Genomic DNA, 95,029 nt, shown 5'->3' with positions numbered 1-95,029 from the left:
GCCTCGTGACTAATGCGCATCGTCTCATCCTCGGGAAAGTCGAGCCGAAGGCGCCGCGAAATCTGTTCCGGGCTCCACGCCCTTGCCCAGCGGCGGTTCTGACGATGCACTGCCCGGCGCCCCTTCCACAGGACCTTCGGGCCGGCAATCGGCGTCCCGTCCGGCTTGGCGATCCTACCGGCAAGCCTGTCTTGCACATAATCCCGCAGGACCGGATTGTTTGCCAGCTTCGCCGGTTTGGGCCGTCGGGCCGATCGATCAGCGTGCCATTGTGCCGTGGTCGCTCGGTATTCTGGAGCACCATGGCGGCGTGCCACGTTGCGCCGAAGTTCACGAGAGATCGTGCATGCAGGGCGATCGAGCTGACGAGCGATGGCTCGCACTCCCTGACCCTGCGCACGCAAGATGGCGATCTCCTCGCGTTCGGCGAACGACAGGTGACGCCCTGAGGGAGATTTTGACGACTGCGACAAATGTGTTGGTGGCATGCCCCCCGCCCTGCGAAACCAGCGTACTCCGACTGCCGGCGACACCCCGGCCTCAACCGCAGCGTCCTCGCTCGAGCGCCCCGCGGCAATCGCAGCCCAGAACGGCCTACAACTCTCTCGCAGAATTCCTTGGGACCGCGTCATCGCAACCTCCTTTGTCAAGGTGTTGCAACGACCGATTGAATTCGCCCTGGATGCCCCGGTCAAGCCGGGGCATGACAGCGAGGTTGGGGCATGTGCTGCTCACCCCTCACATCATCCCCGTCTCTTCCTCCTCGGCCTGCCCGATCAGCGCCTCGCTCACCACGACTTCGCGGCGGGGTACGACGAAGATCATGACGCAGGCGCAGAGCAGCGAGATCGCGAGGACCGCTGAGGTGAGCGGCAGCGTGGTTGCGGAGTGGCCGCCGAGATAGGCGCCGAATTGCGACATCAGCGCGCCAATGCCTTGCTGGAGGAAGCCCATCGCGCCTGAGGCGGTGCCGGCCGCCTCCGGGCGGATGCTGATCGCGCCGGCGGCGGAGTTCGCCATCACGAAGGCATTGCCGGCCATCACGATCATCTGCGTGCCGAACAGCCAGGCGGGGGCTTCATTCCAGCCGATCAAGCTCCACAGCAGGTTCGCAACGCTGCCGCAGAGCTGCAGGGCGAGCCCGAACCAGATCAGATTCTCCAGCGAGTGCCGCGGCGCATAGCGCACGCAGAGCAGATTGCCGACGAGAAACGCAAAGCCGGTGGTCGCGAACCATGCGCCGTATTCGGCGCTGCTGCGGCCCATCTGCGTCACCACGATGTAGGGGCCGCCGCCTGCGAAGGTGAAGATGATCTGGGACGCCAGCACCTGGCACATCACATAGCCGACGAAGGCGCGGCTCTTGATCAGCATGCCGACGTCGCGGCGGAAGCCGCTGCCGGCGGCGCGGGTGCGGCGCGTCTCGGGCAGCGCCAGTGCAATGCCGACGGCGACGATGATCGCGGCAATGGTGATGGCGTAGAAGATCGCGCGCCAGCCGAACGCAGTCTCGATCAGGCCGCCGGTGAGCGGCGAGACCATCTGTCCGATCATCAGCGCCGCGACCACGAGGCTGATCATCGAGGCGACGCGATCGCGCTCATAGATGTCGCGGATGATGGCGCGGCTCACCACCATGCCGGCGGCGCCGCCCAGCGCCTGGAAGAAGCGTGCGGCGATCAGCTGCGGCAGGGTTTGCGCGAAGATGCAGGCGACGCTGGCCGCCACCATCAGCGCCAGTCCTCCGAGCAGCACCGGACGCCGTCCGAACCGGTCCGACAGCGGCCCCATGATCAGCTGCGACAGCGCGATGCCGACCATGTAGAGCGAGACCGTCATCTGCGCGATCGAGATGTCGCTGCCGAAATTCGTCGCCAGCACCGGCAGCGCCGGAACCAGCATGTAGAGCGAGATCGGTGCGACCCCGGTCATGACGACCAGCAGCAGCAACACCACGCGCGATGTCGCGATGTTGGTGGCCGCTCCCGGCGGCCTGCTGATCATGCCGTGCATGCGTGTCGATCTCGCTGGAATTCGAATCGACTGTAGCGTGCCCGCACAAGACGGATATCGGCGTTTCGGAATGCGGCTATACGGATTCCGGGATGGTTATGAGGACGGCACGATGCCCACCGATTGGACGGGGTGCTTGCGCCACAAATTCGGTGTCATTCCCCGCGAAAGCGGGGAATCCAGTATTCCAGAGGCAGTAATCGTATACGGAGAAGCCGCGGCGTACTGGATGCCCCGCCTTCGCGGGGCATGACGGCGGTGGTGGGGAGGCAGTGTTGCGCAAATCGCGTAGCGCCATGCGTCGCTCTTCGGCGCGCGCTACGTCAGCTCCGCCGTCGCCTGATCGAGCCAGGCCTTCGTCGCCTCATCCAGCGCCGGCCGCACCTCGGCCCGGACGCGTGCGTGATAGGCGTTGAGCCAGTCGAGCTCATCACGGCCCAGCATCGCCACATCGATCAGGCGGCGGTCGATCGGCGCCAAGGTCAGCGTCTCGAACGCGTTCATCGGCTTCTCGGCGCCTTTGATATCAGCGGCGACCACCAGCTCGAGGTTCTCGATGCGGATGCCGAAGCCGTCGGTCTTGTAGTAGCCGGGCTCGTTGGAGAGAATCATGCCGCGCTTCAGCGGCGTGGTGCCGAGCTTCGAGATCCGCGCCGGTCCTTCGTGGACCGAGAGATAGCTGCCGACGCCGTGGCCGGTGCCGTGCTCGAAATCAAGGCCGGCGGACCAGAGATATTGCCGCGCCAGCGTGTCGAGTTGCGCGCCCGTGGTGCCGTCCGGAAAGATGGCGCGCGCAATCGCGATATGGCCGCGCAGCACGCGGGTGAAGCGGTCGCGCATCTCCCCGGTGGGCTCACCGACCGCCATGGTGCGCGTGACGTCGGTGGTGCCGTCCTCATATTGCGCGCCGGAATCGATCAGCAGGAGATCGCCGGGCGCGATCCGCCGGTTGCTCTTGCGGGTGACGCGGTAATGCACGATGGCGCCGTTCGGGCCGGTGCCGGAGATGGTCGGGAACGAGACGTCCTTCAGCGCGCCGGTGTCGCGGCGGAAGGTTTCCAGCGCCTCCACCGCGTCGATCTCGGTCAGCTTGCCGCTTGGCGCCTCGCGATCGACCCATGCGAGGAAGCGTGCCAGCGCTGCGGCGTCGCGCACATGGGCCGTTTTGGTGCCCTTGATCTCGGTCGCGTTCTTGACGGCTTTGAGCAGTGCAACCGGATCGCTGCCGCGCACCGGCTTGCCACCGGCGCCCGCGATCAGCCGGCTGAGTGCGTCGGCCGCGGTGGCGTTGTCGAGCGCGATCGCCGCACCGCTTTTGGCCAGCGCCATCAGCGTCGGCGCCATGGCGTCCGGTTCGCGCACGTCGGCGGACTGCTCGAGATGGTCGCGCGTCAGGTTGGAGAGCTTGCGGTGGTCGATGAAGATGGTGGGCCGGCCGTCCTTCGGCACCAGCGCGTAGGACAGCGGCAGCGGGGTATGGGCGACGTCGGCGCCGCGGATGTTGAAGGTCCAGGCCACCGCGTGGCTGTCGGACAGCACCAGCGCATCGGTGCCGAGCTTGGCGATCTCGCTCCTGATCTGCGTCAGCTTCTCCGCTTCAGTGACCCCGGCATGCTGAAGGCTGTGCACGGCGACGGGGGCGAGCGGTGGCTGCGGACGGTCCTGCCAGACTGCGTCGATCGGATTGCTGTCGACGGCGACCAACTCGGCGCCGGCCTTGGCGCAGGCGGCGGATAGGCGTTCGGTTGCCGAAAAAGTGTGCAGCCACGGGTCAAATCCGAGGCGATCGCCGGCCTTCAGATGCGCCGATACCCAGCTCTCCGGCGGCGGATCGGTCAGTGATTCCACCGCCCAGGCCTTGGCGTCGACCTGCTTGGCGGCCTGGAGGGTGTAGCGGCCATCGACGAACACCGCAGCCTCATGCGGCAGCACCACCGCCATTCCGGCCGAGCCCGTAAAGCCGGTCAGCCAGGCCAGCCGCTCTTCCGATGGCGGCACATATTCGTTCTGCTGCTGGTCGGCGCGTGGAACGACGAAGCCGGTCAGCTTGCGGCGGGCGAGCTCTTCGCGAAGTGCGGCCAGCCGCGCCGTCAACGCGACGCCGACCTCCGGCTCCTCGAATGTCTGGAAGTGTGCTTCGAACATGGTGGATCACTTTAGGATCATGGGGATCAGTCCGCAATCTAGACGCATTTGCGTCGCATCTGGCATGGACTGTGCTTGAAATAGTTCCATTCGAATTGAGTGGAGTAAAGGATGCGGCAGTTGCGCTTCGTCCGGATAACAGGGAAATTCGAGCAGGTGGTTCATCTCAACGGCGAGGGGACACACGATGCCAGCGTTCACGTTTGAGAAGATTTCGCCGCCGGTGCGCCACGCCCCGACTGCGGCGGCAGCGAAGAAGCCGCGTGGCCTGATCAGCCAGATGATCGACCGTTTCGCCGAGCGCCGCGCGCGGCGCACCTTGCAGGACGAGCGCGCGATACGCCGCGACGAGAAGCCGGCGGAGTAGCTGCATTGATGATGCCGTAGAGTGGGCAAAGGCGCGAAGCGGCGTGCCCACCATCTGTCCGCTATGGCGGACGAAATGGTGGGCACGCTTTCGCTTTGCCCACCCTGCAGCACCTCGCTCACCCCAGCTTCCGCAGCAACAGACTGCTCCACCCCTCGATCCGCAGATGCTTCAACGGCACCAGGCCGCGCGCGCGGTAGGCGGCGATCACGGCGGGGGCCTGGTGGGTCAGCAGGCCGGAGAGGATCACGCGGGCGCCAGGCGCGAGGTGCCGCGCCATCGGGCTCGCCAACTGCCGCAGCGGATTGGCAAGGATGTTGGCGAGCACCAGGTCGAACGGGCCGGCACGCGCAAAATCCGGCGCCGCAAAGCCGGTGGCGCGGATCACCCGCACATGGTTGCCGACTTCATTGAGCGCGGCGTTCTCAGCCGCCACCCGCACCGAGGGCGGATCGATGTCGGAGGCAAGCACGGCGCGGTGCAACGCCTTCGCGGCTGCGATCGCCAGCACGCCGGTCCCGGCACCGAGGTCGAGCACGTTGCGCGGCCGGGAACTCTTCAGGACATGGTCAAGCAGAAGTAAACAGCCGCGCGTCGTGCCGTGGTGACCGGTGCCGAAGGCGAGCGCCGCCTCGATCTCGATGGCGAGCTTGTTCGGCGCCACACGGTCACGGTCATGGCTGCCGTGCACGACGAAGCGCCCGGCCGGGACCGGGACGAGATCTTCCAGGCTGGCCTTGACCCAGTCCTTGGCCTCGATCGTGTCGAAGGCGAGCGTCGCGGCGATCTCATTTCCTGCTGAAGTTGCAACGAGTTCGCGCAGCCATGCCTGATCCGGCGCCTCGGCGAAATGAAGCGTGACGTCCCATTGTCCGTCCGGCCGCTCGAAGGCGGCGACCGCCGCATCGCCATCGAAAAACACCTCGGTGAGCACATCGACGACGCGCCTGGCGTCGGCCTCGCTGCCGATCGAAAAGCTGGCGCGATGGGTGGGGGAAGGTTGCATTCAGGGTTCCGTTGATCTCAATTTTTGGAACTTTTGGGGCCAATTATCCGCACAAACTGCGGTTCCCTGGTTACCCCGCCTGTAGCGTGTCTCCCGTACATTTTCGGATGTCGAAACCAGCCAGCACAGCTTGTAATTGAAACGGAGGCGAGTCTTGAAGAGCATGATTCAGAAGTTCTGGTCGGACGAGTCCGGTGCAACCGCGATCGAGTACGGTCTGATTGCCGCGGGAATCGCTTTGGCGATCATTACCGTGGTGAACAGCCTGGGCACCACCATGAACGAGAAGTTCACTTCGATTAGCAGCTCCTTGAAGTAATTTCCGCCTCCATTTCCCAGGGCGCGACTTTTTCTTCATAGATTATTTCTGACGAGCGCCCGCACGGGAGTTGCCCCCGGCGGGCGAAGTCATTTTGCGGGTGTCCACCGGACGTCCAGAGGGGCCTCAGTCTGAGTTTGGTGGCCGCTCCAGCGGATATCTTCTGCGTTTCTCCTCTCGTCGATCATGCGAGCACTACCCGACGTCCACAGCCTCTCCGCTCTTCATTCGGAGGCCATCCACTGCCTTATACCTTACTTATCCCGCGTCTTTTCCACAGCCTGATCTGGGCTTGTACTGAGAAGCCGTCCCAATTTCGCCACAGATCATTCGACAGCCCATCCACAGACCTATCCACGGCTTCCGAACAGCGACCGGTGATCCCGCAGGATCACCTGGGCGGCGTTATGCCCGGGGGCCCCGGTGACGCCGCCGCCGGGATGGGCGCCGGAGCCGCAATGGTAGAGGCCCCTCAACGGCCCGCGGTAATCGGCGTGGCCCAGCATCGGCCGCGCCGAGAACAGCTGGTTCAACGTCAGCGCGCCGTGGAAGATGTCGCCGCCGAGCAGGCCGAACTGCCGTTCGAGATCGAGCGGGGACAGGATCTGACGGCCGAGCACGCTCGCCGCGAAGCCCGGTGCGTATTGATCCACCGTCGCGATCATGAGATCGGCGACCTCTTCGCGATGGTCATCCCACGACTTTCCATCGGGAAGCGTTGGTGCGACATGCTGGCAGAACAGGCTCGCGACATGCTTGCCGGCGGGTGCCAGCGTGTCGTCGAGCGTCGAGGGGATCAGCATCTCGACGACGGGCTCCCGGCTCCAGCCCTGCGCCCGCGCATCGAGATAGGCGCGGTCCATGTAGTCGAGGCTCGGCGCCAGGATGATGCCGGAAGAGAGATGGTCGCCTTCGCCCGGCAGCGCCGTGAAGGAGGGCAGGCGGTCCAGCGCCACGTTCATGCGGAAGGTGCCGGAGCCGTTCTTCCAGTGACGGATGCGGGCGAGGAAGTCCGCAGGGAGAGCGTCGGCCACGATCAGCCGCGTGTAGAGCAGCTTCGGATTGACATTGGACGCGATATATTTCGCGCGGATGGCAGAGCCGTTCTCCAGCACGACGCCGACGGCGCGGTCGCGTTCGACGATGATCTCACGGACGCCGGCATCCGTTTCGATCACGACGCCGCGGTCGCGTGCCGCGCGCGCCATCGCCTGCGTGATCGCGCCCATGCCGCCGATGGCGTGGCCCCAGACGCCCTTCTTGCCGTTCACCTCGCCGAAGGCGTGATGCAGCATCACATAGGCCGAGCCGGCGGCGTAGGGGCTGGCATAGTTGCCGACGATGGCGTCGAAGCCGAACAGCGCCTTGACCAGATCATGCTCGAAACGTTCGTCCAGCATTTCGCCGGCCGAACGGGTGAAGAGATCGAGCAGGCTGCGGCTCTGTTCCAGCGTCAGGCCGCGCAGGATATTGGCGCTCTGGAGCGCGTTCACGGCCTCGCGGATCGCATTCGTGCCAAAGCCGTCGAGCAGGTTCGGCGGCGCGCGCAGCACGAACCGCCTGAGCACGTCGGCGATGTCTTCCAGCTCGCGCGCGAAGCCGTCGAGGGCCTCCGCATCATGCGCGCTGAGCCGCGCGACCGACGCTTTCGTCCGCCCCTCGCCGGTGAGGAGATAGCTGCCATCTGGCGCCGGCAGGAAATTCTGCGCGCGCCGCTCGACGATGCGCAGGCCCTGCTCGGCGAGCTTGAGGTCGCGGATCACCCGCGGATTGAGCAGGCTCACCGTGTAGGCCGCGACCGAATTGCGAAAGCCGGGGTGAAACTCCTCCGTCACCGCCGCCCCGCCGACCACCTTGCGCCGCTCGACCACGCGCACGCGCAGACCCGCCATCGCGAGATAGGCCGCACAAGTGAGGCCGTTATGGCCAGCGCCGATGATGACGACGTCGGTTTCGGTCATGAAGGATTCGAGGTCCACTCCACCGTCATTCCGGGGCGCGCGAAGCGCGAACCCGGAATCTCGAGGTTCCGGGTTCGATGCTTCGCATCGCCCCGGAACGACCCTCTAATATCAAGCATCGCTCGCTGCAACATCACGCCCCCCTTTATTGCCCGTTCAGGCGCCTTGTGCTCCATTGCGCGCGTCCGGCGCCCGCCGGGTCTTGAGCCGGAGCTCCCATGGATTCGATCGTGCAACCTGCCGCCACGGAGCAACCCTCGTCGTCGCGCAACCGGCTGCTGCTGACGGTCTACACCGCCGCGATCTTCGTGAGCGCGCTGCTGCTGTTCTCGGTGCAGCCGCTGTTCACGAAGATGGTGCTGCCGCGGCTCGGCGGCTCGCCTGCGGTGTGGTCGGTGGCCATGGTGTTCTTCCAGTCCTCGCTGCTGGCCGGCTATGCCTACGCGCATCTGTTGATGCAGGCGAGGAACCGGATCGTTCCGGTGGCGGTGCATCTGGTGCTGCTGATCGCGGCCTTCGCCACGCTGCCGCTCGGCATCGCCACCGCCTATGGCGAGCCGCCCGCTTCGGGCTATGCATTCTGGTTGCTTGGCCTGTTCGTGGTCTCGATCGGGCTGCCGTTCTTCGCGCTCGCCGCCAACAATCCGCTGCTGCAGGCCTGGTTCGTCCGCACCGGCCATCCGGCCGGCCATGATCCCTATTTCCTCTATGCCTCCTCCAACATCGGCAGCTTCCTCGCGCTGTTGTCCTATCCGTTCCTGCTCGAGCCGATGTTCACGCTGCAGATGCAGAACCGGGTCTGGACCGGCTTCTATGGCCTGCTGATCCTTCTCATCGGCGCCTGCGGCATGCTGTTGTTGCGTTCGCCGAAGCTGGCGGTGGCCGATGCCCGGGCCGAGGACATGAATGCGCCGGCGCCGGGCCTGCTGACGCGGCTGCGCTGGATCTTCCTCGCCGCGGTGCCGTCGGGCCTGCTCATCGCCGTCACCGCGCACATTTCGACCGACGTCGCGGCGGCGCCGCTGCTGTGGGTGCTGCCGCTGTCGCTGTACCTCTTGACCTGGGTCGTGGTGTTCCAGTCGCGGCCGCTGCTGCCGCATAAATGGATGCTGATGCTCCAGCCGGTCGCGATCGCGGGCGTCGTCGTGCTGCTGGCCTTTGGCGGCGAGCAGAACCTGCTGCTGACGCTCGGCGGACATCAACTGTGCTTCTTCGTCATTGCCATGGCCTGTCACGGCGAACTGGCGCGGACCCGGCCGGCCGCGAAATATCTCACCGGATTCTATGTCGCGCTGTCGTTCGGCGGCATGGTCGGTGGACTGTTCGCCGGGCTCGTTGCGCCCTTCACCTTCACCTGGATCGCCGAATATCCGATCCTGATCGCGCTCGCCGCGCTGTGCCGTCCGTCCGCGAACGAGCGGCTGGCGGGCGTCGTCAAATGGTACTGGCTGGCGCTCGCCGCGCTCGCGGTAGCGCTGATCGCGCCGTCCTATATGACGGGCAACCTCTCGACCTGGTTCGAGGATCATCGCGTCTGGGTCGCCGGCGCCGTCGGCGTGCTCGCCGCGCTGCTCGCGCTGATCCTCAATGCCGGGCGCTGGAAGATCTTTGCCACCGTCGCGCTCGCGCTGGCGTTGATCCGGGTTTATCCCGCGGACGAGGGCCGCGTCACGACGGTGCGCAGCTTCTTCGGTGTGCACAAGATCGTGGTGACGCCGGGCGGCTATTTCCACGTGCTGATGCATGGCACCACCATCCACGGCGCCGAGCGCTTCCGCAACAATGACGGCACGCCTGTTGCCGGCCGGCCCGAGCCGATCACTTACTATCATAAAGACGGCGGCATCGGTCAGGCCGTCAGCGCGATCCGCGAGCGCAAGGGCGCGCCGCTGAAGGTCGCCGCGATTGGTGTCGGCTCCGGCACGCTCGCCTGCGCCGCCGAACGGGGGGAGGACTGGACCTTCTTCGAGATCGACCAGACCATGGTCGACGCGGCGCGCGACCCCAAAAATTTCCGCTACATCTCGAGCTGCATGCCGGACATGAAGCCCGTCATCGGCGATGCGCGCCTCACCTTCGCCAAGGAGCCCGATGGCGCCTACGATCTCATCATCGTCGATGCCTATTCGTCCGATGCGATTCCGATCCACCTTGCGACCGAAGAGGCGATGAAGATCTACAAGGACAAGCTCGCGCCGCACGGTGCCGTGGTGATGCACGTCTCCAACCGGCATCTGGATCTCGAGACCGTCGTGGTCGGCATTGCGGACGCCAACGATCTCAAGAGCTGGGTCTTCAACGAGGATTCGGGGCGCGATTCCGACTACATCTTCTCGACCGACGTCGTCATCTCCGCGCGCGAGGAGGCCGACATCGGCAGGCTCGCGTCCTCCAAGCAATGGGAACAGACCGAAGCCGATGACAGGGTGCGGGTCTGGACCGACGACTATTCCAACATCTTGGGCGCGCTGTATCGGCGTTTGAAGGATGGGGAGTAGGCATCGCGCCACGAATGGTCTCGTGCCCCGGACGCAGCGCAGCACGAAGTGATGCATTGCAGAGCCGGGGCCCATGGAACGGCGTTCTGGGTCCCGGCTCTGCGTCGCGTCATTTCATGCCGCGCCGCGTCCGGGACACGAGCGCGGCCTAGGGCGCCACCGGCGTCCCGGCCGGTAGCGCGATTCCCTTCTCGCCGGCGACCTGCCGCAACAGGTCCGGCCTGTCCGAGATGATGCCGTCGACGCCGAGCTCGATCATGCGCGCCATGTCGTCTCGCTTGTTGACCGTCCAGACCACGACGCGCAGCCCGAGCGCGTGAGCCTCCGAGACGAGCGCCGCGGTCACGTCGCCGAAATGAGGCGACCAGATCGCGCCGCCCGCGGCCTTGATCGTCCGTGGCAGCGAGCCGCCGTGATCGGCCGGGCTGAAGCCCGCCATCCAGCTCGTCGCCTTGTCGAGCGCCACCGTCGGAGCCGAGCCGCGCTGGAGCGTCAGGTACACGGTCGGGATGTTCGGCGCCTGCTGCTGGACGAGAAGCAGGGTGCGCCAGTCGAACGACTGGATCATGACGCGGTCGAAGAATCCTTCGGTCTCGATCACCCCGAGCAGCTTCGCGACGAAGGCCTGCGGATCCAGCGTTTCATCCGGATGGTTCGGATCGATCTTGGTCTCGATGTTGAAGCGCACCTGCGTATTGCCGGACTTGCGCACCAGCGCGAACAGCTCCTTCAAGGTGGGGATGCGCGTCCCCGGCACCGCACGCTGGTCGGGGAATTGCTTTGCGTAGGCGCTGTCCGGCCGGATATGGCCGACGTCATAGGTCCTGATTTCGTCGAGCCGCAGTTTGACGAAGGGCGTGCCGGGCGGAGAGATGTAAGCTCCGCTCGAATCCCGAGCCAGATCCGGATTGAGCCCGCGCTCATGCGAGACGATGATCTCGCCGTCCGCGGTCACGCCGACGTCGAGCTCCAGCGTGTCCACGCCCATCGACAGCGCGTTGGCGAAGGCGGGCAGGGTGTTTTCCGGCAACAGCGCCCGCCCGCCGCGATGCGCCTCGAGGTCGAAGGCCAAATCCGATCCCATGGCTTGCCCCGCTACCAGGACCCCGAGCACAGTCAGAATGGTCGTGGCACGTGACGGCATGATACCTCGGCCGGCGAGGGCGGTTGATGGCGGCCGCGTCAGTTCTGATAGTAATAGCCGCGCGGCTGATAATACTGCCGGGGCTGCGGCTGATAGTAGCCCTGCTGGCCGTAGCCTTGATTGTAATATGGCTGCGGCTGCTGCTGATAGACCTGTGCGTCGTAGAGCGGGCGGGTGACCGAGCGTGGCGCGGGGTAGCGCGCGCCGGTGTCGCTGCCGTCGGCCGGATAGATGTAGTTGTCGTCCTGCGGCATGTAGCGGCGCGCGGGCTGCGCCGGCGGCGTCAGGTTCACGGGATCGCCTGTGGTCGCGTATTGCTCTTCGGTTGGCTGCGCTGCGCGGGCCACGGCATTGCGGCCGCGCGGATTGCGCGCCAGCGCCACCTGCGCCGAGCCGGTCAGCGTCACTGTGGTGTTGAGCACGCCCTGCTGCTGCACCAGGGCATAGAGCGTCGAGGCGTTCTGCCGCGACAGCCGCACGCAGCCATGCGACGCGGGCGAGCCGAGCCGGCCGACCGAGTCGGTGCCGTGGATGGCGTGCCCGACCTTGGTGAAGAAGATCGAATGCGGCATCGGCGCGTCGTCGAATTCCTTGGAGAAGTGATCCTCCTCCATGCGGAAGGCGCGGAAGGCGCCGTTCGGTGTTTCGCGCGAGGGGATGCCGGTTGACACCGGCCAGTGATAGCGCGCGACGCCGTCGACGGCGACGGTCATCTGCTGATTGTCCTTGTCGATGGTGATCTCGACCTTGGCCTGCGCGGTGCCCGCGCCGAAGAGCAGCAATGAGGTGAAAGCAATGAAAAATGAACGCATCTGGAAACGCATTTGAATCCTGGCCTCCGGCCTGTTCACGCTAAGCGCCGCGGCTCTCCGTCCCCGGCGTGCAATATGTCTGCAATCCGGCTTTCGCTCCAGCGGGCTGCCAGCCCATCGTTAACGCGATGCCTGATGTAAGCAAGGGCGCTTTGTGCCGCGAAGGCCACGGCAATGCTGACATTTTCGCGAGCCGAGGCGCGGTCACAACGCCGACAATTCGTCACAAAGGCGCAACCATTCCGACGCGCGGCGCGTTGATGATGGCCTATCTCGACAGACGGCGCCCGCCGCCGTTGACCCCTTTCCTTCCCCCGGGGACCTAAGATGAACAAAGCCCGCCTCGCCGCCGCGCCATTGCCGACCAGTCCGCCCGTCCGCCTGCTGTTCGCCTCCGCCGCCATCCTGCTGGCGCTGTTGTCACTGCCACAAGCCAGCCACGCCCAGGGCATCGTGCGCGGGGCGCAGGAAGGCTCCTATGAAGGCAACCGCATCGCCGGGCCCGTGGGCGGCGCGGTCGGCGGCGTCGTGGGCGCTGGTGTCGGTGGGGCCGTTGGTGCAGTCGAGGGCGTGCTCGGCATTCCCCACCGTCACTATCGTCACCGCTGCCGCGGGTATTACGACGGCTATCACCGCTTCCACTGCTATCGGTGATGTCACCGCCGTCATTCCGGGGCGCGCGTAGGGCGAGCCCGGAATCCATCAGGCAACAGAGTTGGTGGATAAATGGATTCCGGGCTCGTGCTGCGCACGCCCCGGAATGACAGATCAATTCTTCAGCCGATACCCGGTGCGGAAAATCCACCAGATCACGACCAGGCAGATCACCAGGAACGCCAGCGTCATGCCGATGCTGACGGCGATGCTGACATCGGCGATCTCGTAGAAGCTCCAGCGGAAGCCGGAGATCAGATAGACGACCGGATTGAGCAGCGCGACCGTGCGCCAGGCGGGCGGCAGCATGTCGATGGAATAGAAGCTGCCGCCGAGGAAGGTCAGCGGCGTCACCACCAGCATCGGGATCATCTGCAGCTTCTCGAAGCCGTCGGCCCAGATGCCGATGATGAAGCCGAACAGGCTGAACGTCACCGCCGTCAGCACCAGGAAGGCCAGCATCCAGACCGGATGGTGGATATGCAATGGAACGAAGAGCCCGGCGGTCGCCAGGATGATGAGGCCCAAGATGATCGACTTGGTCGCGGCCGCGCCGACATAGCCGAGCACGATCTCGAAATAAGAGATCGGCGCCGACAGGATCTCGTAGATCGTGCCGGTGAATTTCGGGAAGTAGATGCCGAAGGACGCATTGGCGATGCTCTGCGTCAGCACCGAGAGCATGATCAGGCCCGGCACGATGAAGGTGCCGTAGCTGACGCCCTCGACCTGGCTGATGCGCGAGCCGATCGCGGCGCCGAACACCACGAAATAGAGCGAGGTGGAGACCACCGGCGAGACGATGCTTTGCAGCAGCGTGCGCCAGGTGCGCGCCATTTCGAACAGATAGATGGCGCGGATGGCGCGGTGGTTCATGACGTCCTCACGAGGTCGACGAAGATGTCCTCGAGCGACGATTGCGTCGTGTCGAGATCGTTGAAGCGGATGCCGGCGGTGCGGAGATCGCCGAGCAGGCTGGTGATGCCGGTGCGCTCGCCCTTGGTGTCGTAATCGTAGACCAGGGTCGCTCCGCTATCGCAGAGCTCGAGCTCGTAATGAGCGAGGCTCTCCGGCAGCGAGGCGATCTTGCCCTGCAAATGCAGGGTCAGCCGCTTCTTGCCGAGCTTCTGCATCAAGGTCGTCTTGTCCTCGACCAGCACGATCTCGCCCTTGTTGATGACGCCGATACGGTCGGCCATCTCCTCGGCTTCCTCGATGTAGTGCGTGGTGAGGATGATGGTGACGCCGGACTGCTGCAGGCCGCGCACCACCTCCCACATGCCCTTGCGCAGCTCGACGTCGACGCCGGCGGTGGGCTCGTCCAGGAACAGGATCTGCGGCTCGTGCGACAGTGCTTTGGCGATCATCACGCGGCGCTTCATGCCGCCGGAGAGCGTGATGATCTTGTTGTCCTTCTTGTCCCACAGCGAGAGGTCCTTGAGCACCTTCTCGATGTGACCAGGATTCTTCGGCTTGCCGAACAGGCCGCGGGAGAAGCTCACGGTCGCCCACACGCTCTCGAAGGCGTCGGTGTGCAATTCCTGCGGCACGAGGCCGATCAGCGAGCGTGCCTTGCGGTAGGAGGTCTGGATGTCCTCGCCGCCGACCAGGACGCGGCCCTCGCTCGGATTGGCGATGCCGCAGATGATCGAGATCAGCGTGGTCTTGCCGGCACCGTTCGGGCCGAGCAGCGCGAAGATTTCGCCGCGCTTGATGTCGAGATTGACGTTCTTGAGCGCCTTGAAGCCGGACCCATAGGTCTTCGACAGATTGGCGACGGAAATGATGGAAGACATGATGGCCGGCGGCTGGGGAAGGGAGGGGCTGGACCCATCCGGGAAGGGCGGGTCAGCGGAGCCCTGAGATAGGAACGCTGTTGTCGGCCCGCAATTCCCCGGAGAAAATTGGTCTCAAAACAGGCCGTTCAGCGGCATGTTTCGGGCAAGTGTTGCGCGATGGTCACGGCTCGCGGCTAAGATTGTCGCTCACGCGGCTCTTTGTTGCGTCTGCGAGCGGGCCGTGGCTACGATTCCGGCCAATCGCGAAGCGTATTGTCTCCAGGGAAAAGATCGATGAGACCGAACGGCCGTCACACCGCTGGCGCCAGCCAATTGTCCGTCCTTCGTATGTGGGCGGTGGCCCTGCTCCTGCTGTCGGCTGTTGCCATCAGCCCGACCGCCGCCAAGGCCGCGCCGAGCCAGGCCGCCGCGGCGACCACGCATGTCTACCTGCTCCGCGGCGTGCTCAACATCTTCTCGCTCGGCCTCGACACGATCGGCGCCCGGCTCCAGGCGCAGGGCATCCCGGTAACCGTCGCCAACTTCGTGTCCTGGTCCTCGCTCGCCGATGAAGCCGCAACCGCCTACAGGGCCGGCCGCATCAAGACCATCATCCTGGTCGGCCATTCCTCCGGTGCGACCGCGCTGCCGGACATGATTGCCAAACTCAATCAGCTCGGCGTGCCCGTGAAGCTTGCGATCGGCCTCGACTCCGTCTTCAAGACCAAGCTCTCGACCGGCGCCGAACGCTACATCAACATCTATATCGGCGACGGCCCCGGCGAGCCGGTGCGGGCGGCAGCGGGTTTGCGCGGCAAGCTCGACAATGTCGACGTGCGCGGCACCGGCGTCGGTCACATCTCGATCGACAAGAACGAGGCGATCCAGCGCCGCGTCATCGCCGAGATCGACGCCGCGATCATGCGCTCGCGCGCCCCGGCCGCTCCCGTCGCCGAGCCCGGCGCACCGCGGCCCGCGCGCGCGGCGGCGGCTGCTGCGCCGGCAAGGAACTGAGGTCAACGTCGATCGGAAGCGCGGGCGGATGTGGTTCACCTCTCCCGTAGGGAGAGGTCGGATCGCATCGAAGATGCAATCCGGGTGAGGGGTTACGGCCTCACTGAACGCTGCAGCCCCTCACCCGGATTGCTCAGGCGCGCAATTGCGCGCCATAGCAATCCGACCTCTCCCCGCGGGGAGAGGTGAGCCCCAACCGACGACCGAGCTCAATCTCATCACGCTTTAAGCGGCCGTCACACGTACCGGCATGCTCTCCAGCCCGCGCAGGGAATTGTTGAGCCTGCGTTTCGGCTCCGCGGTGAGCTCGATGGTCTTTACGCGTCTCGCGAGCTCGCTGAAGATCAATTCGCCTTCCAGACGCGCGATCATCTGGCCGACGCAGGCGTGGATACGGCGCCGAAGCCGACGTGGCCGGTCGCAACGCGTTCCGCCTCGAAATGGTCCGGCTCGTCCCAGCGCGCGGCACCGCGGTTGGCGGAGGCCATGAACAGCAGCACCTTGCGATGTGCCGGCCGCTGTAGCCCTTCGCGAGGCCGGCCTGGGGCCGATCGTCGCAAGACCCCGTGGATGCGCGGCAGGACGGGTTTTCGGAGGCGAGGCATCCGGTTCCCGTGCCCCAAAATCCACCCAATCGGTGGTCACTAAGCCCGGTAGGGGAGGCCATTGCCTCCCGTGGTGGGACTGCTGGACTGATGATTCATTCGAGGCGACTAGTCGCGCTGGCAGCAGTCGTGCTGCTCGCCTTGGGCAGCGGCATGGCCGTTGCTTCACCGCCCAAATCCAAGACCACCGCGGCCGTACCCGCCGCGCCGCCGCCGCCGCCGTTCGAGCCATTGCCGCCGCCGAAGGTCTACCTGTTTCGCGGCGCCATGGGCCCGATCTTCTCGACCGGCATGGATCGGCTCGGCGAGAAGCTGACACAGGCCGGCTTCTCCGCCGACGTCTACGAGTTCACCCTGTGCCGGCTGATCGGCAGCCGCGTCATCGCCAGCTACAAGGAGAAGGCGGCGCCGATCGTGCTGATCGGCCACTCGATGGGCGGGCTGTGCTCGGTCGTCATCTCCGAGATGGCGGCCAAGGAGAGCATCCCGATCAGCCTCGTCATCGCCATCGATCCCGCGCATGCGACCGGCGATGTGCCACTCAATGTCGAGCGCTTCATCAACATCTTCCTGTCCGACAGCGTGCTCGGTGGCGGCGATGTCGTGGCTGTGCCCGGCTTTCGCGGCCATTATGCCAGCTACGACCTCAAGGAAAACGCGCGCGTCAGCCACATCAACATCGAGAAATCCGACGACATCCACCGCCAGATCGTCGAGATGGTGACGCAGCTCCCGCGCATTCCGCCGCAAGCCCAGGCCGATGCCGTGCCGCTGCGCTATCTCGTGCCCGCGGATACGCTGGTCGAATTGTGGGACAGCGGCGTGCGGGTGCCGGTGCGCCGCGGCGACACCATGGAGAGCATCGCCGCGGCCAATCGCGTGCCGCTGTGGACGCTCGCGCAGAGCAACTCGCTTGCAGAGAACGCGCAGCTCACCCCAGGCCAGACCATCATCGTCCCGCGCCACCTGACACCGCCCGAGCCGGCCGCCGCGATGGCGACGCCGCCGGCGGCTCCGGCGGGGCGGAAGTAGGGCATCCTCTTCGCCTCTCCCCGCGTGCGGGGAGAGGCCGGAATGCGCGCGCAGCGCGGATTCCGGGTGAGGGGGACCCTCCGCGAGTCGATCTGCCACCGTTGTCGTGGAAGCAGCCCCTCACCCCAACCCTCCCAGCGCGAGCGAAGCTCGTCGCGCCCCCGTAAGAACGGGGCGAGGGAGCACACTATCGTTGCCGCGCGGGCGCCGCCAAACTCACACATTCGACCCGTGGATCGCGTCGATCACGGCGTCCGTCACCTCCTTCGTCGTCGCCTTGCCGCCGACATCGGGCGTCAGCACGCCGGCGGCGCAGACGCGCTCGACCGCCGCCATCAGCCGTGAGGCCGCATCCTTCTCGCCGAGATGCTCGAGCATCTGCGCGCCGGTCCAGAACGTTGCGACCGGGTTGGCGATGCCCTTGCCGGTGATGTCGAAGGCCGAACCGTGGATCGGCTCGAACATCGAGGGGAAGCGGCGCTGCGGATCGATGTTGCCGGTCGGTGCCACGCCGAGGCTTCCCGCCAGCGCGCCGGCGAGGTCGGAGAGGATGTCGGCATGGAGATTGGTCGCGACGATGGTGTCGAGGCTCTTCGGGTGCAGCGTCATGCGCACCGTCATGGCGTCGACCAGCATCTTGTCCCAGCTGACGTCGGGGAATTCGCCCGCGACCTCGGCGGCGATCTCGTCCCACATCACCATGCCGTGGCGCTGTGCATTCGACTTGGTGACCACCGTGAGCAGCTTGCGCGGGCGCGACTGCGCGAGCTGGAACGCGTAGCGCATGATGCGGGTGACGCCGACGCGGGTGAAGACGGCGACTTCCGTGCCGACCTCCTCCGGCAGGCCCTTGTGGGCGCGGCCGCCCATGCCGGCATACTCGCCTTCCGAGTTCTCGCGCACGATCACCCAGTCGAGATCGCCGACGCCGACATTGCGCAGCGGCGAGGCCACGCCCGGCAAGATCTTGGTCGGCCGCACATTGGCGTATTGGTCAAAACCCTGGCAGATCGGCAGGCGCAGGCCCCACAGCGTGATGTGATCGGGCACATCGGGGGCGCCCACCGCGCCGAAATAGATCGCGTCGAACTTCTTCAGCTCGGTGAGGCCGTCGGCCGGCATCATCACGCCGTGCTTCTTGTAATAGTCGGAGCCCCAGTCGAACGTCTTGACGTTGAAGGCAAGGTCGCCGCTGCGTTTGGCCAGAGCCTCCAGCACGCGAACACCGGCCGAAATCACCTCGGGCCCGATGCCGTCGGCGGGGATGGCTGCGATCGAATGGGTGCGCATGGAATTGCTCCGTTTGGGAGATCTTGTCTGACCGTCTTGCTTCGTCGGCAAATCTAGATGGGTGTGCAGGGCGGACTCAATTGACGCTGGTTTATACAAAAAAATGATATAATCCTCACGGGGCGAGACGAGAGGATCCTGAATGGAATTGCATCAGCTCCGGTGCTTCGTGGCGGCGGCCGAGCAGCTGCATTTCGGCCGTGCGGCGCAGCAGCTGCAGATGCTGCCCTCCGCGCTCGGTCGGCAGATCAGGCTGCTGGAGCAGGATCTCGGCACGCGGCTGTTCGCGCGGACCACGCGCGCGGTGTCGCTCACTGAGGACGGCACCACGCTGCTGCGCGATGCCCGCGCCATCCTCGCCAAGGTCGAGGCGGTCGAGGGTAACCTTCGCAACCGCTCGCGCGCGGGGGGCGCGCGGCGGCTGCGTGTCGGTGCCATCGACAGCGCGGCAGCGGGGCTGCTGCCGCCGCTCCTGCGCGATTTCCGTGCCAGGCACCCGGAGATTGCGGTGCAACTCCTCGAAGACAAGACCGTCCGCCTGCTGCCGAAGATCTTGACCGGCGCGCTCGATCTCGCCTTCGTCCGTCCGCCTGACCGGCCCGACAAGCGGCTCGAATTCCGCGACCTGCTCCAGGAGAGCGCGATCGTGGCGTTCCCGCGGCGGCACGCGCTGGCCGGGCGCAAAGCGATCACGCTGGCGGAGATCGCCGACGAGGCGATGCTGGTGCCGGACCGCCGCTCGCGGCCGCACAGCCACGACCTCACGACGAAGCTGTTCGAACAAGCCGGCCTGACACCGCGTATCGTGCAGGTCGCCGACGAGAAGCAGACCATCATCAATCTGGTGGCAACGAAGCTCGGGGTTGCGATCGTGCCGCGCTGGACCGCGCGGATGGCCGTCTCGGGCGTGCGCTTCGTGCCGCTCCGACCGAAGCAGACCGGCCGCCTGCCGCTCGCCGCCGCCTGGCTGCGCGGCTCGCGCGATCCGGCCCGCGATGCCATGCTGGCCGTGCTGGAGGCGCGCCTGCGCAGCTATGCGCGGGAGGCGTGAGCGGCTATGACCCAAGCTTGGAGAGAAGGTGGATGCGATGACTGGACTGAATGCGTCGGGTGAATTGCGGGTTGCCATTGCCGGGCTGGGCTCGATCGGCACCAAGATCGCAACCGCGCTCGATCAGGGTGTCGAAGGATTGACGCTGTCCGCCGTGGCGGTGCGCGATCCCGCCAAGCATCAAGCCTTCATCAACAGCTTGCGCCGCCCACCGAAAATCCTGCCGATCGACCAGCTTGGCGAGGTCGCCGACATCGTGGTCGAGTGTGCGCCGAGCAGCCAGCTGCGCGCGATCGTCGAGCCTGCGGTGAGGCGCGGCAAGTCCGCGGTCGTGGTCAGCGTCGGCGGGTTGCTCGACAATTTCGATCTCGTCGATCTCGCCCGCACCAATGGCGGCCGCATTCTCGTGCCGACCGGCGCGCTGATCGGCCTCGATGCCGTCAACGCCGCCGCGGTCGGCACTATTCATTCCGTGAAGATGGTGACGCGCAAGCCGATCGACGGCCTGAAGGGCGCGCCGTTCATCGTGCAGAACAAGATCGACATCGACAATCTGCGCGAGCCGCTGAAACTGTTCGAGGGCAGCGCGCGCGAGGCGGCGAAGGGCTTTCCGGCGAATGTCAATGTCGCTGTTGCGCTGTCGCTGGCCGGCATCGGACCCGATCGCACCCAGATTCAGGTTTGGGCCGACCCCACCGTGACGCGCAACGTTCATCGCATCGAGGTCGAGGCGGATTCGGCGCGGTTCTCGATGGGCATCGAGAACGTCCCGTCGGAGAATCCCAAGACCGGCCTGATCACAGCGCTGTCCGTAATCGCGCTGCTGCGCAAGCAGCGTGCCACGCTGTGCGTGGGGACGTGATGGATTGAGGCGCTCTATCACCGTCATCCTGAGGTGCTCGCCTTGCAAAGCAAGGCGAGCCTCGAAGGATGCACGGCCCGGCTGCATCGCGGCCGTTCATCCTTCGAGGCTCCCGGCGCGATGCTTTGCATCACCCCACTCGCGCCTCAGGATGACGGAACGCATATGCGATCGCCGGAGGCGATCTCAGCACATTTCTTATTACGCCCCCGTGACGCGCCAGATCACGTTGCCGACGTCGTCGGCCATCAGCAGCGACTTCTTGTCGGGGCCGATTGCGACGCCGACCGGACGGCCGTAGGATTCCTTCTCGTCCGGTGACAGGAAGCCCGACAGGATGTCGCGGCCGGGGCCGGAGGGCTTGCCGTTCTCGAACGGGATGAACACCAGCTTGTAGCCGGACAGCTTGCTGCGATTCCACGATCCGTGCTGGCCGATCACCATGCCGTCGCCGAAGCCGGGCAGGGTCCCTGCGGGCATCCAGCACAGTCCGAGCGAAGCAGTGTGGCCGCCGAGCGCGTAGTCCGGTTGCAGCGCCTTGGCCACCATCGCCGGATCCTGCGGCACGCGGTCATCCACCGTCTTGCCCCAGTAGCAATAGGGCCAGCCGTAGAAGCCGCCGTCGCGCACCGAGGTGAGATAATCAGGCGGCGTCTCGTCGCCGAGACCGTCGCGCTCGTTGACGACGGTCCAGAGCACGCCCGTGCTCGGCTCCCAGGCGAGGCCAACCGGATTGCGCAGGCCGGCACCGAAGATGCGATGCGTGCCGGCGACGAGATCGAGCTCGTAGATGGCGGCGCGGCCTTCCTCGACCTCCATGCCCATCTCGGCGATGTTGCTGAGTGAGCCGACGCCGGCATAGAGCCTCTTGCCGTCGGGGCTCGCGAGCAGGCTGCGCGTCCAGTGTCCGCCCGGCTTGAACGTCCTGAGCCGCTTGCCCGGCGCATTGATGTGATCGGCGCCTGCGACGTAAGGAAACGCCATCACGCCGTCGGTGTTGCCGACATAGAAGGTGTCGCCGACCAGCGCCATGCCGAACGGCTGGCTGAGATTTTCCATGAAGGCGCCGCGAACCTCGGCGACGCCGTCGCCGTCCTTGTCGCGCAAGAGCGTGATGCGGTTGGCGGATACGCCGAGCGCGGCGGCGCGGCGCATCGTCGCCTGCATCGCGTAGTGAAACACGGTGCGCGGCGGACCTGCGATCTGCGTCGCTTCCGCGATCAGCACGTCGCCGTTGGGCAGCACCTCGATCCAGCGCGGATGGTCGAGACCGGTCGCGAACGCGTTGACCTCGAGCCCGGGCGCGACCGTCGGCTTCTGGCCCTCGCTCCAGCCGCGCGCGCTCGGCATTTTCAGCGTCGGGATCGCGCCTTGCGGCTTCGCCTCGGGAATGGCCGGCGTTTGGCCCCAGGCCGGGTCGGGCGTGTTGCCTGAGAGCTTCCGCCATTGCAGCGCGATGCCGCCGATGAACGCGACGAACTGCGCGAAGATGCTGGAAAACGTCATGACAAGCCCCTGTTTGCGCGCGCATCCAACTGGCTGATGGGGCAGACGTCAACCTGTGCGGCGCGCCGGTGGGGTCTATTCCCGTGGAATGGCAGCCGATCGAATTTGCATGGGACGCGCGCCGATGAGCTTAGCCCGGAGATCAGCGACCGATCTGCCGCTCCAGCCGCCGTGCCGCGCGGAAAGCATGCGCTCGTGCCCCGGACGCAGCGCAGCGCTCCGGCGATGCGAAGCATCGTCCGGCGCGGTGCGCTGCAGAGCCGGGGCCCATATCACCGCAGGCGTAAGCCGCTATCTGGGTCCCGGCTCTGCGCAGCAACGCTAAGGGCGTTGCAGCGCGCCCGGGACATGAGCGTGAGGCGAGCAGCTACGCCTTCACCGCGGCGACAGGAACGGAATGATCATCGGAACGCGGCGGCAATAGGCGCCGTAGGCGTCCTCGCCGAGCTCCTTGGACAGAAACACCTCTTCCATCCGGCCCTTCTGCCACATGCCGAGCGAGATCAGGATGGCGCCGAGGATCGCGGTCACGGTGCCGACCGCGATGCCGGTTGCAAGCATGCCGGCGATCAGGCCGGTATAGATCGGATGGCGGACGATGCCGTAGGGACCGGTGTCGATGACGCGGTGGTCTTCCTTGTGGGTGATGGTGTTGGACCAGAACTTGCCGAGATGCAGTCGCCCCCACCAGGTGAAGGAGATGCCGGCGAGCACGATCAGCGCCGTGATGTAGACGGCCGTATTGCTGAACACCCAGAGCGGCTTCTCGTTCAGCACTTCCGCGGTCCACGGCGTGAACAGGATGCCGCCGACCAGGATCGGAATGCGATAGCGGCCGGATTCCAGCGTCATCACCTGCTTCTGCGTGCGCCCTTGCCAAAACGAGGCGCCGACCCAGCTTGCGAGCCAGGCGAGCCAGATCAGGGCGAGCAGTTGCGTCGGCCAGGTCGTGGTCCAGCCACCCCAGGCGACAGAGAGAAGCTTGCTGAAATCGAAGGACATGAAGGTTCTTTGCGTTAGGCGGCGGCTTTAGCCCGCGCGCGAGGAGAGCGCGTGATGCTTGATGGCGCCGGAGGGCTGCTGGCCGTTGCGGGCGAGCAGATGGGTGATGGTTTCGCGCAAGACCGGCTCGATCGGACGCGGCGAATAGCCGAGCTCGGTGCGCGCCTTGCCGATCGAGAGATCGCTCGCGGCGAGCGCGATGCGCACGCCCTCGGCGGTGCCGTTGGGCGGCTGGCGGGTGACGTGATCGGCGATGTATTCGAGCATGATCGCGGAGAACTCGGCGATCTTGCCGGGCACGACGAGCGGAAACTGCCGGCGGCCGCTCATCGCCGACATCATGCGCAGAATGTTGCCGAGCGGGACGCAGTCGCCGCCGAGGATGTAGCGGTGGCCGAGGCGGCCGCGTTCCATGGCCAGCACGAGGCCCATGGCGACGTCGCGGACGTCGACGAGATTGACCAGGAAGTTGAGATGCGGCTGCACCTTCTTCTGGAGGAAGTACCAGAGCATCGCGGTCGGCGGTGTCAGATTGTGGTCGGCAGCGCCGATCGGCATGGTCGGCGTGCCGATCACGAGAGGGAACCCCGCGGCCGCCGCCTTGGCGGCATGATGCTCGGCGAGCGATTTCGATCGCGTATAGGCGCCGGGCATCGCGTCGGCCGGCTGCAGCGCCTCTTCGGCGGGAACGCCCTTGAGGTCGCAATAGGGGAACAGGATCGATTCGGTCGAGCAGTGCAGGAAACGCGACACGCCGCGCTTCATGGCCGCCGCGAGCACGATTTCGGTGCCGCGGCAATTGACGTCGTGAAAGTCCTGCTTGTTGGCGACCCACATGCCGGGCAGGCCGGCGAGGTGATAGACCTGGTCGACACCGGCGATCGCAGCATCGACCGCGGCGCCGTCCAGCACCGAGCCGTGGACGTGTTCGACGTCCGCGTTCGCCGCGGTCGGCGCACGGACATCGAGAACACGGACCCGCTGCCCACGGGCGCGGAGCGCTTCTACGAGGTGATGTCCGATGAAGCCACTGCCACCGGTAACCAGGACGAGAGCCATGCAGAAGGTTGCTGTTTCGCTTTTGGAGTTATCGGGTCGAAAGGGAATTGGCCGGAAGAGGCGCCAGAATCGCGGCAAGGTCGCGACGGAAGCCCAATGCAATGAATAATTTTGCCATCACGAACATCGGTCCGAGCAAAAGATGCGAGGGAAAAGTGAATAACGAGGCTTCGCGCCCCTCAAAAACCTTGTGGCCGATGGTCTGCGCGGCGAGGCCGAGCACCACCAGCGTGGCGAAAATCGCCCACATCGTCGCGGTGCTGACCTGCGCCGCAATGGTCGTCGCAACCGAAAACAGCACGATGGAGACGGCCAGAATGCCGAGCCCGAGCGCCGCGTCGAGCAGCAGCCAATAGATCAATACCGGCAAGGCCAGGATCACCGCCAGGCTGACGTTGAAACCGAGCAGCGGAAGCTTGACCAGCGTCAGCGGCAGCACGGCGCCGGTGAACAGCAGCAGAATGCCGACCACATGCATCGCCGTATTCCGGGGATCGCGATGGTACTCGACATACACGGCAAGTTGGCGCTGGAAAAAGCCACCCATTTCGGTCTCATGCAGCACGGGGTCGGGAAGGGCGAACAGAGGCTATAGCACTGGACCGGGCGGTGCACAAACCGGCGCTTTTGTCGCGTGAAACCGTGTTGGCGCGCCCCGGACAGGCTGCAAAATGGCCAGCACTTCAAAGGGTTCCGTCAGCTGCGAAGCCGCGTTCGCTTACCGCTTCTTGGCGGGCTTTTTCGCCGCAGGCGCAGGAGCCGCAGCCTGACGCGGCGCCTCCTCCGGCAGCTTGGCATAGGTCAGGATCTGCAGCTGGCCGTTGACGGCGGAGGTCGGCTTGGCCCGGTCGAGAAGCTGCTCCTCGCCGAGGCCGATCGGATGCAGCCGCTTGGTCGAGATCTTGAAGGTGTTCACCAGCACGTCGCGGATCGCATCTGCCCGGCGTTGGCTCAGGATCGCGTTGGCCTCGCGCGTCTTCGAATTGGATTCGACATGGCCGACGATCAGGAAGGTGTAGGGCAGCAGCGAGGAATGCACCAGCGCGTCGGCGATGCGGCCGACGGTCTGATAGGACGCCGGCTGAATGATCGGCGTGTCGGCGTCGAATTGGATCTGCGCGTTGAAGGCCGGCAGCTTGGCGATATCGGGCGCGATCAGCGGCCGGTTCACGGGGCCCGGATCGTTCTTGATCCTGGTCTTGGCGCGCTCCATCACCTGCTGCTTCAGCGCGGGCAGATCGATCTCGGCGGCTTCTTCGAAATGGTTCAGCTTGGCGACGATGTCGTCGCGGGTCGGCGCCGCCGTCTGGGCGCGCGCTACGCCCGCGAGCAGGGCGAGGCCAAGCGTGATGGCAATTCCGCTCCTGCGCATCAGCGATACCCCGCGTCGTCGACGGCCTTGAGGCAATTGTTGCTGATGCCCTTGGGCGTCGAGACCAGGCAGGGGATCGACTTGCTGGTCTCCTTGGTCGAGCCGCCGCAGACCTTGACGATCTCGCGCTGGCAGGCGTTCGCCACGGTGACGCGCGCGGCGACGCGCTTCTGGATGGCGTCGAAGGCGCCGAGATAGTCGCTCTGGCACTGCGGGGACAGCACGTCGCGGTTGCGCGACAGGCACTCCTTCAGGCGGGTCGAGTCCGGGTTGACGCCGCGGCAATTGGCGACGATTTCCGCGCCGCAGCTCGCCGCCAGCTTTCCGATCGAATCGCCAAAGCTCATGGTCTCCGCCGCGCTGAGCGACGGCATAACCAATGCAAGCACGATCAATGTGATGGAGCCCCGGACCATGGGTTTATCTGATACGGGGAAGTTCGCGGTGGTCAAGGGGCGTTCGGGGCAGAACTGTCGAGAGTCCGTCAGGTGCGGCGAACAGTCCTCACTCCGCGGCGTGCGCGCGGCTAGGCAATTCGATCAGGGCGACCATGTAGTTCCTGAGGTCGTCGGCAACCTCCGGATCGGCTTTAAGTTCGGTCAACGTCCTCGCTTGGGGAAGCGGGCGGCCGTCGGCGATCAGCTCTTGTGCATAGAGTTGAAGCGCTTCCGGCGCATTCTCCAAGGCTTCGTCGATGTCATCGCCGCCGGAAATGCAGCCGGGCAAGTCCGGAAACCACACTCCAACGGCGTGATCCGGACCAGCGTCCTCAATGATGGCGATGTAGTGAGCCATATCAACCTCAGTCGGGCTTCCAGCCCGCTCCCCTATAGATGGCACGGACCAAGCCCTTTCCCAAGTCCTTCTTGGGATGCGGAACAACGATTGTTTCGCCCGAAGCGGGACTTTTGAAGACATGGTGTGAGCCGGTCACACGCACCAATTTCCACCCCTCTTGCTCCAAGCGTCGAATTATGTCGCGGCTCGAGGTCAGCATGACGTTCCCCCAAAAGAATCACCTGACCATAGAACTAGTCCGGGGCAACTAGCGTTTGGTGAGCGGTACGCGCCCTGCTCACGCCCGCTGCACGAAGCTGTCCACGACCTTCTTCTCGCCGGCCTTGTCGAAGGCGATGGTGAGCTTGTTGCCGTCGATCTTGCTGACGCGGCCGTAGCCGAACTTCTGGTGGAAGACGCGGTCGCCGAGCGCAAACTCCGAGGTCGTGCCGGTCGATTTGGCGACCAGCTCGCCCTCGATCGTCAGGGGCCCGCGGCGGCGCGAGGAGAAGCTGCCGAAATCGGGTGAGGACGACGACGAGAACGAACCGGCCTCTTCCTCGACACCGCCGCTCCTGCCGCCACTCCCGCGGTTGCGGTTGGCCTGGGCGCGCTGCCAGCCCGGTGTCGAATAGCTGGAGCCGAACGCTTCCATGTCGTCGAAGCGCGAGGCGCCGAAACCGCCGGTGCCGCCCCAGGCCGAGCCGCCCTTGGATTCCGTGATCTCGACGTTTGCCGCCGGCAATTCGTCGAGGAAGCGCGACGGGATCGTGGTCGACCAGGTGCCGTGAATCCGGCGGTTGGTGGCGAAATAGATCATGGCGCGGCGGCGGGCGCGGGTCAGGCCGACATGGCCGAGCCGGCGCTCTTCTTCCAGGCCGGCGCGGCCCTGCTCGTCCAGCGTGCGCTGGCTCGGGAATAGGCCTTCCTCCCAGCCGGGCAGGAACACGTTGTCGAATTCGAGGCCCTTGGCCGAATGCAGCGTCATCAGCGACACCGCGTCCTCCTCGGCGCCGCCCTCGCGGTCCATCACCAGCGAGATGTGCTCCAAAAACCCTTGCAGGTTCTCGAACTCCTCCATCGAGCGCACGAGCTCTTTCAGGTTCTCCAGCCGGCCCGCGGCGTCCGCCGAACGGTCCTTCTGCCACATCTCGGTATAACCGCTCTCGTCGAGCACGATTTGGGCGAGATCGGTGTGTGCGGTGACCTCGCGCTGGGCGCGCCAGCGGTCGAACTGCGTGATGAGATCGCGCAGCGAGCCGCGCGCCTTCGGCTTCAGCTCGTCGGTCTCTATCACGGCGCGCGCCGCCTCGAACAAGGGAATGCGGCGCTTGCGGGCGTGGTCGTGCAGCATCTGCACGGTGGCGTCGCCAAGCCCGCGCTTGGGCGTATTGACGATGCGCTCAAAGGCGAGATCGTCGGCCGGCGAGTTGATGACGCGCAAGTAAGCCAGCGCGTCGCGGATCTCGGCGCGCTCGTAGAAGCGCGGGCCGCCGATGACGCGATAGGGCAGGCCGAGCGTGACGAAACGGTCTTCGAACTCGCGCATCTGGTAGGAGGCGCGCACCAGGATCGCGATCTCGTTCAGCTTCTCGCCCTGGCGCTGCAGCTGCTCGATCTCCTCGCCGATGCCGCGGGCTTCCTCTTCCGAATCCCAGGAGCCCGTCACCGTGACCTTCTCGCCGTCCTGGTCCTCGGTACGCAGCGTCTTGCCGAGCCGGCCTTCATTGTGCGCGATCAAATGCGAGGCGGCGGCGAGGATGTGGCCGGTGGAGCGGTAATTGCGCTCGAGGCGGATCACCTTGGCGCCGGGGAAATCGTGCTCGAAGCGCAGGATGTTGTCGACCTCGGCGCCGCGCCAGCCATAGATCGACTGGTCGTCGTCGCCGACGCAGCAGATGTTTTTGACGTGGTTCTTCTCCCTCTCCCCGTCCTTCACGGGGAGAGGGCTGGGGTGAGGGGCTGCTTCCACGAGCTCGGTGCTCGGAGAGTCCCCCTCACCCGCCACGCTGCGCGTGTCGGCCTCTCCCCGCAAGCGGGGAGAGGCGAAGGAGGGAGACGCCGGCGCCTGCGACAGCAGCCGCAGCCACAGATACTGCGCGACGTTCGTATCCTGGTACTCGTCGACCAGGATGAACTTGAAGCGCTGCTGGTACTGCCTGAGGATGTCGGGGTGCTCGCGGAAGATGCGGATGTTCTCCAGCAGGAGATCGCCGAAATCGGCCGCGTTCAAAATCTTCAGCCGCTCCTGATAGCTCGTATAGAGCTTGCCGCCCTTGCCGTTGGCGAACATTGCGGCCTCGCCCGAGGGCACCTGCGACGGCATCAGGCCGCGGTTCTTCCAGCCGTCGATCAGGCCGGCCAGCATGCGCGCCGGCCAGCGCTTGTCGTCGATGTTCTCGGCCTGCAGCAGCTGCTTGAGCAGCCGGACCTGGTCGTCGACATCGAGCACGGTGAAGTTCGACTTGAGCTGCGCCAGCTCGGCATGGACGCGCAGGATGCGCCCGCCGATGGAGTGGAAGGTGCCGAGCCACGGCATGCCTTCGACGGCGTGGCCGAGCATCTGACCGAGCCGGTGCTTCATCTCGCGCGCGGCCTTGTTGGTGAAGGTCACCGACAGGATCTCGGCGGGGCGAGCGCGGCCCTGGCTCAGGATATGGGCGATGCGCGTGGTCAGCACGCGCGTCTTGCCGGTGCCGGCGCCGGCCAGCACCAGGACCGGGCCGTCCAACGTCTCCACGGCCTCGCGCTGCTCCGGATTGAGCCCGGAGAGGTATTTCGGGCCCACCGAGGCGCGCGCACGCGCGGCGATGCCGCCGGCTGCGGGCTGGTGGTCGGGTACGCCTGTGATCTTGCTCGGCTCGGTCATGCGAATCATTGGCCCCACGATGGCACCGCGGGGTGACGGAAGGGAGCCTTCATAACAGGGATTGGTGCCTATATGGGGCGCCGGGACAGGTTTTCCACGTGCGCGGCAAGCCGATTTGTTCCTGCAAAGGCCGCGAATTTCGCTCCCGCGCGGGCCGGAACCATCGTTCCCGCGTCGAGATTGTCAGGGCAGGTGGCGCGGCCAGCCGCGTCGACGCAGACAACATCAAGACGAGGGTTTGACCATGCTAGGCTGGGTTGTGACGTTTCTGGTTATCGCACTGATCGCCGGCATCCTGGGCTTTGGCGGCATCGCCGGCGCTTCGATCGAGATCGCCAAGATCATCTTCTTCATCGCAGTTGTCCTGTTCCTGGTCTCGGCCGTGGTCGGCTTGGCGCGCGGCCGCAACAGGATATAGGCCTGCCTGCGGTGCATCCTTCGAGACGCCCGCTTTGGCGGGCTCCTCAGGATGAGGGGCGGAGTGCGCGGATGCCGCTTAGCCTCATCCTGAGGAGACCGCGAAGCGGTCGTCTCGAAGGACGAGGCGCGCGCTCAGGCGGCCGATAAAACACACGATCGCGCCGAACTTAACGCTTCGAGGGCATCGCCACATTCCGGCCGATGCCCTCGGGCCGCGGCACGGCGCTGTGAGCCTTCGCGACCGCCGCGATACGCTCGCAGATGTCAGGCGGAAGCGGCGCAACGCGCCGCGCTGTCATGTCCATGTGCAGCGACATGTTTTCGGACGTTGCCGACAGCCAGCCCTCGGTCGCATGCCGCATCTCCTCGAAGGTGTGCAGCCGCTTGTCGTCGGCCTCCAGCAGCCAGACGAAGATCTGCACGGGATCGCCGAGGTGGATCTCGCGCAAATAGCGCACATGGCATTCGGCGGTGAAGCTCGAGCCGCCGCGCTCCTTCATGTAGGCCGGCCCCATCCCGAGCTCGAGCCAGAGCTGGTCGATCGCGCGGTCGAACATCACGTTGTAATAGGCCATGTTGAGGTGGCCGTTATAGTCGATCCATTGCGGCTCGATCTGCATGATCGAGGCGCGGAACGGCTCGGCTTTGGGCCTTGATGCGGCGGTCTCCGGCATGTTTCTTCCTGTTATGCGTCCGGTCGCTTGACTTGACCGGCTTTATGTCCTTTGCCACGGTTGTTCTGTCGGAGGAATTTCCGTGGGTACGACCATCACCAATAATCCGCCGCGGCCGGAGCCGAAAGCCCTCGCGAGCGCGCTGGAGCAGCTTGCCGCACGCTTCGGCAACCGCCTGATCACCTCGCAGGCCGTGCGCGAGCAGCACGGCCATACCACCACATGGATCGTCAACCAGCCGCCGGACGGCGTGGTGATGGCGCAGGAGACCGCCGACATCCAGGACGTGGTGCGGATCTGCGCGAAGAACCGCGTGCCCGTGATCGCCTTCGGTACCGGTACCTCGCTCGAGGGCCAGGTCAACGCACCTGCCGGCGGCATCTCGATCGACCTGCGCGACATGAACAAGGTGCTCGCGGTGCATGCCGAGGACCTCGACTGCGTGATCCAGCCCGGCGTCACCCGCAAGGCGCTGAACGAGCATCTGCGCGACCAGGGCCTGTTCTTCCCGATCGATCCCGGCGCGGACGCTTCGCTCGGCGGCATGGCCTCGACCCGCGCCTCCGGCACCAATGCGGTGCGCTACGGCACCATGCGCGAGAGCGTGTTGGCGCTGAAAGTCGTGCGCGGCGACGGCGAGATCATCACGACAGGCACGCGCGCCAAGAAATCGTCCGCCGGCTACGACCTCACGCATCTGTTCGTCGGCGCCGAAGGCACCCTCGGCATCATCTCGGAACTGACCATCCGCCTGCGCGGCATTCCTGAGACCATCGCGGCGGGTGCGGTCTCGTTCGAGACCGTGCACGGGGCCTGTCAGGCCGTCATCCTGGCGATCCAGACCGGCATTCCCGTCGCGCGCATCGAGCTGCTCAATGCCGCGCAGGTGAAGGCCTGCAACGCGTACTCGAAGCTGACGCTGCCGGAGACACCGCTGCTGCTGCTGGAGTTCCATGGCAGCGAGATCGAGGTCGCCGAGCAGTCCAAGGCGTTCGGCGAGATTGCGAAGGACTGCGGCGGTGGCGACTTCTCCTGGACCACCAAGCCCGAAGACCGCACCAAGCTGTGGCAGGCGCGGCACGACGCCTACTGGTCTGTGAAGGCGCTGCGGCCCGGTGACAGCATCGGCGTGGTCGCGACCGACGTCTGCGTGCCGATCTCGCGGCTCGCCGATTGCGTCAGCGAGACCGAGGAGGATCTCAAGCGCCTTAACCTGTTGTCGCCGATCGTCGGCCATGTCGGCGACGGCAATTTCCACTGCTCGCTGGTCTGCGACACCAACGATGCCGGCGAGATGGCGCGCGGCGAGGAGTTCATGCACCGCCTGGTCGAGCGCGCGCAGGCGATGGACGGCACCTGCACCGGCGAGCACGGCATCGGCCAGGGCAAGCAGAAATATCTGAAGGCCGAACTTGGCCCCGAGGCGCTGGACGCGATGCGGGCGCTGAAGAAGGCACTCGATCCGCTCAACATCTTCAACCCCGGCAAGATCGTGCCGGAGGCCTAGGACCGACGCAGCCAGGAATCTGGGAACTTTAGGCAATCTTGCTGGTTCCAATTCCCGCCAAGTTCCGATGCCTCAATGGCAGGGCTGTGCGCGGGAGGGTGCGATGGTGCGACCGGTCATTCGAATTGCCGCGGTGGCCTTTGCCTGCATGCTGGCGGGTGCGGCGCTGGCCAAGGGCGGACATGGCGGTGGTCATGGCGGTGGCCATGGAGGCGGACACGGCGGTGGTCATCACGGCGGCGGCCATTTCCGCGGCCATGGCGGCGGGCACGCGCATGGCGGTGGACATCATCGCGGAATGCGGTTCACAACCGGCGCCCGGCGCGGCGGACCGAATTTCGGTCAGATCCGCAATGCCGCGATACGGCCGGCGAACTTCCGCAATGCCCTGAACGCCAGCGCATTCCGCAACGGCCGGCTGATCAGCAATCCGGCGGCGCGCGCGCAGCTTGCGGCGGCAGCCGCACTGGCCGGCTGGAGCGGCGCAAGCAGCGGATGGTGGCAACATCCGGGTGGCGGCTATGGCTGGGTCGGGCCCCTGTTCTGGCCGTTCGCGTATAACGACCTCTACGATTACACGATCTGGGGCGACGGGCTCGGCTTCTGGGGCTACGGCTATCCGGACATTTATGCCGGCATTTTCGGCCCCTACGGTTATGATCGCCTGTCGGCCTATCTGCCGCAGCAGCCGCAGGGACGACGGCGGGCGCGCAGCGCGCCGCTCGATCAGCTCTGCGGCAGCGACCGCCGTGCCATTGTCGGCCTGCCGATCGATCAGATTGCAGCCGCGGTGCAGCCGACGGACGCCCAAGGCGCCGCCCTCGATGCGCTCGGCAACGCCTCGATCGACGCGGCAGCGCTGATCCGCACCTCGTGTCCGACCCAGGCCGCAGCGACGGCGCCGGGCCGGCTCGCGGCGATGCAGCAGCGTGTCGAGGCCATGCAGAAGGCCGCCGATCTGGTCCAGCCCGCGCTCGAGACGTTCTATGGTTCGCTTAACGACGAGCAGAAGGCGCGTTTCAATGCGCTGGCCGACGATCAGCGTCGGGCCACGGCATCGACCAATGCGAGCGGATCGTCGGTGCAGACTTGCAGCGCGTCCGCCGCGTTCGATTGGCCCGGCGCCATGATCGAAGAAAGACTTCGTCCGAGCGACACCCAGCGCGCGGCGCTCCAGGTGCTCCAGGACACCAGCGCCAAAGTCAGCGCATCGCTCAAGGCGGCCTGCGAGCCCAATGACGTGATGACACCGCCGGCACGGATGGCCGCGATCCGCAAGCGCCTCGACGTGATGCTGGACGGGATCAAATCGGTGCGCGCGGCGCTCGACGATTTCTATGCCACGCTGAACGACGAGCAGAAGGCGCAGTTCGAGGCGATCGGGCCGCGCCGCATGTCCTGAAAGAGCCGAGAGCCAACCCGCATGGCGAAGAAAACCGCCTCGTCGATCCCGGTCTGGTTCAATATACTGCTCCGCCGGAGCCGATCGGTGCGGTCCCTCGAAGCTCATGGGATGGTCGGGCGATGAAGTGGTTTGCAAGGCGCGAGCCGGCTGACATTTGGGATCAGCCGATCCAGCTTCCGATCGGCGACATCGAGGCCGCCGACCGGATCCGCAACATCTGCGAGGCTGCGAGGGCGAACGCCGAAGCCGCCGGAGCTGCCACGCCGGCCGGCAATCGCGAACGCGAGCGTTATGAACGCGCAGCTCGCGCCGCGATGGAGATCGCGATGAAGATCTCCGACGATCTGATGCGCGACGATGCCGTGCGACGGATCGTGGATCTCTGCATCAAGGCCGGCGACATGAAGACGGCGCAGATCCTCTATCGCGCGATCCAGGCAGCCCGGATCCGCGAGTCCATGCAGAAGGATTATCCCGAGCTCGGGCAATAGCAGCCCCAGGTTTCGCTAGCCGGGTCTATTGCTTGGGTGACTGCGCCTGCGCCGCCTTGAGCGCGCTCTTGCAGCCTTCCGAAAGCCGATCGAATTTGTCGATCATGCACTGCTTGATGCGCCCCGATCCGGGCATGATGCCAGAGCACAACGCCCGCATGTCGGCAGTGCAGGCTTGGCGTATCTCCTGTCGCTGCGCCTGTGCGGAAGACGCGGACGCGGCTGCGACCGCCGCTGTCAGCATTGCTGCGGCCGCGCGTCTCAACTGATGCAGGCTTGGATCCCTCACCATGCGCAGACCCTCCGAACGCCCAGGGGCGCGTCAGTCCACCAGCAGCGGCCGGCATGGGGCGGGATCACGTCGGCGTAAGGCCGATACGCGTAGGGAATGGCGTCGCGCCGACACAGCCCATTGGGTGTGAGGTGCCAGCCGGGTCCGCACCCGCCGCTCACCCGGATCGGATCGTCGGGAGCAAGGTGAGGGGTGGGCGGAAAGCCATAGGCAGCCGAGCCCGCGGCCAGCGCCGCTGCGGTGGCCGCCGCCATGATCGTCAGTCTTGTCATTTGGAATCCATCTTTCAGTTGAAATGGCACCGAGGTTTGCGGCCGCCGGCCGGACCCGGGGGCTGGAAATCAGCCGGCGGCCGCGGCGCGCGGATCAGTAGCGGTATCCGTAGAACGGATAGGCCACGACTGTGCCGCTACGCGTCACGCTGTTGCCGTACGGGCCGGTCGTGGTGCGCGTATAGTCGTAGGCGTGAGGGCCGACGCGCGTGATGCTGCCGGTTCGCGAGACCGTACCTCCGTTCGGCCCGGTTACGGAGGTCGAGCGCGAGCAGGTGCCGCCGGCGCAGCCGCCGCTGGCGCTGCCGTAATAGGTGCCGCGCCGAGTGGTGACGGTGCCGGTGCGGACCCAGGCGTTTGCCTCAGATACGCCGGCCGCGGCCAGCACGGCTGCGAGTGAGGCCGAAGCTAGGATACGTTTCATCAGTTTCTCCCTCTAAAGGGCGCGCCGGCAACAGTCCGGCCGCACCGCATGGGGACACTATTGCCGCGCCTCTTTGCCGCGATATTGCGGGCGAACCCCGATTTGTAACGTTTTGTAACGGCAGCGCGCCGCCTTATTGCCGCCGACGCATTGATCGATAGATCGTCGTCATGGACAAGCGGACGATCATGATCGTGGAAGATGATCGGGAGATCCGGCCATTGCTGGCGGACCTTCTGACGCGCGAGGGTTACGCGACGATTTGCGTCGAAAATGGCGCCGCGATGGATCGTGCGCTGCTGCAGGCCAATCCAGACCTCATCGTGCTCGATATCATGCTGCCGGGCGAAGACGGGCTCTCGATTTGCCGTCGACTGCGTGGCAGAGGTGGTCCGCCGATCGTGATGCTGACCGCCAAGGGTGAGGACGTCGATCGGATCGTCGGCCTCGAGATCGGGGCGGACGATTATCTGCCGAAGCCTTTCAATCCGCGGGAATTGCTTGCACGCATAAAGGCCGTGCTGCGGCGGGTGGGCGGTCCGCTGCAGGGCGGTCTGTCGCGGCGGCTCGGTTTCGGGCGCTTCGTGGCCGATCTCGATGCGCGCAGCCTCGTCGACGACAAGGAAGCGGTCGTCGAACTCACCTCGGCGGAATTCGATTTGCTCGCCTGCTTTCTGGAGCGGCCTAAACGGGTGTTGTCGCGCGACCAGCTCCTCGACTGGACGCGCGGCCGCACTGCGGAGCCCTTTGACCGTGTCATCGACGTGTCGGTCAGCCGCTTGCGCCGCAAGCTCGCCGCCGCCGACCCCAATGCGGTGTTCTCGATCAGAACGGTGCGCAACGGCGGTTACCTGTTCAGTGCAGATGTCCGCACGCTCTGACGAAACTGGTGCAGCATGAGCCGTCTTCGCATTGCCGCCCGCCTCGCCTTCATCGTCGTCGGCGGCATCATTTTCGTGCAAATGCTTTCCGCCGCAATCTGGTTCGTCGAGCAGCGCGGCCGCGGCGAAGCGGGCGGATTTGCTCCGTTCGTCGGCCAGATCGCTGCGCTCGTGCAGGCGCTCGAGAAGGTGCCTCCCGATGCTCGCGATCTGGTGCGGCGCGCGGCAACTACGGCGCGGTTCAAGCCGGTCATTCGATCCGACATGCCGTCCCACAATGTGCATGGCCGGCTCATGGACGGCGCGGAGCAGAGGCTGCGCGCGCTGATCGGAGCACCGGCGGATCGGCTGGTAGCGCTGTCCTTCGTCACCGCGAGGGAAGGCCAGCCGGTAACGCGCTTGCGCGACCTCGTCACCGCGCGCCTGCACGGCGTCATCGGACTTGCCGGCGGCGACTACCTGGAAATCGACGCGGCGGGCGAGCCCGGCCTCCGCCTCCTTGGTATTCCCGTCGGCTTGCTCGCGGGAATTCTCGGATTTGTCGTCGCTCTCATCGCCCTCCTTGCGGTTCGCCGCGAAATCAGGCCGTTGTCGCAGTTGACGGTCGCGGTGGAGCGCTTCGGTACGGCGGCGCAGACTCAGCCGGTCGCCGAACGCGGCGCACCCGACGTGCGCGCCCTGATCCGTGCCGTCAATACCATGCAGGCGCGCATTGCCGAGCTGATGCGCAGCCGTACGCTTGTGCTCGGCGCAATCAGTCACGATTTGCGCACCTATGTGACGCGACTCCGGCTGCGCCTCGAATTGCTGCCCGAGAGTGCGCAACGGGAAAAGGCGGCCGCCGATCTCAACGACATGCAATCGCTGATGGATGACGCGCTCGCCTTTGTGCGCGCCTCCTTCATTGCAGCGCCCGAAGGGACGGTCGATCTCGCCGGCCTCGCGCGAGCGGAATACGAAGCGCGTAAGAGTGCGGGCCAGGCGGTGACGCTGCACTGTTCGGAGCCGTCGCTCATCGTTCGGGGATCGCCCGCCGGCATGGCACGCGTGCTCGCCAATCTCGTCAACAACGCGATCGGCTATGGAGGCGGCGCGGAGATTTCCCTGCAGGCAGCCAAGGAGGCGGTCGAACTCCTGGTCGAGGACCGCGGGCCCGGCATACCCATCGGCGAACGTGCTCTCGTGTTCGACCCGTTCTACCGTCTTGAGATCTCGCGCAATCGCGACAGCGGAGGTGCGGGGCTCGGTTTGACCATCGTGCGCCAGATCGTCGAAAGCAACGGCGGCACCGTCGCCATCGAAGATCGGTCTGGCGGCGGCACGCGCATGCGCGTTCGCCTGCCGCGCGCAACATCAACGGAGTCGACCCGTTCCGAGTCGGCCGTGCCCAACGTCTAGAGCGCGATGAGAGTGGGCATCATCGCGCTTTAATTTATTGCCCAAGCATCAGAACGCGCCGCAGCTCAGTATCTGCGGTGCCCGCCGCCATAATTGTCTCCGCCGCGGCCGCCCATTCCCATGCCGAGGCCAATCCCAACACCGATGCCGATGCCTTGCATGACAGCCTCGGGCGGCGGGCCGCGATCCGGCGGCGGCGCGCGCTCGTAGACCACTTGGTCAGACGGCGGTCGTCGCTTGGGCGGCGTCTCGACCACCTTGCGCTTCGGCGGGGTCTCGTCGACGCGCTTCTTGATGACGGGCGCCACGGCCGGGTTGACCGGGCTAGCCGGAGGCGTGGGCGCCGAGCACGGGCAGGTCGGAGCCATCGCGACCGCGACGGGCGTCGCCGCGGCGGCGACGGGCAAGGCGTAGTTGCGGTTCTGCACGCGCAGCAGCAGCCGGCGCGCGGTTGCCGCGAGATCGCTGTTGTCCCAGTTCGCGAGATAAGCCTCGAACGAGGCGCGAGTGTTGATGGCGGTGGCACGCTCCCACGCCAGCATCTGGCGACGCCGCTCTAGCACCGTGCGCAGCCGCGGCGTACGGGTGTCCTGGGCGTACAGCTCGATATAGGCCTGATACGCCTCCACGGTGTCCTCCGTGATCACGAGCTCATAGGCGACCATGGCCGGCTTGCCCTGCAGAGTCTTGCGCCAGTCTTCGACGCTGCGCGTCCCGCTGGCGAGCGCCATCGCGGATGCGCCGGGAAGAGCGGGCGTGCTGCCGCTGCTCTCGCCGAAGAACTTGAAGTCTGTGGTCAGCGACGAGCTTTCCCAGGGGATCTGCCGCCCGTCAGTCGATTGCGCCACGGCGACGCGGATTCGCTTGAACACTTCCTCGATCGGCAGATTGGGCTGCTTGGCGATGGACAGCGCAGCCGTGGTATAGGGGCTGTCGATGCCGTTGCCGTCCTCGGCCTCGGCGCCGGGCGAGGTCGAATAGGAGATGAAGGAGCCGGGCGCGCCGGCCTTGGTGTCGACGATCGCAAGGCCGTGGCCGGCGCCGCTGAGCGCTGGGAACGGATTGTTGCGGCAGGCGTCGAGCATGAAGATGCGCGCCCGCGTCGGCAGCGCGCCGAGCGTGTTGAGCAGGTCGTTCAGCCGCACGCCCTGCAGCGGAATGTCGGCCTCGCGCTTGGGATCGAGATCAACTGGCACGAGATAATTCTCGCCGTCGATCTGCAGGCCGTGGCCGGCATAGAACACCAAGGCGACGGTGTCGGCGCCGCTGGCGCTGACCTTGCCGGCGAAGTCCGAGATCGCCACGCGCATCTCGGTCTGTGCCAAATTGGCCACGGTGGTGACGGTGAAGCCGGCATTGCCGAGCAGCTCCGTCATGCCCTTGGCGTCGTTGGCGGCATTGGGCAGCTCCGGCACGGTGCGATAGGCCGATTGGCCGATCACCAGCGCAAGCCGCGCTTCGGCGGCGGCCTCCGTTGGCGTCGCCAATTGGGCGAGTGCGAGAAGGCCGGACGCAAGGAACAAATTGCAAAGAACTGGACGGCGCATGATGTCACCTCCATCGGCAATGCGCGCGATGATGTCACTTTTTCTAGGGTGCCGCCATGAGTCCGTCTGTGCGCTAGTTCACGTTGGGCCTGCGACAAAATCAGGCAGGAGGCCTACCAGGCCGGCGCGGCCGTGCGCGGTCACGGCAGTCCGCGATCCCAGGGCGCGACAGGCGCAAAGCGGGCGGCGAGAAAGTCGATGAAGGCGCGCACCTTCGCCGGCGGCCGGCGATCGGGCAGGTAGACCGCATGCACGGCCGAGGTCTGGATCTCCGGCTGGTCGAGCGGCAGCGCGACGAGGGCGCCGCTGCGCAGGTCGTCGGCGATGATGAAGGTCGGCTGCCGCGCGAGGCCAAGGCCGGCCAGCGTCGCCGCGCGCAGCGCATCGCCGTTGTTGGCGCGTAAGGTGCCGCTGACCTGGACGCGGATCTCACCCTCGGCGCCGAACAGCCATTCCGCCGCGCTCGCCTGCTGCGAGAGCGTGTAGCCGAGGCAATTATGCCCGGCGAGGTCGGCGACGCTGCGCGGCGTGCCGTGCCTGGCAAGATAGGAAGGTGCGGCACAGACCACGAGGCGGTTCGGTGCGAGCTTCCGCGCCACCAGGCTGGAGTCGCGCAGGCTGCCGATGCGGATCGCAAGATCCCAGCCTTCCTCGGCGAGGTCGACGAGGCGATCGTTGAGGCCGAGCTCGACGGTGACCTCGGGGTGGGCTGCCGAAAACTCCGCGATCGCAGGCGCAATCTGCCTCGTGCCGAACACGACGGGGACGTTGACGCGCAGCAGCCCGCGCGGCTCGATGCGTTCGCGCGCGATGGCGGCATCGGCAGCCTCCATGTCGGCGAGGATGCGTTCGGCGGATTCCAGATAGCTTCGTCCAGCCTCGGTGATGGAGAGCCGTCGGGTTGTGCGATGGAACAGTTTTGTGCCGAGCCGCGCCTCCAGCGAGGCGACATGCTTGGTCACCATAGTCTGCGACAGGCCCATGGCCCGGGCAGCACCAGAGAGGCTGCCGGCCGCGGCAACCCTCGCGAAAACCTCCAGGCTGGTCAGGCGGTCGAGCAAAGTCAATCTCACTCTGCTAGTGTGGAGTATATTTCGAAAATAGCAGATTATCATCGATTTGAGAATAGATCATGGTGCGTCGCAAAGGAGACCGCCATGATCGATTCCCGTACCGCCCCTTACGCCGCGCTGGTGCTGCGCGTGACCCTGGGCGCGCTGTTCCTCGCCCATGCCAGCCTGAAGGTGTTCGTGTTCACCCCCGCCGGCACCGCAAAATTCTTCGGCAGCCTCGGCTTCCCGCCCGAGCTCGCCTATGTCGTCATGACGGTCGAGGTGCTGAGCGGCGTCGCCCTGATCCTGGGTGTCTGGACCCGCTACGCCGCGCTGGCCGGCATCCCGATCCTGCTCGGCGCGATCTTCACCGTGCACGGCGCGGCCGGCTTCTTCTTCACCAACCCGAAGGGCGGTTGGGAATTCCCAGCCTTCTGGGCGATCGCGCTGGCCGCGCAGGCCCTGCTCGGCGACGGCGCCTACGCGCTGCGTCCCTCGCGCGATGTCGAGGCCGCAAGCGCCCAATTGAGCGGCGCACATTCGCGCTGACCTCATCGATCGTCGAAATGCGAAAGCTGCGGGATTGCCATCCCGCAGCTTTTTCGTGTCGGTGCGCCACCGATCTGCGCCTGCCTGATCGGCTACGTGCCGATCGGGCAGACGGCGAGGCCGGCCATGGGCTATCTTGGGCTCTTGATGCTGTGGCTGCTCGTCATCGCCTTCGTGCCATGGCTCTCGACCGCGTTGCCGCGCGCGTTCGGCTATTGAAGGAGTTTTGTCGTGAAGGTCCTGCTCGCGCACACCCCGGAGATGCGGCGGAACTATTACGGCGATCGCAGCCTGAACGGCCTGCGCACGGCCGCCGAGATGATCCTGCACGAGGGCAATGAGCCGCTGGACGCCGCCGGTCTCGTGCACGCGGCAAGGGATGCCGACATCATCGTCGCCGATCGCATGACGGAAGGCCGCGGCGAGATCTTTGCGCAACTGCCGCATCTGCGCGCCTTCGTCCGCTGCGCCGTCGACATCCGCAACGTCAATGTGGATGCGGCTTCGCAAGCCGGCGTGCTCGTGACCCGTGCCGGGCCGGGCTTCGTGCAGGCGGTCGCCGAGCTCGCGCTCGGCTTCATCGTCGACCTCTCCCGCGGTGTGTCGAGAACGACGGCCGACTACCAGGCCGGCCGCAAGCCTGAAGCGCGGATGGGCCGCCAGCTCGCCGGCAGCCGGATCGGCATCATCGGCTATGGCAGCATCGGGCGCTATCTTGCCGAGATCGCAAAAGTGCTGCGCATGGAGGTGCTGGTCTCTGATCCCTTCGCAACCGTCAGCGATGCCGCGATCCGGCAAGTCGGCCTCGACGAGCTCCTCGCCGCATCGGACTATGTCGTCTGCCTTGCCATCGCCAACGAGCAGACCGAGAACCTGATCGGCGACGCGGCGCTGGCGCGGATGCAGAGGCATGCCGTCTTCGTCAATCTCTCGCGCGGCAATCTCGTCGACGAGGCGGCGCTTGCGCGCGCGCTGCGCGAGAACCGCATTGCCGGCGCGGCGATGGATGTCGGCCGCGCGCCCGACCAGATGCCGACCCCGGAGCTGGCGAAACTCCTCAACGTCATCGCCACGCCGCATGTCGGCGGCCTGACCCCGCAGGCGATCGAATACCAGTCGCTGGAAACCGTGCGGCAGGTCGAGGCGATCGTCAAAGGCGAGGTCCCGCCGGGCGCTGTCAACGCCGAACGCTGGACGCGCCGCCCGTGAAGGGCTCTACAGCCGGTCCACCGCCTTGAACGTCCCGTCCTTCTGGATCACCGTCAGGAAGACCCTGGGCGGCGTGTCGATCATGCGTGTGCCGACGGTGACGGTGTTGCCGCTGATGTCGAAACGGCCGATGTCGTTGATGGCGCGTAGCAGGCTCGCGCGCGTCGGATTGGGGCCTGCCTTTTCCAGCGCCGCGGCCGCGAGGCGGCCGGAGAGATAGCCCTCCAGCGACACGAAATCCGGCGTCAGCGTCGGATCGAACGCCGCCTGCGCCGCCTGATAGTCGGCGACGAGCTTGAGCGAGCGGTCCCAGGGAAACGGCACGACCTGCGAGACGATGACCCCTTCGCCCTCAGGGCCGAGCTCGGTGGCGAGCGCATTGGCGCCGACGAAGGAGATGTTGACGAAGGTCGGATAGAAGCCGCTGCGGTGCGCGAGCTTGATGAACTCCGCACAGGGCCCGTAGGTCCCGACCATCACGATGGCCTCTGGTTCGGCGCGCTTGATCATCCGCCAGGCCGCGGCGACCGCGCGGGTGTTGCGCTCGAAGGTGCCTTCGGCGGCGAGCTCGAGGCCACGCCTGGCGAGCGCACGCTTCACGCCAAGCAGACCATCGCGGCCGAAGGAATCGTCCTGGTAGAAGATGCCGATGCGGGTGAACTTGCGATCCTCGGTGAGATGCTTGATCCAGGCCTCCGCCTCCGCGCCGTAGCTCGCGCGGATGTTGACCACGTTCGGAAGTTCGAGGTCGCGCAGGAACTCGGCGCCGGTGAAGGGGCCGATGAAAGGAATGTTCTTGGCACTGGTGATCGGAATCGTTGCCATGGCGGTCGGCGTGCCCACCGCGCCGATCAGCGCGAACACCTTGTCGTCCTCGATCAGGCGCAGCGTCTGCGCTACGGAACGGTCGGGGTCGTAGCCGTCGTCGCGGCTGATGAGCTGGAGCTTGCGGCCGTGGACGCCGCCCTTGGCGTTGATCTCGGTGAACGCCGCGACGATGCCTTGCCGCATGCGCTGTCCGAGCGCGGAGGAGGGGCCTTCCAGCGCGGCGGCCTGGCCGAACAGGATCGCATCCTCGCTGACGCCGGCCTCCTCGCTCCTGGCCGCGAGCGTGGTCGCGGCGAGGAGCACGACGGTCAGGACGACGGATCTCGCTGCTCGAAATCGATGCATCGGGAGTTTTTTGCCGGATCGTTGGAAGAAATCTCGAGCAAAATATCCTCGCGAGCCTGAATAGCTTGCTAAGCGGCACTGTCTCGAAGGACCGTAGTACTCCGGGTAAAACCGGTAATTTGTTTCCACAATGCCGGCTCGTTCGCAGACTTCGTTAACTAATTTCCGCATTGCAAAACGATCGGGTTCCGAAATTGTGCAGTTCTTAACCGCCGTCTTGTTCCGATAGCGACGCCGGAACCTCAACCAGAGGTTCGGTTCGTCGCGGATAGGGGACAGCGGCTTCGAGATGGGCGGTCGCGATCAGAACGATCAGAATCGGAGGCGCATGGCCGGATGGTGGCGCGCCGCGCCGCTGCTCGGGCTCTATCGCCCGGCGCTCGTCGCCGTCGGCGTCGGCCTTCTGTTCTCGATCGTGGGCGCTGCCGCCGTGGCGCGATGGGAAGATCGCGTCAACAGGATCGAGTTCGAGAACGCGGCCGAGACCCAGGCGATCGTCATGCAGAACGGCATGAACGAGTACATATCGAGGCTTCTCGCGTTGCGCACGCTGTTCGAATCGACCAGCGACGAAGTCACCCGCAGCGAATTCGAGACCTTCAGCGCCCGCCTGTTCGAGCGCCATCCCGGCATGCTGCGCATTGCCTGGTTGCCGCGCGTCAGCCGCAAGGAGCGCGCGGAATACGAGACCGCCGCGATCAGGGACGGCGTGTCCAGTTATCGCATCAAGTCGCTGCAGGGCGAGAATTTCGCCACTGCGCCGCAGAGCGACGAATATTTTCCGGTGTTCTACTCGACTCAGCCGAAGACCTCGTCGGTCTACGGCATGGACTACACGACCGTTCCGGAGCGCCAGGCGGTGCTGGAGCGCGCGCGTGACAACGATCGCGTCGCGGCCATTCGCACGCGCCTGTTCGAGCCGAAGGAGGGCGGCCGGCCGCCCGACGTCCTCGTCGCCATTCCCGTCTACGCCAAGGGAACATCGCGCGAGGAGATCGCGGACCGGCGCCGCAATCTCGCCGGCTTCGTGGTCGGCATCTTCGACCTGCCGCTGCTGATCCAGTCCATTCGCGTGACCACCGGAGCAAGCCCCGCGGTCAACATGAACGTCTTCCCGCCCTTCACGGCGCAGATCGTCAGCCTGGAGGAAACGCTGCCGGATTATTCGTCGGCCGCCACGGCGTTGCGGTCGATGCGCGACATCGCACGGGTCGTGCACTGGTCGGGCAGTCTCAGGATCGGGGACACCGATTGGCAGGTGCGGGCGGTTCCTACCGCCGGCGGTCCGCTGGCGACGACTTACGATCGCGCGGTCGCGGTCCTCACCGTCGGCATGCTGCTGACGCTGTCGCTGTCGACCTATCTGATGCTCGCAAGCCGCAATTCGCGGCGGCTGTCGCTGGCGAACCGGCGGGTGCTCGAGCTCGCCCAGACCGACATCCTCACCGGGCTGCCGAACCGCGCCTTCTTCCTCACCCGGCTCGACGAGATGAACAGCCAGTTGAGCGTGAGGGGCCTGCCCTTCTCGATCCTGATGCTCGATCTCGACCGCTTCAAGAACGTCAACGACTCCCTCGGTCACGCAGCCGGCGATGCACTGCTGCGCCAGGTGGCGCAGCGGCTGAAATCCGCAGTGCGCGCCAGCGACGTGCTGGCGCGGCTCGGCGGCGACGAATTCGCCATCATCCAGGAAGCCGGCGAGGATCAGCGCGCCTGCTCGACCGAGCTGGCGGCGCGGATCGCCAAGCTCGTGAGCGAACCGTTCCTGCTGCCCGGACACCGCGTCGAGATCGGCACCAGCATCGGCATCGCGATCGCGCCGGATCACGGCAGCGATCAGGAGCAGCTCCTGAAGAAGGCGGATCTCGCGCTCTATCGTTCGAAATCGGCCGGCCGCAACTGCTTCACCATCTACGACGAGGCGATGTCGGCCGAGCTGGAGGCCCGCAACACGCTGGAAGGAGATCTGCGCGACGCCATCGCGCGCTGCCAGCTGGAGGTGCACTACCAGCCGTTCGTCGACGCCCTCAGCGGCGCACGACGCGGCTTCGAGGCGTTGGTGCGCTGGCGGCATCCGTCGCGCGGACTGATCCCGCCGGACCAGTTCATTGCGCTCGCGGAGGAGACCGGGCTGACCGTGCCGCTCGGCGAATTCGTGCTGCGGCGCGCCTGCGCGGCCGCCGCCGGCTGGCCCTCCGATCTCATGGTCGCCGTCAATTTGTCGCCGATCCAGTTCAAGGAAGCCGAGCTGTTCGAAATGATCTGCGCGGCGCTCGCCGATTCCGGCCTGCCGCCGCAGCGGCTGGAGATCGAGATCACGGAATCCGTGCTGCTGGAGCGCGCCGTCGAGAACCACGCCTTCATGGAGCGGCTGAAGCGCCACGGCATCGAGCTCGCGCTCGACGATTTCGGCACCGGCTATTCCTCGCTCAGCTACCTGACTGCGTTTCCGTTCGACAAGATCAAGATCGACAAGTCGTTCATCCGCAACCTCACGCATCAGCCGCGCTCTTCCGCCATCATCTCCTCGATCGTGACGCTGGCGCGCGGACTGGACATGTCGGTCACCGCCGAAGGCGTCGAGACGCGCGAGGAATTCGAGCGGCTGAAGGCGCTCGGCGTCAATTTTGCGCAAGGCTATCTGTTCGGCCGGCCGCAGCCGATCGAGCGGATCCTGTTCGACGCGCCGGTCAAATCGTCAGAGCTCGACGCCGCCTGAGCGCACGCCTCGTCCTTCGAGACGCGCGTTCCGCGCTCCTCAGGATGAGGCTAGGCAGCATCGGTGCTCGTTGAAACTGCTGCCGCACACTCCGTCCTCATCCTGAGGAGCCCGCCTAAAGCGGGCGTCTCGAAGGATGGGCTGCAGGGAAACCGCTCTGAAATGCGGTAGCTCCACCGCTCAGCGGGCATGCATGAAAAGCGCTTGACCCGGACATGCCCAGATGGTCCGAAGGATCGTCCAGGGATGAAACACTCAAAAATGCGGCTTCCGTTCTTCTACGGCTGGGTCGTGGTCGCCGTGACCTTCGTCACGATGGCCATCGGCGTCAACGCGCGCACCGCCTTTTCATTGTTCTTTCCGCCCATCATCTCCGAGTTCGGCTGGGAGCGCGGCGTCACTGCGGGCGCCTTCTCATTCGGCTTCGTGGTGTCGGGCGTGGTCAGCCCGCTGATCGGCCGCCTGATGGATCGCGCGGGCCCGCGCGCGGTGATGGAGCTCGGTGTCGTGCTGATGGGCGGCGGGCTGCTGCTGGCACCGCTGACCAGCGCGCCCTGGCATCTCTATGTGACCATGGGCGTCATGGTCGGCGCCGGCAGCGTCTGTCTCGGCTATTCCGGCCAGTCGCTGTTCCTGCCGAACTGGTTCATCCGCAAGCGCGGCTTCGCCATCGGTATCGCCTTCGCCGGCGTCGGCATCGGCTCGGTGACGCTGCTGCCATGGGTACAGCACCTGATCGAGCAAACCGGGTGGCGCACCGCCTGCACCGCGATGGGACTGCTCGTCCTGATCGTGCTGGCGCCGATCAATCTGTTGCTGCGCAAGCGCCCCGAGGACATCGGCCTTCAGCCGGACGGCGATGCTGCGCCGGCCGCAGGCGCCGCAAAATCCGTCTCCAACATCGTCGATCCCGTCTGGACCGGCACCGAATGGACGCTGCGACGCGCCGTGGCGACGGCGCGTTTCTGGTGGATCGCGCTGGGCTATTTCTGCGGCCTCTACATTTGGTACGCGGTGCAGGTGCACCAGACCAAATTCCTGCTCGACATTGGCTTCAGTCCCAGCGCTGCGGTGTGGGCGCTCGGCATCGTCAGCCTGCTCGGCATTCCCGGCCAGATCGTGCTGGGGCATGTCTCCGACCGCATTGGCCGGGAGTGGGTCTGGGCGATCGGCTGCGCAGGTTTTGTCGTCTGCTTCGCTGCGTTGATCGCGCTGAAGTATCAATCGTCGCTCTGGCTGGTTTATCTCATGGTGTTCACGCAAGGCGCGCTCGGCTACGGCCTCACCTCGATCATGGGCGCGGTGGTGTTCGAGGTTTTCCAGGGCAGGCACCAGGGCAGCATCTTCGGCACGATCATGCTGGCGGCGCTGGCGGGTGGTGCGGCCGGACCGTGGGTGACGGGCTTGCTCTATGATCGCGCCGGCGACTACACGCTGGCTTTTGCCGTCGCAATGATCGTGAGCGGATTGTCGGCGCTCTCGATCTGGCGGGCATCGCCGGGCAAGGTGCGCGCCGTAGCCGGGCGGCTGCACAAGCCCAAACCGGGATTTCAATAGGTTCCGGACGCCAAGATACCTTCAGTGTTTTCGCCGGACGTTAAGCATGTCGCGTCTTGGCGCGGCGCGGCGGAACGGCAAAAACATCTTGGACACCATCGGAGCGTTAGCCTCGGCCGATTGCCGCATTTCCCGATGCCGTCGGGTCAGACGATGTCCGCCTCCGATCGCCTTGTGACGGAAATTCCGGACGTGCTGGCCGAGCTCGGCTGCGACATCGTTCAGGGCTTCCTCTACGCACCCGCGCTGGCGCCGGTTGCCTTCGAGCGCTGGCTGATCGAGCACTGCGCCGAGCAGGCGAGGGCGATGCTGAGGCGGCTCGACCTGGCGCCCGCGGGCGGGGCTGCGGTGAAGCGGTCGGCGTAGGCGCCTTTGAGCGATATTCCCGGCCGATAGGAACGCATCAGCGACCGGCGGTTTGGTCTTTGACGTCCGCCGGAGGGGACGGCGGAGCACAGGGCGATCCGCGGGCGGATCTGCTCGACGGACCGCGTGCGAATTGATCGGTCCAAGCGCAGCAAGCCGATCCGAGAATGGGCTGGGCCCCAAGCCGCCGCCGCCACCGGCGGACTTCGAATCACTGGAGACAGGGAGGACAAGCAATGAGACGGCATTCCCAATCGCATGCAGCGAAGGAGGCGAACAAGCTCTTCAAGCAGACCGCGACCAAGCCCGCGACCGATTACGAGAAAGCGGAGCAGGCTTTCCACGCAAATCGGGAGCGATTGAAGGCTGAACGGCTGGCGCGGGAGGCTGAACGACGACGCCAGTCCGAGAGGACGACCTAGTGTCGCAATTCTACTTCGACATCTGGGATGGTGAAGCGCTCGTCGTAGACGAAGAAGGCCTGGATTTGGCCGGCCGGCGAGCCGCGGAGATCGAGGCGGCGCTGTCACTTGCCGACATTGCCAAACAGCTCGAGCCGTTCGCCAGCAGCGATGGCGTCGCCATCAATGTTCGGGATGCGAGCGGCCCCGTCTTGAGAGCGACATTCGTCGACGAAAGAGTTCGACGAGCCGATTGAGACCGCCAAAAGTGCTCTCGCTCACGTGCCTGCACTGACTAGAGCATCGATAGCACGACAATGCCGTCCTCGAGCTCGCCTGAAGCCAGGCGCGCCCGCGCCATACGCTCGAACTCCGTTCGATGCTTCTGGAGATAGCTGAAGGCCTGCTTCTGCGTGTTGAAGGTCGTGGCAAGCCGGCACATCTGCCGATTTGGGCCGGACGCGAGAAAGAAGGTGATGGTCCCTTGGTCTGGCTTGATTTTAGGCACGATCTGCACTCTCCGGCATGTGATCGGCACTTCAGATTTCGCCGGCGGCGTCGAAGACGACTATCGCGCCGGCTTCCTTGAACGCTTCCTGAGCGTGGGCGCTGGCGAAGCCGCTCGAAGAGCTTCATCAGCTGCTTCCTTCGCCTCGCGTACCTCTCGGAGCCGCGCCATGTTCTTGCGAACCTCGATGGCTTGCCTTTCGACGTCTGCCAATGCCCGCGCTCCCTCTTCAGCGGCCAGGCGCTTGCGATCGGAACGCGCAATGCTTTCGGGTGACGGCTCTGCCGGTTTCTTGGTGCTCATCGTTCACCCGGATCCGCCACGGCTAAACCCGCTCAATCCCGGGATTGAGCGGGCAGAGCAACCGTTTCAGTACATCCGTGAAACGGCGCCACGATATCAAGCCAGCGAGAGGTTCTCAGCGCTGACTTTGCCTCGCATCTTGTCGGTCTTGATCTCGAAATTGACCTTTTGGCCCTCTGCGAGACCCGCAAGACCGGCTCTTTCAACGGCGCTGATGTGAACGAACACATCGTTGCCGCCGTCGCTCGGCTGAATGAAACCGAAGCCCTTTTGGCCATTGAACCACTTGACTGTACCTGTCGTCATTTTCTTCTCCAAAGCGCGCGAGCGCATCCCGCGCGACAATCACGCGGTTAACTTCAACTTCGTCGATGTCTTTGGAAAAGGAGCCCGCGGGCGCATTCAACAAGGCACAGCGGCTAATCGAACGGGCCCAATATATATGACTTTCACGGTTTTGCAAGGAGCGAAGCCGGTTTGTTGTCCGCGAGGCAGCTCCTGTGTTGCGATCGAGGCGCCTTGCGTGTGTCCGTCGACCTGCAAGCAGGACGTTATCGATTGACAGCGCTGCACGACGGTGGTCACGTTGACGCCACCAAGCTGCTCGCTGTGACAAGCAGTCGGCTCGTCCGAAGCTGCGACGAATGTCGCCGCTGCTATCCTCAACAATCGCAATGAAGCTCCTGCGCAATTGGCTGCCCTGCAGGACGTCTCGCATTCGCAGCCCGAGCCAGGAGGATCATTTGCACGTACTCGTCAGAGACAACAATGTTGAGCAGGCACTTCGCGTTCTCAAGAAGAAGATGCAGCGCGAGGGCGTCTTCCGGGAAATGAAGCAGCGCCGGTCCTACGAAAAGCCGTCCGAGAGAAAGACCCGCGAGAAATCCGAGGCCATTCGCCGCGCCCGCAAGCTCGCCCGGAAGCAGGCGATCAGGGAGGGATTGCTGCCTGCGCCACCGAAAAAGAAGCCTTTCGAGCGCAAGCCGCCCTTGCCGGAGATCAAAGCAAGGTCGGAGTAGAAGCGATCTTGGTTCCGGATCTCATGCCATGACGCCGCGGAAAAGCCCGATCAAGCTGTCGCGGCTGCTGCATTCCTATGGCCTGAAATCGATGCCTCGAAGCACGATGCCCGGCGGCGTGCCTTCGAACTCCGTGGCGCGATATTTGCTCGCGGCGCATGCTTCGATGCGATCCCGTAGACGGGCGAATTGGGCTTCCCGCTGCTCCGGCCTGACGCGCGGGCCCTGCTCGAGATCGTCCATCGCGGAGGTCGAGATCGCACAAGGAATCTCCCTGGCGCCGTCATGCATCGAGAACCGGACGATCATCCGGTCGTATTCGTGGCCAATGAAGCGGCCGCTGGTCAGGGTCATGGCTTACTCCGTTGCGTGTTCGCTTCTCGGCGAGTTCGCACCATCCAATCATTGACCGGGGCCGCGCGTCCGCTTCCCGGCTCGCGGAGCATGCACGTGTCGAGAATGCAGGCGGCCGTCGCTCGCCTCAGCCGTCGCCGGACAGCCGGGCGAAATCGTCGAACAGCGCCGACACCAGCGCGCGGTGGCGCGTGTCCTCTGCCGGAAGACTCGCAGCATAGAGGTTGAGCAGATGGCGCGCCTTCACCGCGGCTTCCTGCCAGGACGCAGCGGGCACCGTCATCATGCGGTGTTCGAGATCGGCCTCGCGCTCGCGCAGCTCTCTGACATGGGCCTCGACCTCGGCCAGCGCGCGGCGCAGGTCGGTGGCCTTTTGCGCGGCCATGCCGCGGCGCTTGTCGAGATCGACCGGCTGGTCAGTCATCGGCGATGATCGCGTCTGCAGCTTGCGCATTCGCAAGATCGGCAGAGCTGATGCGGAAGGGATGCCTGAACGAGACGGATTTTCGCCGCGAGCGGATGGTCATGCACGCCTGCCTTTCGCGAGTGAAGCCCCAACTGCTGCCGGCTTCTGTAAGCATGCGCCTTCGGCACGGCAATAGCCAGCACTATCGTCTCCGCACCGGCAAACGCTAGTGTCGCGGTGCGACGGCGAGAGGCACTTTACGCTCGCTATTGGTTCGGCGCAGGCGTAGGGTCGTTGCCATCACCGCGCATCTCGACGGCTTCGATCGGTGACTGAGGGCACGTGTGCTCCCGCCGAAGGCTGCGCAGGAGCGTTCGATGTCGCGTGTTCGCATGTCGGAATGGATCGTGCCGCCCGTGATCGTTCCGCTGTTCCTTCTGCTTCTCATATGCGGAGCCGCGGTCCTCAATGGCTAGGACAACACGCGTGCCGTATCTGGTCAGCGGGACCAACGAATACGGCAGCTCCAATCTCGGCCGCGGAACTGCGACGGTCGCATTACGCCTTGCGGAAAAACTGCTGCGCGAGGGCTACATGGATGTCAGGGTCTGCACCCCGCGCGGCCGGGTCCTGCAGCCGAATGAATTCGACGAACTCAAGCCAGCAAAGGAGAGCGACATGGCAAAGGGCCAGCAACGCGGCAATCGCGAAGCTAAGAAGCCGAAGAAGGACAAGGCCAAGGTGATCGCCGCGGCCCCGTCCCGCAAGGAAGCAGCCTGGCAGCCGGACTTCGGACCTGCAAAGAAGAAGTAACGAGGAGCCGAGACCGGGCAGGCAATGAGAGAGCCCAAGGCGACGTCGACACGTGGACCGCCGCTCCCCCGATGCACGAAGCAAGAGGTTGCGTTCAGGGGACCGTTGCTCGAGGTCCACGCGTCGGATTTCCGCGGATCGGCCTTCGGCCGGCATTCAATCGGAAGAGCCGCAGGCGCGTCACGACAACGAGGAGATGGGCTTCTGAGCTGACGCGGAAACCAGCGTGATCACCGAGCAGGGGCTGGCACATACTGGCGCGGCGGATTAGGCTTCCGTCCACCGATTTTCCAGTGCCACGGTCGTTGTCGGGGGAGACGCCAGGTGAGAAGGCGAGACGTCGTGTTGGGGGGCGCGGCCGCGGCGCTGCTCTTGCGCGGGGCGAATGCCCAGACCCGCAGTGGGCTACCACCCCGGCTCGGTATTCTTCGCTATGGGGGACAACCGACCGATGAGGCGCTTGGACCTTTCCTCGCGGGCATGAGCGCGCTCGGCTATGTGGAAGGCAAAACGATCATCTACGATTATCGTCATGCCGACAACGACGAGAGCCGGCTCGCCTCTCTCGCGGCCGAGCTCGTCGCGACCAAGCCGGCCATCATGATGGCTTTCGGGGGCGATATCGCGCCCTATGTGCGGGATGCCGCGAAGAACTTTCCGATCGTATTTTCCGTCAGTGCCGACCCCGTCAAGCTCGGGCTCGTGGCCAGCCTGAGCCGGCCGCAGCGCAATGCGACCGGCGTAACTTTCCTGCACGACGAACTCGGCTCGAAGCGGCTGCAGCTTCTGAAGGAAGCGGTGCCGCGCCTCTCTCATGTCGCGTTCCTGTGGAATCCGAACCACCTCGACAACGAGCTCGACGATACGCAGCGGGCCGCCCGATCCCTCGGGATCAAGCTGCTGTCGCTGCCGGTTCGGACCGTCGACGAGCTCTCGCCTGCTCTCGATCAAGCCACGGCCGCTCAAGCCGATTCAGTCTACGTCGTCACGTCGACGCTGATGGTGAACCTGATGCCGCGCATCGTCGGCTATGCAGAGCAGCGTCGGTTGCCGTTGATCGGCGGCTGGGGCGCCTGGGCATCTGCGGGTGGACTGATGTCCTACGGTCCCGACGTCAACGTGATGGTGAGGCGCACGGCGACCTACGTCGACAAGATCCTGAAGGGAGCGCAGCCGTCCGATCTTCCGGTAGAGCAGCCGACCAAGTTCCTGCTGACCATCAGCATGAGGGCGGCCAAAGCGCTCAACCTCGTCATCCCCGAGAGCTTTCTGATCGGCGCCGATCAGGTGATCGACTGATCCGCCCGACATCGAATGCCTCCAGCGGGCGCGCGCTTTCACAAACGCACGATGGGCGGACGACGAGTTGTCGAGATATTGAACGGAGATCGCGCGAGAGGAATCGAGATCCGTTGAAATCTCTTGTGAAAACGTTCCGTGACGATGGATGCGGCGAGGGGCACACGGCTACGGTTCCAACGCGCAAGTCTGGACCGTCGTTTGCCAATGTCGGATAATGGCACGTGATTTGGCGGTGGCGCCTCCGCTCCCCAGTCTACTCACATACGAGATGCACTCCCATGACACAGGCGGGCGCCTTCGCGCAGAAGCTCGAACGATTTTTGCATTTGAAGGATGCGCCGCCAACGCTGGTCACGCGTTCGCTGCGCAGCGCCGAGCTCGCCGTCACCGAAACCCGGGATGATCATCCCATCACGCGTCTTTCCGAGTCGATGCCCCCGGAGGACGCCTATCTCGTCAGCCTCAAATTCCGCGATTTCGCCGATTGCGAGTGCTGGGAGCGCGGCCGATGCGTGGTCAAGAGCGATATCCGCGCCGGCGCCACCTATCTGTACGATCTGAAGCGCGATCCCCGCTACGTGATCGACAAGCCCTTCCATTCCCTGTTCTTCCATCTGCCCCGTTCGGCGTTGGACGACATGGCGAGGCAAAGCGGCGCGCCGCGGATCGGCGAGCTCGCCTATCAGCCCGGCGTCGGCCATGACGACATGACGATCCGCCATCTCGGCGCATCGTTCCTGGCGGCGTTGCGGCAGCCTGAAGAGGCCAACCAGCTCTTCATCGACCACATGATGCTCGCGCTCACCGCACATGTCGCGACGACCTATGGCGGATTGCGGCGCGCCGCCGAGCCCGCGCGCGGCGGCCTTGCCCCATGGCAGGTGAAGCGGGCTTGCGAAAGGCTGGAGTCCGATCTCCGCGGCAAGCTTTCACTGGAGAAGATCGCAGCCGAGTTCGATCTCTCGGTCAGCCATTTTTCGCGCGCATTTCGCGTCTCGACCGGCCTGCCGCCGCACCAATGGCTGCTGCGCCAGCGTGTCGACACGGCCAAGCAATTGATGACGGTGCGCGACCTGTCGCTGGCGGAGATTGCGATATCGGCCGGGTTCGCCAATCAAAGTCACTTCACCCGGGTGTTCTCCTCGGTGGTCGGCATCAGCCCGGGAATGTGGCGCCGTGAGGCGCAGGGCGTGCTGGGAAGCGAGACCTGAGCTTTGCGCTCAGCGTCGCCTGGTCTGGGAGATGACGTAGGCGGTGCACCGTACCGCGAACATCTCGTCCGGCGGATGGCCGATGCCTTCGGCAAGATTGGCTGGATTGAACGCGGCCGCGCCGCACGCCTCGCTTGATTCAGTGCCTGTTATCACGATCGTTCCGAGGCGCACCGCTTCGTGCCCATCCTCGTCTGGCCAACGGATGGTCACGTCCATGACGGGGTCGCCGGGACGGTCCAGCAGCGCCATCACGCTGAACCTGACATCGCGCGCCGCAATCCGGGATTCGAGATCGCGCAGCAAGCCGGTGGCCGTGGCCGCGTCCTCGGCCGGCCTGCCTTCCTGGCCGACCGGCACCACCTTGAACTTGATGAACCGTGTCTCACCCCCAGCGTTCGTTGCGGGAAAGGCGTGCACGCCCCAATAGGTCGTGCAGGCAAGGCTTGGGGGCGGCGGATTTGCGGCAAGGTAGCTTGCCTGACGCAGCGTTTCGGGATTGGCGGCGGAGAATGCCGCGACTTGCGCCATGTCCGGCTTGCCGTCCGGTCCCGGCATGCGCGCCTGCAGGAAAGCCAGCATCTGGTCGGGCGTTCTGGCGAAATGAACCGGCGCGCTATGGGTGAGAATCTCGGAGCGCTGAAGGCCGCTGCCGAGCCGGAAGCTGAAGCCGCGCAGCGAGCACCCGTGCGTGTCGACCGCGTTCGGGCTGTCGCAGTCCGCCGAGAAGCGCGCCAGCACCCGGGAGGGCATGGTGAAGCTGCGGGACCTGGTGATCTCCTTGGCCTGATCGGAGGGGGCGTAGGTGCCGCGAACGCATCGGCCCCAGCAAAAGCTCGCCCGCGCCTTTGGCGGAAGACCGGCAACCGCCCTCAGGGCCTCGACAAGGGACATCGGCGTGGCTGCGCCGCTCGGGAACTTTGGCAGGACCGAACCCTGGCTTCGAACGATGGGGCTTGCTTGTGGCGCGGCGCGGATCGAAGCGTCTTTCCCAAAGCAGACATGCCTTGTCCGATCCTGCGACAAATCTCGCGGCGCGCTCGCTGCGGTCGTTCTTCGCTAGGCGGAGGCCAGCCCCGTCCTGCGCCTGAGATCCGTGATCGCGCGCAGAAAACTGTCGGCCGGCGTCGTCTCCGGATCGATTTGGTTACGCTGGGCGTGGGGCTGCGATCGGCGTATTGGTGTCATGCGGCAACCGATTTGAGGTCACCATGAACGAGCAAGTGCAACCCGCTGGCGGACCGATGTTCAACCCGCTCTCGCCGGACTTCATCCGCGATCCCTATCCGCACTACGAGCGGCTGCGCACGGTCGACCCCGTTCACGTGACGCCGTTCGGCCAGTTCGTCACCAGCCGGCACGCCGAAGTCAGCCTCGTGATGCGCGACAAGCGCTTCGGCAAGGATTTCGTCGAGCGCACCACGCGCCGCTACGGCCCCGCGATCATGAACGAGCCAGTCTTTCGGAATTTGAGCCACACGATGCTCCAGGCCGATCCGCCGGATCACACCCGTTTGCGCGGCCTCGTCGTCAAGGCCTTCACTGCGCGGCGCGTGGAGGACATGCGGCCGCGAATCCAGGAAATTGTCGATCAGACGCTCAATGCGATGATCGATCGCGGTCGGATGGACCTGATCGGGGATTTCGCCTTCCGTTTGCCGGTCACGATCATCTGCGACATGCTTGGTATCCCGGAAGAGCACCGCGAGGCGTTCCACAAGGGCTCGAGCGATGGCGTGCGAATCTTGGATCCTGTCCCCATGACGCCGGACGAGATCAAGCAGAGCAACGCGCGCAACCTGATGGCGCAGATGTATTTTCAGCAATTGTTCGAGCTGCGTCGCCGCAATCCGGGAGACGACCTCACGACCCAGCTGGTGCTGGCCGAGGAGGACGGCAACAAGCTCACGAACGAGGAATTGACCGCGAACATCATGCTGCTGTTCGTGGCCGGTCACGAGACCACCGTCAATCTGATCGGCAACGGGCTCCTGGCGCTCCACCGCAATCCGGACCAGCTCGCGCTGCTCAAGGCGCGGCCCGAGCTGATGGTGGGCGCGATCGAGGAGTTCCTGCGCTACGATTCATCGGTGCAGATGACCGGGCGCGTCGCGCTGGAGGACATCGACGATCTCGCCGGCAAGCGGATCCCCAAGGGCGAGACCGTGCTGTGCCTGCTCGGCTCGGCCAACCGCGACCCCGCGGCCTATCCTGACCGGCCCGACCGGCTCGACGTCACCCGCCAGAACGTGAAGCCGCTGTCGTTCGGTGGTGGTATCCATTTCTGTCTCGGCGCCCAATTGGCGCGCATCGAGGCCGAGATCGCCATCGCCACGCTGCTCCGGCGGCTGCCGGATTTGCGCATCGACGACGTCGCAAACCCGGAATGGCGGCCGACCTTCGTGCTGCGCGGGCTGAAGCGGCTGCCGGCGAGCTGGTGAGGCCGCCCAGCGTTAACCTCCGCGCGCAACAGTCGCTGTGACTTCGCCACACTTCCCCTTATATAGGGAGCTGTTCCGGCGCGCCTGAGGCCCTCAGGTTCGGCCCGGGCCGGTTTGGCCGAGGGGAGACCCGTGCAGACGACGCTGCTCGGATTGGCGATTGCCTTCATCATTGCGCTGCTGGCCGCGCTGATCGGGCCTTACTACATCGACTGGAACCAGTTCAGGCCCCAGTTCGAGGCGGAGGCTGGCAAGATCATCGGCGTGCCGGTGCGGGTGGGGGGCGAACTCGATGCGCGGCTGTTGCCGACGCCGACGCTGCGGCTGCGTGCCGTCACCTTCGGCGGCAACAACGATCTCGGCCGCCTGCGCGCCGACAAGCTCGACGTCGAGTTCAGCCTGGGCTCCCTGATGCGCGGCGAATGGCGCGCCACCGAGCTCTCGGTGGGCGGCATGGCGGTCGATCTTGGCCTCGATGCGCGCGGGCGGGTCGATTTGCCGTCCACCGCGACCGGCACCTTCAATATGGGGTCCCTCGCCATCGAGCGGCTGAATCTCACCGGCCGCATCGCCTTGCACGATGCCGCCAGCCGCTCGACGCTGGAATTGAACGACATCGTCTTCTCCGGCGACGTGCGCTCGCTCGCAGGCTCGGTGCGCGGCGACGGCAGCTTCACCGTTAGCGGAGTGCGCTACCCGTTCCGCATCTCCTCCGGCCCCAGCGCCGACGGCAGCGCGACCCGTCTTCACCTCAACATCGATCCCGGCGAGCGCGCCATCCTCGCCGATCTCGAAGGCGTGCTCGCCTTCGACAATCGCCAGCCGAAATTCGATGGCGCGCTGACGCTCGCCGCGCCGGTGGTGAAGAAAGCCGGAGAGGCGGGGGCGACGCCGTGGAAGCTCACCGCAAAACTCAAGGCCGACCCGGCCGGCGCCAAGTTCGACCAGATCGATGCGAGCATCGGCACTGATGACAACGCATTGAAAGTTGGCGGCGTCGGCGACGTCAGCTTCGGTGCTTCGCCGTTGCTGCGCGCGGTGCTGTCGGCGCGCCAGATCGATGCCGACAGGCTGGCGGCCAAGAACGATTCCGAGCCGCTGCGCATCCTGCCGGCGCTGCGCGCAGGCCTCGCCGCGATCCCGCAAGCGCCGATCCCGGCGCAGATCGAGTTCAACTCCGACCAGATCATGCTCGGTGGCCGCCCGCTCCAGAACATCGCGACCGAGCTTGCGACCGACGGCCGGTCCTGGACCTTCCGGCGGCTCGAGCTGCGCGCGCCTGGCATGACGCAGCTCTCGCTCAATGGCGCAGCTCCCGGCGCCGACAGCTTCAGCGGCCGCCTCAGCGTCGAATCGTCCGATCCGGACACGCTGGTGGCCTGGCTCCAGGGCCGCAACGAGATCAACCGCCGCAGCACGCGGCCGCTGCGCCTCGCCGGTGACGTCACGATCGCCGCCAACCATCTCGCCATCGACAGGCTGAAGGCCGACATCGAGGGCGGCGCGGTCGAAGGCCGCATTGCCTTCGTGCAGACCGGCGCGAGCAACGGCTCGCGGATCGATGCCGAGCTCAAGGCCGACCGCCTCGATCTCGATGCCGCCGCAAGCTTCGTGCGCGCGCTCGCAGGACCGCAAGGCGAATGGCCGGAGGAAGCAAAGCTCTCGCTCGATGTCGGCCGCGCGATCTCCGCCGGCCAGGAGCTGCGGCCGTTCGCAGCCAAGCTCGCTTACAGCCCGGCATCGCTGTCGCTGGAGCAGTTGCGCTTCGGCCAGGCCAGCGGCGTGACCACGGAGGCGAGCGGCAGCTTCGACCGCACGCATGCCACCGGCAAGCTCGCGCTGAAATCGTCGGCCAATTCGCTGCGCGAGCTCACCGCGCTGATCGAGCCGTTTGCGCCCGCGCTGCGCGCGCGCGTCGATGCCATCCCGGCATTATCAGGCGCGACGCGTCTGAAGCTCGATCTCAACCTCGATAAGAACGCCGAGCATGCCGATCGCAGCAATGCCCGCGTCATGCTCGACCTCGACGCACCGCAGCTCAAGGCAACCGCGACGCTGGTCGCGCAGACGCCGTCCGCCGCCATCGGCGGCATCGACCTCGATCGCCTGCGCAACAGCGACTTCACGCTGGACTCGAAAGTCTCGGCGCCGCAGGCCGGCGCCCTGCTGGCACTGCTGGGGCTCGATCGCATCGTGGCCGCCGGCGAGGGCGCTTCGCAATTCGAAGGCCGGTTGAGCGGCGCCTGGCGCCGTCCAGTGCAATTGAACGCAAAGCTCAGCGGCGGCGGGCTCGATGCGGACGCGCAGGGCAGCATCGAATTGTCGGAGCCCAAATCGTCAGAACCCAAATCACTCGAACCGAAGGCGAGCGTGAATCTGCGCGTGCGCAACGTCAATCTGGCGCCGCTGCTCGGGATCGGCCCAGCCGACAAACCGGCGCAGAATGTCAGCCTGTCCTCCCGCCTCACGCTATCAGGCAATCGCCTGAGCTTCGACGATCTCGACGGCAATGCAGCGGGCTCGCATCTGCGCGGACATGTTTCGGTGACGCTCGATCAGGACAAGAACGTCGACGGCGAGGTTGGTCTCGACTCGCTCGATCTGGCGCCGGCGCTCGCAATCGCCATCGGCGCGGCCGGACATGAGTCCGGCGAGCCGCTCACTGCAGGACTCGTCAGCGGCTGGCGTGGCCGCGTCGCCTTCCAGGCGCTGCGCGGCACGTTGCCTGGTGGCATCGAGCTGCGCCCCTTTGCGGGCACGATCCGGAGTGACGGCCAGTCGCTCGCGCTCGATGCGCTCAAAGGCGGCATCGGCGGCGGCGAGATGTCTGCGAGCCTTGACGCGCGCAATAGCGCGGGTGGTCTTGCGCTGAACGCGCGCATCGAGCTCGGCAATGTCGATGCCGCGGCGCTGCGCTATCGCGACCTCGCACTGCCCAAGGGGCGCGCCTCGGTGCAGATGGCGCTGACCAGCCAGGGCCGCAGCGTCGCGGCCATGACCGGTGCGCTCGCCGGCAATGGCACGGTGACGCTCGAATCCGCCGAGATCGCCGGCCTCAATCCGCGCGCGTTCGAGATCGCCATCCGCGCCAGCGACGGCGGTCAGGGCAACGACGACAACCGGCTGCGGCAGCTCGTCGAGCCCGCGCTGTCGGCGGGTCGCATTGCGGTGCCCTCGGCGCAGATCCCGTTCACGATCCGCGATGGCCGCCTGCGGGTCGGCGCAACGCCGCTGGAAGCGAAGAACGCCCGCGCCATCGTTTCCGGCGGCTACGACATTCCCGCCGACCAAGCCGACATCCGCGCCAGCCTGACGCCGATCATGACCGGGCTCTCCGGTGCTCCGCCGGAGATCCAGCTGTTCGCGGCAGGGCCCCCCGACAAGCTGAGCCGTACCATCGACCTCGCGCCGCTGTCGTCGTGGCTCGCGGTGCGCACGATCGATCGCGAGACGCGGCGGTTAGACGCCATCGAGCGCGGTGAGCCGCCGCCGGCAACGGCCGCGCTGCCGACGCTGGTCTCGCCCGATCCGGAGCCGCCGCTGCCGGATGTGCCGCTGCCCAGCCGCGATCCGCGCCGTGCGCCGCCGAAACCAAAGGCCGCGCCGACGCCGAAGGCACCGCAGGCCGCTCCCGCCGCGCCCAGCCCGCCACTTGCCAGCCAGCAGCTCGCACCGCTGCCGCCGCCGATCGAGGTGAAGCCGGCCCCAGGCCCGCCGCCCGCAAAGCCCAAGCCAAAACCGCCGCTGGTGCTGACGCCGCAGAATCCGTGAGAACGACGTGAGTTAAGCGAGCTTGAGCCGCGGGCTCCTCTTACCTCTCCCGCTTGCGGGAGAGGTCGCGCCGAAGGCGCGGGTGAGGGTTCTCTCCGCTTGGAGATTATCCCGGTGCGGAGACACCCTCTCCCCAACCCTCTCCCGCAAGCGGGAGAGGGAGCGCACCTTCCTCCTTCTCCATCGGTAAATCCATTCCCTCGCATTTGAATGAATTTTGCCCGGCAAAACTGATTTGCCGATTTTACTGAATTCTCGCGTTTCATCTCTAGCGTCGGTTCCCAGAGGAATTCGGCGTCGCGCCGCGAGCGGCGGGACGGCGCGCCAAAGGGCTACCAAGAACTGGGGTGATCGAGATGAACGGGGCGAAATCGCTTCTACAGGATCTGGACGACGCGATCGCGCGCGGCTCGGACGAAAGCAGGGCGAAGGCGTTGTGGCATGCGACCGATATCCTGATCACCGGCCGCTACAGCGACGATGAGATCAGCATGTTCGGCGAGGTCATCGGCCGGCTCGCCGACGAGATCGAGGTTGCTGCGCGCGCGCAGCTCTCCGAAGTCATGTCGGCGTGCGATCACGCCCCGCTCAACGTCATCGAAAAGCTCGCCCTCGACGACGAGATCGAGGTCGCAGGTCCCGTGCTGCGCAACTCCAATCGCATTGACGAGAAGATGCTGGTCGAGAGCGCCATGACCAAGGGCCAGGCGCATCTGCTCGCGATTTCCCAGCGCCAGTCGCTCGGCGAAGCCGTGACCGACGTGCTGGTCAAGCGCGGCAACCAGGAGGTCGTGACGTCGGTCGCCAAGAACGAGGGGGCGCGCTTCTCCGGATCGGGCCTGTTGCACATGGTTCGCCGCGCCGAGGGCGATTCGATCCTCGCTGAACAGCTTGGCCTGCGCAAGGACGTGCCGCGCCACATCTTCCAGCAGCTCATTTCGAAGGCGTCGGAAGACGTCCGCCGCCGTCTCGAGACCGAGCGGCCCGAGATGATGGCGCAGATCCAGAGCTCGGTGACCGAGGTCACCGGCGATCTCCAGTCCAAGTTCGGCCCGTCCTCGCGCAGCTATTTCGTCGCCAAGCGCGTGGTCACGACGCAGTACCGGCAGGGCAACCTCAATCAGGACTCGATCTCGAACTATGCGCGCCAGCACCGCTTCGACGAGGTGCAGATCGGCCTGTCGCTGCTCTCGTCACTGCCTGTCGACGTGATCGAGCGCGCGCTGATGGACCGCAATCGCGAGATGATCCTGGTCTTGTGCAAGGCGCTCGACTTCTCCTGGGACACGACGATGTCGCTCCTGTTCCTCGGCGCCAAGGATCATCTGATCACCGCACGCGACCTCCAGGACAACGAGCGCGAGTTCGGCCGGCTCAAGATCGAGACCTCGCGCAGCATCTTGAAGTTCTACCAGTCGCGCAAGACCGGCACGGGCGCCGATGCGGCGGGTCGTCAGCCCGAGCTCCAAGTACACTGACAAGTACACTGAGGAGAGGGGAGTATCTGCAATGTTGCCTCAATTCGGCACCGCGGTTCGCAAGAAGATCAACAAGTCGCCGGCCGCCGATCTCGGCGGCGGTGCGCCGGACAAGGCCTCGGTCGACGTCGCCTGGCTCGTGCTCGAAGCCGCCAACGATCTCGGCGACCACGCCGCGATCGAGGCCTGCCGCCGCGTCATCGACGCCGAGCTGAACGGCACGGTGGCGCGCAGCGCGGATGTGGATCTTGTGTTGGGCTATTTCAGGTAAGACTGGATCGGAGCATCCGTAGCGGCTGCTTCCACGACGTCATTGCGAGCGTAGCGAAGCAATCCAGAGTCCTTCAGCAGACGTCGGCCACAGAGGCCGCCTCGCTGGGCGGCCTCTTCCTTTGCGTCCAAATGCAAAACACAAAAGGCCCCGCCGAAGCGAGGCCTCCTTGTTCGATCGTGCTGGCTCGCACTAATCGTCCCAATAGTGATAACGACGGATCACGACGCCGCGGTCGTAGTCGCGGTCGTGATGGTACCAGCCACGGTGCCAGCCGCGGTCATGCTCGTAGATGCGCGCGCGGGGCCCGTAATAATAATCCCTGTCGCCGCCGACATAGACGCCGAAGCCGGCCGCGTTGGCGATGGCAGGAGTACCGATTGCGAGCATCGCTGCCGCCGCAAGAGCGCAAGTGAGCTTGTTCATCTGTTCCTCCTTGGTTTGCACGTCCCCTGGTCAACAGCTGCCGCCATTGCCCGTTGCAGGAACAGGGACGAAACTTTCTTGAACGAATGTTCAGGTCAGTTGCGTTCAAGTGCTTCATCGAAACCGCTCGATGGAACTGCGCCAAGGCGCGTCCCCTGTTCCAGGGACCACGACACGAGGCTTTGAACGGGCTGTCGCATATGAGGCGGAATGCTGTGCGAGCGGTTCGGCCTTCAACCTTGTCGCGTTGTGCCCGGATTTCCAATTGTCATTCACCGCGATCCGGCGCGGCGGCCCAAGACTCTCGAACGAGACAGATGCTCCATGAATGAACGGATCGACGGTCAGGCAAGCGCTCAGCAGGCCGGGTTTGCCGGTGTCACACGCAGTGTTCTCGAACGTCTCCCATTGCCCGGCCGTCAGCAGGAGCTGATGGTCGTCGAGGTCACCTATCCGCCGGGTGGCGTCGCGCCGCTTCACCGGCATCCCGTTGCGGGGGCGATCTACATCGTCGAAGGCGTTGCCGAATCCGCCTATGGCAGCGACGAACCGCGGCAATACCGGGCCGGCGAGACGTTGCAGGACCGGGCGGATGTTCCGCACACCCTGTTTCGCAATTGTGACCCGGAACGACCGCTCCGTTTTCTGACCATCTACGTGCTCGAACCCGGGCGCTCCTACACGATGGAGCCATGAGTCCGCCGCGCCCGGTCAGCGCAGATAGCCTGTAGGATGGGTAGAGCTCTTGCGAAACCCATCATTCATTGCTGCCCCTGTCGAAGCGTGACGGGTTTTCGCTGCCGAGCGCACCCCGCCGAGATAACGTGACACCTCGGCATCGAGATGCAGCGCGACGAGGTCGGAGAGGTGATCTGCGTGCAGTCGCTCGGCGATCAGCCTTTCAGTGCTGAAGCGATCCATGGATGCTGATGGCGATTTTGGGTGGTCGCGATCTCGGTGGCGTTGAAAGCCGACGATGGCATCATGCCCCTGTTTTGCCCGACGGTGCAACCGGGGCAGTCCGTAGCCCGGAGCGAAGCGCAATTTGGGCGACGGTGGTCGGGTGTTGTTAGTCCACCCGTAAGCCATTGATTTCACAGCCCCCGTCTACTGTGCATGGGGTTGTTTTCGCAGTTTTGTTGTGGAGGGGCCTCAGCCGGCCCCCAGCGCCAATGCGACGTTGTACGTCACGAAGCTCGCCGCATAGGCCAGCACCAGCATGTAGGTGAAGGTCACGCCCATCCAGGCCCAGCTTCCGGTCTCGCGCCGGATCACGGCGAGCGTCGAGGCGCATTGCGGGGCGAAGATGTACCAGGCCAGCATCGACAGCGCGGTTGCGAGTGACCATTTCGTCGCCAGCACCTGGCCGATCTGCTCGGCCGCTTCCTTGCCGCCTTCGATTGCATAGACGGTGCCGAGGGCTGCGACTGCGACCTCGCGGGCTGCCATGCCGGGGATCAGCGCGACCGCGATCTGCCAGTTGAATCCGACAGGCGCGAGCAGCGGCGCCAGCGCCTTGCCGATCATCGCGGCCAGGCTGAAGTCGATGGCCGGCTCGGTCGCGCCCGCCGGCGGCTGCGGGAACGAGGCCAGGAACCAGATCAGCACCATCATCGAGAAGATCGTGGTGCCGGCGCGCACCAGGAACATCTTGGCGCGGGTGTAGATGCCGATCACGATCGATTTCAGCCGCGGCATCTTGTAGTCCGGCAGCTCCAGCATGAAGGGGGCCGGCGCATAGTCGCGGATCATGAAGAACTTGATCACGAACGAGACGGCGAGCGCGCTGGCGATGCCGGCCGCATAAAGGCCGAACATCACGAGGCCCTGGAGGTTGATGAAGCCCCAGACGTCCTTCGCGGGAATGAAGGCGGAGATGATCAGCGTATAGACCGGAATGCGCGCCGAGCAGGTCATCAGCGGCGAGATCAGGATCGTGGTCAGCCGGTCGCGCTTGTTGTCGATGACGCGTGTCGCCATGATGCCGGGAATGGCGCAGGCAAAGCTCGACAGCAGCGGAATGAAGGCGCGGCCGTGCAGGCCGGCGCCGCCCATGATGCGGTCCATCAGGAACGCGGCGCGGGCCATGTAGCCGAAATCTTCCAGGAGCAGGATGAACAGGAAGATGATGATGATCTGCGGCAGGAACACGATGACGCTGCCGACGCCCGAGATCGCGCCGTCCTGAAGGAAGCTCTGGAAGAGGCCCTCGGGCAGGGTGGCATGCACGAACTCGCCGAGCGCATCGAAGCCGGACTTGAGGAGATCCATCAGCGGCTGCGCCCAGGCGAACACCGCCTGGAACATGAAGAACAGGATCAGCGCCAGCACGATCAGGCCGCCGACGGGATGCAGCACCACGGCGTCGATCCGCGCGGTCCAGGTGTCGGGTCTAGCAGGCAGGCTGACGCAATCGGCGATGATGCGGTCGGCCTCGCGCTGGGTGGAGCGCAGCTCGCTGACGCTGAGCGCGCGCCAGCTGTTCTCCTGCGGCTCAGTGGCGAGCTTGGCCGAGATCTCGTCGGTCAGCGCCAGCAGGTCGGCTGTGCCGCCCTTGCGCACCGCGATCGAGGTGACCACGGGCACGCCGAGCTCCTTGGCGAGCCGCACGACGTCGACAGTGATGCCGCGGCGGCTCGCGATGTCGAACATGTTGAGCACGAGGATCATCGGCCGTCCGGTGCGCTTGAGCTCGAGCAGCAGGCGGATGGTCAGGCGCAGATTGGTGGAATCGGCCACGCACAGCACGAGATCTGGCACGATCTCGCCGGTGGCCTTGCCGAGCACGAAGTCGCGGGTGATCTCCTCGTCCGGGCTGCGGCCGCGCAGCGAATAGGTGCCGGGCAGGTCGACCACCGAGACCTGGCGTCCCAACGGGGTGACGAAGAAGCCTTCCTTGCGCTCGACGGTGACGCCGGGATAGTTCGCGACCTTCTGCCGGCTGCCGGTCAGGGCGTTGAACAGCGAGGTCTTGCCGCTGTTTGGCGTGCCCACCAGGGCGAGATGCAGCAGGGGTAATTCCATGTGATCAAGAGCCCGGCAAGCGGCTTGTAATGAGGCGTCCCGTCGCAATCTAAGCGACGATGATGGCCATGGCTTCGCGACGGCGGACCGCGATGGTGATGCTGTCGACCCGCACGGCGATCGGGTCGCGCCCGACCAGCCCCTCATGCAGGACCTCGACCCGGGCGCCCTCGACGAAGCCGAGTTCGATCAGGCGGCTCTCGAGCTCGACGTCCGAGAGCGCCGAGCCCGCCTGCTTGGCGGCGAGGTGCTGGATGACGCCGGTATAGCCCCGCTGGGCCAGACCCAGCGGCATGTGCGAACGCGTGTCAGTGGTGTCGGTCATGCCCTGTATTTTCAACGCAGGGCATTGAGGTCAAGCGCGCGCGGCCGCCGAAGCTGCATCTTAGAGTGATTTTAAAGTGCAGAGGCCGGGGCGCCGTCGAGGGCGCCCCCGACGGCTATTGGGCCGGGACCTTGTCCGGCTGGGCGGCCATGGCGCGGCTCTTGAAGTAGTCCAGGACGAAGAGACGGATCGCCGACGACAGATTGCCCTGCTGGCGGTTGTTGTCGATCTCGCCGACCAGCTCGGACAACGTCATGTTGCGCAAGCCGGAGATTTCCTTCATGCCGTTCCAGAACGCCTCTTCCAGGCTGACGCTGGTCTTGTGACCGGCGACGACGATCGACCGTTTCACGACCGGCGACTTCATGGCTGCTCCTCGCGATCGATCCGGTGCTGGTCCAGATGCTCCTTGGCCTGGTCCGCCCGCTTCTCCTCCGCCGCCCGTTCCGCCTTCGTGCGACCGAATTTCGCCCGGTTGGCGTCCGCCTGCTTCGCCGAGGCTTCCCGCTCGGCGCGCTTCCTGAAGCGATTCAGGTTGATGACGTTCCCCATGCCGTGTCTCCATCATCCGATCCTCGTCAGACAGGATGAAACATTCAGAAACAGGGTGCCGCATTGCGCCCCACAAGACTTGATCGCCATTTGCTTGTCCTCGTCAATCGGCCCCTCGGGCCATCAAACGATGATTTCGCCCGTCGAGGGCGGAAGAGCTGCGTAACACGCCGCCCCGCCGCAACATTGACGGTAATCAAATCCCGCCCGCAAAGCCGCATATTTTTTGGGCGCCGAGCGTCCGTATCATTACGGATGACTATCGGAATTCGGAATTTATCCCGGGCTGGTCATCTTCTCGGGGCGTACCAGGCGGTCGAACTCGTCGGCCGAGACGAAGCCGAGCCGCAGCGCCTCCTCCTTCAGCGTGGTGCCGTTGGCATGGGCCGTCTTGGCCACTTTGGCGGCGTTGTCATAGCCGATCTTCGGGGCCAGCGCCGTCACCAGCATCAGCGAGCGTTGCATCAGCTCACTTATGCGCTTTTCGTCGGCGCGGATGCCGCTGACGCAATGTTCGGTGAAGGAGCGCGCGGCATCCGCCATCAGGCGGATCGAGTGCAGCATGTTGTAGGCCAGCACCGGCTTGTAGACGTTGAGCTCGAAATGGCCCTGGCTGCCGGCGACCGTGATCGCGGTGTGATTGCCGAATACCTGGCAGCACACCATGGTCATCGCCTCGCACTGCGTCGGATTGACCTTGCCCGGCATGATCGAGGAGCCCGGCTCGTTCTCCGGAAGGATCAATTCGCCGAGCCCAGAACGCGGGCCCGATCCGAGCAGGCGGATGTCGTTGGCGATCTTGAACAGGCCGGTCGCGACCGAATTGATGGCACCGTGCGCCAGCACATAGGCATCGTTCGAGGCCAGTGCCTCGAATTTGTTGGCGGCGCTGGTGAAGGGGAGCTTCGTGATCCCGGCGACGTGCTTGGCGAACAGCTTTGCAAAGCGCGGCTTCGAGTTGAGGCCGGTGCCGACGGCGGTGCCGCCCTGCGCCAGCGGATAAAGGTCCTTCACCGCGATCTTGAGCCGGGCGACGCCGCTTTCGACCTGCGCGGCATAGCCGGAAAATTCCTGGCCGAGCGTCAGCGGCGTCGCATCCTGGGTATGGGTGCGGCCGATCTTGACGATCTTCGAAAACTCCTTCTCCTTCTTGCGCAGCGCGCGCAGCAACTCGCCGAGGGCAGGGACGAGATCGGCATTGATGCGGCTTGCCGCCGCGATGTGCATCGCGGTCGGAAAAGAGTCGTTCGACGACTGGCTCATGTTGACGTGATCGTTGGGATGCACCGGCTTCTTGGCGCCGAGCTCGCCGCCGAGCAGCTCATTGGCGCGGTTGGCGATCACCTCGTTGAGGTTCATGTTGCTCTGCGTGCCCGAGCCGGTCTGCCACACGACAAGTGGGAAATGGTCGTCCAGTCTGCCCTCGATCACTTCGCGCGCGGCGCGGATGATGGCATTGGCGCGGCGCTGGTCGAGCAGGCCGAGCTCGAGGTTGGACTGTGCGGCGGCGAGCTTGACGATGCCGAGCGCATGCACCAGCGCGATCGGCATGCGATCGGTGCCGATGCGAAAGTTCTGCCGCGAGCGCTCGGTCTGGGCCCCCCAATAGCGGTCGGCTGGGACTTCGATGGGACCGAAGCTGTCGGTCTCGGTGCGGGTCGCGGAGCGTGAAGGTCGGGTCGACTTGGCCATGAGCACATCCATTTTGCCGCGCGGAACGCCGCACGGCCTCTTCATGTGCTTCTCTATATAGGCAGTTTGGCTGTGCGCGACGGGCTCGGATCCAACCTAGATCATTTCTTGCGGAAACGATCGAGCCGCACGACTTCGGCGCCGCCCTGGCTCGGTGGTGGCGGTTCGTCGGCAGCTTCTGCCTTTTCCGTGGCAGGTGCCGGGACCGACACGGCCGATGGTGCGGGCGCAGCCGGCAAATTCTCGGGCGCGACCTCGGCGACGTCGGAGGTGTCGAACTGGAGGCCGAACTTCACGGACGGATCGAGGAAGCTCTTGATGGCGCTGAACGGCACCACCAGCCGCTCCGGAATGCCGCCAAAGGACAGGCCGACCTCGAAGCGGTCTTCGTGCACGGTCAGGTCCCAGAACTGGTGCTGCAGGATGATCGTCATCTCTTCCGGATATTGCGCCAGCAGCCGCGGCGACAGCTTCACGCCCTCGGCTTTCGACACGAAGGTGATGAAGAAATGGTGCTCGCCCGGCAGGCCATGGGCCGCGGCATCGGTCAGCACCTTCCGCAGCACGCCGCGCAGCGCATCGCGGGCCAGCACATCGTATCGGATATGATCGGTCGCCATGGTGGTCCTGTTGCATCCCCGAAGCCGGACCCTGCCGGCCCGACTCGCCAAGCCGCAATAGTACCGCGCCTGAGGGGTGAGCAGGAGTCCCCGCGGGGGAAGAAATCAAAGAGTAAAGTGGAGGCTTCTGTTGCCAGGTGCCTCCGAACCCCGCCTAGCGGAGCTTAACCCGCTAGGACTTTAAGATGGTCTTTCAAACTGCGTTACGCAGCCTGAGCAACCGGAGCAAAGTTGTCGTTGGCAACTATTGCAGTAGCCCGATAACGGCGGAACAATACCGGGAAAAAGCACGCCCTTTACGCCCTCGTCGATCCTATTTCGCCCCCGCCAAAGCTCAGCTTCAAGCTCGCCCGATGCTGGGCTTTGGTGGAGGCGCCGGGTACCGCCCCCGGGTCCGAATGGTTTATTGCGACGACCGTTTATTTCCATAGCCGGCGAACCGGCACTCCCAATATAGGGGGCAAAGCTCACAAAAAACAGAGGGTTGAACGACGATCCTGCGGTTCCTTTTGGATAGGTTCCTTGGCCGTCGTGGTCGGCCTCGTTGATCGCGGTCGCGATCCCCGTCACTGTCGGCGTCACTTATCTCCTGCGGCGGAAAGTAGCGGCATGACCGGCCGCTGATATCAACCTATGTCGCTATTCGGCCGCGGCGGCACCCGAGATGCACCGGATCGCGGTCGAGGTGAATCACTGGACGACCGGCAAGCAGCTCACTGACGCCTATGCGATCGCGCAGCTCTCGCCGGCTCCGAACGTGCTTATCGTGGCGTTAATCGGCTATGCCGTCGCGGGCACCCCCGGGCGCGCTGGCGATGTGCCTGCCGACGGCGCTGCTTGCCTATTATGTCAGCCGGCTCGTGAACCGCACCAGCCAACCGCGCTGGCCCGGCCTGATCCAGGCTGCACTGGTTCCGCTCTCGATCGGTTTGATGGCGGCGAGTGCCCTGATCCTGGCCCTATTCACCGATCGCACAATTGCTGCACTGCTTCTGACCGCAATGGTTGCGGTGATCACCACGGTCTCGCGCATCAATCCACACTGGTTCCTCCTCGCCGGAGGCGCGTTGGGTTTTGCTGGCATTGTGTGATGAAAATCGCTAGGCAGTGATCCGGGCGGGGATCCCTATCCAGCCGATTTAGAACAACAGTGCTCGTGACTTACGGGTCGCGGAGGAGACAGGCATGGCCGACACGATGGGCCACTCAGCGACAGCCACCCGAAACACCCGGTTGGCGCTCGGCTTTTGTCTGCTGGCGATTGCGCCGCAGATTTTCGAATTGATCTGGTCGATCGGGACGATCTTTGGCTGGGGCATCGGCCGCGGCCCGGCGGCGGTCGTGACCAGTCACGCCGCGGCGTTGCTTGCCGGCGCGCCCAGTGCCATCTTCGGATCGTTCGGCGGCGGCGCCAAGAAGGCATCGTCCGAGGTGCTGCTCGCGCTGATCTATTCCTACCCTCTGTTCGTGGTGGCGATCCTCACGCTGTTCATGACGATCCGATCGGCGCAGGACTATGTCGGCGGCGTCGTCCTGATGGCGGTTGCCCTGTTCGCGCTGTGGGCAGGGAGCGACTTGCAGGGCATGCGTGGCTTCTCCTTCGGTGCGGGCACCGCGCCACGCATGTTCGGTGGGCTCCTGGTCGCCCTGTCTGCCGGCATCGCCTTGACCGGTCTTCTGACCGATGGGCCGGCAATGGCCCATTATTCCTGGCGCGGGCCGCTGTTCGTGATGGCGGCGATCCTGTTCTTCGCGCTGGCGATCCGGCCGCTCGGCCTCGTGGTCACGGCCTTCGCCAGCTTCATGATCGCGGCGACGGGCTCGCACGAGACGCGCTGGCTGGAAGCGGCGATCGTCGGCGCCTGCCTGACGCTCGGTTGCGCAATCCTGTTTCCATACGTGCTCGGGCTGCCGATGCCGATGTTTCCGCGTTTCCTGATCCAGTGAGGGTGTGATGGATATTTTTGCCAACCTCGCTCACGGTTTTGCCGTCGCGCTCTCTCCGATCAACCTCCTGATGTGCCTGATCGGCGCCCTCGTTGGCACGCTGGTCGGCGTGCTCCCGGGCATCGGCACCATTGCGACGGTCGCGATGCTGCTTCCGATCACCTTCGGCCTGCCGCCGGTCGGCGCGCTGATCATGCTCGCCGGCATCTATTACGGCGCGCAATATGGCGGCTCGACCACGTCGATCCTGGTCAACATACCCGGTGAGGCGACGTCGGTCGTGACCGCCATCGACGGTCACCAGATGGCCAAGCAGGGTCGCGCCGGCCCGGCGCTGGCGATCGCCGCGATCGGCTCGTTCTTCGCCGGCTGCGTCGCGACGGTCTTGATTGCCATCCTGGGCGCGCCGCTCACGAAACTCGCGCTGGCCTTCGGCCCGGCCGAGTATTTCTCGCTGATGGTGCTCGGCCTGATCTTCGCAGTCGTGCTGGCCAAGGGCTCGGTGCTGAAGGCGATCGCGATGATCGTGTTCGGCCTTTTGCTGTCGATGGTCGGCTCGGACATCGAGACCGGCGCCTCGCGCATGGCCTTCAACATTCCGGAGCTCGCCGACGGTCTCGGCTTTGCGACGGTGGCGATGGGCGTGTTCGGTTTCGCCGAGATCATCCGCAATCTCGACCATGGCGCCGAGATGAACCGCGATCTCGTGCAGCAGAAGATCACCGGCCTGATGCCGACCAGGAAGGATCTGGCCGACTCGACGCCGCCGATCCTGCGCGGCACCGTGCTCGGCTCGATCCTCGGTATCCTGCCCGGCGGCGGCGCGGTGATCGCGTCGTTCGCGGCCTATACGCTCGAGAAGAAGCTCGCCAGGAATCCGTCGCGGTTCGGCCGCGGCGCGATCGAGGGCGTGGCGGGGCCGGAGAGTGCCAACAATGCCGCGGCGCAGACCTCGTTCATCCCGCTGCTCACCCTCGGCATCCCGCCGAACGCGGTGATGGCGCTGATGGTGGGCGCGATGACCATCCATGGCATCGTGCCCGGTCCGCAGGTGATGCAGAAGCAGCCGGATCTCGTCTGGGGCATGATCGCTTCGATGTGGATCGGCAATCTGATGCTGATCATCATCAACCTGCCGCTGGTCGGAATCTGGGTGCGACTCTTGCGCGTGCCGTATCGGCTGATGTTCCCCTCGATCGTGATCTTCTGCGCGATCGGCATCTATTCGGTGAACAACGCGCCGGTCGACGTCATCCTCGCCGGCGTGTTCGGCCTCGTCGGCTATTGGCTGATCAAGCACGATTTCGAGCCGGCACCGCTGCTGCTCGGCATGGTGCTCGGACCGCTGATGGAGGAGAACCTGCGCCGGGCGCTGCTGATCTCGCGCGGCGACTGGAGCGTGTTCCTGACGCGTCCGTTGTCGGCGGTGCTGTTGGCGATCGCGGCGAGCCTGCTCGTCCTTACGGTGCTACCGGTGTTGCGCGCCAAGCGCGACGAGGTGTTCACCGAGTCCGAGAACTGAGGTCGCCCCCGCGCCTTGTGTTGGCGCCGGGCCCTGCGTCGGCGCGCCGCATTCGGAAGTCGAATCGACTTGTGTGACGGCTTCGTGAAATGAAAATGCCGGCTTTGGGCCGGCATTTTGTTTGTGGCCCAAGAGATCGACCAGGGGATCGACATGACCTTCGTTCGCGCGCTCACGGGCGCATATGCCGTAGCGCTCGCGTCGCTGGGCGCCTTTGTTGCACCAGCTGAGGCGCAGACCTATCCGACGCGCAGCGTTACCATGATCGTGCCGTTTGCGGCCGGCGGCCCGACCGACGTCGTCGCGCGCATCGTCACTGCGCACATGGCGCAGACGCTGGGACAAAGCATCATCATCGAGAACGTCGTCGGTGCCGGCGGCACCACCGCGACCACGCGCGCTGCGCGTGCGGCCAATGACGGCTATACGCTGATCACCGGCCACATGGGCACGCATGCGGCATCGGTGCCGCTTTATCCGAAGCTCGCCTATCATCCCGAGAAGGATTTCGAGCCGATCGCGCTGCTGGCGGGTACGCCGATCCTGATCCTCGCGCGCAAGGACTTTCCGCCGAAGGACCTGACGGAGTTCGTCGCCTATGTGAAGGCGAACGCCGAGAAGGTGAATGCCGCGCATGCCGGTGTCGGCTCGGTCTCGCACGTCTCGTGCGAGCTTCTGCACTCGATCCTCGACATCAAGCCGGTCGGCGTGCCCTTCAACGGCACGGGCCCCGCGATGAATGCGCTGGTGGCGGGTCAGGTCGATTACATGTGCGACCAGATCGTCAACGCCGTGCCGCAGATCAACGCCGGCACCATCAAGGCCTATGCGATCGCAACACCGGCGCGCAATCCGTCGCTCCCGAACGTGCCGACGACGGCGGAAGCGGGCCTGCCGAAGTTCCAGGCCCAGGCTTGGAACGCGATATTCGCACCCAAGGGAACCTCGCCTGCGATCGTGGCGAGCTTGAACGCTGCGGCCAGCAAGGCGCTCGACGACGAGACCGTGCGCAAGCGCCTGCTCGAGCTCGGCAGCGTCATCCCGGGTCCCGCCGAGCGGACGCCGGAATCGCTGGCCACGCTGGTCAAGAACGAGATCGCGAAATGGACCCCGGTGCTCAAGCCGGCAACTTAGGCAATGCAATCAAGCTGATAGGCAGAAGGGCGGGACGTCAGTTCCGCCCTTGTCGTTTGTGCCGGGAACACTCATTTTTCCGGGTATAATCAATGGGAGCAGCGAATCGCTGCTGTCGGAGCGTAGAGGTGGCCGTTAAGTTCGCCACCTGCCCGAAGGCTGCCGTTTCCTAAGGTTTTTGGCACATGCACCAGTATCAGGACCTGCTCGAGCGGATTCTTTCAGACGGCGCCGAGAAGACCGACCGGACCGGCACCGGCACGCTGTCGGTGTTCGGTCACCAGATGCGCTTCAATCTGTCCGCCGGCTTCCCGATGCTGACCACCAAGCGGCTGCCGCTGAAGGCGATCGTGCACGAGCTGCTCTGGTTCCTGAAGGGCGACACCAACATCAAATATCTGCGCGACAATGGCGTCACCATCTGGGACGAATGGGCGGATGCCAATGGTGATCTCGGCCCGGTGTACGGCCATCAATGGCGCTCCTGGCCCACCGCCGACGGGCGCAGCATCGACCAGATCGCCAATGTCATCGACCTGATCAAGCGCACTCCCGATTCCCGCCGGCTGATCGTCACCGCCTGGAATCCGGCCGACGTCGAGAAGATGGCGCTGCCGCCCTGCCACCTGCTGTTCCAGTTCTATGTCGCGAACGGCAAGCTGTCCTGCCAGCTCTATCAGCGCTCGGCCGACGTCTTCCTCGGCGTGCCCTTCAACATCGCCTCCTACGCGCTGCTCACCATGATGGTCGCGCAGGTCACCGGCCTGAAGCCCGGCGACTTCGTGCACTCGCTCGGCGACACCCACCTCTACTCCAACCATCTGGAGCAGGCGCGGCTTCAGCTCACCCGCGCGCCGCGCGCGCTGCCGGTGATGCGGATCAACCCTGATGTGAAGGACATCTTCTCCTTCCGTTACGAGGACTTCGAGCTCGTCGGCTACGATCCGCATCCGCACATCAAGGCGGAAGTCGCGGTCTAGCGCAGATGTCGGTCAACATCCGCCGCGCGCGCTCCGGCGAAGCCGGGCTCGTTCTGTCCTTCATCCGCGAGCTCGCCGCGTACGAAAAGCTTTCGCACGAGGTCGAGGCGACCGAGGCTGACATCGCCGACGCACTGTTCGGCGAGCGGCCGCAGCTCTATTGCGCGATCGCGGAGTGGAACGGTGAGCCGGTCGGCTTCGCGGTGTGGTTTGCGAATTTCTCCACCTTCAGCGGCCGCCATGGCATCTATCTCGAAGATCTCTATGTGCGGCCGTCGCATCGGGGCAGGGGCCTCGGCAAGGCGCTGCTGGTCTATCTCGCCAGGGAATGCGTCGATAACGGCTGGTCGCGCCTGCAATGGGCGGTGCTGGACTGGAACGCACCGTCGATCGCGTTCTACAAATCGCTCGGCGCGGTCATGATGGACGACTGGACGCTGTGCCGCGTTACCGGGCCTGCGCTGACGCGGCTTGCCGGGAGCGCACCCTGATGGAGATCGTCTTCGTCGTCGCCATCGCGGAGAACGGCGTCATCGGGGCGGGTAACGCCATTCCGTGGCGTTTGAAATCCGACATGGCCCGCTTCAAGGCGCTCACGATCGGCAAGCCGGTGATCATGGGCCGCAGGACCTTCGAATCCCTGCCCCGCCGTCCGCTGCCGGGCCGCACCAACATCGTCATCACGCGCGATGCGGCCTATCGCGCCGCAGGTGCCATCGTCACGACGTCGGCAGTGGATGCGGACGCGGTTGCGCGCGGCGATGCCTTGCGGCGTTCGGTCACTGAGGTCGCGGTGATCGGCGGAGCCGAGATCTTTCGGCAATGGCTCGATCGCGCCGATCGCCTCGAAATCACCGAAGTGCATGCGCGGCCCGACGGCGACACGCATTTCGACATCGACAAGGCAGAGTGGGATGAGGTGGCACGCATCCGCCATCCTGCCGGCCCCGACGACAGCGCCGACTTCTCCTATGTGACATATCGTCGGCGGCGCGGCCATTAACCGCTTTCGTCAATGTTTACATTGACTTTTTCGTGCCCGAGCATAGCTCGGAAGATGGCCCAGGCTGCGTTGTAAGGGACCTGCCTGTCCCCTATAAAGCCGGACCGGACAAAGCGGGCGGGGGCAATTCCACCCTGCCGAGGAGAGCGTCGAATGCCGTGGAAGAATCAGGGCGGTGGCCCATGGGGCTCGGGTCCAAAGGGACCATGGGGCTCAGGCCCGCAACCGGTCGGGCCGAGGCCGCCGGATCTGGAGGATCTTCTGCGGCGCGGCCAGGACCGCCTCCAGCAGATCATGCCGGGTGGCTATTTCTCCGGTCTCGGCATCACGCTGATCATCCTGCTGATCGTCGTATTCTGGCTGCTGTCGGGCTTCTTCCGCGTGCAGTCCGAAGAGCTCGGCGTCGTGCTGCGCTTCGGCAAGCATGTCCGCACCGTGCAGCCGGGCCTGAACTATCATCTGCCTTATCCGATTGAGACAGTGCTGCTGCCCAAGGCGCTGCGCGTCAACACCATCTCCATCGGCATGACGCTGATCGAAGATCCGGCGCGGCGCGGCCGCTCCATTCGTGACGTGCCGGAAGAGAGCCTGATGCTGACCGGCGACGAGAACATCGTCGACGTCGACTTCACCGTGCTCTGGCGCATCAAGCCGGACGGCGTCGGCGACTTCCTCTTCAACATCCAGAATCCCGAAGGCACCGTGAAGGCGGTCGCCGAGAGCGCGATGCGCGAGGTGATCGGCCGCTCGCAGATCCAGCCGATCCTGACCGGAGCGCGCAACGTCACCGAGCAGGGTGTGCAGGAACTGATCCAGAGAACCCTGGACAGCTATGGAGCGGGCATTCAGATCACCCAGGTGCAGATGCAGAAGGTCGATCCGCCGGCGCAAGTGATCGATGCCTTCCGCGACGTGCAGGCGGCGCGCGCCAATCAGGAGCAGTTGCAGAACGAAGCGCAGACCTACGCCAACCAAGTGGTGCCGCAAGCGCGCGGACGCGCGGCCAAGATTCTGCAGGATGCCGAAGGCTACAAGGAGCAGGCGGTTGCCGAGGCCAAGGGCCAGAGCGCGCGCTTCCTGAAGATTTACGACGAATACAGGAAGGCGCCCGACGTGACGCGTGAACGGATCTACCTGGAGACGATGGAGCGCGTGCTCGGCGGCGCCGACAAGCTCGTCTATGACGGCGGCCCCTCAGGCCAGGGCGTCGTGCCCTATCTGCCGCTTCCCGAACTGGCGCCCAAGCGGGCACCTATGACCGGTCCGCAGTCGAGCGGAGCCAACCGATGAGGTCTCCGGTTACAGGTTTTGTCACGCTGCTCGGGCTGCTCCTGGTCCTGATCGTGGCCTACATGTCGCTGTTCACGGTGCAACAGACCGAGCAGACCATCGTGCTCCAGTTCGGCCGGCCCGTCGACGTCGTCACCGTGCCCGGCCTGCATTTCAAGGCACCGTGGAATTCGGTGATCAACATCGACAAGCGGATCCTCGACCTGGAGAACCCGTCGCAGGAAGCGATCGCGTCCGACCAGAAGCGGCTCGTGGTCGATGCCTTCGCGCGCTATCGCATCAAGGATGCGCTGCGCTTCTATCAGAGCGTCGGCTCGATCCAGGCCGCCAACATCCAGCTCACCACGCTCCTCAACGCGGCGCTGCGCCGCGTGCTCGGCGAGGTCAGCTTCATCAACGTGGTTCGGGATGACCGCGAGAAGCTGATGCTGCGCATCCGTGACCAGCTCGACCACGAGGCCGACGGCTACGGCATTCAGGTCGTCGACGTCCGGATCCGCCGCGCCGACCTGCCGGAGCAGAACAGCCAGGCGGTCTACCAGCGCATGAAGACCGAGCGCGAGCGCGAGGCCGCCGAGTTCCGTGCACAGGGTGGACAGAAGGCTCAGGAGATCAAGTCCAAGGCCGACCGCGAGGCGACCGTCATCATCGCGGAAGCCAATTCGCAGGCTGAGCAGACCCGCGGCGCGGGCGATGCCGAGCGCAACCGCCTGTTTGCGGAGGCCTACGGCAAGGACGCCGACTTTTTCGCCTTCTACCGGTCGATGACGGCCTATGAGAACGGGCTGCGTGCGAGCGACACCCGCTTCCTGCTGCGGCCGGACTCGGATTTCTTCCGGTACTTCGGTAACCCGTCCGGCAAGACGGCAACCGAGACGCCGGCGAAGCCGTAAGCTAGACAAGGGCGGCCGGTCTGGCCGCCCTTTGTCCAGACAAGAACAGCATAACGGGAGGTTCCATTCCGATGAGGTCCATTGCGTTCGCCGACTTCCTCATCGGCCTAGGCATCCTGTTCGTGCTGGAAGGCTTGATGTTCGCGGCCAGTCCCAACTGGATGCGCAAGGCCATGAAGAGTGCGATCGCCACACCGGACAACATCCTGCGGGTGGTGGGGATCGGCTCGGCCGTGGCCGGCCTAGTCCTGATCTGGGTTATGCGGCGACCGATTTAGGTATCAGGCCAACGCCAAAGTGAAGGCGCCAGACGGGTTTTCGCCCTATTATCGGGTTCTTGAGGCCCGTTAAGCTCCGCGCTTGCGCCGTGCCCCCGTTCGAGCGCAGTCTGGCGCCGAATCCCTTTGTCTGGAGATCACAATGACCGCTGCCACCACTGCCCCGTCCCGCTCGCGCCGTTGCGTGCGACTTGGTGTGCGAATTGGGCTGGCCGCGCTCGCCGTCGGTGCTTTCAGCGCGTTCGGCACGCCGGCCCAGGCGCGTGGACCGGATGGCATCGCCGACGTCGCCGAGAAGGTGATCGACGCGGTCGTCAACATCTCGACCTCGCAGACGGTCGAGACCAAGGGCGCCGGCAGCAACACCATGCCGCAACTGCCGCCCGGCTCGCCCTTCGAGGAGTTCTTCGACGACTTCTTCAAGAACCGCCGGGGTCCCGGTGGCGGCAGCAAGGGCGGCGAGCGCGGCGACAACAATCCGCCGCGGAAGACCAACTCACTCGGAAGCGGCTTCATCATCGACACATCAGGCGTCGTCGTCACCAACAACCATGTCATTGCGGATGCCGATGAGATCCATGTCATCCTCAACGACGGCACCAAGATCAAGGCCGAGCTGGTCGGCGTCGACAAGAAGACCGATCTCGCCGTGCTCAAGATCAAGCCGCCGAAGCCGCTGGTCGCGGTGAAGTTCGGCGACTCCGACAAGCTGCGCCTCGGCGACTGGGTGGTCGCGATCGGCAACCCCTTCAGCCTGGGCGGCACGGTGACCGCCGGCATCGTCTCGGCCAAGAACCGCGACATCTCCTCAGGGCCGTACGACAGCTACATCCAGACCGACGCCTCCATCAATCGCGGCAATTCCGGCGGTCCGCTGTTCAACCTCGACGGCGACGTCATCGGCGTCAACACGCTGATCATCTCCCCCTCCGGCGGCTCCATCGGCATCGGCTTCGCCGTGCCGTCGAAGACGGTGGTGGGCGTCGTCGACCAGCTCCGCCAGTTCGGCGAGCTGCGTCGCGGCTGGCTTGGCGTGCGTATCCAGAGCGTCACCGACGAGATCGCCGAGAGTCTCAACATCAAGCCCGCGCGTGGTGCGCTGGTCGCCGGCGTCGACGACAAGGGCCCGGCCAAGCCCGCCGGCATCGAGCCCGGCGACGTCGTCGTCAAGTTCGACGGCAAGGACGTCAAGGACCCGAAGGACCTGTCCCGCGTCGTCGCCGACACGGCGGTCGGCAAGGAGGTCGACGTCGTCATCATCCGCAAGGGCCAGGAAGAGACCAAGAAGGTCACGCTCGGCCGCCTGCAGGATCCCGAGAAGGTGCAGGCCGCAGTGAAGACCGACGAGCCCGCGCCGGAGAGGCCGGTGACGCAGAAGGCGCTTGGCCTCGATCTCGCAACGCTGAGCAAGGATCTGCGCACGCGCTACAAGATCAAGGACAGCGTCAAGGGCGTGGTCGTTACCAACGTCGACGCCAATTCTGACGCCGCCGAGAAGCGCCTGTCCGCCGGCGATGTCATCGTCGAGGTCGCGCAGGAGGCGGTGTCGAGCGGCGCCGACATCCAGAAGCGGGTCGATCAGCTCAAGAAGGACGGCAAGAAATCGGTGCTGCTGCTGGTGTCGAACGGCGAGGGCGAGCTGAGATTTGTTGCGCTGAGCGTGCAGTAAGGAACGCTCTTGCCCCACACTCGCTGTCATCACCCGCGAAGGCGGGTGATATTCCAGAGACAGTGCGAGGATACGGGGAAGCTGCGGCGTACTGGATGCCCCGCCTGCGCGGGGTATGACGGAGGAGGAAGCTACCCCTCCACGAACTCCTCGCGCCGATACCCCTGCGCATAGAGCAGCGCGGTGAGATCGCCGTGATCGATCCGCGCCGCCGCCGCCGCGGCCACTGCGGGCTTGGCGTGATACGCCACACCGAGGCCCGCCGCCTGGATCATCCCGAGATCGTTGGCGCCGTCGCCGACCACGACCGAGTCGATGTCGTCGAGATCGAACGACTCCATCAAATCCACCAGCGTCGCGAGCTTCGCGGCGCGGCCGAGGATCGGCTCCTTCACCTCGCCGGTGAACTTGCCGTCGCGCACGACGAGCTCGTTGGCGCGGTTCTCCTGGAAGCCGATTTTGGCGGCGACCGCGCTCGTGAACAGGGTGAAGCCGCCGGAAACGAGGCAGGTGTAGGCGCCGTTCGCGCGCATGGTCGCGACCAGCGCACGGCCGCCCGGCGTCAGCGTGATGCGCTTGGCCAGCACCTCGTCGACCGCGCTGGCGGGCAGGTCCTTGAGCAGCGCGACGCGCTCGCGCAGCGCCGGCTCGAACTCGATCTCGCCGCGCATCGCGCGCTCGGTGATGCCTGCGACATGCGCCTTTACCCCGACGAAATCGGCGAGCTCGTCGATGCATTCCTGGCCGATCATGGTGGAATCCATGTCGGCGAGGAAAAGCTTCTTGCGCCGGAAGCCGACTGGCTGCACGACGATGTCGATGGGCAGGTCGCCTCGGAGCTCGCGCAACCGCTGCTCGATGGCGTGGCGGTCGCCTTCGAGGTTACTGTCGGCGCCGAAGGGAATGTCGACCGCAACCCCGTCGGATAGCCAGTGCGCGGGAGCTGCCTGAGGCAGCACGGCGCGGGCGCCGTCGACGATGGTCGAGTCGAGCGCGGGATTGTCAGGGTTGCAGATCAGCGTGGCAACGAGGGACATTTGAGGTTTTCGTGAGCGAGGGGCATTCAAGCAAGGCCGTGCTTATCGCAGGCCCGACCGCCAGCGGCAAGTCGGCGCTGGCGCTCGAGCTTGCGCTCGCCACCGAGGGTGTCGTCATCAATGCCGATTCCATGCAGGTCTACCGCGACCTCCGCATCATCACGGCGCGGCCGACAGCGGCGGATGAGGCGCTCGTGCCGCATCGTCTCTATGGCCATGTCGATGCCGCAGTGAATTTCTCGGCTGGTGCCTGGGTAAGCGACGCGGCGAAGGCGCTCGATGAAGCAAGGGCTCAGGGACGTCTCCCGATCTTCATCGGCGGCACCGGGCTCTATTTCAAGGCGCTGACGGCCGGCCTTTCCGTGGTGCCGCCGATCCCTGCCGAGGTGCGCGACGATGTGCGGGCGCGGTTGGAACGGAACGGCGTCGAGGCGCTGCACGCGGAACTCGCGCGCCGCGATCCGCGCGCAGCCGAACGATTGAACCTGCGCGACCGCACCCGGATCGCGCGCGCGCTCGAAGTGGTCGAGGCAACCGGGCGTTCGCTGCTCGATTGGCACCGGGAAGGACAGCCGCCGCTGCTGCCGAAGGACAGTTTTCGCGCGGTGTTTCTCGCCCCCGAACGGGACGAGCTGTATGCCCGCATCGATGCCCGCTTCGATGCCATGCTGGGTGCCGGAGCGCTCAGGGAAGTCGAGCGGCTCGCCGCCAGACATCTCGATCCGCTGCTGCCGGCGATGAAAGCCCATGGCGTGCCGTCCTTGATCCGGCATCTGCGCGGCGAGCTCAGCCTGGAGGAGGCCGCCGGAATCGGCCGGGCCGATACCCGCCACTATGCCAAGCGCCAGTTCACCTGGTTCCGGCACCAATTGCCGGAATTCGAATGGATGAGGCCGGATGAGGCGAGGGGGTGGCTGGCCGCGATCGTGAGCGCAACTGACGACCCGGCCTGACACGCTTTTGCGCGCGGTTCCCGAATTTACCTCTCGCCGAACCCCGGGAACACGGCTACACTGCCAAAATCGCGCGGGAACGGCCGCATTGCCTTGACATCCAAGGTTTGGTCGCTATGTTTCGCGCAACCTTTGGGAAGCCGAGCGCCTGCCATGCGTAACATTATTACCAAACTCCTTATCGCCGTCGTACCCAGGCACACCGCCGGGGATGGCTAGCTGCCATCCACAAGACAGGCGGTGTGCGTGGGCCCTCTTCGGGGCCTTTTTTATTTCCCGAACCCGACACGAATGAAGCCGCTGGCAACAGCGCATCCGGAGCAAGCCAATGAGCGACAAGAGCCACGATCCGAACCAGATGACCGGCGCCGCGATGATCGTCCGCGCGCTCATCGATCACGGCGTGACCGACATTTTCGGCTATCCCGGCGGCGCGGTGCTTCCGATCTACGACGAGATCTTCCAGCAGAGCCAGGTTCAGCACATCCTGGTCCGCCACGAGCAGGGCGCGGGCCATGCCGCCGAGGGCTATGCGCGTTCGACCGGCAAGCCCGGCGTTGCGCTGGTGACCTCCGGCCCCGGCGCCACCAACATGGTGACGCCGCTGACCGACGCGCTGATGGACTCCATCCCGCTGGTCTGCATCTCCGGCCAGGTGCCGACGCATCTGATTGGCAACGACGCCTTCCAGGAATGCGACACGGTCGGCATCACGCGCCCCTGCACCAAGCACAACTGGCTGGTGCGCGACGTCAACGATCTCGCAAAAGTGCTGCACGAAGCCTTCTATGTCGCGACCTCGGGCCGTCCGGGCCCGGTGCTGGTCGACGTCCCCAAGGACGTGCAGTTCGCGACCGGCACCTATCATCCGCCGCGCAAGTCCGACGTGCACCGCTCCTACGCGCCGCGCGTGAAGGGCGATGCGACGCAGATCCGCAAGGCCGTGGCGCTGCTGGCCAATGCCAAGCGCCCCGTGATCTACAGCGGCGGCGGCGTGATCAATTCCGGCCCCGAGGCGACCAGGCTGCTGCGCGAACTGGTCGAGGTCACCGGCTTTCCGATCACCTCCACGCTGATGGGTCTCGGCGCCTACCCGGCGTCGGGCAAGAACTGGCTCGGCATGCTCGGCATGCACGGCACTTACGAGGCCAACATGACGATGCATGATTGCGACGTCATGCTGTGCGTCGGCGCGCGCTTCGACGACCGCATCACCGGCCGCGTCGATGCGTTCTCGCCGGGCTCGAAGAAGATCCACATCGACATCGACCCGTCCTCGATCAACAAGAACATCCGCGTCGACGTGCCGATCATCGGCGACTGCGGCAACATCCTCGGCGACATCCTCCAGGTGTTCAAGGCGGAGGCGAAGAAGCCCGACATCAAGTCGTGGTGGCAGCAGATCGCGCAGTGGCGCGCGCGCAACTCGCTCTACTACAAGAAGAGCAACGACGTGATCCTGCCGCAGCACGCGATCCAGAGCCTGTTCGAGGCGACGCGCGGCAAGGACACCTACATCACGACCGAGGTCGGCCAGCATCAGATGTGGGCGGCGCAGTTCTACGGCTTCGAGGAGCCGCATCGCTGGATGACGTCGGGCGGCCTCGGCACCATGGGCTACGGCCTGCCGGCCGCGGTCGGCGTGCAGGTGGCGCATCCGGACAGCCTCGTCATCGACATTGCGGGCGATGCCTCGGTGCAGATGACGATGCAGGAGATGTCGACGGCCGTGCAGTACGAGCTGCCGATCAAGATCTTCATCCTCAACAACCAGTACATGGGCATGGTGCGGCAGTGGCAGCAGCTGCTGCACGGCAACCGCCTGTCGCATTCCTACTCCGAGGCGCTGCCGGATTTCGTCAAGCTCGCGGAAGCCTATGGCGCCGTCGGCCTCCAGGTGCACAAGCCGGCCGATCTCGAGGGCGCCATCAAGGAAATGATCGCGGTCAAGCGCCCGGTGCTGTTCGACTGCCGCGTCGCGGCGCTCGAAAACTGCTTCCCGATGATCCCGTCCGGCAAGGCGCACAACGAGATGCTGCTGCCGGAGCAGGCCAACGACGAAGCCACGGCCAAGGCGTTCGCCGGCGGCAAGGCGCTGGTGTGAGGCCATGTTCGACCTGAGGGAGCTCGAGCGCGCGCATGCGATCGTGGGGCAGGCGGTGCCGGCAACGCCGGCGCATGCCTGGCCGCTGCTCGCCAATCGGCTCGGCACCGAGGTCGTGGTCAAGCACGAGAATCACACGCCGATCGGCGCCTTCAAGGTGCGCGGCGGCCTCGTCTATCTCGAACGGCTGAAGCGCGAGCAGCCGAATACGCCCGGCATCATCTCGGCGACGCGCGGCAATCACGGTCAGAGCCTGGCCTTTGCCGCGGGGCGCCACGGCGTGCCGGCGGTGATCTACGTGCCGCGCGGCAATTCGGTCGAGAAGAACCGCGCGATGAAGGCCTTTGGCGCCGAGCTGGTCGAGCATGGCGAGGACTTTCAGGCGGCAGCCGAAGAGGCCCGGCGGCACGCCCAGTTTACCGGCCTGCACATGGTGCCGTCGTTCCATCCCGATCTCGTGCTCGGCGTCGCCACCTATGCGCTCGAGTTGTTCAGGTCCGCGCCCGATCTCGGCATACTCTACGTGCCGATCGGGCAGGGCTCCGGCATCTGCGGCTGCATCTTGGCGCGCGACCTGCTCGGCCTGAAGACCGAGATCGTCGGCGTGCAGTCGACGGAAGCGCCGTCCTACGCGCTGTCGTTCGCGGCCGGCAAGATCGTGACGACCCAGACCAGCAACACGCGCGCTGACGGCATGGCGACGCGCATCCCCGATGAGGATGCGTTCGCGCTGATCCGCAAGGGGGCCGCGCGTATCGTGCAGGTCACTGACGACGAGGTCGCCGCCGCGATCCGCGCCTACTGGACTGATACCCACAATCTCGCCGAAGGCGCCGGCGCAGCTGCGCTCGCCGCGGCGCTGCAAGAGAAGAGCAAGCTGAAGGGCAAACGCGTCGGTCTCGTGCTGTCCGGCGGCAACATCGATTTCGATCTGTTCCGCCGTTGGGTCGGAACGGACGCGCCAGCGATGGCGTGACGGAGAGACAAGAGGGGACGACAATGAACCAGCCCGCATCCGCCTACTTCATCGAGGACCGTCACGATCCCAACGAGACGCACACGCTTGCGGTGCTCGTGCAGAACGAGCCGGGCGTGCTCGCGCGCGTCATCGGCCTGTTCTCGGGCCGTGGTTACAACATCGAGAGCCTCACGGTCTCGGAGACCGAGGCCCAGAAGCATCTGTCGCGCATCACCATCGTCACCACGGGAACGCCGATGGTGATCGAGCAGATCAAGCACCAGCTCGACCGCATGATCCCGGTCTACCGCGTCGTCGACATGACCCTGACCAAACGCTCGATCGAGCGCGAGCTGGCGATGGTGAAGGTGCGCGGCCAGGGCGAGCACCGCGTCGAGGCGCTGAGGCTCGCGGATGCATTCCGCGCCCGGGTGATCGACGCCACGACCGAAAGCTTTGTGTTCGAGATCACAGGCAATACGGACAAGATCAATCAATTTATCGACTTGATGCGCCCGCTCGGCCTTGTCGAAGTGTCGCGCACCGGCGTTGCCGCGATCGGTCGCGGGCCTGAGGGGATGTGAACCATGCTGGCGCGCGACTGGTACTATAACGAGCGGAACCGGATGGGGATCGAGCCCGCCGTGGCATCGATCTACGACAACCATGACGATGCCGATCTGCAGGCGCGCGCCGCGCTGAAGATGCTCGGTGTGCAGCGCGGCTGGCGTATCGCCGATATCGGCTGCGGCAACGGCGTCCTGGCGACCGAAGCCGCGCTGATGGGCGCCGACGTCGATGCCATCGACATCTCGCCGGCGATGCTGGCGCTCGCCGAGATTTACGCGCGCGACCGCAAGGCGCCGGTTCGTACCCAGTCCGCCGGCCTGCTCAGCTTCGCCTACCGGGCGGAATCCTATGATCTCATCGTCAGCGAGTTCACGCTGCACCATCTGCCGGATTTCTGGAAGGCAGTGGCGATGTCGCGAATCTATCGCGCGCTGAAGCCGGGCGCGAGCTTCTACCTGCGCGATATCGTCTACTCTGCGATGCCTGACGCGATCGAGCGTGATGTCGAACAATGGGCCGACTTCCAGATCAAGAACCACAACTTTTCGCGCGATGGCGTCGTCACGCACATGCGAGACGAATATTCCACCTTTGGCTGGGTAATGGAGCGGATGCTGACCGACGTCGGCTTCGCGCTGGTCTCGGCCGATTACCACGCCCCCATGCACGGCACTTATCTGCTGCGGAAACCGAAAGCCGGCGAGCAAGGCTAGACAGAAAAAGTAAACAGGGCTGCACGACAGTGCAGAACCGGAAACAACAATGAAGCCGGCCGACATCCTCATCGCCGTCATGGTGGCGATCATCTGGGGGCTTGCCTTCGTGGCGAGCCGGATTGCGCTCGACGAGCTTTCGCCCGAGCTGATGACGGCGCTCCGCTTCGGCATCGCTGCGGTCCCCTGCCTGTTTATCCGCAAGCCGAAAGTTGCCTGGTCGCTCCTAATCGCGATCAGCTTCACGCTGTTCCTCGGCCAGTTCCTGTCCCAGGCCTATGGCATCGCCCATGGCGTGCCGGTGGGCCTGACATCAGTCGTGGTGCAAAGCCAGGCGCTGTTCACCATCGGCTTTGCCGCCCTCGCGTTCGGTGAGCGACCGACAGCGGTGCAGACGCTGGGCATCGTCATTGCCGCGGTGGGCCTGCTGATGATCTGTGGCACCGTCGGCTATGATTTCAGCGTTGCCGCCTTTGCGGTGCTGATGATCTCGCCGGTCAGCTTTGCCGTCGGCAATCTGCTGCTGCGCGGCGCCCGCGGCGTGCCGATGTTCGACCTGTTTGCCTGGCTGTGCCTCGCCTCGGCGGTGCCGCTGTTCGTGCTGGCGCTGATCGCCAATGGGCCGGCACCGACCTGGACGTCGCTGACGCACATATCGCTGACATCGGTTCTCTGCATGCTGATGCTCGGCGGTATCTCCACCAGCATCGCCTATTGGCTGTGGGGCCGCCTGCTGCGCGACTATCCCGCTGCGCAAGTGGTGCCGTTCGCGTTGCTCGTGCCGTTCGTCGGCTCCGCTGCCTCCAGCATCGTGTTCGGCGAGCGGTTCGGACCGCTGCGCCTCGCCGGCATGCTGACCGTGATCGGCGGTATCGCCGTGATGGTGCTGGCGAAGCGCCCGCAAGTCCTGCCGAAGACCGCGTGAGGTGAACATGGCCTACTCGCTGTTCTATGCCTTCCTGGCCTTCATGGTGGTGATGTACTTCACGCCCGGGCCGAACAACATCATGCTGCTGTCCTCCGGCCTGACCTATGGCTTCCGCCGCACCATCCCGCACATCGTCGGCATCGTCATCGGCTTTGCCTTCATGGTCGCCACCGTCGGCCTCGGGCTCGGCACCGTGTTCCTGGCCTATCCGATCCTCCAGTCCATTCTGAAATATGCCGGCGCCGCTTACCTGATTTACCTGGCCGCCGTGATCGCCATGTCCGGCCCGGCCAAGCCGGGCGAGGAGAAGGCCCGCGGCCCGATGACCTTCTGGGGCGCGGCCATGTTCCAGTGGATCAATGCCAAGGGCTGGGTGATCGTGATCGGTACCATCACCGCCTATGCCGCGATCGCCCAATTCCCGCTCAACATCGCCATCCAGACCGTGATCAGCCTCATCGTCGGCACGGTCTCGACCGTGGTCTGGGCCCTGTTCGGCACTGCACTACGGCCGGTGCTGACCTCCGAGCGCCTGGTGCGCGCCTTCAATATCCTGATGGCGATCCTGCTGCTCGCTTCCCTCTACCCCGTTTTCATGGATGCATGATGTCGCGGATTTCCATGCAGAAACGGGTTTCCCTCAGGGCTGAAAATGCTCTAGACAGCCCCCGAAATCCGCAAATTTCACCCTTCGGACATTGACCATTGGCCGATTTCGGCCCTGAACGAGGAAACGACCTATGCGTGTTTATTACGATCGCGACGCCGACCTGAACCTGATCAAGGGCAAGAAGGTCGCCATCGTCGGCTATGGCAGCCAAGGCCACGCCCATGCGCTCAACCTGAAGGATTCCGGCGTCAAGGAAGTGGCCATCGCGCTGCGCAAGGGTTCGGCCTCGGCCAAGAAGGCGGAAGCTGCCGGCTTCAAGGTGCTGGAAGTCGCGGAAGCGGCCAAATGGGCCGACCTCGTCATGATGCTGACCCCGGACGAGCTTCAGGGCGACATCTACCGCGAGCACCTGCACGACAACATGAAGAAGGGCGCCGCCCTCGTGTTCGCGCACGGCCTCAACGTCCACTTCAACCTGCTCGACCCGCGCGCCGACCTCGACGTGCTGATGATCGCGCCGAAGGGCCCCGGCCACACCGTGCGCTCGGAGTATCAGCGCGGCGGCGGCGTGCCCTGCCTGATCGCGATCGCCAAGGACGTCTCGGGCAACGCCCATGACCTCGGCCTGTCCTACGCCTCCGCCATCGGCGGCGGCCGCGCCGGCATCATCGAGACCACCTTCAAGGAAGAGTGCGAGACCGACCTGTTCGGCGAGCAGGTCGTGCTCTGCGGCGGCCTGGTCGAGCTGATCAAGGGCGGCTACGAGACCCTGGTCGAAGCCGGCTACGCGCCCGAGATGGCCTATTTCGAGTGCCTGCACGAAGTGAAGCTGATCGTCGACCTGATCTATGAAGGCGGCATCGCCAACATGAACTACTCGATCTCCAACACCGCCGAGTACGGCGAGTACGTCACCGGTCCGCGCATCATCACCGACGAGACCAAGAAGGAGATGCGCAAGGTTCTGGCCGACATCCAGGGCGGCAAGTTCGCCCGCGACTGGATGCTCGAGAACAAGGTCAACCAGACCTCGTTCAAGGCGACCCGCGCCAAGCTCGCCGCGCACCCGATCGAGGAAGTCGGTGCGAAACTTCGCGACATGATGCCCTGGATCAAGAAGGGCGCGCTGGTCGACAAGAGCAAGAACTAAGTCACCGTTCCCCGGACGCAGCGCATCACGCAAGTGGTGCGCTGCCGAGCCGGGGTCCATTGCGGCTTCTGTTGGGGTCCCGGCTCTGCGCTGTGCTTGTCCGGGACACGAAAAAACAAGCTTCGCTCGCCAAACCAAATCTTAAACCTTCGCGACTAGATTCGAGCGAGATCGCAAACAGCGGTCTCGCTCTTGTCATCTCGCGCGAAGCATTGCTGCTTCATTCAAATTCTTCGCGAGCTGAAGTGCTCCCTGAGCACGAAGAACTGATGCTTAAACCGCATTCTTGATCTTGAGGCGTTTCTGGGACTTTCCCGCCAGCTTCCTAATATCAAAACATCAGCGTCTTCAGAGTCTAGAAATCCACTCTTCATCCGCACTCTCATCGTGCGATCAGCTCCCTGCGCCGCCGCTCACGTTTCGCGCGATCTTAAGAACCGACATCTACGCAGGCTTTCTTGCCGCGCGTTGCTCGCGCGAAAATCGCTGTCGTTGCCCGGCCAGAGCACCGCGATCCATTGCGCGCCGACGCCTTCCTCCTGCATGATCGCGGGAACTCGAAGGGGAGGGGACCATGCGCTCTGTCGTCGTTACCGGCGCGTCCACCGGCATCGGCTGGGCCGTTGCGAAGGTTCTGATCGGGCGCGGCTACCGCGTCTTCGGCAGCGTCCGCAAGCAGGCCGATGCCGACCGGCTCAAGAGTGAGTTCGGTGCCAATTTCACGCCGCTCTTGTTCGACGTCACCGATGAGGCCGCAGTCCTTGCGGCCGCGCGAACAGTCCGCGAGGCGCTGGGCGGGGAGACGCTGGCCGGCCTCGTCAACAATGCCGGCATCGCGGTCGCAGGTCCCGTGCTCGAATTGTCGGCGGATGATTTCCGCCGCCAGATGGACGTCAACGTCATCGGCCCGGTCATCGCGACACAGGCGTTCGGGCCGCTGCTCGGCGCGGACCCGTCGCTGAAGGGGCCGAAGGGGCGGATCGTGATGATCAGCTCGGTGGCGGGCAAGAACGGCAACCCGCTGTCGGCGCCCTATTGCACCTCCAAGCACGCCATCGAGGGACTGTCGGAAAGCCTGCGCCGCGAGCTGATGCTGTTCGGCATCGACGTCATCATCGTCGCTCCCGGGGCGGTCAAGACGCCGATCTGGAGCAAGGCCGAACAGATCGATCTCTCCGTCTACCAGAACTCGCCCTATCTGCCGGCGCTCAACAAGGTCATGGCCTTCATGATGGAGCTCGGCGCCAAGGGCCTGCCGGCCGAGCGCATCGCCGAAATCGTGTTCGAGGCGCTGACGGCGGCAAGGCCCAAGGTGCGTTACCAGATCACGCCGGACCCGCTGCGCCACCTGATCGGCGCGATGTTGCCGAAACGGACGCTCGACCGCATCATCGCCAAGCGGCTCGGGCTGCTGCCGCAGTAGGGCGCACGCTTCAGCCCGCCGCAACGGTTTGCCCGCGCGGGTGGCGGGCCATCGCGATGATGCGCAGCGCCATCACGATCAGGAGCGGGATGAGGAAGGCGGCATAGAGCGGCATCGCCGGCACGCGTTTGCCGAACGACACCATGAACTGGAACCAGAGATAGTAGCCGCCCACAAGGTGCAGCGCGCGCCAGGCGCGCGGGCCGATCAGCGCGGCGGCGCGGTCGAACGACGTCGCGCTCATGGCGATGATGAAGCCATAGCCGATGCCGCCGAAGATGTAGGAGGCCGCCGAGGTGGCCTCGGTAAATCCCGCCGGATCCATCCTGGCAAACGTGATGATCGCCACCGCGTGGATGGCGTGGGAGACCGCGAAGCTCAAGCCGAGATAGCGGCGGTTGCGTTTCTGCCAGCGCGTCCAGGCATTGGGCCAGAGCCGCGCCAGCGCCGCGGCGCCGAAGGCCAGGCAGAACAGCAGGAGCGAGCTTCGCGCGGTGAAGCGGATCACCATGCGGACGCCCTCGACCTCGAACTGCCGCATCGAGGCGATCCACAGGCTGAGCGCGATCAGGCTCACCGAGAGGGCGGCGAGCAGCCGCCAGCCTTCGAACCAGCTTTGACGATGTGGCATGGCAATCTCCTCCTCATGTAATCATCGATTACATTCGGGGGGAGAGCAGCCGTCAACGGTGTAATCATTGCTTACATTCACGTTCGGGTGATGCTAGGAAGCGGCTATGCCCCGACAGCCGTCGAAGCCACGTCCTCGCCGCCAGCTCCACGCGCGGCCATATCACCACGGCGACCTTCGCCGCGTCCTGATCGATGCTGCACTGCAACTGGCGGCCGAAGGCGCCGAGGTCTCCGTCCGCGAGGCCGCGCGCCGGGCCGCGGTGTCGCCGGGAGCGCCGTTTCGGCACTTTCCGACCCGCGATGCCCTGATGGCGGCGGTGGCTGAGGAGGCGCAGCGACGTTTTCGTGCCGAGATCGAGGCGGCACTAAGCGAGTCTCCGGCTGCTGGCCCGCTAGCCCGCTTTCGTGCCTTCGGCCTCGCCTATCTCCGCTGGGCCCTGCGCAACCCCGCGCATTTCGAGATCATCTCGACGGGACGCTATTTCGCCCATGGCAGCTCGCCCGAGCTGACGCGCGACAATGCTGAGCTGATCGCGCTGACGGAGCAGATGCTGGCTGATGCGGCAGAGCAAGGCCTGCTGCGGTCGGCCGACCTCAAGCGCACCCAGATCGCCGGCCGCGCTCTGGTCTACGGTTTTGCCCGGATGAATCTCGACGGCCACTTTCCGCGCTGGGGCGTCGAGGAGGGTGAGATCGAGCGGATGGCGGAAGGGGTGCTCGACCTGTTCATCGCGGGGATCGCAAAGCCCTAGCGGGCGAGCGGCTCCGACCCGTGCCGTGCGGCGCAGCCCACTAACAATAAGCGAAGGTCGGACCGCACCGCGCGTTGCCTGTTCTTGAGTGTTCCGTTACAGTTTTGTGACACGGTGCAGGTTTCCGGCTGCCCGGACGCCCTGGCCATCTTCAGGCCGGCCAGACGGCTTGGCATCACCGCGCCGGACCAGAGTTGCGTTGTCGTCGATGGCGTCCGCGCCCAATCCAGGTCCTTCTGCCACGACCGCCGTGCTGGCGAGCGTCGCCGCGCTCGGCATCTGGCGGCTGCTCGCCGTTGCGGCGCCGCATCTGGCAGCGCTCGCGCTGATGTACGAGACCGAGATCGATTTCGGCTCGCGCCTGTCCTTCGCCCTCGCCTGGGGCATCCTCAATTTCTTCTGGATCACGCTGCTGCGGCGGCCGGCGCTGTCGGGCGCGCTGTCGCTGACCATGGTCGTCGTGCTGGTGCTGCTGTCGCGTCTCAAGCACGACGTCGTGCAGATGACGGTCAACTTCATCGACCTGATGATGATCGACCGTGACACCGTTGCGTTCCTGTTCACGATCTTCCCGAATTTGCGCTGGTCGGTGATCCTGGCCGGCCTCGTCACGCTGTCGCTGATGTATGCGCTGTGGTGGCTCGATCCGTTCCGCATCCGCCGCCTGCCGGCACTCGCCTGCAAGCTCGCCTGTCTTGCCGCCCTCGTCGGCTATTCGCTCTATCACCCGGACGAGGCCTGGCGCGGCTATTACGACGACGGCTATCTCTCGAAGTTCTTCCGCTCGGGCGTCACCGCCGTCTCCGACTTCGTGCAATCCGGCTTCATGGAATCGGCCGCTTCGACCAATGAGCGGCTCAACATACCACTGGTCGATGCCTGCCATCCTGCCGGCCGCCGGCCGAACATCATCATGATCCATGATGAGTCGAGCTTCGACATCCGCGCCGCGCAGGGCGTCAAGGTTCCCCAGGGCTACGGCAGCCACTTCAAGTCCTGGGACGGCAAGCAGCGCACGTTCCTCGCCGAGAGCAATGGCGGGCCGAGCTGGTTCACCGAATACAACGTGCTCGCCGGCCTCTCCTCGCGCTCGTTCGGCCGCTTCGCCTATTTCGTGACGCGCATCGCCTCGAACCGGGTCGAGCGCGGCCTGCCGCTGGCGCTGCGCCGTTGCGGTTACGATACGCTGTCGCTCTATCCCGCCTATGGTGGCTTCATGGCTGCGCGCAGCTTCCAGATGACGACCGGCGTCGAACGCTTCCTCGACTCGAAGGATCTCGGCGCCAAGGATGTCGAGCCCGATAGCTTCTTCTACGACAAGGCGCTTCAGCTGATGGGGCAGCAGCCGCCGAACAAGCCGCTGTTCACCTTCATCTATCTCGGCGCCAATCATTTCCCCTGGGAAACGCGCTTCCGTCCCGACCTGCTGCCGAACTGGCGCGCGCCGGGCAATGTACCGTCCATCGACGAATATCTGCGCCGGCAGGCTATGAGCGCCGAGCAGTACAAGGCGTTCGTCGCCGGCCTGAAAAAGACTTTTCCGGGTGAACCCTTCTTGATCGTGCGCTATGGCGATCATCAGCCCGAATTTGCGCCTGCTATCCTCGATCCCGGGCTCGACGAGGGCGCGATCGGCAAGAAGCTCGACGCTTATGATCCGCGCCTCTACGCGACCTATTACGCCATCGACGCCATCAATTTCGAGCCCGTCAAAAGCGCAGCCGTGATGGACACGATCGACGGCCCCTATCTGCCGCTGGTGATCCAGGAAGCTGCCGGCATCCCGCTCGATCCCTCCTTCGCCGAGCAGAAGGCGATCATGCTTCGTTGCAAGGGCATCTTCTACGGCTGCAAGGACGGCGCCGAGGCGCGGCGGCTGAACCGGCTGCTGATCGACGCCGGGATGATCCGGGGATTGTAGCTTCTTCGCTTGGATCGCGGATGCAACTCCTCGACCGTCACCCTCTCAGAATGACGGGTCTTGCCGCGAACCTACTGCTTGATCTTCTCCCACAGCCACTTCGCCACCGCATCCGGCGAGGAGTTCGCATCGTTGCCGCTGGCGCGCAGGTTCGCCTCGCGCATGGTGGCGATGTCGATCTTGCCGAGCAGCGGTTGCAGCGCCGTCTTGAGCCGCTCGTCCCCGGCGCGCTTCGGCGCCAGCAGCAGGATCGCGTCATAGGGCGGGATCGCGTGTCGGGGATCGTCGAGCGTGACGAGGTCGTATTTGGCGATCAGGCCGTCGCTGGTGTACCCGGCGATGACGTCGACCTCGCCGCTGGCGACGGCCGCATACATGAAATCCGGCTGCATCTGGCGCTGGGTGCGGAACTGGAGCCCATAGGCCTTTTGCAGCGCCGCCCATTCGGGGCGCGAGAAGAATTCGTAGTCTCCAGCGATCGACAAGGTCGAGGCATGTGCGCTGAGGTCGGCGATGGTGCGGATGCCGAGCGCCTCGGCGCGCCGTCTCGGCATCACCAGCGCATAGGCGTTCTCGAAACCGAGCTCGCCGAGAAGGGTGATGTTGTCCTTCGCGAGCGCCGTCTTCAACTCGGCGACCAGCTCGGCGCGCGGCCTGATGTCGGTGCGATGCAGCTGGTTGGCCCAGAGCGTCCCGGAATAATCGACATAGAGATCGATGTCGCCCGCCTTCAGCGCCTCGAAGATCACGCTGGAGCCGAGGCCGGAGCGCGCCGTGGCCGAGAGGCCCGCCGCCTCGAGGCGGTCCCTCATCAACGCCGACAGCACATATTGCTCGGCGAAGGTTTTTGCGCCGACCACATAGCCTGACGACGAGCGTCCCATGGTCGGCACCAGCGTTGCGGCGACCAGCGCCGCTATTCCGACTGCGCCGAGGCCAGCGCGCGCCCGGTTGCGCTGGCGCAGACCGCCCTCGATCAGACCGAGCAACTGGTCGACGGCGAGTGCCAGCAGGGCCGAGGCCAGGCAGCCGAACAGCACGAACACCCAGTTCTGGGTCTGGAGCCCGGCGAAGATGTAATTGCCGAGGCTGGTCTGCCCGATCGGCGTCGAGAGCGTTGCGGTGCCGATCACCCACACCGCGGCGGTGCGGATCCCCGCCATCATCACCGGCAGTGCCAGTGGCAGCTCGACCATGAGCAGCGATTGCCGTGCGGTCATGCCGACGCCTTTGGCGGCTTCGATCAGCGCCGGATCGATGCCGTTGAGGCCGGTGATGCCGTTGCGCAGCACCGGCAGCATCGAATAGAGCGCCAGCGCCAGCATCGCCGGCAGGAAGCCGAACGCGGAGAAGGAAACGCCGAACCAGGCGAGCGTAATCGAGGTGGCCGCGAGCAGCAGCGGATAGAACAGTGCGAGCAGTGCGAGCCCGGGAACAGTTTGCACGATGCTGGCGAACGCGAGCAGGATGCCGCGCTGCGCCGGACGGTTGCGCGTCAGGATCGCCAGCGGCAGGCTGACGGCAAGGCCGAGCGCGAGCGCGGCAAGGCTCACCCGCACATGGTTGCCGAGATAGTCGGGCAGATGTGCCAGCGCCTCGCCCCAGCGCGGATCGGTGAAGAGGCTCATGCCGCACCGCTCGTTGGCAGCAGTGTGCTCAATCGCTCGACCTGGCGGCGTGGCGTGCGCAGCAGCTCCAGCACGTAGGCGTCGCTGCTGTTCGAGAGCTCCGCAGGCGTCCCCTGCGCCAGCAGCTTCCCGCTGCGCATCACCGCGATGCGGTCGGCGAGCAGAATCGCCTCCGTCATGTCATGGGTAATCATCACAGTGGTCAGGCCGAGCTTGCGGTGCAGCGTGCGATAGTCGTCACCCAGCGCATCGCGGGTGAGGGGATCGAGCGCGCCGAACGGCTCGTCCATCAGCACGATGCGAGGCCTTGCCGCGAGCGCCCGCGCCACGCCGACGCGCTGACGCTGACCGCCGGAGAGCGCCTGCGGAAGCCGATCGCGATGCGCGGTGCGGTCGAGCTGCACGAGCTCGAGCAGCTCATCGACGCGCGTTGCGATCGCCGCCGCTGGTTCGCCCAGCAGTTTCGGTGTGATTCCGATATTGTCGGCGACGCTCAGATGCGGAAACAGCCCGCCGCTCTGGAAGACGTAGCCGATGCAGCGCCGCAGCGCGACCGGATCGGCGTTCCGCACGTCCTCGCCCTCGACCATGATCGTGCCGCCATCGACCTCGATCAGCCGGTTGGCAAGCCGCAGCAGCGTGGGCTTGCCCGAGCCCGACTCGCCGACGATCGCCAGGAACTCGCCTTCGTCGATGTCGAGCGACACATCGTCCACAGCCTTGGGCGGGCCGAAGCTCTTGGTGACGTGTCGGTAGCTGATTGCAGGGTTGGGAGGCATCGCGGATGGGCTCGCTTTTCTCTTACCCTCCCCTGGAGGGCTAAGGCGTGCACATATCTCGGAGCCTCCAACCGGCTGACATTTGCTTGAAGCGGTGCCACCCTCTGCGCATAGTGATGGGACCTGGTGGCCGCTCCGAGGCGTAGCCGGTCCATCCTCCGAGGC

95 protein-coding genes, 1 other RNA gene and 3 pseudogenes are annotated in these 95,029 nt (G+C 65.3%); 52 read left to right on the top strand and 47 right to left on the bottom strand.

Going from position 1 to position 95,029, the window contains the following annotated elements:
- The 3 genes from CVM73_RS27175 to CVM73_RS27165 all read right to left on the bottom strand — a co-directional run.
- Nucleotides 1-632: helix-turn-helix domain-containing protein (locus CVM73_RS27175; RefSeq protein WP_146006666.1), on the bottom strand; the 632-nt coding region annotated here is incomplete at its 3' end.
- 106 nt (nt 633-738) lie between these two features.
- Nucleotides 739-2,013 carry a multidrug effflux MFS transporter gene (locus tag CVM73_RS27170; RefSeq protein WP_100234868.1) on the bottom strand — a complete coding sequence of 425 codons (1,275 nt, stop codon included), beginning with the start codon at nt 2,011-2,013 and terminating at the stop codon, nt 739-741.
- 318 nt (nt 2,014-2,331) lie between these two features.
- A complete protein-coding gene (locus tag CVM73_RS27165; protein WP_100234867.1) occupies nt 2,332-4,158 on the bottom strand; it encodes an aminopeptidase P family protein in 1,827 nt (608 codons plus the stop codon).
- Nucleotides 4,159-4,345: 187 nt separating this feature from the next.
- Between CVM73_RS27165 and CVM73_RS27160 the strand changes: the two genes are divergently transcribed.
- Nucleotides 4,346-4,525, top strand: a complete 180-nt coding sequence (locus CVM73_RS27160; protein ID WP_100234866.1) for a hypothetical protein — start codon at nt 4,346-4,348, stop codon at nt 4,523-4,525.
- Nucleotides 4,526-4,643: 118 nt separating this feature from the next.
- Here the strand turns inward: CVM73_RS27160 and CVM73_RS27155 are convergent, their stop codons facing one another.
- Nucleotides 4,644-5,531: a 50S ribosomal protein L11 methyltransferase gene (locus CVM73_RS27155; RefSeq protein ID WP_100234865.1), complete on the bottom strand. Its 888-nt coding sequence runs from the start codon at nt 5,529-5,531 to the stop codon at nt 4,644-4,646.
- Between the two features lie 163 nt (nt 5,532-5,694).
- Between CVM73_RS27155 and CVM73_RS27150 the strand changes: the two genes are divergently transcribed.
- Nucleotides 5,695-5,850, top strand: coding sequence for a Flp family type IVb pilin (locus tag CVM73_RS27150; protein ID WP_100234864.1), 156 nt, complete (start codon nt 5,695-5,697; stop codon nt 5,848-5,850).
- 350 nt (nt 5,851-6,200) lie between these two features.
- Here CVM73_RS27150 and CVM73_RS27145 read toward each other — a convergent pair whose 3' ends face one another.
- Nucleotides 6,201-7,811, bottom strand: a complete 1,611-nt coding sequence (locus CVM73_RS27145) for a phytoene desaturase family protein (RefSeq protein ID WP_100234876.1) — start codon at nt 7,809-7,811, stop codon at nt 6,201-6,203.
- Nucleotides 7,812-8,029: 218 nt separating this feature from the next.
- On the opposite strand from CVM73_RS27145, the gene CVM73_RS27140 reads away from it, so the two are divergent.
- Nucleotides 8,030-10,309 (top strand): fused MFS/spermidine synthase, encoded by a 2,280-nt coding sequence (locus CVM73_RS27140; RefSeq protein ID WP_100234863.1) that lies wholly within the window; start codon nt 8,030-8,032, stop codon nt 10,307-10,309.
- A 148-nt stretch (nt 10,310-10,457) separates the two neighbouring features.
- On the opposite strand, the gene CVM73_RS27135 is transcribed toward CVM73_RS27140, so the two are convergent.
- Both CVM73_RS27135 and CVM73_RS27130 read right to left on the bottom strand, forming a co-directional pair.
- Nucleotides 10,458-11,453 (bottom strand): glycerophosphodiester phosphodiesterase, encoded by a 996-nt coding sequence (locus CVM73_RS27135; protein WP_100234862.1) that lies wholly within the window; start codon nt 11,451-11,453, stop codon nt 10,458-10,460.
- Between the two features lie 38 nt (nt 11,454-11,491).
- Nucleotides 11,492-12,265: a L,D-transpeptidase gene (locus CVM73_RS27130; protein WP_167407082.1), complete on the bottom strand. Its 774-nt coding sequence runs from the start codon at nt 12,263-12,265 to the stop codon at nt 11,492-11,494.
- Between the two features lie 327 nt (nt 12,266-12,592).
- On the opposite strand from CVM73_RS27130, the gene CVM73_RS27120 reads away from it, so the two are divergent.
- Entirely contained in the window at nt 12,593-12,919 is a 327-nt protein-coding gene (locus tag CVM73_RS27120) for a hypothetical protein (protein ID WP_100234859.1), read from the top strand.
- Nucleotides 12,920-13,033: 114 nt separating this feature from the next.
- On the opposite strand, the gene CVM73_RS27115 is transcribed toward CVM73_RS27120, so the two are convergent.
- Together CVM73_RS27115 and CVM73_RS27110 are read right to left on the bottom strand one after the other, a co-directional pair.
- Nucleotides 13,034-13,795, bottom strand: a complete 762-nt coding sequence (locus CVM73_RS27115) for an ABC transporter permease (RefSeq protein WP_100234858.1) — start codon at nt 13,793-13,795, stop codon at nt 13,034-13,036.
- Nucleotides 13,792-14,715 carry an ABC transporter ATP-binding protein gene (locus CVM73_RS27110; RefSeq protein WP_100234857.1) on the bottom strand — a complete coding sequence of 308 codons (924 nt, stop codon included), beginning with the start codon at nt 14,713-14,715 and terminating at the stop codon, nt 13,792-13,794. The genes CVM73_RS27115 and CVM73_RS27110 overlap by 4 nt, the downstream gene beginning before the upstream one ends.
- A 276-nt stretch (nt 14,716-14,991) precedes the next feature.
- Between CVM73_RS27110 and CVM73_RS27105 the strand changes: the two genes are divergently transcribed.
- Nucleotides 14,992-15,711: a hypothetical protein gene (locus tag CVM73_RS27105; protein WP_100234856.1), complete on the top strand. Its 720-nt coding sequence runs from the start codon at nt 14,992-14,994 to the stop codon at nt 15,709-15,711.
- A 225-nt stretch (nt 15,712-15,936) separates the two neighbouring features.
- Here CVM73_RS27105 and CVM73_RS41185 read toward each other — a convergent pair whose 3' ends face one another.
- Complete coding sequence (locus tag CVM73_RS41185; protein ID WP_245452442.1) at nt 15,937-16,083, bottom strand: hypothetical protein; 147 nt, start codon at nt 16,081-16,083, stop codon at nt 15,937-15,939.
- Between the two features lie 323 nt (nt 16,084-16,406).
- Between CVM73_RS41185 and CVM73_RS27095 the strand changes: the two genes are divergently transcribed.
- Nucleotides 16,407-17,348, top strand: a complete 942-nt coding sequence (locus CVM73_RS27095) for a LysM peptidoglycan-binding domain-containing protein (protein ID WP_167407081.1) — start codon at nt 16,407-16,409, stop codon at nt 17,346-17,348.
- A gap of 216 nt (nt 17,349-17,564) precedes the next feature.
- Here CVM73_RS27095 and CVM73_RS27090 read toward each other — a convergent pair whose 3' ends face one another.
- Complete coding sequence (locus tag CVM73_RS27090) at nt 17,565-18,638, bottom strand: tartrate dehydrogenase (protein ID WP_100234855.1); 1,074 nt, start codon at nt 18,636-18,638, stop codon at nt 17,565-17,567.
- A gap of 142 nt (nt 18,639-18,780) precedes the next feature.
- Here CVM73_RS27090 and CVM73_RS27085 point away from each other — a divergent pair, with 142 nt between their 5' ends.
- Together CVM73_RS27085 and CVM73_RS27080 are read left to right on the top strand one after the other, a co-directional pair.
- Entirely contained in the window at nt 18,781-19,689 is a 909-nt protein-coding gene (locus CVM73_RS27085) for a LysR family transcriptional regulator (protein WP_100234854.1), read from the top strand.
- Between the two features lie 37 nt (nt 19,690-19,726).
- A complete protein-coding gene (locus CVM73_RS27080) occupies nt 19,727-20,551 on the top strand; it encodes an aspartate dehydrogenase (RefSeq protein WP_100234874.1) in 825 nt (274 codons plus the stop codon).
- Nucleotides 20,552-20,752: 201 nt separating this feature from the next.
- Here the strand turns inward: CVM73_RS27080 and CVM73_RS27075 are convergent, their stop codons facing one another.
- From CVM73_RS27075 to CVM73_RS27035, 9 genes are all read right to left on the bottom strand, one after another.
- Nucleotides 20,753-22,057, bottom strand: a complete 1,305-nt coding sequence (locus CVM73_RS27075; protein WP_100234853.1) for a PQQ-dependent sugar dehydrogenase — start codon at nt 22,055-22,057, stop codon at nt 20,753-20,755.
- A 375-nt stretch (nt 22,058-22,432) separates the two neighbouring features.
- Nucleotides 22,433-23,059, bottom strand: a complete 627-nt coding sequence (locus CVM73_RS27070; protein ID WP_028178310.1) for a methyltransferase family protein — start codon at nt 23,057-23,059, stop codon at nt 22,433-22,435.
- Nucleotides 23,060-23,086: 27 nt separating this feature from the next.
- Nucleotides 23,087-24,118 carry an NAD-dependent epimerase/dehydratase family protein gene (locus tag CVM73_RS27065; protein WP_100234852.1) on the bottom strand — a complete coding sequence of 344 codons (1,032 nt, stop codon included), beginning with the start codon at nt 24,116-24,118 and terminating at the stop codon, nt 23,087-23,089.
- A gap of 28 nt (nt 24,119-24,146) precedes the next feature.
- Complete coding sequence (locus CVM73_RS27060) at nt 24,147-24,665, bottom strand: Mpo1 family 2-hydroxy fatty acid dioxygenase (RefSeq protein ID WP_167407080.1); 519 nt, start codon at nt 24,663-24,665, stop codon at nt 24,147-24,149.
- Between the two features lie 171 nt (nt 24,666-24,836).
- On the bottom strand, nt 24,837-25,490 hold the full coding sequence (locus tag CVM73_RS27055; protein WP_100234850.1) for an OmpA family protein: 654 nt from the start codon (nt 25,488-25,490) through the stop codon (nt 24,837-24,839).
- Nucleotides 25,490-25,906 carry a hypothetical protein gene (locus CVM73_RS27050; protein ID WP_100234849.1) on the bottom strand — a complete coding sequence of 139 codons (417 nt, stop codon included), beginning with the start codon at nt 25,904-25,906 and terminating at the stop codon, nt 25,490-25,492. Before CVM73_RS27050 ends, CVM73_RS27055 begins: the two co-directional genes overlap by 1 nt.
- Before the next feature lie 88 nt (nt 25,907-25,994).
- On the bottom strand, nt 25,995-26,285 hold the full coding sequence (locus CVM73_RS27045) for a type II toxin-antitoxin system HicB family antitoxin (RefSeq protein ID WP_100234848.1): 291 nt from the start codon (nt 26,283-26,285) through the stop codon (nt 25,995-25,997).
- Nucleotides 26,286-26,292: 7 nt separating this feature from the next.
- A complete protein-coding gene (locus CVM73_RS27040) occupies nt 26,293-26,487 on the bottom strand; it encodes a type II toxin-antitoxin system HicA family toxin (RefSeq protein WP_100234847.1) in 195 nt (64 codons plus the stop codon).
- Between the two features lie 78 nt (nt 26,488-26,565).
- Nucleotides 26,566-29,145, bottom strand: coding sequence for an ATP-dependent helicase (locus CVM73_RS27035; protein WP_100234846.1), 2,580 nt, complete (start codon nt 29,143-29,145; stop codon nt 26,566-26,568).
- 235 nt (nt 29,146-29,380) lie between these two features.
- Here CVM73_RS27035 and CVM73_RS27030 point away from each other — a divergent pair, with 235 nt between their 5' ends.
- Nucleotides 29,381-29,554 (top strand): DUF1328 domain-containing protein, encoded by a 174-nt coding sequence (locus tag CVM73_RS27030; RefSeq protein WP_008556598.1) that lies wholly within the window; start codon nt 29,381-29,383, stop codon nt 29,552-29,554.
- A 169-nt stretch (nt 29,555-29,723) separates the two neighbouring features.
- Here CVM73_RS27030 and CVM73_RS27025 read toward each other — a convergent pair whose 3' ends face one another.
- Complete coding sequence (locus tag CVM73_RS27025) at nt 29,724-30,230, bottom strand: thioesterase family protein (RefSeq protein WP_100234845.1); 507 nt, start codon at nt 30,228-30,230, stop codon at nt 29,724-29,726.
- A gap of 82 nt (nt 30,231-30,312) precedes the next feature.
- On the opposite strand from CVM73_RS27025, the gene CVM73_RS27020 reads away from it, so the two are divergent.
- The 3 genes from CVM73_RS27020 to CVM73_RS27010 all read left to right on the top strand — a co-directional run bounded on the left by CVM73_RS27020 (nt 30,313) and on the right by CVM73_RS27010 (nt 33,633).
- Nucleotides 30,313-31,737: an FAD-binding oxidoreductase gene (locus tag CVM73_RS27020; protein ID WP_100234844.1), complete on the top strand. Its 1,425-nt coding sequence runs from the start codon at nt 30,313-30,315 to the stop codon at nt 31,735-31,737.
- A 103-nt stretch (nt 31,738-31,840) separates the two neighbouring features.
- Entirely contained in the window at nt 31,841-33,139 is a 1,299-nt protein-coding gene (locus CVM73_RS27015) for a Spy/CpxP family protein refolding chaperone (RefSeq protein WP_167407079.1), read from the top strand.
- A gap of 122 nt (nt 33,140-33,261) precedes the next feature.
- Nucleotides 33,262-33,633 (top strand): hypothetical protein, encoded by a 372-nt coding sequence (locus CVM73_RS27010; protein WP_100234842.1) that lies wholly within the window; start codon nt 33,262-33,264, stop codon nt 33,631-33,633.
- Between the two features lie 25 nt (nt 33,634-33,658).
- Here the strand turns inward: CVM73_RS27010 and CVM73_RS27005 are convergent, their stop codons facing one another.
- The 3 genes from CVM73_RS27005 to CVM73_RS27000 all read right to left on the bottom strand — a co-directional run bounded on the left by CVM73_RS27005 (nt 33,659) and on the right by CVM73_RS27000 (nt 34,621).
- Nucleotides 33,659-33,877 (bottom strand): hypothetical protein, encoded by a 219-nt coding sequence (locus CVM73_RS27005; RefSeq protein ID WP_100234841.1) that lies wholly within the window; start codon nt 33,875-33,877, stop codon nt 33,659-33,661.
- A 41-nt stretch (nt 33,878-33,918) separates the two neighbouring features.
- Nucleotides 33,919-34,179, bottom strand: coding sequence for a GCG_CRPN prefix-to-repeats domain-containing protein (locus CVM73_RS41820; RefSeq protein WP_430641320.1), 261 nt, complete (start codon nt 34,177-34,179; stop codon nt 33,919-33,921).
- 112 nt (nt 34,180-34,291) lie between these two features.
- Nucleotides 34,292-34,621: a hypothetical protein gene (locus tag CVM73_RS27000; RefSeq protein ID WP_146006665.1), complete on the bottom strand. Its 330-nt coding sequence runs from the start codon at nt 34,619-34,621 to the stop codon at nt 34,292-34,294.
- Nucleotides 34,622-34,791: 170 nt separating this feature from the next.
- Here CVM73_RS27000 and CVM73_RS26995 point away from each other — a divergent pair, with 170 nt between their 5' ends.
- Both CVM73_RS26995 and CVM73_RS26990 read left to right on the top strand, forming a co-directional pair.
- Nucleotides 34,792-35,502 carry a response regulator gene (locus CVM73_RS26995; RefSeq protein WP_100234839.1) on the top strand — a complete coding sequence of 237 codons (711 nt, stop codon included), beginning with the start codon at nt 34,792-34,794 and terminating at the stop codon, nt 35,500-35,502.
- 171 nt (nt 35,503-35,673) lie between these two features.
- On the top strand, nt 35,674-36,900 hold the full coding sequence (locus tag CVM73_RS26990; RefSeq protein ID WP_245452441.1) for a HAMP domain-containing sensor histidine kinase: 1,227 nt from the start codon (nt 35,674-35,676) through the stop codon (nt 36,898-36,900).
- Between the two features lie 65 nt (nt 36,901-36,965).
- On the opposite strand, the gene CVM73_RS26985 is transcribed toward CVM73_RS26990, so the two are convergent.
- Both CVM73_RS26985 and CVM73_RS26980 read right to left on the bottom strand, forming a co-directional pair.
- Nucleotides 36,966-38,447, bottom strand: a complete 1,482-nt coding sequence (locus CVM73_RS26985; protein ID WP_100234837.1) for a caspase family protein — start codon at nt 38,445-38,447, stop codon at nt 36,966-36,968.
- A gap of 140 nt (nt 38,448-38,587) precedes the next feature.
- Entirely contained in the window at nt 38,588-39,508 is a 921-nt protein-coding gene (locus CVM73_RS26980) for a LysR family transcriptional regulator (protein ID WP_167407084.1), read from the bottom strand.
- Between the two features lie 96 nt (nt 39,509-39,604).
- Here CVM73_RS26980 and CVM73_RS26975 point away from each other — a divergent pair, with 96 nt between their 5' ends.
- Together CVM73_RS26975 and CVM73_RS26970 are read left to right on the top strand one after the other, a co-directional pair.
- Nucleotides 39,605-40,048 (top strand): DoxX family protein, encoded by a 444-nt coding sequence (locus CVM73_RS26975; protein ID WP_100234835.1) that lies wholly within the window; start codon nt 39,605-39,607, stop codon nt 40,046-40,048.
- 231 nt (nt 40,049-40,279) lie between these two features.
- Nucleotides 40,280-41,257, top strand: coding sequence for an NAD(P)-dependent oxidoreductase (locus CVM73_RS26970; RefSeq protein ID WP_100234834.1), 978 nt, complete (start codon nt 40,280-40,282; stop codon nt 41,255-41,257).
- A gap of 6 nt (nt 41,258-41,263) precedes the next feature.
- On the opposite strand, the gene CVM73_RS26965 is transcribed toward CVM73_RS26970, so the two are convergent.
- Entirely contained in the window at nt 41,264-42,430 is a 1,167-nt protein-coding gene (locus tag CVM73_RS26965; protein ID WP_100234833.1) for an ABC transporter substrate-binding protein, read from the bottom strand.
- 328 nt (nt 42,431-42,758) lie between these two features.
- Between CVM73_RS26965 and CVM73_RS26960 the strand changes: the two genes are divergently transcribed.
- The 5 genes from CVM73_RS26960 to CVM73_RS26940 all read left to right on the top strand — a co-directional run bounded on the left by CVM73_RS26960 (nt 42,759) and on the right by CVM73_RS26940 (nt 47,730).
- Nucleotides 42,759-45,149, top strand: coding sequence for a bifunctional diguanylate cyclase/phosphodiesterase (locus CVM73_RS26960; protein ID WP_167407078.1), 2,391 nt, complete (start codon nt 42,759-42,761; stop codon nt 45,147-45,149).
- A gap of 261 nt (nt 45,150-45,410) precedes the next feature.
- Nucleotides 45,411-46,706 (top strand): MFS transporter, encoded by a 1,296-nt coding sequence (locus CVM73_RS26955; protein ID WP_100234831.1) that lies wholly within the window; start codon nt 45,411-45,413, stop codon nt 46,704-46,706.
- Nucleotides 46,707-46,859: 153 nt separating this feature from the next.
- Nucleotides 46,860-47,072 (top strand): hypothetical protein, encoded by a 213-nt coding sequence (locus CVM73_RS26950; RefSeq protein ID WP_146006664.1) that lies wholly within the window; start codon nt 46,860-46,862, stop codon nt 47,070-47,072.
- A gap of 236 nt (nt 47,073-47,308) precedes the next feature.
- On the top strand, nt 47,309-47,494 hold the full coding sequence (locus CVM73_RS26945; protein ID WP_100234829.1) for a hypothetical protein: 186 nt from the start codon (nt 47,309-47,311) through the stop codon (nt 47,492-47,494).
- Nucleotides 47,494-47,730, top strand: a complete 237-nt coding sequence (locus CVM73_RS26940; protein ID WP_100234828.1) for a DUF6894 family protein — start codon at nt 47,494-47,496, stop codon at nt 47,728-47,730. Before CVM73_RS26945 ends, CVM73_RS26940 begins: the two co-directional genes overlap by 1 nt.
- A 38-nt stretch (nt 47,731-47,768) precedes the next feature.
- On the opposite strand, the gene CVM73_RS26935 is transcribed toward CVM73_RS26940, so the two are convergent.
- The 3 genes from CVM73_RS26935 to CVM73_RS26925 all read right to left on the bottom strand — a co-directional run bounded on the left by CVM73_RS26935 (nt 47,769) and on the right by CVM73_RS26925 (nt 48,590).
- Nucleotides 47,769-47,990 carry a hypothetical protein gene (locus CVM73_RS26935; protein ID WP_100234827.1) on the bottom strand — a complete coding sequence of 74 codons (222 nt, stop codon included), beginning with the start codon at nt 47,988-47,990 and terminating at the stop codon, nt 47,769-47,771.
- Nucleotides 47,991-48,041: 51 nt separating this feature from the next.
- A complete protein-coding gene (locus CVM73_RS41180; RefSeq protein WP_100234826.1) occupies nt 48,042-48,284 on the bottom strand; it encodes a transcriptional regulator in 243 nt (80 codons plus the stop codon).
- A 96-nt stretch (nt 48,285-48,380) separates the two neighbouring features.
- On the bottom strand, nt 48,381-48,590 hold the full coding sequence (locus CVM73_RS26925; protein WP_100234873.1) for a cold-shock protein: 210 nt from the start codon (nt 48,588-48,590) through the stop codon (nt 48,381-48,383).
- Nucleotides 48,591-49,027: 437 nt separating this feature from the next.
- Between CVM73_RS26925 and rpsU the strand changes: the two genes are divergently transcribed.
- Nucleotides 49,028-49,303 carry a 30S ribosomal protein S21 gene (gene rpsU, locus CVM73_RS26920; protein ID WP_100234872.1) on the top strand — a complete coding sequence of 92 codons (276 nt, stop codon included), beginning with the start codon at nt 49,028-49,030 and terminating at the stop codon, nt 49,301-49,303.
- 75 nt (nt 49,304-49,378) lie between these two features.
- Here rpsU and CVM73_RS26915 read toward each other — a convergent pair whose 3' ends face one another.
- The gene (locus CVM73_RS26915; protein WP_100234825.1) at nt 49,379-49,657 is read right to left on the bottom strand and encodes a DUF1488 family protein; all 279 of its coding nucleotides are present in this window, start codon (nt 49,655-49,657) and stop codon (nt 49,379-49,381) included.
- 127 nt (nt 49,658-49,784) lie between these two features.
- Nucleotides 49,785-50,081 (bottom strand): hypothetical protein, encoded by a 297-nt coding sequence (locus CVM73_RS26910; RefSeq protein ID WP_100234824.1) that lies wholly within the window; start codon nt 50,079-50,081, stop codon nt 49,785-49,787.
- Nucleotides 50,082-50,531: 450 nt separating this feature from the next.
- On the opposite strand from CVM73_RS26910, the gene CVM73_RS40735 reads away from it, so the two are divergent.
- The 3 genes from CVM73_RS40735 (at nt 50,532) to CVM73_RS26895 (ending at nt 53,389) form a co-directional block, all read left to right on the top strand.
- Nucleotides 50,532-50,876, top strand: coding sequence for a hypothetical protein (locus tag CVM73_RS40735; RefSeq protein ID WP_208639247.1), 345 nt, complete (start codon nt 50,532-50,534; stop codon nt 50,874-50,876).
- A gap of 324 nt (nt 50,877-51,200) precedes the next feature.
- Nucleotides 51,201-52,175 carry an ABC transporter substrate-binding protein gene (locus CVM73_RS26900; protein WP_146006663.1) on the top strand — a complete coding sequence of 325 codons (975 nt, stop codon included), beginning with the start codon at nt 51,201-51,203 and terminating at the stop codon, nt 52,173-52,175.
- Between the two features lie 281 nt (nt 52,176-52,456).
- Nucleotides 52,457-53,389, top strand: a complete 933-nt coding sequence (locus CVM73_RS26895; RefSeq protein ID WP_100234822.1) for a helix-turn-helix domain-containing protein — start codon at nt 52,457-52,459, stop codon at nt 53,387-53,389.
- Nucleotides 53,390-53,398: 9 nt separating this feature from the next.
- On the opposite strand, the gene CVM73_RS26890 is transcribed toward CVM73_RS26895, so the two are convergent.
- Together CVM73_RS26890 and CVM73_RS41655 are read right to left on the bottom strand one after the other, a co-directional pair.
- Nucleotides 53,399-54,283, bottom strand: coding sequence for a catalase (locus CVM73_RS26890; protein ID WP_430641319.1), 885 nt, complete (start codon nt 54,281-54,283; stop codon nt 53,399-53,401).
- 165 nt (nt 54,284-54,448) lie between these two features.
- Nucleotides 54,449-54,532: pseudogene (locus CVM73_RS41655) on the bottom strand (TetR/AcrR family transcriptional regulator); the annotation flags it as partial.
- A gap of 68 nt (nt 54,533-54,600) precedes the next feature.
- On the opposite strand from CVM73_RS41655, the gene CVM73_RS26880 reads away from it, so the two are divergent.
- From CVM73_RS26880 to CVM73_RS26865, 4 genes are all read left to right on the top strand, one after another.
- Entirely contained in the window at nt 54,601-55,830 is a 1,230-nt protein-coding gene (locus tag CVM73_RS26880; RefSeq protein WP_100234821.1) for a cytochrome P450, read from the top strand.
- Nucleotides 55,831-55,962: 132 nt separating this feature from the next.
- Entirely contained in the window at nt 55,963-59,601 is a 3,639-nt protein-coding gene (locus CVM73_RS26875; protein ID WP_100234820.1) for an AsmA family protein, read from the top strand.
- A 356-nt stretch (nt 59,602-59,957) separates the two neighbouring features.
- Complete coding sequence (locus tag CVM73_RS26870; RefSeq protein ID WP_100234819.1) at nt 59,958-61,079, top strand: DUF2336 domain-containing protein; 1,122 nt, start codon at nt 59,958-59,960, stop codon at nt 61,077-61,079.
- Nucleotides 61,080-61,110: 31 nt separating this feature from the next.
- Entirely contained in the window at nt 61,111-61,350 is a 240-nt protein-coding gene (locus CVM73_RS26865) for a hypothetical protein (RefSeq protein ID WP_100234818.1), read from the top strand.
- A gap of 192 nt (nt 61,351-61,542) precedes the next feature.
- On the opposite strand, the gene CVM73_RS26860 is transcribed toward CVM73_RS26865, so the two are convergent.
- A complete protein-coding gene (locus tag CVM73_RS26860; protein ID WP_208639245.1) occupies nt 61,543-61,776 on the bottom strand; it encodes a hypothetical protein in 234 nt (77 codons plus the stop codon).
- A 324-nt stretch (nt 61,777-62,100) separates the two neighbouring features.
- On the opposite strand from CVM73_RS26860, the gene CVM73_RS26855 reads away from it, so the two are divergent.
- Entirely contained in the window at nt 62,101-62,472 is a 372-nt protein-coding gene (locus CVM73_RS26855) for a cupin domain-containing protein (protein ID WP_100234817.1), read from the top strand.
- A gap of 90 nt (nt 62,473-62,562) precedes the next feature.
- On the opposite strand, the pseudogene CVM73_RS26850 reads toward CVM73_RS26855, so the two are convergent.
- The 8 genes and pseudogenes from CVM73_RS26850 to ssrA all read right to left on the bottom strand — a co-directional run.
- Nucleotides 62,563-62,697 (bottom strand): annotated as a pseudogene (locus CVM73_RS26850) (GNAT family N-acetyltransferase); the annotation flags it as partial.
- Between the two features lie 231 nt (nt 62,698-62,928).
- Nucleotides 62,929-64,800, bottom strand: a complete 1,872-nt coding sequence (feoB, locus tag CVM73_RS26845) for a ferrous iron transporter B (protein ID WP_100234816.1) — start codon at nt 64,798-64,800, stop codon at nt 62,929-62,931.
- Between the two features lie 49 nt (nt 64,801-64,849).
- Complete coding sequence (locus tag CVM73_RS26840) at nt 64,850-65,125, bottom strand: FeoA family protein (RefSeq protein WP_100234815.1); 276 nt, start codon at nt 65,123-65,125, stop codon at nt 64,850-64,852.
- A 115-nt stretch (nt 65,126-65,240) separates the two neighbouring features.
- Nucleotides 65,241-65,492: a ribbon-helix-helix domain-containing protein gene (locus tag CVM73_RS26835; RefSeq protein WP_025038043.1), complete on the bottom strand. Its 252-nt coding sequence runs from the start codon at nt 65,490-65,492 to the stop codon at nt 65,241-65,243.
- On the bottom strand, nt 65,489-65,677 hold the full coding sequence (locus CVM73_RS26830) for a DUF4169 family protein (protein ID WP_100234814.1): 189 nt from the start codon (nt 65,675-65,677) through the stop codon (nt 65,489-65,491). The genes CVM73_RS26835 and CVM73_RS26830 overlap by 4 nt, the downstream gene beginning before the upstream one ends.
- 276 nt (nt 65,678-65,953) lie before the next feature.
- Nucleotides 65,954-67,381, bottom strand: coding sequence for a class II fumarate hydratase (fumC, locus tag CVM73_RS26825; RefSeq protein WP_100234813.1), 1,428 nt, complete (start codon nt 67,379-67,381; stop codon nt 65,954-65,956).
- Between the two features lie 89 nt (nt 67,382-67,470).
- Nucleotides 67,471-67,989 (bottom strand): SspB family protein, encoded by a 519-nt coding sequence (locus CVM73_RS26820; RefSeq protein WP_100234812.1) that lies wholly within the window; start codon nt 67,987-67,989, stop codon nt 67,471-67,473.
- Between the two features lie 116 nt (nt 67,990-68,105).
- Nucleotides 68,106-68,472, bottom strand: a transfer-messenger RNA (tmRNA) gene (ssrA, locus tag CVM73_RS26815).
- A gap of 160 nt (nt 68,473-68,632) precedes the next feature.
- Between ssrA and CVM73_RS26810 the strand changes: the two are divergent.
- The 11 genes and pseudogenes from CVM73_RS26810 to CVM73_RS26760 all read left to right on the top strand — a co-directional run.
- A pseudogene (locus CVM73_RS26810) lies at nt 68,633-69,080 on the top strand (chromate transporter); the annotation flags it as partial.
- Nucleotides 69,081-69,174: 94 nt separating this feature from the next.
- Nucleotides 69,175-69,936, top strand: coding sequence for a tripartite tricarboxylate transporter TctB family protein (locus CVM73_RS26805; protein ID WP_100234811.1), 762 nt, complete (start codon nt 69,175-69,177; stop codon nt 69,934-69,936).
- Nucleotides 69,937-69,943: 7 nt separating this feature from the next.
- Nucleotides 69,944-71,458 carry a tripartite tricarboxylate transporter permease gene (locus tag CVM73_RS26800; protein ID WP_167407077.1) on the top strand — a complete coding sequence of 505 codons (1,515 nt, stop codon included), beginning with the start codon at nt 69,944-69,946 and terminating at the stop codon, nt 71,456-71,458.
- A 153-nt stretch (nt 71,459-71,611) separates the two neighbouring features.
- The gene (locus CVM73_RS26795) at nt 71,612-72,592 is read left to right on the top strand and encodes a tripartite tricarboxylate transporter substrate binding protein BugD (protein ID WP_100234869.1); all 981 of its coding nucleotides are present in this window, start codon (nt 71,612-71,614) and stop codon (nt 72,590-72,592) included.
- 185 nt (nt 72,593-72,777) lie between these two features.
- The gene (locus tag CVM73_RS26790; protein WP_100234809.1) at nt 72,778-73,572 is read left to right on the top strand and encodes a thymidylate synthase; all 795 of its coding nucleotides are present in this window, start codon (nt 72,778-72,780) and stop codon (nt 73,570-73,572) included.
- A 5-nt stretch (nt 73,573-73,577) separates the two neighbouring features.
- Nucleotides 73,578-74,063 (top strand): GNAT family N-acetyltransferase, encoded by a 486-nt coding sequence (locus CVM73_RS26785; protein WP_100234808.1) that lies wholly within the window; start codon nt 73,578-73,580, stop codon nt 74,061-74,063.
- Nucleotides 74,063-74,575 carry a dihydrofolate reductase gene (locus tag CVM73_RS26780; RefSeq protein WP_100234807.1) on the top strand — a complete coding sequence of 171 codons (513 nt, stop codon included), beginning with the start codon at nt 74,063-74,065 and terminating at the stop codon, nt 74,573-74,575. The genes CVM73_RS26785 and CVM73_RS26780 overlap by 1 nt, the downstream gene beginning before the upstream one ends.
- A gap of 153 nt (nt 74,576-74,728) precedes the next feature.
- Entirely contained in the window at nt 74,729-75,865 is a 1,137-nt protein-coding gene (gene hflK, locus CVM73_RS26775; RefSeq protein WP_100234806.1) for an FtsH protease activity modulator HflK, read from the top strand.
- Nucleotides 75,862-76,758 (top strand): protease modulator HflC, encoded by an 897-nt coding sequence (hflC, locus tag CVM73_RS26770; protein WP_100234805.1) that lies wholly within the window; start codon nt 75,862-75,864, stop codon nt 76,756-76,758. The genes hflK and hflC overlap by 4 nt, the downstream gene beginning before the upstream one ends.
- Before the next feature lie 71 nt (nt 76,759-76,829).
- Nucleotides 76,830-77,036, top strand: coding sequence for a DUF2065 domain-containing protein (locus CVM73_RS26765; RefSeq protein WP_100234804.1), 207 nt, complete (start codon nt 76,830-76,832; stop codon nt 77,034-77,036).
- A 142-nt stretch (nt 77,037-77,178) separates the two neighbouring features.
- Nucleotides 77,179-78,705, top strand: a complete 1,527-nt coding sequence (locus CVM73_RS26760) for a Do family serine endopeptidase (RefSeq protein WP_100234803.1) — start codon at nt 77,179-77,181, stop codon at nt 78,703-78,705.
- A 131-nt stretch (nt 78,706-78,836) separates the two neighbouring features.
- Here CVM73_RS26760 and serB read toward each other — a convergent pair whose 3' ends face one another.
- Nucleotides 78,837-79,742, bottom strand: a complete 906-nt coding sequence (gene serB / locus CVM73_RS26755; protein ID WP_100234802.1) for a phosphoserine phosphatase SerB — start codon at nt 79,740-79,742, stop codon at nt 78,837-78,839.
- An 11-nt stretch (nt 79,743-79,753) separates the two neighbouring features.
- Here serB and miaA point away from each other — a divergent pair, with 11 nt between their 5' ends.
- The 9 genes from miaA (at nt 79,754) to CVM73_RS26710 (ending at nt 89,151) form a co-directional block, all read left to right on the top strand.
- On the top strand, nt 79,754-80,695 hold the full coding sequence (gene miaA, locus CVM73_RS26750) for a tRNA (adenosine(37)-N6)-dimethylallyltransferase MiaA (protein ID WP_100234801.1): 942 nt from the start codon (nt 79,754-79,756) through the stop codon (nt 80,693-80,695).
- Nucleotides 80,696-81,023: 328 nt separating this feature from the next.
- The gene (locus CVM73_RS26745; RefSeq protein WP_100234800.1) at nt 81,024-82,799 is read left to right on the top strand and encodes an acetolactate synthase 3 large subunit; all 1,776 of its coding nucleotides are present in this window, start codon (nt 81,024-81,026) and stop codon (nt 82,797-82,799) included.
- A 4-nt stretch (nt 82,800-82,803) separates the two neighbouring features.
- Nucleotides 82,804-83,775 (top strand): threonine dehydratase, encoded by a 972-nt coding sequence (locus CVM73_RS26740; RefSeq protein ID WP_100234799.1) that lies wholly within the window; start codon nt 82,804-82,806, stop codon nt 83,773-83,775.
- A gap of 23 nt (nt 83,776-83,798) precedes the next feature.
- A complete protein-coding gene (gene ilvN / locus CVM73_RS26735) occupies nt 83,799-84,341 on the top strand; it encodes an acetolactate synthase small subunit (RefSeq protein WP_061879307.1) in 543 nt (180 codons plus the stop codon).
- A gap of 3 nt (nt 84,342-84,344) precedes the next feature.
- Nucleotides 84,345-85,040 carry a class I SAM-dependent methyltransferase gene (locus CVM73_RS26730; RefSeq protein WP_100234798.1) on the top strand — a complete coding sequence of 232 codons (696 nt, stop codon included), beginning with the start codon at nt 84,345-84,347 and terminating at the stop codon, nt 85,038-85,040.
- Nucleotides 85,041-85,089: 49 nt separating this feature from the next.
- The gene (locus tag CVM73_RS26725; RefSeq protein WP_100234797.1) at nt 85,090-85,965 is read left to right on the top strand and encodes an EamA family transporter; all 876 of its coding nucleotides are present in this window, start codon (nt 85,090-85,092) and stop codon (nt 85,963-85,965) included.
- Between the two features lie 7 nt (nt 85,966-85,972).
- Nucleotides 85,973-86,575, top strand: a complete 603-nt coding sequence (locus CVM73_RS26720; RefSeq protein ID WP_167407076.1) for a LysE family translocator — start codon at nt 85,973-85,975, stop codon at nt 86,573-86,575.
- A gap of 133 nt (nt 86,576-86,708) precedes the next feature.
- A complete protein-coding gene (gene ilvC / locus CVM73_RS26715; protein WP_027577255.1) occupies nt 86,709-87,728 on the top strand; it encodes a ketol-acid reductoisomerase in 1,020 nt (339 codons plus the stop codon).
- Between the two features lie 574 nt (nt 87,729-88,302).
- Nucleotides 88,303-89,151 (top strand): SDR family oxidoreductase, encoded by an 849-nt coding sequence (locus CVM73_RS26710; protein WP_100234795.1) that lies wholly within the window; start codon nt 88,303-88,305, stop codon nt 89,149-89,151.
- Between the two features lie 10 nt (nt 89,152-89,161).
- Here CVM73_RS26710 and CVM73_RS26705 read toward each other — a convergent pair whose 3' ends face one another.
- The gene (locus CVM73_RS26705) at nt 89,162-89,782 is read right to left on the bottom strand and encodes a hypothetical protein (RefSeq protein WP_100234794.1); all 621 of its coding nucleotides are present in this window, start codon (nt 89,780-89,782) and stop codon (nt 89,162-89,164) included.
- A gap of 106 nt (nt 89,783-89,888) precedes the next feature.
- On the opposite strand from CVM73_RS26705, the gene CVM73_RS26700 reads away from it, so the two are divergent.
- Nucleotides 89,889-90,536, top strand: a complete 648-nt coding sequence (locus CVM73_RS26700) for a TetR/AcrR family transcriptional regulator (protein WP_167407075.1) — start codon at nt 89,889-89,891, stop codon at nt 90,534-90,536.
- 208 nt (nt 90,537-90,744) lie between these two features.
- Nucleotides 90,745-92,457 carry a sulfatase-like hydrolase/transferase gene (locus tag CVM73_RS26695; protein ID WP_100234793.1) on the top strand — a complete coding sequence of 571 codons (1,713 nt, stop codon included), beginning with the start codon at nt 90,745-90,747 and terminating at the stop codon, nt 92,455-92,457.
- A 71-nt stretch (nt 92,458-92,528) separates the two neighbouring features.
- On the opposite strand, the gene CVM73_RS26690 is transcribed toward CVM73_RS26695, so the two are convergent.
- Nucleotides 92,529-94,085: a glycine betaine ABC transporter substrate-binding protein gene (locus CVM73_RS26690; protein ID WP_100234792.1), complete on the bottom strand. Its 1,557-nt coding sequence runs from the start codon at nt 94,083-94,085 to the stop codon at nt 92,529-92,531.
- Entirely contained in the window at nt 94,082-94,864 is a 783-nt protein-coding gene (locus tag CVM73_RS26685; protein WP_100234791.1) for an ATP-binding cassette domain-containing protein, read from the bottom strand. Before CVM73_RS26685 ends, CVM73_RS26690 begins: the two co-directional genes overlap by 4 nt.
- Between the last annotated feature and the right edge of the window lie 165 nt (nt 94,865-95,029).

Source organism: Bradyrhizobium forestalis (genome assembly GCF_002795245.1).
GTDB lineage: Bacteria > Pseudomonadota > Alphaproteobacteria > Rhizobiales > Xanthobacteraceae > Bradyrhizobium > Bradyrhizobium forestalis.
This window is presented reverse-complemented; position numbering and strand designations above follow the sequence as displayed.

Bases quoted from the DNA above. Each gene is read 5' to 3' on its own strand.
- CVM73_RS27170 (WP_100234868.1), bottom strand. From the start codon at position 2,013: ATGCACGGCATGATCAGCAGGCCGCCGGGAGCGGCCACCAACATCGCG.
- CVM73_RS27165 (WP_100234867.1), bottom strand. From the start codon at position 4,158: ATGTTCGAAGCACACTTCCAGACATTCGAGGAGCCGGAGGTCGGCGTC.
- CVM73_RS27160 (WP_100234866.1), top strand. From the start codon at position 4,346: ATGCCAGCGTTCACGTTTGAGAAGATTTCGCCGCCGGTGCGCCACGCC.
- CVM73_RS27155 (WP_100234865.1), bottom strand. From the start codon at position 5,531: ATGCAACCTTCCCCCACCCATCGCGCCAGCTTTTCGATCGGCAGCGAG.
- CVM73_RS27150 (WP_100234864.1), top strand. From the start codon at position 5,695: ATGATTCAGAAGTTCTGGTCGGACGAGTCCGGTGCAACCGCGATCGAG.
- CVM73_RS27145 (WP_100234876.1), bottom strand. From the start codon at position 7,811: ATGACCGAAACCGACGTCGTCATCATCGGCGCTGGCCATAACGGCCTC.
- CVM73_RS27140 (WP_100234863.1), top strand. From the start codon at position 8,030: ATGGATTCGATCGTGCAACCTGCCGCCACGGAGCAACCCTCGTCGTCG.
- CVM73_RS27135 (WP_100234862.1), bottom strand. From the start codon at position 11,453: ATGCCGTCACGTGCCACGACCATTCTGACTGTGCTCGGGGTCCTGGTA.
- CVM73_RS27130 (WP_167407082.1), bottom strand. From the start codon at position 12,265: ATGCGTTCATTTTTCATTGCTTTCACCTCATTGCTGCTCTTCGGCGCG.
- CVM73_RS27120 (WP_100234859.1), top strand. From the start codon at position 12,593: ATGAACAAAGCCCGCCTCGCCGCCGCGCCATTGCCGACCAGTCCGCCC.
- CVM73_RS27115 (WP_100234858.1), bottom strand. From the start codon at position 13,795: ATGAACCACCGCGCCATCCGCGCCATCTATCTGTTCGAAATGGCGCGC.
- CVM73_RS27110 (WP_100234857.1), bottom strand. From the start codon at position 14,715: ATGTCTTCCATCATTTCCGTCGCCAATCTGTCGAAGACCTATGGGTCC.
- CVM73_RS27105 (WP_100234856.1), top strand. From the start codon at position 14,992: ATGAGACCGAACGGCCGTCACACCGCTGGCGCCAGCCAATTGTCCGTC.
- CVM73_RS41185 (WP_245452442.1), bottom strand. From the start codon at position 16,083: ATGATCGCGCGTCTGGAAGGCGAATTGATCTTCAGCGAGCTCGCGAGA.
- CVM73_RS27095 (WP_167407081.1), top strand. From the start codon at position 16,407: ATGATTCATTCGAGGCGACTAGTCGCGCTGGCAGCAGTCGTGCTGCTC.
- CVM73_RS27090 (WP_100234855.1), bottom strand. From the start codon at position 18,638: ATGCGCACCCATTCGATCGCAGCCATCCCCGCCGACGGCATCGGGCCC.
- CVM73_RS27085 (WP_100234854.1), top strand. From the start codon at position 18,781: ATGGAATTGCATCAGCTCCGGTGCTTCGTGGCGGCGGCCGAGCAGCTG.
- CVM73_RS27080 (WP_100234874.1), top strand. From the start codon at position 19,727: ATGACTGGACTGAATGCGTCGGGTGAATTGCGGGTTGCCATTGCCGGG.
- CVM73_RS27075 (WP_100234853.1), bottom strand. From the start codon at position 22,057: ATGACGTTTTCCAGCATCTTCGCGCAGTTCGTCGCGTTCATCGGCGGC.
- CVM73_RS27070 (WP_028178310.1), bottom strand. From the start codon at position 23,059: ATGTCCTTCGATTTCAGCAAGCTTCTCTCTGTCGCCTGGGGTGGCTGG.
- CVM73_RS27065 (WP_100234852.1), bottom strand. From the start codon at position 24,118: ATGGCTCTCGTCCTGGTTACCGGTGGCAGTGGCTTCATCGGACATCAC.
- CVM73_RS27060 (WP_167407080.1), bottom strand. From the start codon at position 24,665: ATGGGTGGCTTTTTCCAGCGCCAACTTGCCGTGTATGTCGAGTACCAT.
- CVM73_RS27055 (WP_100234850.1), bottom strand. From the start codon at position 25,490: ATGCGCAGGAGCGGAATTGCCATCACGCTTGGCCTCGCCCTGCTCGCG.
- CVM73_RS27050 (WP_100234849.1), bottom strand. From the start codon at position 25,906: ATGGTCCGGGGCTCCATCACATTGATCGTGCTTGCATTGGTTATGCCG.
- CVM73_RS27045 (WP_100234848.1), bottom strand. From the start codon at position 26,285: ATGGCTCACTACATCGCCATCATTGAGGACGCTGGTCCGGATCACGCC.
- CVM73_RS27040 (WP_100234847.1), bottom strand. From the start codon at position 26,487: ATGCTGACCTCGAGCCGCGACATAATTCGACGCTTGGAGCAAGAGGGG.
- CVM73_RS27035 (WP_100234846.1), bottom strand. From the start codon at position 29,145: ATGATTCGCATGACCGAGCCGAGCAAGATCACAGGCGTACCCGACCAC.
- CVM73_RS27030 (WP_008556598.1), top strand. From the start codon at position 29,381: ATGCTAGGCTGGGTTGTGACGTTTCTGGTTATCGCACTGATCGCCGGC.
- CVM73_RS27025 (WP_100234845.1), bottom strand. From the start codon at position 30,230: ATGCCGGAGACCGCCGCATCAAGGCCCAAAGCCGAGCCGTTCCGCGCC.
- CVM73_RS27015 (WP_167407079.1), top strand. From the start codon at position 31,841: ATGGTGCGACCGGTCATTCGAATTGCCGCGGTGGCCTTTGCCTGCATG.
- CVM73_RS27010 (WP_100234842.1), top strand. From the start codon at position 33,262: ATGAAGTGGTTTGCAAGGCGCGAGCCGGCTGACATTTGGGATCAGCCG.
- CVM73_RS27005 (WP_100234841.1), bottom strand. From the start codon at position 33,877: ATGCTGACAGCGGCGGTCGCAGCCGCGTCCGCGTCTTCCGCACAGGCG.
- CVM73_RS41820 (WP_430641320.1), bottom strand. From the start codon at position 34,179: ATGGCGGCGGCCACCGCAGCGGCGCTGGCCGCGGGCTCGGCTGCCTAT.
- CVM73_RS27000 (WP_146006665.1), bottom strand. From the start codon at position 34,621: ATGAAACGTATCCTAGCTTCGGCCTCACTCGCAGCCGTGCTGGCCGCG.
- CVM73_RS26995 (WP_100234839.1), top strand. From the start codon at position 34,792: ATGGACAAGCGGACGATCATGATCGTGGAAGATGATCGGGAGATCCGG.
- CVM73_RS26985 (WP_100234837.1), bottom strand. From the start codon at position 38,447: ATGCGCCGTCCAGTTCTTTGCAATTTGTTCCTTGCGTCCGGCCTTCTC.
- CVM73_RS26975 (WP_100234835.1), top strand. From the start codon at position 39,605: ATGATCGATTCCCGTACCGCCCCTTACGCCGCGCTGGTGCTGCGCGTG.
- CVM73_RS26965 (WP_100234833.1), bottom strand. From the start codon at position 42,430: ATGCATCGATTTCGAGCAGCGAGATCCGTCGTCCTGACCGTCGTGCTC.
- CVM73_RS26960 (WP_167407078.1), top strand. From the start codon at position 42,759: ATGGCCGGATGGTGGCGCGCCGCGCCGCTGCTCGGGCTCTATCGCCCG.
- CVM73_RS26955 (WP_100234831.1), top strand. From the start codon at position 45,411: ATGCGGCTTCCGTTCTTCTACGGCTGGGTCGTGGTCGCCGTGACCTTC.
- CVM73_RS26950 (WP_146006664.1), top strand. From the start codon at position 46,860: ATGTCCGCCTCCGATCGCCTTGTGACGGAAATTCCGGACGTGCTGGCC.
- CVM73_RS26945 (WP_100234829.1), top strand. From the start codon at position 47,309: ATGAGACGGCATTCCCAATCGCATGCAGCGAAGGAGGCGAACAAGCTC.
- CVM73_RS41180 (WP_100234826.1), bottom strand. From the start codon at position 48,284: ATGAGCACCAAGAAACCGGCAGAGCCGTCACCCGAAAGCATTGCGCGT.
- CVM73_RS26925 (WP_100234873.1), bottom strand. From the start codon at position 48,590: ATGACGACAGGTACAGTCAAGTGGTTCAATGGCCAAAAGGGCTTCGGT.
- CVM73_RS26915 (WP_100234825.1), bottom strand. From the start codon at position 49,657: ATGACCCTGACCAGCGGCCGCTTCATTGGCCACGAATACGACCGGATG.
- CVM73_RS26910 (WP_100234824.1), bottom strand. From the start codon at position 50,081: ATGACTGACCAGCCGGTCGATCTCGACAAGCGCCGCGGCATGGCCGCG.
- CVM73_RS40735 (WP_208639247.1), top strand. From the start codon at position 50,532: ATGGCTAGGACAACACGCGTGCCGTATCTGGTCAGCGGGACCAACGAA.
- CVM73_RS26895 (WP_100234822.1), top strand. From the start codon at position 52,457: ATGACACAGGCGGGCGCCTTCGCGCAGAAGCTCGAACGATTTTTGCAT.
- CVM73_RS26890 (WP_430641319.1), bottom strand. From the start codon at position 54,283: ATGTCCCTTGTCGAGGCCCTGAGGGCGGTTGCCGGTCTTCCGCCAAAG.
- CVM73_RS26880 (WP_100234821.1), top strand. From the start codon at position 54,601: ATGAACGAGCAAGTGCAACCCGCTGGCGGACCGATGTTCAACCCGCTC.
- CVM73_RS26870 (WP_100234819.1), top strand. From the start codon at position 59,958: ATGAACGGGGCGAAATCGCTTCTACAGGATCTGGACGACGCGATCGCG.
- CVM73_RS26865 (WP_100234818.1), top strand. From the start codon at position 61,111: ATGTTGCCTCAATTCGGCACCGCGGTTCGCAAGAAGATCAACAAGTCG.
- CVM73_RS26860 (WP_208639245.1), bottom strand. From the start codon at position 61,776: ATGAACAAGCTCACTTGCGCTCTTGCGGCGGCAGCGATGCTCGCAATC.
- CVM73_RS26855 (WP_100234817.1), top strand. From the start codon at position 62,101: ATGAATGAACGGATCGACGGTCAGGCAAGCGCTCAGCAGGCCGGGTTT.
- feoB (WP_100234816.1), bottom strand. From the start codon at position 64,800: ATGGAATTACCCCTGCTGCATCTCGCCCTGGTGGGCACGCCAAACAGC.
- CVM73_RS26840 (WP_100234815.1), bottom strand. From the start codon at position 65,125: ATGACCGACACCACTGACACGCGTTCGCACATGCCGCTGGGTCTGGCC.
- CVM73_RS26835 (WP_025038043.1), bottom strand. From the start codon at position 65,492: ATGAAGTCGCCGGTCGTGAAACGGTCGATCGTCGTCGCCGGTCACAAG.
- CVM73_RS26830 (WP_100234814.1), bottom strand. From the start codon at position 65,677: ATGGGGAACGTCATCAACCTGAATCGCTTCAGGAAGCGCGCCGAGCGG.
- fumC (WP_100234813.1), bottom strand. From the start codon at position 67,381: ATGGATGTGCTCATGGCCAAGTCGACCCGACCTTCACGCTCCGCGACC.
- CVM73_RS26820 (WP_100234812.1), bottom strand. From the start codon at position 67,989: ATGGCGACCGATCATATCCGATACGATGTGCTGGCCCGCGATGCGCTG.
- CVM73_RS26805 (WP_100234811.1), top strand. From the start codon at position 69,175: ATGGCCGACACGATGGGCCACTCAGCGACAGCCACCCGAAACACCCGG.
- CVM73_RS26800 (WP_167407077.1), top strand. From the start codon at position 69,944: ATGGATATTTTTGCCAACCTCGCTCACGGTTTTGCCGTCGCGCTCTCT.
- CVM73_RS26795 (WP_100234869.1), top strand. From the start codon at position 71,612: ATGACCTTCGTTCGCGCGCTCACGGGCGCATATGCCGTAGCGCTCGCG.
- CVM73_RS26790 (WP_100234809.1), top strand. From the start codon at position 72,778: ATGCACCAGTATCAGGACCTGCTCGAGCGGATTCTTTCAGACGGCGCC.
- CVM73_RS26785 (WP_100234808.1), top strand. From the start codon at position 73,578: ATGTCGGTCAACATCCGCCGCGCGCGCTCCGGCGAAGCCGGGCTCGTT.
- CVM73_RS26780 (WP_100234807.1), top strand. From the start codon at position 74,063: ATGGAGATCGTCTTCGTCGTCGCCATCGCGGAGAACGGCGTCATCGGG.
- hflK (WP_100234806.1), top strand. From the start codon at position 74,729: ATGCCGTGGAAGAATCAGGGCGGTGGCCCATGGGGCTCGGGTCCAAAG.
- hflC (WP_100234805.1), top strand. From the start codon at position 75,862: ATGAGGTCTCCGGTTACAGGTTTTGTCACGCTGCTCGGGCTGCTCCTG.
- CVM73_RS26765 (WP_100234804.1), top strand. From the start codon at position 76,830: ATGAGGTCCATTGCGTTCGCCGACTTCCTCATCGGCCTAGGCATCCTG.
- CVM73_RS26760 (WP_100234803.1), top strand. From the start codon at position 77,179: ATGACCGCTGCCACCACTGCCCCGTCCCGCTCGCGCCGTTGCGTGCGA.
- serB (WP_100234802.1), bottom strand. From the start codon at position 79,742: ATGTCCCTCGTTGCCACGCTGATCTGCAACCCTGACAATCCCGCGCTC.
- CVM73_RS26745 (WP_100234800.1), top strand. From the start codon at position 81,024: ATGAGCGACAAGAGCCACGATCCGAACCAGATGACCGGCGCCGCGATG.
- CVM73_RS26740 (WP_100234799.1), top strand. From the start codon at position 82,804: ATGTTCGACCTGAGGGAGCTCGAGCGCGCGCATGCGATCGTGGGGCAG.
- ilvN (WP_061879307.1), top strand. From the start codon at position 83,799: ATGAACCAGCCCGCATCCGCCTACTTCATCGAGGACCGTCACGATCCC.
- CVM73_RS26730 (WP_100234798.1), top strand. From the start codon at position 84,345: ATGCTGGCGCGCGACTGGTACTATAACGAGCGGAACCGGATGGGGATC.
- CVM73_RS26725 (WP_100234797.1), top strand. From the start codon at position 85,090: ATGAAGCCGGCCGACATCCTCATCGCCGTCATGGTGGCGATCATCTGG.
- CVM73_RS26720 (WP_167407076.1), top strand. From the start codon at position 85,973: ATGGCCTACTCGCTGTTCTATGCCTTCCTGGCCTTCATGGTGGTGATG.
- ilvC (WP_027577255.1), top strand. From the start codon at position 86,709: ATGCGTGTTTATTACGATCGCGACGCCGACCTGAACCTGATCAAGGGC.
- CVM73_RS26710 (WP_100234795.1), top strand. From the start codon at position 88,303: ATGCGCTCTGTCGTCGTTACCGGCGCGTCCACCGGCATCGGCTGGGCC.
- CVM73_RS26705 (WP_100234794.1), bottom strand. From the start codon at position 89,782: ATGCCACATCGTCAAAGCTGGTTCGAAGGCTGGCGGCTGCTCGCCGCC.
- CVM73_RS26700 (WP_167407075.1), top strand. From the start codon at position 89,889: ATGCCCCGACAGCCGTCGAAGCCACGTCCTCGCCGCCAGCTCCACGCG.
- CVM73_RS26695 (WP_100234793.1), top strand. From the start codon at position 90,745: ATGGCGTCCGCGCCCAATCCAGGTCCTTCTGCCACGACCGCCGTGCTG.
- CVM73_RS26690 (WP_100234792.1), bottom strand. From the start codon at position 94,085: ATGAGCCTCTTCACCGATCCGCGCTGGGGCGAGGCGCTGGCACATCTG.
- CVM73_RS26685 (WP_100234791.1), bottom strand. From the start codon at position 94,864: ATGCCTCCCAACCCTGCAATCAGCTACCGACACGTCACCAAGAGCTTC.